This window comes from Solimicrobium silvestre (assembly GCF_002976435.1).
Lineage (GTDB): Bacteria > Pseudomonadota > Gammaproteobacteria > Burkholderiales > Burkholderiaceae_D > Solimicrobium > Solimicrobium silvestre.
Genome location: NZ_PUGF01000001.1, coordinates 230,687 through 346,029, shown reverse-complemented (window position 1 = coordinate 346,029; position 115,343 = coordinate 230,687). Strand labels below are relative to the sequence as shown.

The following is a 115,343-nucleotide window of genomic DNA, read 5'->3' as shown; positions in this document are numbered from 1 at the left end:
GTAACGCAACGATTTTGCGCGGCGGTTCAGAAGCGATTCACTGTAATCAAGCCTTGGCAAAACTAGTGCAAGAAGGTTTGCTGGGTGCGGGTTTGCCGGTGCAAGCGGTGCAAGTCATTGAGACTACCGATCGCGCTGCTGTTGGTCAATTAATCACCATGCCAGAATTTGTGGATGTGATTGTGCCGCGCGGTGGCAAAGGCTTGATCGAGCGCTTGATCAAAGAAAGCACCGTGCCGATGATTAAACATCTGGACGGGATTTGTCATGTGTATATCGACGATAAGGCCGATTTAGTTAAAGCTGCAAACATCGCTTTTAACGCAAAATGCCATCGTTACGGCACTTGCAATACGATGGAAACCTTATTGGTGGCGCGTCCGATAGCTGCACAAATTTTGCCAAAATTAGCGACGTTGTACGCCAGAAAACAAGTTGAGTTGCGCTGTGATGCGGAAGCGTTTGCCTTATTGGCAGATTATCCTTACTTAGTTGCAGCGCAAGAAGCGGACTGGAGTACGGAATATTTAGCGCCGATTTTATCGATTAAAATCGTGTCCGATCTGGACGAAGCGATTACACATATTAATCACTATTCATCGCAACATACCGACACGCTAGTTAGCGAAGATTACAGCCGTGCGCTGCGCTTTATGCGCGAGGTTGATTCCGCTTCGGTGATCGTGAATGCCTCGACGCGTTTTGCGGATGGTTTTGAATTTGGTCTGGGCGCGGAAATTGGTATTTCAACCGATAAATTACACGCCCGTGGCCCGGTCGGCTTGCATGGTTTAACGTCGGTCAAATATGTGGTGTTTGGGCATGGAGAAGTGCGCGAATAGTGGCTGAACTTGGCGTGACAATAATGAAAAAATGACGCTAATCGCGGCGCTATTAGAATGTTGGGTTTATCAGTCCAAAACTCAACAAATGCCTGGTTGATATTAGTACTTAGCCCAGCTTTATTAAAGGAAATACTATGTTGTGGATTAAAGCATTACACATCGTTTTTGTGATGTCCTGGTTTGCGGGCTTATTTTATTTGCCACGTATTTTTGTCAACCTGGCAGAAGAAGGCCCCGGCATGGCAACCGAACGTTTGCTTAAAATGGCGCGCAAATTATATCGCTTTACTCTGATGCTGAGCGCGCTGGCCTTGATTTTTGGTTTAGTTTTATACCTTTGGTACGGTATTGGGCGTGGCCCGGGTAATGGCTGGATGCATGCCAAATTAGGCTTGGTCGTGCTGATACTCGGTTATCAACATGCGTGTGGCAGTTTGCTGAAAAAATTTGAACATGGCATCAATAAACGCAGCCATGTTTGGTATCGCTATTTCAATGAAATTCCGGTTGTAATGTTACTCATCGTAGTTTGTTTAGTTGTCGTTAAACCTTTTTAGGAGCGGTAATGCGGGCAAAGGAAAGTCGTGTTTGTGAATATTATTTTTCGCCCGTGTCGCCTTGGGCTTATTTCGGACATCAACGATTGCTAGTGTTAGCACAGCAGCATGGTGTAAAGATTGACATGAAGCCGATCGAAATCGGCTCCGTTTTTGCGGTTTCTGGTGGGGTGCCTCTGGCTAAACGCGCTCCGCAGCGGCAAGCATATCGACTGCAAGAATTGCAACGTTGGAGTGATTTTTTAGCGATGCCAATTCATTTGCAGCCGGCCTTTTTTCCGGTTTCCGGCGATTTGGCGGCGAAGTTGTTAATTGCCACGCAGCTCACCCACGGTACCGAAGCGGCACTTAATTTATGTACGCAAATTATGCGAGCCTTGTGGTCTGAGCAAAAAAATATCGCCGACGAGGCAACGTTAATTGAATTGGCTGAGCAAGTAGAGCTGGATGGGTGTGCTTTATTAAAGTCAGCAGAAACAGCAAGCGTCGCGGCAGAGTATCAACGCCACACCCAGCAGGCGATAGCCGCGAATGTGCATGGCGTTCCTTGGTATGTGTTTGAAGGGCAAGCATATTGGGGGCAAGATCGATTAGAGTTTTTAGAGCGGGCTTTTGCCGGCTAAGTAAGAAGATAGCAAGAGGTGGCACAAACTAGGTTTGTGTCCTACCTTTAATAGTAGCAATCACCACCAACGGATAAAGGGTATCCCATGACACACAGAAATTCCTATTTTTGCCCATGCCCACGCGGCATGGAACAGGCTTTGACGGAAGAATTAGCCGAAATTACCGCTCAATATTGCCCCACTTTACATGTACACAACCAAGTCCCCGGTGGCGTGCATTGTTCCGGCGAATTGACTGATGCATATCAAATTAATCTGCATTCACGGATTGCTTCAAGAGTGCTGTTACGCATGGCACACAAGAGCTATACCAATGAAAACGATATTTATGATCTGACCATGGAGCAACCTTGGGAAGATTGGTTCAGTATTCATCACACCATTCGGGTCGATGTCACGGCGATTAAATCACCATTGCGCAGCCTGGAATTTACTACGTTAAAAATCAAAGACGCGGTCTGCGACCGATTCCGTGATTTGTGTAACGAACGCCCATCGGTAGACACTCAAACGCCGGATATTCGCTTGGTCGGATTTTTAGACGCGCGTAATTTCACGTTGTACATCGACACCTCCGGCGAACCGCTATTCAAACGCGGCTGGCGCATGGAAACCGGTGACGCGCCTTTGCGTGAAAATTTAGCGGCAGGTTTATTGCGCGTGGCTGGCTGGAAACCCGGCATGACCTTGTTTGATCCAATGTGTGGTTCAGGCACCATCTTGGCAGAAGCCGCGCAAATGTTGGCGGGTATTCCACCAGGCTTGCATCGTGAATTTGCTTTTGAAAAATTCGGCAATTTTGATGCCCCAAGCTGGCAAGCAATCAAGGCTAGTATCAAGGTCAATGAAGTAACTGGCCCGGCAACTATTTTCGGTAGTGATATTTCCGGCGATATGGTGGTCATGACGCGCAATAATTTGAATAAAGCCGGAATTCGTTTTGAGGTTCCGCTCAAGCAAATTGAAGCGCAACAAATTCAAGCCCCTCCGTCAGAAGTGGCTGGCATTATGCTGACCAACCCACCGTATGGTGAACGGATAGGCGTGCGCGGCGACAGCACTATAGAGACCGATGAATTAGCCAACGCATTCTTTAGCTCTTTTGGCACTACGTTAAAGCAGCGTTTTGCAGGCTGGCAGGTATTTTTGTTTACTGCCGACCTGACTTTGCCAAAAATGCTACGGCTCAAAGAAGCGCGTAAAACCCCATTCTTTAATGGTGCGCTGGAATGTCGTTTGTTTCGTTTTGACATGGTGGCTGGCTTTAATCGCCGCGAGGCTGCGAAGCCGAAAGAAGTTTGATGTAGTGCGGTCCTTGGTTGGTCAACAAGGACCCTTAACATCGTCATCCTTGCCTGCGCGAGGATGACGCTAGTGGCGGTGATGCAGAGTATGTGTAAGCTTACTTGAAGAGCATTATCCTTCCCACCTTACTGCAGTTGTCCTGCGAAATTCACCCGATTAAGGTATTCTTCTGTCTTCAATAAAAATGTTGGAGACTTCTCTCATGTTGCCGGTAACTGGACTTAGCTTAAACGATCCCACCTTATTCAAAACCCAAATTTTCATTAATGACGAATGGCACACTTCGGATAATGTGTTTGAAGTGCGTAATCCTGCTAACGGAAAATTACTGGCGAATGTAGCCAATGCCAATGTGCAACAAGCACAATCAGCAATTGATGCTGCGGCAGTCGCTTTTCCGGCCTGGGCCGCAAAAACCGGCAAGCAACGTGCGGAAGTATTGCGAAAATGGTTTGATCTGATTTTGCAGCATACCGACGATTTGGCGCATATCTTAACTGCAGAGCAAGGCAAGCCGATCGCTGAAGCGCGTGGCGAAGTTGTGTATGCAGCTAGTTTTGTTGAATGGTTCGCGGAAGAAGCTAAGCGGGTGACTGGTGACGTAATGTCATCCACCTGGACCGATAAACGGATGGTTGTGATCAAACAGCCGATCGGCGTTTGTGCTGCCATTACACCTTGGAATTTCCCGCTCGGCATGATTACCCGTAAAGTTGCTCCGGCAATTGCCGCTGGCTGCAGTATCGTCATTAAACCTGCCGAACAAACACCGTTATCGGCATTGGCTTTAGTTGAATTAGCGCGTCGCGCAGGTTTACCAGCTGGCGTGTTGAGCGTAGTAACTGCCGATAGTCAAAATTCAATAGAAATTGGTAAATTATTGTGCGCAAGTAAAACCGTGCGTCATATCTCGTTTACCGGATCAACCCCGGTCGGCCGGATTCTGATGCAGCAATCTGCTCCAACGGTTAAAAAAATGGCATTGGAATTAGGCGGCCATGCGCCGTTCATCGTTTTTGATGATGCCGACCTTGATGCCGCTGTAGAAGGTGCAGTGCAATCCAAGTACCGCAATGCTGGCCAGACTTGCGTTTGTACTAATCGTTTTTATGTACACAGTTCTTTATACGACGCTTTTGTGTCTAAATTAGCGGCTAAAGTACAGGCAATTCAAGTCGGTGACGGCATGACCGAAGGTGTTTTACAAGGGCCGATGATTGATGGGCAAGCGGTAGAAAAGGTCGCACAACATGTGCAAGACGCAATTAGTAAAGGCGCCAAGCTGGTGATTGGCGGCAAGTCACATGCCTTGGGCGGCTATTTTTATGAGCCAACGCTGTTATCTAATGTTAGTAACGACATGCAAATCATGTCGGAAGAAACGTTCGGCCCGGTGGCTGCTGTGATGAAGTTTGAAACAGAAGCCGAAGTGATTGCTGCTGCCAATAATACCGATTTTGGTTTGGCCTCATATTTCTTTTCACGCGATATCGGACGCATTTGGCGTGTAGCTGAAAAACTGGAATATGGCATGGTGGGTATTAATACCGGTTTGATCTCTAATGAAGTCGCTCCGTTTGGTGGTGTAAAGCAATCCGGTTTAGGTCGTGAAGGTTCCAGCTACGGAATGGATGAGTATTTGGAAATGAAATATTTGTGTATGGGCGGCATTTAGTTTTAGCCGCAGTGAGTTCGACGGACTTGAAACGCACCGCATGTGCGCTTCAAGTCCACGGTTTATGAATGAGTTTATTTGTTTATGTCTTCTAATACAGCATCGTCAGCACGCAAGCAAAGTACCGGCTTAGCTCTTCTGTTAGCTTCCTTAGCCATGTTGGGACCATTTTCGGTCGATACCTATTTACCCGCCTTCCCTGCCATTCAAGCGTCATTGAATGTGAGTGCCATTGAAGTCCAGCAAACACTGACCGCCTACATGTTGTCGTTCGCTTTCATGATGTTATGGCACGGTGCTATTTCCGATGCGCTAGGGCGCAGGAATATTATCCTGGTGTCTTTGTTTATCTTTGCTGTGGCTTCGTTAGGCTGCGCTTCGGCGCATAGTATTCATTATTTATGGGCATTTCGCATCTTGCAGGGCTTGTCGGCAGGCGCTGGGATGGTGGTGGGGCGCGCCATTATTCGCGATATGTATTCAGGGCCTGCAGCACAGCGGTTGTTGTCGTTAGTGACCATGATATTTTCAATTGCCCCAGCCATTGCCCCCATTTTAGGCGGCTGGGTAGTGATGTTGCTGGATTGGCGCTGGATATTTTTATTTTTATGTTTTTATACCGTATTTTTAATCTGGTTTTGTTATAAATATTTACCAGAATCATTGCCGCCTGAAAAACGTCAGGAATTTAGCATTCCTGTATTAACCAATAGTTATAAAGCGGTGTTCTCATCGCCGTCTTTTCACCTGCAATCAGGAACTGTTGCATTTAATTTTGCGGGTTTATTCCTGTATGTTGCTTCCGCACCTGTGTTTTTAACACAACACTTAGGCCTGACTTCTCAACAATTTGGCTGGCAATTCGTGCCGATGGTGGCTGGAATTTTCTTGGGAGCATTAGGCGCGAATCGCCTGGCGGGACGAATTTCGTTATTTCGGCAAGTTCGAATCGGCTATGTATTTCTGGCAGGAGCCGCTTGCTGCAATGTTATTTATCACTTCTTTTTCCCTCCGGCTATACCTTGGTCGGTAACACCGCTATTTTTCTACGCAATTGGAATGTCATTAGTAGCTCCTGGAGTAACGCTGATGACATTGGACTTATTCCCGAACACACGCGGCATTGTTGCGTCATGTCAGTCCTGCGCCGTCACCTTTTTAGGTGCGATTGTTGCTGGGGTGATTGCACCCGTGTTGGAAAATTCTCCAATCTGGTTGGCCCTAGGGCAGCTCGGATTTTCATGTTGTGCCATGCTGTGTTGGCACCTGTCAAAAAAAGCACATAATAAGTTATTGACTTAAAAGTCAATAAAAATATTGTAGCTAATTGTTAATAAACAACACTACGTACTTTCACTAATTGAGGCAATTAAGTGCTAAAGATAAAGTTCGTTCAGCCTAAAGGTGTGCGTTGCAGCAATGGGTGAATAAATAACTATTTCATTAGCAGTACCCTTGAAATAGGAAATTTAGCCTTTATCTTGTTATCAATCTTAAATGTTTTCTATGTATGTAGTGTACGTTTTGTAAATTATTTGCTACTGCAACATAGTCAATAAATGAAAAGATAAAGTTGCTGCTTGAGGTTGACTCACTAGCTTCATGTTGAACTAGTCAGATGCGTCATTAATTTTTTTGGGAATACAAATATGAAAAAATCATTATTAGCTGTTGCTTTGTTAGGCGCTTTCGGTGTTGCTTCAGCACAATCATCAGTTACTGTTTATGGAACTATGGATGCTGGTGTTGGTTATACCAACGGCGCGAACGCTGCAGGTACTCAAACTACACTGGAAAGCGGTCAGCAATCTTACTCACGTATCGGCTTCAAAGGCACTGAAGATCTGGGCGGCGGTTTGAAAGCATTGTTCGTGTTAGAGCAAGGCGTTCAATTAGATACAGGTTCGTCAGGTTACAATACGACAGGAAGTAATACTTCAACTTCAACAACTAGCGGCAATACCGGCACATTCAGCAGCCAGGCATACGTTGGTTTGGGTGGTAATTTCGGTACAGTTAAACTGGGTCGTCAATTCTCGCCTTTGTATGAAACTTATGCTTCTATTGATCCATTCCAAAACGGTTTCTCTGCCAACATCAATAATTTCTTTGGTAATTCAAGCAGCACTACATCCGTTGCGGCTGGAGGCAATGTCGCTAGCTATCAACGCATGAGCAATGCCGTTACTTATAGCACTCCTGATAATTTGTATGGCTTTAAAGGTACTGTAGCTTACGGTTTCGGTGAGCAAGCAGGCGATACTTCTGCGCAAAGCCAAGTTGGCGCATCATTGAGCTACATCAATGGTCCATTGACAGTTGCTTATGCTTATCATCAAGCAAATAACGATACAGTAGTTGGTTCAGTAGCTACACCTGGTGAAACATTCAAAACCAATTTTATTGGTGCTGCTTATGATTTCAATGTAGTTAAAGTACATGCTGCTTTTGATCAAAATCAACAAGCTGATCAAACATTGAAAACTCAAGATTATATGCTTGGCGTAACTGTTCCATTTGGCGCGCATTCAGTTTTTGCTGATTACACGCACAAAGACAACAAACTTGTACAAAATGCAGATGCAGACCAATACGCTATTGGTTATACCTACACTTTGTCTAAGCGTACTAACCTGTACACATCGTACAGCTACGTGAAAAACAAAGAAGATTCATACATCAATACCGACGTTGCTGGTAACTCAGTAAGCACTTTCCAAGTTGGTATGCGTCACTCGTTCTAATTTGATGTGATGTAATAAAGCGCATAAGCAGTAAGCGTGTAAAGCAAAAAGGCAGCTTCGGCTGCCTTTTTAGGGTTATTCGTGTTGTAATTATTAATATATAAAAAATATACTAATTGAGTGGAATGAAATCTATCGAAGTAAACAGTACAGCTTAGTTTTTGAGACATTCTTTTGATGCTCTTGCCAGACTTCTTTGATTGGAATATGAATATGAAAAAATCCGTATTTGCTACTGCCTTATTAGGCACATTTGGACTTGCTTCAGCTCAGTCGACTATGACCATTTATGGAATTTTGGATGCTGGTATTTCTGCTGATAATAGTAGCGCAGCAGGTTCAGTCGCTAAACTGGAAAGTGGCATGGAATCTGGGTCACGTTTCGGCTTTAAAGGAACTGAAGATCTGGGGAATGGCTTGAAAGCCTTGTTTGTGTTGGAGCAAGGTATTGCACTTGATACCGGAACTTTAACCTCGGGTGGTCACCTGTTTGGGCGGCAGGCGCTGGTTGGTTTGGGCGGTACTTTTGGTACTGTCACCATGGGTCGCCAATATACACCTATATTTAGCGCGTATGGCAGCATAGATCCATTTGGAAATAATTCGGCAGGTGATATCAATACCTTATTTGGTAAAAATTCCAACTTTATATCCAAAGATTATCGTATGGATAATTCAGTCATTTATACCGCACCAGTAAACTTGGGCGGTTTTAATGCGGCTGTTGCTTATGGTTTTGGTGAGCAAGCCGGTGATAGCGCTGCGCAGAGCCAGGTTGGTTTGTCATTGGGTTATGCTAGCGGTCCAATAAAAGCGGTTTATGCTTACCATGCAGAAAATAATGCGAATTCCATAGTCGATACCGACACTTATAAAAGCCACTTTCTTGGCGCAACTTATGATTTTAACCGTGTGAAAGTTCATGCTGCTTTTGATCAAACAACGCAAGGTGCAGATCATAAAACACAAAGCTATTTGCTGGGTGCGACAGTTCCTTTAGGCATACATTCGATCTTTGCGGATGTCACTTACCGCGACAATAAACTGCTTAATGATGCCAATGCAAGCCAAATTGCGATTGGCTACAACCATACTTTGTCCAAGCGCACGAACTTATATACGATTCTCGGCTGCATTATTAATGACGATAATTCAAAAGTGAATACCCAAGTGTTGGGTAAAACAGTGAATAAAGTCCAGGTTGGAATGCGGCATGTATTTTAAATTTATTGTTGAATTTATAGTGCTGGCCGGACTAGCTTGAAACTATCACGCGTTGTTGAATAATAGTCGCCACCAAGTTTTCCAATTGCATCTAATAGTTCAGGTGCAATTTGGTTTTCCTGGAGAATCATCTCATTCACGTAAATATTCACCACATCCAGCAACATCATGGTGCCGCCTGCTGGCATTGCAGAAACTTCAATTACCTCCCTTAGCGTGCATTCAAAGCGCACCTGCGTAGCTTTTACACCGGCAGGTGCAACCATTAAACTAGCCACGGTATCGATACCAACGGCTATAAATTCACTCACGTCGGAAGGGTAGTCGGCACAGCTTGCATTCATGGCTGCTACGCATTCGTTGCTGACAATATTTACCACGCACTCCTTGGTTGCCTTGAGGTTAGTCAGTGTGTCTTTATTTGCCTGATTGGATGGATTGACCTGGGTAACAAGCAGTACTGGTGGATTGCAACTAGCCACAGTGAAAAATGAATAGGGTGCTAAATTTAAAACGCCGTCTACTGACAGCGTGCTGATCCAAGCAATGGGGCGCGGAATGATGCTGCCTACAAGAAGTTGGTAGCAATGTCGTGGTTCAATTTTTTGGGGATCAAAATTCATGCGTATATTTATTGGGAATAAGATGAAACTGTTAATGCAGCATCCGCATTGAACTACCAGTTAAGTTGTTGGGTCACGACTTGCCACCACATTTTAAAGTCGCCCATCAGGCTATACAGAGGGTGTTTAAATGTGGCTGGGCGGTTTTTTTCAAATACATAATGACCAACCCAGGCAAAGCTGTAGCCGAGTACTGGAAGTAGCCAGAGTAACGCCCAGTGTTGCGTGACGATGCTGGTTAAACTAAGCAACAACACACAACTGGTACCAATTACATGCAGGCGGCGCGAGATTACATTGCAGTGCTCGTTTAAATAAAAAGGATAAAAGTCGGCAAAGGAGTTGAAGCGGGTTGCGTTGTTCATTTAAACCTTTCAATCTATAGCAGAAGTTAAAAAAACGACCCGGGCATTTTTGTGACCGGGTCGTTTTTATTTGTCCAGATAAATACTTATTACTGAATTACTGTAATTTGCTTATGGCACAAATTTCCACATATCACTGAGGCGACCGTTGACGCCAGCGGCATCAAATCCAGTGCCACCAAACAGCCAGAAGTTGCCTGCAGAGTCAGTCCAGCCGGAAGCTGCATAACGGCTACCCGGCATATTGCTGGAAGACAGAACGCCTGGCGATCCGTAATAGCCAGTGGCACTGCCGTTATAAGATCCATTTATCCAGACCCATTGACCACCACCAGTACTATTAATCTGGAATTCCCACAAATCATTCAAGATAGTCAGAGTGCCGGATGAGTTAATGCCGTAGCCGCCAAATAACCAGCGATTGCCTGATGTGTCAGTCCAGCCAGTTGCGCCAGAACGACCACCAGGCACGTTGGTCGGTGCAGCTACGTCATTGGTGCCGTACACGCCGATGCTATTGGCTACGTTTGTTGGGTTTGTGCCATTATTGACCCATGTCCAAACGCCAGTACTGGTATTAAAGGACCATAAATCATTGAGTTGACCATTGAGGCTAATAGTAGAGCCATCAATGCCGGTACCACCAAACATCCAGAGAGTTGTAACGCCAGCAGTTGTCTGTGTCCAGGTTGTGGCTGATTGACGCGAACCAGGCTGATTGGTTGCTGCAGGCGTTCCGGCTGTGCCGTAAATTCCAGCTACGTTTAATAAAGTGCTTGAGCCGCCGACCCAAGTCCATTCTTTAGTGCTGGGATTGAATGTCCACAGATCATTTTGAACGCCGCTTGTGTTATTTAAATAACCTTGACCACCGAACATCCAGAATGTAATTGCGCCAGTAGTTGGATTAGTTTCAGTCCAATATGCCGCATTGCTACGCGGGTTAGGTAAGTTAGAGGTAGCTGGTACATTTATTGTGCCGAAGCTAGGAGCGGGAGACGCTGAGCCGCCTCCTGTTGGGGAGCCGCCTTCAGAAGTCCATGTGTTGGTAGTAGGATTAAACATCCACATATCACATAAATAGCCAGTTAAACCATTTGAGTCTGTTCCGTACCCACCAAACATCCAGAAATTGCCTGATGCATCCATCCAAGTGGCAGCAGAATTACGTGAGCCAGGAGCATTAGTCGTTGTGGCGGTACCCGTTGTGGTACCACTCGTACTTCCTGCCATCCATGTCCACTGTAAGGTGGAGGGGCTCAATACCCACATGTCGTTATATATGCTGTTATTAACGCCGGAGCCACCGAAAACCCAAAATTGACCTTTCGTGTCTTGCCAGTTCATGGAACCACTACGTCCAGCTGGTTGATTTAATGCGGATGGCACTCCTTGTGCTCCGGCAGAACCGATGCTATTCGCTACGTTGGTGCCCGCTTCCCAGGTCCAGTTAGTGAGTGATGCTGGGATGGATGAGGATGAAGAAGAACCTTTTCCTTTACAACCGACTAGTAAGAAAACCGCGACAGCAGCGGCAATCAGTACACGATTAACTTTTATTGCAGACATAGTAAATTCTTTTCATGAATAGGACAGGCATTATCTGGGCAGCAATTGGATAAAGTCAATATGAAAATTGTAGTTTTATATAATGCGGATATAGGGGAATTGTTGAAATGGTAGGTGTGAGGTAATGGTTTGAATCCATGTTAAACAATGATAATTCACGCTTAAATTGAAGGAATTGTTGAAAGCAATAGAGGAATGACCTAGCTAGCAAAACCGTTGAAGTCAACAATATGCATTGTTGATGGATCTAATAAGTTTTGATTTATCACCTATTAATTGCATACGTCCTAATAATTCCTTTCTTTTAGTTATTTTTAAATTATGTTTTGTGTAAGGAATAACGCACTTTAAAAGTTTAATATGACTAACTATTGCAAATAATTATTGCTTTGTGCGAACATTGCCAATTGGCTTTCAATAATCAAAATGCCTCATTGAGGCGTTTGAATTTTGAAATACATGGCATATATATTCACGTTCACGCAATTTAATTACTTATTAAAATTTCCTTAATGTCATGAAATGAAATTCAATACAAGGTAAATGATGGTCATGCAAACTTCATTGATATCGCAACACGTTGGGGATGTCTCCCCCGCAAAACGACATGCCTTGTTGCGCCAGACGCCAATAACACTATGGCTAACTGGTTTGAGCGCGTCTGGTAAATCAACACTTGCTTTTGCTTTGGAGCAGGAGTTGATTAATCAGGGGCGTGCATGTTACGTATTAGATGGGGATAATGTCCGGCATGGTTTGAGCCGAAATTTGGGATTTTCTCCGGAAGATCGTGCAGAAAATATTCGCCGGGTTGCCGAAGTGGCTAAATTGATGAATGATGCGGGATTAATTGTTATAACCGCCCTCATATCCCCCTTTCGTTCGGATCGTGCCATTGCACGTGAAATCATCGGTTCTGACTACATGCGTGAAGTTTATGTGAGCACGCCCCTGAATGTATGTGAGTCACGGGACCCTAAAGGGTTATATAGCCAGGCACGAGCGGGTAAGATTACTGGGTTTACTGGAATATCCTCTCCATATGAAACACCTGTACAACCAGATTTAACTATTGATACAACGCAGTATTCGTTAGAAATGGCTATCGCCCAACTGGTGAGTGTCACACTTCATCAGACGCTAAGATCGGTGGGTTAAGCTACAAAGTATTCGATATTGAGCTTGCTGCCATGATGTTTGAATCGAAGCTTGGAGCGCGCATGGCAATGTGGCTGAACTACGTGCCGCTGAATTCCCTCAGGTAGTTAACAAACATCCCTTCCAAGGGATGTTTGTTCCGCAGGCACGATGCATGCACTGCGAAACCCTTGCTATATCATCCCTGCAAAATCACATACACACATACATACGGCAGTTATTTATTGCCAGCCATAGCGCTTCACATAAATCCCTTTCATGAATTGCACCAGCGCGGCGTAAGCAATCAAAATGCCGATCAGCCATGGGAAGTAAGACAGTGGTAATTCCTCCAATTTAATGTAGTCGGCAAAGGGTCCCATCGGCAGGAAAATACCGATTGCCATGATGATGGCGGTCATGATCATGAGCGGCCAGGCGGCTCGGCTTTGGAAGAACGGTACTTTTTGAGTGCGGATCATGTGCACGATCAAAGTCTGGGTCAATAAACCTACTACGAACCAGCCAGACTGGAACAGCGTCTGGTCGGCAACGCTATTGGCGTGGAAGACAAACCACATCAGCACAAAAGTGCTGATGTCAAAGATAGAACTGAGCGGGCCGAAGAACAGCATGAAGCGGCCGATATCGCCGGGATTCCATTTGAGTGGTTTCTTGATCAGTTCTTCATCGACGTTATCGAAGGGAATGGCGATTTGCGAGACATCGTACAGTAGGTTTTGTACCAGCAACTGCAATGGCAGCATCGGTAAAAACGGCAGGAATGCGGAGGCGACCAGCACTGAAAATACATTGCCGAAATTGGAACTGGCGGTCATGCGGATGTACTTGAGCATATTGGAAAACGTCTTGCGACCTTCAAGCACGCCTTCCTCTAAAATCATTAAACTCTTTTCCAGCAAAATAATGTCGGCGGCTTCTTTGGCGATATCGACTGCACTATCAACTGAAATGCCAATGTCCGCGGCACGTAATGCAGGTGCATCGTTGATCCCGTCGCCCATAAAACCGACCACGTGACCGTTCTGGCGCAGCATGCGCACCAGACGTTCTTTGTGCAGCGGCGTGAGTTTGGCAAAAATCGAATTTTCTTCAACCACGGTCGATAATTGCTCGTCACTCATGTCATCCAGCGTAGAGCCAAGCACCATTCCATTTACCGCCAGTCCCACTTCACGGCAGATTTTTGCGGTGACCAGTTCATTGTCGCCAGTGAGTACTTTAACGGTAACGCCATGCTCGGCCAAGGCACGCAAGGCCGGAGCAGTTGATTCTTTAGGTGGATCGAGGAAGGCGATGTAACCGATTAAGGTTAATTCCGCTTCATCCTGAATGGAGTAATTAATTTTATTTGGCGGCACTTCTTTGACTGCTACCGCAACCACCCGCAAGCCTTCTTGATTCAAGTCACGCGTGACATTGAGTACCCGCTGCAGCATGGTGTCATCCAGCGGCACACTGTTTTTTCCATCGAGCACATGGGTGCAAGAAGCCAGAATTTCTTCCACAGCGCCTTTGCAAATAAGTTCATGATGGTCTTCCTGTTCCGACACTACTACCGACATGCGGCGGCGCTGAAAATCAAACGGGACTTCGTCAATTTTTTGATAATCCTGCGCCAGTTTCAATTCGGTTTGCAGTTCTACATGATCGAGCACGGCTCGGTCCAGCAGATTTTTTAAACCAGTCTGATAATAACTGTTCAGGTAGGCGAATTTAAGTACTTCATCAGAGTCGTTGCCGAACACGTCGGTATGCCGTTCCAGAAAAATTTTATCCTGGGTGAGCGTGCCGGTTTTATCGGTACACAGCACATCCATTGCGCCAAAGTTTTGAATCGCATCGAGTCGCTTCACAATCACTTTTTTGCGCGAGAGCAGCACTGCTCCTTTGGCTAATGTCGAGGTAACAATCATCGGCAGCATTTCCGGCGTCAACCCAACTGCCACGGCGAGCGCAAACAGAAAGGCTTCCATCCAGTCGCCTTTGGTAAAGCCGTTCACCAGTAGCACAATCGGTACCATCACCAGCGCAAACCGAATCAACAACCAGCTAACACTATTCACGCCAGCCTGAAACGCGGTTGGAGCGCGGTCGGTAGATGTGACGCGGGTGGCGATCGTGCCAAAGTAGGTTTGATTGCCGGTGCTCAGAACCAATGCCATTGCTGAACCGGACACTACGTTGGTGCCCATGAATAAAATATTGGTCAATTCCAATGGATTGCTACCGTTCACTTCCGTGATGTCAGCGAATTTTTCAATCGGCAGGGATTCGCCGGTCATGGCGGCTTGGCTGACGAATAAATCTTTGGCCGACAGCACCCGGCAATCGGCCGGAATCATATCGCCGGCCGAGAGCAGGATCAAATCGCCTGGTACTAAATGCTGAATCGGCAGTTCAATATTATGTGCAGGGCGGGTATGAATCTGCGCAGAGAAATAGAGCATGGCAATGTCGCTGGCTTCCTTGGATGTATCGCGTCGCACTACGGTGGCGGTATTGCTGACCATTGCCTTAAGATTTTCGGCTGCGCGGTTTGAACGCCCTTCCTGTATGAAACGGATCAGGGTGGACAGTGCGACCATGGTGGCGATCACAATGGTGGCTTTCAGGTCTTCAGTCAGATAGGAAATAATTGCCAGTACCGTTAATAACAGGTTGAACGGGTTTTTGTAACATAGCCAAAGATGATGCCAGCGCGGTAAAGGCTTTTCATGTTCGACTTCATTTGGGCCGCTGTGTTCACGAATGGCTGCCGCCTCGCTATTACTCAAGCCATCGGTGTGTGAATTGAAGCGCTCAATTAATTCACGCTGGTCTTCCCGCGCGGAACGCAGTAGATGCAAGGCCAGATGTTCAGGAACAGTTCGTGACACGGTATTGCCAGAGAGCGAGTCGAGCATTTTTGAACGTTCAAAATGATGTTTGGCGTGTCGTGTTTGCAAGAAGCGGGCAAACAGGTTTTTAAAAAAGTTCATCAATATTCTCCTAATGAATGGCACTCGAATTGCACTCTTTAATGAGGCTGATGGAGGTTGGTGTTGGTATTGCTAGCGTCATGGGTTTGATATCCTGTGTTATAGCGTTGGCCGCTGACCAATCGCCAGTTGCAACTGCACGGTGGCGATAGTCAAATCAGCCTGCGCCTGTAAAAAAGACAGGTAGGCATCGTCAGCAGAACGCTGCGCATCCAGAAGTTCAAGCAGGGAGGCTGCGCCTTTGCGGTAAGACAGGCGTATGCCTTCCAGAACCTGATCGGAATCGAGTAAGACCGATTCCTGATAACGTCGCACGTTTTCACGTTTGGCCTGGAATTGGGCAAAAGCGCTGCTGACCGCAATTTCAGTTTTAAGGTGAGCGGAACGCAGACCCAGCATGGCTTGCGTTACTGTCGATTCAGCCTGCGCCAGTTCACCGCGCTGCATGTGTGAAAAAGGGATTGGAATCGTCACCGTCAGCCCCAGAGTTCTGGAGCGTCCGGCAACATCATTGCTGGCTTCACCTTCGTCATTGAAAATCGGATGCACTGGCGGCGTGTTGGTAATGCCCAGATTTATAACTGGATCAATGTAGCGATTAGCGCGTTCCAGCGTGGCGTTGTCGCGTGCATGATCCAGAGTGGCCTGAGCAATTAACATTTCGTCGCGCGCCGTTAAGGCTTGCCGGATCAATTGGCTTGGCTCGTCAGTCGTTTCAAAACGACTGAATTCACAGCTAAGCGGTGCATCACCGAATTGTGCCGAGAGGTGTTTGCCTAGCGGTATCGATAAGTTGAGAAGTGCTGCCTCGGCATCTGCCCGGGCAGAAATGACTTCCGCTTCAAATTGATCGCGCTCTACTCGTGATTGGGATAATTCCAAACCACTAACGTCACCGGCCTTGCGCCGTATAGCGTTTATTTTTACCACATCGGAAAGCGATTTCAGCGTTGCCTCTTGACGCAGTAATGCCTGTTGGCTGCGGCAAGCTTCGGTAAATGCTTCAGTCGCTTGTAGATACAGTTCATGCTTAAAGCCTTCTACCGTGACTTGTGCCAGCTTGACGTTGCTGCGTGCCGCATTAATGCGCTTGCCACGTTTTCCGGCGGTTTCAATCGTGAAGGCAATGCTGGCCGTGGTTGCGGTGGATGCATTGGGTTTTTGTGGTTTATAGAGTTCGTAAGAATCGATGCCAAAGGTCAGTTCAGGGTCGGGCCGGACGCCTGCAATCGACACACCGGCTTCGGCACTGACTATGTTTTCACGTTCAGCGGCCAGATCGGAATTATGCTGTTCCACCGCATCCAAATAATGCTTGAACAGGATGTCGGTTCCGGTGAACGCGGCAGGCGGCGCGGTTTCTGCGACAGCAGGCGAATTTAGCATCGGCAGCACGGCTAGTGCTGCCCATAACCGGCGGTAGCGTCGTGCGCTGGAGTTAATTTTTTTCATGATGATTCTCTTTCCTTTAAGCGACCGTTAATTCAGCATCGTCGTTGTCATCAACAGCATGTTTCCGTTCCAATGCATTGCGTTCAACTCGTGCTTCTATCAAGTAATACAGCGCCGGTAATAACACGAGCGTCAGCAGAGTTGCCGTCACTAAACCACCGACTACTACGGTCGCTAAGGGGCGTTGCACATCACTGCCTAATCCGGTTGCCAGCATGGCTGGAGTCAGGCCAAAAGCGGCAACGGTGGCTGTCATTAATACCGGGCGGATCCGGCTGCGGGCACCGCTAAGCACCGCTTCCATCAGGCCGCGTTCCTTGTTTTCACGTAGACGATTTATTTGCGAAAGCATTAACACGCCGTTGAGAACAGCTACGCCAAACAGGGCAATGAAGCCAACTGCGCTAGAGACATTCAGCGTCATGCCGCGCAGATGTAGTGCGGCTAAACCACCCAGCATCGCTAGGGGAACCGCTAATAACACTAGAGTCGGTTGGCGCAGGTTGCGGAATTCGCCGAACAGCAACAAGAACATAATGGCTAACGTCATCGGCAGAATTACGGTTAGGCGCGCTTCGGCACGTTCCAAATTTTCAAACTGACCGCCCCATTCGATCTGGAAATGGCGATGATCGTAGTGCACATCGCGTTGCAGTGTCGTTTGGGCTTCTTTTAAGAAGCTCGATAAATCACGGTCACGAGCATTGAGTTTTACCGTCAAATGGCGCTTGGCAGATTCGCGGGTAATCATGCTTTCTCCGGAAGACAAGCTAATCGTTGCCACTTGAGCCAGTGGAATTTTGGCGCCATTGGCTGCAGTCAGCAGTAAGGCGGAAATGGCTTCCGGGCTTTGCCGAGCCGCTTCAGGAAAGCGTACCGCCATGTCGTAACTTTTTTCACCGATGTACATCTGGCCAATTGATGCACCGCCAATCCCAGTCGAGATTAAATCTGCTACGTCCGCCGCGTTAATGCCGTAACGTGCCGCCGCAGCACGATCCAGATCGACGCGCAAATTAGGCAGCGGTGGTTCCTGATCTATCGACACATCGGCTGCGCCCGGCACCTTATTGAGAGCATTGATCGCGTCATTGGCGATACGGCGCATTTCGTCAAAGTCGTCGCCAAATATCTTCACCACCAGATCACTATGTGCGCCGGAAAGTTTGTCTTGTACTCCATCTATCATCGGTTGCATAAAGCCGATGGAATACCCCGGTAACTGTTTGTAGCGGGTTTCCATTTTTGCGATCAGTTCCTGTTTGGATAGGCCAGATTTCCAGGTGTTATACGGATGCAGGCCAACGCTAACTTCAATGTGCGACGGAGTCCAGGGATCGGTACCGTCGTCATTGCGCCCGGTTTGGGTGACGATGTAGGAAACCTCGGGGAATTCCAGCGTAGTGCGACGTAACTGGTTAGCCATTTCAGTAGCTTTATCCAGCGTAATGCCGGGTGGCATAGTTACCTGCAGCCAGAGTGAACCCTCATCCAGATATGGTAAAAAATCACGCCCTATGCTGGCACCTAAACCAACTACGCCGATCAAGGCCAGCCCACAGGTGACAATTACCCAGCGGGTTTTCCCTACCATCTTGTTCAAAAACAGGCTGTAGCGGTCGGTAATTTTTTCCAAAACACGGTTATGAAATATCTTGCGCGGCTTGCGGAACGCTAAATAGGCCAGCCCGGGAATCAAGGTCAGCGTCACAATCAGTGCACCGATCAAGGCCGAACCAACCGCATACGCCATCGGTGAAAATAGTTTGTATTCAATCCGCTCAAACGCAAACAGCGGCAGGTAGGCGGCAATGATGACGCCCATGCCAAAAAAGATTGGACGCGCCACTTGCAAGGTCGCCTGAATTGCATCCTTGGCGGTGACAGGTTTGTCTTTGTTCTGTTCACGTTTGCGTAAAATATTTTCGACTAAAACCACCGCACCGTCGACCAGAATCCCGAAGTCAATCGCGCCTAAGGACAATAGATTGGCGGGGATGTTAAAGCGATGCATGAAGATAAAGGCAATCAGCATTGAGAGTGGAATCGTCAGCGCTACAATGCCAGCGGCTCTGGGGCTGCCTAGGAATAACAGTAAGACGATGCTGACTAAACACAAACCTTCCAGCAGCGTCACGCCCACTGTTTTCATGGTGGCATTGATGAGATCGGTTCTATCCAGATAAGGCACTACCTTGACATCTTTAGGTAGCAGGTTTTCATTCAGATCACGTACTGCTTCATGTACCCCTTCCAGTGCAACAGAAGCATTAAAATCTTTTAGTAGCAAGGTAATGCCGGATACCGAATCGGGAATATCATCCTTACCTAAAATGCCGCGCCGTTCAGGGTTGCTATAGTTAACTGCACCCAGGTGTTTAATTAATACCGGCGTGCCGTCTTTGGCGGTGACTACCACATTGCCCATGTCTTCCAGCGAACTTAATAATCCGACGCCACGGATCACATATGACTGTTCACCACGATCCATGACGCTGCCACCGGCGTTGGCATTGTTGTCGTTAATTGCATCCTTAATTTGCGCTAGTGTGAGGTTGTATTGCACCAGTTTGTCGGGATCGATTTCTAGTGAAAATTGGGTCGTGATCCCACCAAAGTTAGCGACGTCAACTACGCCGTCCACCTTCATTAAACGCGGCATAACAGTCCATTGCTGCAGTTCGGAGAGTTCACGCAGATCACGAGTTTTCGATTCCAGCGTGTAGCGGTAAATTTCACCGATGGGGGAAGTGTAAGCATCCAGACCATGTTTTGCGTCATACGGCAGATCAACGTCATTAATCCGTTCCTGCAAACGTTGTCGCGACCAATAACCTTCGGTACCGTCTTTAAATACGACAGTAATCATGGACAAGGAAAAAGTACTGCGTGAGCGTAAGACATGCATGCCCGGCGTGGACAATAAAGCGCGTTCCAGTGGAATGGTAATTTGCTTTTCTATTTCTTCTGCACCCAGGCCCGGTACTTGGGTCACGATTTGCGTCGTTACGTCGGCAATATCTGGATATGCTTCGATTGGTAATTGCTTCCAGCTAAACCAGCCGTACAGGGCAACAAACACAAAGACTATCCAGGTAATGCCACGGCGCTCAAAGCACGTGGAAACGATTTTTTCAATCATTGAGGAGCACTCCTTCCTTCACGACGATACGCTCGCCGGCCGTGAGTCCAGAGACCACTTCTATATGGCTACCCAATGTCGCACCGGTTTTAATCACCCGTGGCTCATAGGTAAATGGTGCTTTCTCCACAAACACGCGTGTGTACAAACCACTTTGTACTAATGCGGATGGCGGCACCACCAAGGCTTTGTGTTTTTGCCCTGAGAACACGACTTTGGCAAACATGCCTGGTAAGAATTTGGTGTCTTTATTGTCAATGGCAACCCGCACTTTGATGCTGCGGGTATCCGGGTCAAGTACTTCGCCCACATAACGCACGACGCCTTCAAAACTTTGTCCTGTATAGGCATTCAAAATAATTGTCGCTTTTTGCCCAACAAATACGGAAGCGATGTCTTGCTCAGAAACGCTAGCCGACATCCAGACGGTAGATAAATCTGCGACGGTTAAAATCGATTCATTGATGTCATTCCAGAATGCTCCCTGCGAGCCGTTCATTTCAATGACACGACCGGCAATCGGGGAACGTAAATCGTAAGTGCGTTGCGAGCTGTTGCCCGGCTTTGCGCCGAGTTGTGTCAAGTGCGCAGTAGTACGTTCGGCTTCGCTTTTGGCTTGTTCATAATCGCTCTCGCTTTGTTCCAGATCTTTATGCGCAATGATTTCTGCTGCGGCTAATACCTGTTGGCGTTGCAGGCTCTTATACGCTAGCTGCAATTGCGAATGCGCTTTGGCGGCTTCGCTTTGCGCGCCGCTCAGTTCGGCTGAATCCAGTGTGAACAACGTGTCACCGGTTTTTACTGTATCGCCCAACATTTTATTGATCTTGATAATACGGCCAGCTAATGGCGGCGTTATTTTGACGAGCTTGGTTGGATCAGCCTCGACCACGCCGGGGGCAGAAATAGGGCGTTCAAATGGTAATGACTCAACCGCTGCAACAAGTAATGTTTTTCGTAATGGGGATGTCTCAGGAACGCTAACCGCACCGCCTTCATGGATTAAATCTGGTAGCTTAGTTTCTTTAGAATTTGTGGCTTGCACAAGGTCGCAGCCGCTGATGCCTGTGATGATACTTGTTCCAAGTACTGCATATAGGCTGGTTTTAATGATGAAGCCAGACAGCGATGATGGTGTCGATAACGAATTCATTTTCTTCTCTTTAAAGCTGTAAAATTATTAGCTTTTTTTTTGCGCATCAGAGCGACACCACGAACGAATCCCTCAAGCCTTTAGCTCGATGTTTAATGAATAAGTTATTTACAGTGTTAGCGCATTGATGTGGCGAAAAAGCCGGATCAATTCAAACCGAGTGGTTTGAGCACAAGGGTTTGAGCACATGAGTGCGCCAAAGTAGGAAGAGGATTGCTGGGTCGAAGTGCGTTAATTATCTTTGCAAAATCGACGGTGAAATCACACGGATCTGGAAGGGCTGATTAATCTACACAGGAAAGGTCAGCTAACGTAAATCCGCCATGGCTTTGGCGCAAGATAGATTCAGACTCTGGTTCCATATTTCCTCCTTAGTGGTTTAGTTATTTAATTGCTTAATTGGTCAGCATCATTTGCTGTAGTCGCTCAATTTTTTCCCAGCGAATTGACCGAACAACTGGTTCAAATCCAAGGTGTTGTACCAGCTTTACTAATGCAGCCCTGAGTTCTGCGGCGCATTTAATAAACACGGTGACACACACCAAATTGCTATGTTCAAGCTGGCGAGTATTGGCACGCACCAATACCAGTTTGTTTTGTTGGCTTTCAGATCGAATTTGTCGTTCAATCCGGTGGCTTTCGTTGTCATTGCAATGCACGGTTAATTTGTACAATTGCGATGTTCCATTGTTGATTTCAGCAGCAGAAATGCGTGCTGGTGAAAAAGTCATCCATTCAACTCTAGACATAATTAGCTCCTTTCAACTAATAATATTTATTGATAATTTATTCCAATGCGCCGTTTAAAACAGCCCAACGCACAACGGAAACGCTTTTTTCCATACTCACCCGGCTCACAATCTGCTCTAATAAATTGTGATGACCAGGTACGGCCAGTACATCGGCACGTACTTCGATTTTGCCGCCGTTGATGACATCTTCACTATGCAGCGATTGCAAGACTAACGGCGACATACCTTGTATTGTGTGTAGCAATAAATTGCGCACATGGACTTCTTCAGCGGAATCGCAAACAATATTAATCCTATATACCTGCTCAACTTCCAGCCCGGCTGCGGCACTGCGACGATTCATACGCTGAGCGACATCACGCAGAATAAAATTGGCGATCAGGATAAAGAACGTACCTATCGCGGCTTCTACCTCATGTCCCAAGCCTGATAAAACACCAATCGCTGCCGAGCACCACAATGTGGCCGCGGTATTTAATCCGCGTACGTTCAAGCCTTCGCGCATGATGACGCCAGCACCTAAAAAACCAATTCCCGACACCACTTGCGCAGCAATCCGCATACCTTCTGCCGGGAAAGATGAAAGGCCTGCAGTGGATACAAACAGGGTTGCGCCTGCCGCCACCAACGCATTGGTGCGTAAGCCAGCCATGCGCTGACGGAGTTGCCGTTCAGTGCCGATTAATGAACCTAGAAAGAGTGCCAATAGCACCCGTAGTGTGAATTCGTACCAAACCATTATTGCCCCTTAGCTTTGTTGTAAGCGGAGACTCAATGCGACTTGCGTAAATCGTGAGTGTGCAGGCGAAAATAAGCGCGCCTAAGCAGCGTTCAACGATAAAAAAACAGTATTCAATTAATTTTTGTGGTCAAGAGTTTGACCGAGACACCGTACCTGGGAAATCAGGCACAGCAAGATGGAAGTTTGCGGGCGAGATTAAGCAGCGGTGCCGAAAGATAATCGACTACTATCACTAGAACAAGTACTCACTGAGTGCCCCCTTGGAAACTAAAACCGCTATTCTAATGATGCGATTCTGCATTGTCAATAAAATATTTAATTGTTTTTTTGATTAATTTTATTTAATGCTTAATCTAACAGAAAATACGCCGCTCGCTATGTGCAACAATCGCTTAAACATTTTTTTAAATTAAATGCTCATTGCTACTGCGCATTGCAATTCATTGTTACGTTGAGTTAGCTCGCATAACAATGCCTGCACATAGCTAGCGATATTTAGCGAGTGGTTTGTTTTTCTTATGATTCTTAATCCATTCATGCTGCAAAGGCAGTAGCAAATGATTATCTCATCAAAGAAAACAATCATAACCTCGCACCAAGCAATTCATTCCCCTGACAAAATTGCACCAGATAATCAATTAAAACTCGCACTCGCGCTGGAACCTGGCGTTGCGGCCAAACAGCATAGAGTGAACGCGGTGCAACGCGCCAGTCTGCCAGAACCTCAACCAAACGACCCGCTTTTAAGCCCGCATCGCATAACGTCAACGGACAGAACACAATACCCAGCCCAGCTTCAGCGGCGGTTACAGCCAGCGCAATATCATTGACTCGAAATCTGGCTTGCGGCGACCATTGCAGGCGCTGGCCGCTCGTCTGGTGATGAACAATCCAATTTGACAGCGGCTCCGCAACTAATAGTTCGTGCTGCTCTAATTCCTCAGGAGTGCTTGGGTTACCGTGCTTCGCCAGATAGGCCGATGCTGCCACCAATAAGACTTGCGTTGTACCCAATATGTGTTGATTGAGCGATGAGTCAGGCTGTGGGCCAGTGCGTATTGCCAAGGCAGCAGAGTGATCCAGGATATCCTGAGTGTGGTTGCTTAACTGCAATTCGAGTTGGATCTCAGGATACTGCGTCATAAAGTTTATCCACGCGGGTGCCAATATGCCATTGGCTAAATTCACCGGCGCTAAAACTGTAATGCGGCCTGCAACCTGGTTAAACGTGTCGCCGAGCTGTTGTGTTGCTTGCTGTAGTGCTTGCAGCAAAGGGCGGCATTGCTCGTAATACTGCCAACCTTCCTCGCTTACTGTCAGTCTTCGCGCGCTGCGATGCACCAGGCGGTAGCCCAATTCCTGTTCCAATTTTTGTAAGCGGCGCGTTAAATTCGATGCAGGTAAGCCTGCTTTACGCGCCGCCGCGTTCAAGCTGCCGGTTTCTACGATAAGAATAAATAGTGCGAGATCATCTAGCATGATTCTATTTCTGCAATTTAAGATTCAAAAAATGGCCATATCGGATGTATTCGGTATTGTATAGACTTCAGATTCTTACGCAACGGAGGTCTTATGCTGAATAAAACAGGTTCTATAGGCGGCACGGAATGCGCCCTGCAGTTCGGGAAAAAAACTGCTTTGGTTTTAATTGAATATCAAGATGAGTGGCTAGCTCCTGGCGGCAAACTGAATGCGCTAATGCAAGACCGCTCACAATTTACGGACGCGACTCTCACCAGCCAGCGCTTGATCGCGGGAGCCAGAGCACAAGGCCTGCCTATCATTCATGTTGGATTGAAATTCAACGTGGGTTACCCTGAATTAGGCAAGGCACAGTATGGTTTGCGTGAGGCGATTCCACGCGTTGGCACCTTTGTCGGCACGGGCGCTACTTTCACTCCTCCTTTCACACCGCAAACGGGCGAATTCGTTGTCTCGGGGCGAAACGGAGCTAGTGCGTTTGCCAGTTCCAATTTGGACAGCTACTTACGTAATCAGGGCATTGATACCTTATTAATTGCCGGTTTTGCGCTGCATGTCTGTGTTGAATCAACTTTAAGGCAGGCGCACGATCTGGGCTATACCGCGATCGTTGTCTCTGATGCCACCGCCGCTTTTACCCCCGAGCAGCGTGCGCATGTGCTATCTGACGTCGTTCATCACTACGGTACCAGTACCAGTGCCGATGCAGCTCTTTCGCAATTACGGGGCTTAACGCCATAAAATACTTATTGAACTTGACATGGCTGTGCATTCTGATGAGTTGCACAATGCTGATTTAGATATGCGGCTCACCGCCGGTAATTGGCGGTGAGCTGGCTACTTAGTCAGTTGCCGGTTGCGTATCCTCTTCCTGCTCCTTCTTCTTCCGATTCTCAATCCATTCGTATAGCAAAGGCAGCAGCAACAGCGTCAGCAGTGTCGAGCTAAACAAACCACCCACCACCACCGTAGCCAGCGGGCGCTGGGTTTCGGCGCCGACACCGGAAGAGAGCAGCATTGGCACTAAACCGAAGATGGCAATTGAGGCCGTCATCAACACCGGACGCAAGCGCATAACGGTTCCTTGTCGTACAGCTTCACGTACCGATAAGCCGAGCTTTAGCTGATCATTTAAAAACGTAATCAACACAATTCCGTTCAGCATTGCTACTCCAAAAACGGTAATGAATCCAATCGCCGACGGCACTGATAAATATTGTCCGGTCAGCAGCAACCCAAGTATTCCGCCGATGCTGGCAAAGGGGACATTGGCAATAATTAAGGTGGCGTAGCTCAGAGAATTGAATGCGGTGTACAGCAAGACGAAGATCAGCCCGATGGTGAGTGGGATGATTAACATCAGCTTGCTCATGGCGCGCTGCTGGTTTTCAAAAGCGCCGCCCCATTCAATTACATAACCTTCCGGCAGTTTCACCTGCTGTTTAATTTTGGCTTCAGCTTCTTTCACAAAGCCGTCCACATCGCGCCCTTCCACATCCATTTGAATGACGGCGTAACGCTGCAATTGCTCACGACGGATAAACGAATATCCTTCATCGAGCTCAACCGATGCGACCGCGCTCAACGGTACCAGCGCTCCACTTTCGGTGCGAATCGGAATTGCACTAATGGCTGCCGCACTTTGACGGAATTCGGCGGCCAGCCAGACTTGGATGTCAAAGCGTTTGGTGCCTTCAATGACGGTTGATACTGCTTTTCCACCAATTCCGGCCTGGACGATTTCGAGTATTTCATCGGCGTTGATGCCATAACGCGCGGCGGCTTCCCGGTTCACTTGAATCACCAATTGCGGCTTACCTTTATTGGCTTCCAGCGACAGGTCGGCAACGCCCGGTACTTTTTCCAACACTTCTTTCAGTTCGGCCGATACCTTGTCCAGGGTGTTCAAGTCTTCACCGACCAGTTTTAAGGCTAGCGTTGCCCGTACTCCTGAAATTAGCTCTTCAATTCGGCTTTCAATCGGCTGAGTAGCTGCGATCACGGCATTGGGCACGGCCTGTTCAAGTTTTGCCTGCATTTCCTTGGCAAGGTCAGGCACGCTGATTTTCTTGGGCCAGGTAGTTACTGGTTTTAAATTGACCAATAATTCCATTGCATTCACATCGGCCGTTTCTCCTTTTTCAGCCCGTCCTATCATGGCAATTGATGCTTCGGTTTGAGGGAACTGATTGAGAGTAGTTTCCATCACTTCGGAAATGCGGATTGATTCTTCTAGTGAGGTCGATGGAATGCTGGTGATCCGAAATAAAATCGCGCCTTCTTGCAATGTAGGCATAAACTCTTTTCCCAGTAACGGTAGCAGTGCCAAGCTGGCGAACAGGCCGATAACGGCACCGGTAACTACCTTTTTTTTGTTTTCCAGCGACCAGTCCAGAATTGGCAAATACAGTCGCTTGGCGTGGCGAACCAGGAAGGTGTCTTTTTCTTCCTTAGCCTTGAGAATTAATGCCGACAATACCGGTACCAGAGTCATCGTCAGTAGCAGGGAGCCGATCATGGCGAAAGTAATGCTTAGTGCCATCGGCTTGAACATTTTTCCTTCCAGCCCGGTCAAGGAGAACAAGGGAAGAAATACCACGATGATGATTAGAATCGCAAACGCAATTGGATTCATCACTTCGCGCCCGGCAGCTAAAATAAGCTGGGTTTTATTCACCGCTTTTCCAGTCGCCTTGTCGACGCTATGCGACAGCAGGCGGAAGCTGTTTTCCACCATCACCACTGCGCCATCCACCATCATCCCGATACCTACCGCCAGACCTGCCAGCGACATGAGGTTGGCCGACAGTCCGAAGTGCTGCATCAACATGAAGCTGATCAGCATAGCCAAAGGCAATACGACGATGACGACAATCGCGGAACGGATTTCACCCAGAAACAGGAATAGGATAATGGCGACTAAAATCGATCCCTCGATCAAAGCGTTTTCAGCGGTTTTAACAGCCTTGTCAACCAGCACGGTGCGATCATAAACCGGTTTAATGACGACACCATTGGGTAGAGTTTGTTCAGCAAGTTTAATTTTTTCCTTGACGGTTTCCACTACGCTTTTGGCGTTTTCTCCCATCCGCTGCAAGGCGATACCCATGACGACTTCCTTGCCGTCTTTGGTAATGGCACCAGAGCGCAAGGCTGCGCCTTCTTTGACTTCGGCGACATCGCGCACATAGATGGGCGAACCTTCACGGGTAGCTAGCACCACATTGCCGATGTCCTTGGCATTAGCGACTAAGCCCAGTCCCCTGACCAGATATTGTTCCTGACCGATATTTAAATATTGACCGCCAACCTGACGATTATTGGCGGTTAAGGTTTCCATCACGGTTTTCAGACTGATGCCGTATTTGATTAACTGGTTGGGATTAATTAAGACCTGATACTGCTTTTCATCGCCGCCCCAGGAAGTAACGTCATCCACGCCCGCTGCAGTGCGCAGTTTTAAGCGTACGTTCCAGTCTTGCAGCGTACGTAAATCCATGTTGGACATTTTTTGATCTTGCGATTCTATCGTGTACCAAAAAACCTGCCCCAGTCCTGAACTATTCGGCCCCATGGTCGGTTCGCCATAGCCATCTGGAATCTGCGCTTTGGCTTCCAGTAATTTTTCGCCGACCAGTCGTCGGGCAAAATAAATATCCACGTTGTCATGAAAATTGACGCTGACATAGGACAGCCCGAACAGGGAAACAGAGCGTATTGCTTCCACGCCTGCCAAGCCAGCCATGGCCGTTTCCACTGGTGTTGTCAGTAATTTTTCGACATCTTCGGCAGCCAGGCCGGGCGATTCGGTATAAATATTGACTTGAATCGGTGTAACGTCAGGGAAGGCATCTACCGGTAAGTCGCGCCAGGCTTTGCCTCCCAATAAAATAACCAGCATAAAAGCGAGCAGCACCAATACTTTGTAGCGCAGCGATAATTCTATAATTTTGTTTAGCATAATGTCCTCTTAATGTTCCGCACTGATTTGTGATTTCAGTATTTTTGCCTTGAGTGCATAAGTGCCAATCGTGACGATTTTTTCACCGGAATTAATGCCGTTTTTTAGGACCACCTGCGTATGCAGTTTTTCCCCAAGTTCAACCGCACGCGGCTCAAAGCCATGTTCAGTCTGTACAAAAACGGTAGATTGGCCTTGAATTAACACGATGGCCTGTTCTGGTAGGAGTAAAGCCTTTTGTGTGGAACTGGTTTCTATCGCGGCATTGACAAACATATTCAGTTTTAAGCGATCATCCAAATTAATGACTTCAATACGGGCGTTGGCGGTGTGGGTTTCTTTGTCCACCATGTTGCCGATATAGGTGACCTTGCCTTTAAATAATTCACCTGGATATGCGGTGCTGGTAATAGTGGCCGGTGCGCCGACTTTTACCTTGGAAAAGTCTTTTTCAAATAAATTGGTTTCAATCCAGAACTTGGATAAATCAGCGATGGTGAATAATGCTTTATCCGGTTGCGCGAGCTCACCGACGACAGCATTTTTTACAATTACTGTTCCTGAAAACGGAGCGGAAACCATGAATAAAGAAGAATTGGAACGTTGGTTTTGTGGAGCGATACCAATTGTTTGAAGTTTAGTGCTGGTGGCCTGTAATCCCGCTCGTGCTTTTTCCAGATCGGATTGCGCGCGCAAATAATCTTTTTGCGGAATGATTCGATCTGCAACAAGCTGTTTCGCACGGTCGAAACTGCTCTGGGCCAGAGTGAATTCACTCTTAGCCTGTTCATAGGCTGATTGTGCTTCGCCTGCTTCAATACTGTCGATGGACGCCAATGGTTGATTTTGTTTAACCTGATCACCCAAATTAACTAAAGCGGTGCGTACCTTGCCGGCTACGGAAGGTGCGATTTGCGCCACTTTGTTCTGGTTGGGCTGGATGGTTGCTGTGACTAATATCTGTTCATTAATTTGCTGCTCTTGTAGCGTGGCAACTTGAATGCCTGCGGTTTTAATTTCCTCCTCACTGAGTTTTAAGGCGGTATCGTTTTCGGCTTCTGCCGGAACCGCGGTTGTTTTGGTGTTGCTGGCATCTTCAGTACTGCAAGCAGAGAGCACAAGACTGGTAATCAGGAGGAATAGGGGGGCGACATTGCGCCATTGAATAGAGTGCATATTATTTCCATTAAAAGTTGTGAACATTGGCTTAATTTCGGGGATTCGCTGACATGGGGTTCCAGCCTGCAGCCTGTTTTAATGCAATGTCGGTTAGACGTAATTCAGCCTGTGCATTGATCAGATCGCGGCGACCATCGAGCTCCTGTCGATTCACCAGCAACAATTGAAACAGGTCAATTTCCCCTGCCTGCAACGATTTCAGTGACAAGCTCTGGTTGTCATTCAGCGCCGGTAACAGGTTCTGCTGTAACGAACTTAGTCGTGCCACTAGACTTTGCTGCTTCTGCCATAGCGATGTGATGTTGTTGACGGTGTTGCGGTTAGTTGTTTGTCGCTCAATTTGCGCCTGGGTGAGTTCTGTGCTGGCGCGCCCGATGCCGCTGGCATTGCGTCGGAACAATGGTAAAGGGAGAGTGATGGATAGCGTAGTGACCCGTTCTCGTTCTGACACGGCTCCTTCTTTGCCAGTGGAAAGCCCCAATGTCACATCGGGATAACGGGAAGCGCGCTCAAGAGACAAACGGCTTTTGGCCGCCAGCTCTTTTAACTCAAGACTACGCACTAGCGGTTGTGTTGCTGCGCTTGCCAATAGCGCTTCCAACGTGCCGGTTGAAGTTGAACTGCTCAACTCTCCTTGTACCAAGGGAAGTTCATTAAAAGGCAGTTGCAAGACACTGGCCAGCTCAGTGCGTGCCTCTAGCAACTGTTCTTTCAGCGTGTCAATCTGGTTACGTGCCCGTGCCGCCTCGACATTAGCCAGATTGCCATCCAGACGACTGTCTTCACCGGCAGTTATTCTCTTTTGCACGTAAGCTGCCGTGTTTGCTATCAGTTGCTGAGAGGTGTTTTCAGTGGCGATGTGTTCCTGCAATGCCAGCACCTTGACGAAGCGACGTTCTACCTCAGCTCGAACCTCCATGCGCAGGAAATCAAGGGATGCATTAAATGCTTCCTGTTGCTGAAGTGATGCGCTGCGGCGCAGACCTTGCTGACCGGCGATCTCAAAGGTTTGTTCGATGCCTGCCGACCATTCACGTTTTGTTTCGGAGCCGGTTTCAGGCAAGGTGCGGCGCACTGCCGAACTGGTCAGGTTGGGGTTATTCCAGAGCAGGCTGCTGGCATCGGTTACGTCACCTTCAATCGCGTCGCGTTGTGCTAACGCCTGACGCAGTTCCGGATTGGCTTGTTCGGCCAATTGCCATGCATGCGCCAGGGTGATTGTTGGTGACTCTGTTTGAGTGCTTTCGAGCGGTGTCGTGCTTATTTCAGCATGTGCTGAAAAAGGGAAATATAGTAAAGCCGCCACAGTAAGTGGCACATGCAATAGACGCATGGCATTCTCCAAATCAAGGAAAGTTGCGAAAGTTCGCAGGAACGCCGTAGCCTGAAAGTGAGCAGACAATAAGCAAACAATAAGCGGGCTACGGTTCGGTAGATTTAGTTAATGCCGCGCCAGTTAGGTTTGGTGAGACTGTCAGGAATGTGGGATTGGTAAAGCACAGGATCGAGCGCGAGTGGGAATGGATGCGCCGCATCCGTTAGTTGCAACGAATTAGTCAGTGCAAATATTGAGCCAGTATGGTGGCAATAATCGCAGTCGCTATCAGTACCGTCGCTTTGAGGTTGTTGCTCGGTTTGATGTTGATGTGTGTGATGGCCGAAATGTTGTACTGATTTATCTTGTTCATGCAGGCAATAATTCGCTACCGATGCCCAAGACATCTGTAACGGTAATATCGTCAACAGGAAAATAATCAGTATGCGTTTCATTTCAGCTAATGGTGCGGTCGTTGGATCAAGATTAAACACCCTGTACTTACTACAGGGTCAAGCTTAATCATGTAATCATGTTGTGCGGAAATAAAACCAGCTTCCAACAAAGAAGGGGCTAAGTATATACCGTCATTGAACTAAGTTTGAGCACTTCAATGTGCAGATTTCAACATGTCAAGAAGGCAAAAACGTCAAGTCACTTCGTCCATTAATCATTACTGTTAGTTGAGTTACTCGTCGCAACGATACGATCCTGCGCCACCGGTGTGATTCAACATTTAATGGAACGAAAGGATACTTTATGTCTGCACGACAAAATGAAACTTCAAGCTCACAAGAAAAACTGCCTACTCAGGGCAAGTTTAAAAAACAGCTTACGCTCACAGATCTGACATTTATTGGTTTAGGAGCGATTTTTGGTTCTGGTTGGTTGTTTGCCGCAAGTCATGTAGCAACAATTGCTGGGCCAGCGGGAATTTATTCCTGGATTATCGGCGGACTGGCAGTACTGTTGCTGGGAATAGTGTATTGCGAACTAGGTGCGGCACTACCCAAAGCCGGAGGTGTGATCCGCTATCCGGTGTTTTCGCATGGCGAATTGATAGGTTACTTAATGGGCTCCATCACGCTCATCGCTTTTTCCAGTTTGATTGCGATTGAAGTGGTGGCGGCTCGTCAATATGCAGCAGCCTGGTTCCCCTCATTAAATCAAGTGGGCACTAGCAGTCCGTCCCTGTCTGGCTGGGGATTACAATTTGCGCTGCTTTGTTTTTTCTTTTATCTCAATTATTTCAGCGTAAAAACTTTTGCAAAATCAAATAACATCATCAGTATTTTTAAGTTTATGGTTCCCTTGCTGGTGATCGGGGTATTGTTTTCATTTTTCAAGCCTGAAAATTTGACCGTGCAAGGGATCGCGCCATTTGGCGTTACTGGCGTGCAAGCGGCAATCTCTGCCGGTGGAATTATTTTTGCTTATCTGGGACTGACACCGATAGTCTCCGTCGCTGGTGAAGTAGAGAATCCGCAGCGTACCATTCCCATTGCTTTAATTCTCTCTGTAGTGTTATCGACCATCATTTATGTCTTATTGCAACTGGCGTTTATGGGTAGTATTCCTACCGAGTTGCTGGCAGGCGGATGGGGTAATATCGCGCAACATTTTTCGTTGCCTTATCGGGATATTGCGCTGATGTTGGGTGTGGGCTGGTTGGCGTTTTTAGTCGTGAGTGACGCCGTAATTTCACCGAGTGGAACAGGTAATATCTATATGAATGCCACGCCCAGAGTTGTATACGGTTGGGCGCGCAGCGGCACATTATTTAATGTGTTTACCCGTGTTGATGCCGAATCAGGTATTCCTCGCCCAGCGCTTTGGTTGACTTTTATTCTGTCAATTTTCTGGACGCTACCGTTTCCTTCTTGGGAAACCCTGATTAATGTGGTGTCGGCCGCGTTGGTCTTAAGCTATGCGATAGCTCCGGTGACTGCAGCAGGTCTGCGCCGTAACGCTCCACATTTGTATCGCCCGTTCTATGTCCGTGGCTTTGCGGTTATTGCGCCGCTGTCATTTATTATTTCTGCGTTGATTGTTTACTGGTCTGGCTGGAATACGGTGTCATGGCTACTTGGTTTGCAAATCGTTTTATTTGCGGTGTATGTCTTGTGTAAAAAATTTGTTCCGGTTCATAACGTCAGTTTTAAACAGCAGGTTTTCTCCTCGATGTGGCTGATCGGTTTTTATGTGTTGACTATTGTCGCTTCTTATCTTGGCAGCTTCGGCGGCAAACAAATAGTCCCACAACCTTGGGATACGGTGATGGTGGCTGTGATGGCGTTATTGGTGTTTTACTGGGGCGCGTACACCTGTTTGCCGAAAGCTAATCTGCCAGCGGACGATGATGAATAACAGATGGTCTGATTCAATATAAATCCGCTCAACTACTGAATAAGTAGTGAGCGGATTAGGTGTCGACGTAAGTTGAAAAAAGTAAGCTGAAGATTTTTACTGGCTTAGTTTTAATTGCGCAAAAGCCTGTTTAGCAACATCCAACGTAGCTTGAATAATCGCATCATCATGTTGCGCCGAAACGAAACCGGCTTCATAAGCCGACGGTGCGAGATACACGCCGTTGTCTAACATTAAATGGAAGAAGCGATTGAATTTTTCCTTATCGGTTTCCATCATCGCGGCATAAGTTGCCGGTACTTGTTTAGCAAAGTACATACCAAACATACCGCCAATGGAGTCGGCACAAAAAGTAACGCCGGCTTGTTGTGCCGCAGCTGATAATCCTTGCGCTAATTTATTGGTTTGCGCGCTCAGGTTTTCATAAAATCCATCAGCTTGAATTAACTTTAATGTGGTCAGTCCTGCTGCAACCGCAACTGGATTTCCCGACAAAGTGCCCGCCTGATAAACGCCGCCCAAAGGTGCCATGTGCGCCATTAAATCTGCACGACCACCGAAGGCAGCAACTGGCAAACCGCCGCCGATCACTTTGCCCAGTGCGGTTAGATCTGGTTTGATATTGTAAAGTGCCTGAGCGCCACCAAGAGCAACGCGGAAGCCGCACATTACTTCATCAAAAATTAACACCGTGCCGTGTTCAGTACACAGACGGCGCATGGTTTGCAGGAATTCAGGCGTTGCCTTGATCAAATTCATATTGCCAGCAACCGGTTCCACAATCACGCAAGCGATCTGGTCGCCGATGGCTTTAAATGTATCTTCTAATTGCTGAGTGTTGTTGTAGTCAAGTACCAGCGTGTGTTTGGTGAAGTCAGCCGGTACACCAGAGGAACTCGGATTGCCTAACGTGAGTAAGCCGCTGCCTGCTTTAACTAATAAGGCGTCGGCATGACCGTGATAACAACCTTCAAATTTAATAATTTTGTCGCGGCCGGTAGCTCCGCGCGCCAAACGCAATGCGCTCATTGTGGCTTCGGTGCCTGAAGATACCAAACGCACCTGTTCAATAGATGGCACGAGCTTGCAGATTTCCTCTGCCATCAAAACTTCACCTTCGGTTGGCGCACCAAAACTTAAACCTAAGGCTGCGGCAGCTTGTACCGCTTTAACGACTTCTGGATGAGCATGACCAACAATGGCCGGGCCCCATGAGCCGATATAGTCAATATAGCGTTTTTGTTCGGCATCCCAAAAATAAGCACCTTCTGCGCGGGTAATAAAGCGCGGCGTGCCGCCAACCGAGCGGAATGCACGTACTGGCGAATTAACGCCACCTGGCGTAGTGAGTTGGGCACGTTCAAAGAGTTCTGTATTACGCATAGTTATTTTGAAATGAAATAGTAAGTAGAAAAAGAAGTCAGAGCGCTGGTAGGCTCACATTAAGGCTGATCTAAATCTTGTGTTTCGCCCGGTTCACGCGCCCAAAAATAACGATCTGGAACTAACTTACCCATACCAAATCGCTGGGCATGAGCAAGCGCTGCATTGGTAAATTCCTGGGCTTCTAAAACCGCATCTGGAATATCCAGCCCATTTGCCACTAGCGCAGTGATGGCTGCAGATAGGGTAGATCCTGATCCGATGAATGAACCACTGAGGCGGGGCCAGCTGTCGTGCCGGATGATGCCGGTTTCATCAAACAGGCAGTTAGCGACTTCGGTCGGGTTACTGGCGGTTCCGGTTACAAAGACGTATTCACACCCTGATTCAATCAGTCTCTGTACATCTAACGCCAATGTGTCTTCGGTGGAAGGTTCACGCCAAGTTTCAGCTAATCTTGAAATTTCGACAGCGGAAGCGATCAGCAAGGTGGTTTGTGGAATGATTAATTCGTTAGCGGCTAAGTAAATATCCTCACTATCTTGGCCTTGATCGGGAATGGCCGATGAGAAAGGATCAAAGATAAGCGGAACTTCGGGGTAGTCGGAAACAATCTCGGCAATTGCGCTGACATTCTCGACGCTACCAATAGTGCCTAGCTTAAACGCGGCAACCGGTACGTCTTCTAAAATAGTACGTGCCTGTTCGATAAGAATTTCGGCATCGATGGGTTCAATATCGCAAATCTGGGTCGTGTCACCAATCAAAATTGCAGTGATAACAGTTAAACCGTGACAACCCATAGCAGCAAAACTGCCAAGGTCGGCCTGAATACCGATAGCGCCGAGTGGATCGGAGCTACCAAAGCTTAAAACTAGTGGAGATAGTTGGTTTTGCACGTCGGGTAGATTAAGATATGGGACTTTGTATTTTACTAGATAGAAGGACGAAAACTGTGAGTAATAATATTGGAACTGATTTTTCTGAAAATTCAAACCAAAATGATGAATTTAAAACATGGATGTGTTTGATCTGTGGTTGGATGTACGATGAAGCGGCAGGTATTCCTGATGACGGTATTTTGCCGGGAACCCGTTGGAAAGATGTGCCGATGAACTGGACTTGTCCTGAATGTGGCGCGCGTAAAGAAGATTTTGAAATGATTGCCATTTAAGAAAATAATTCGCCACATTGTGAAATAAATGAAACATTTCCTTGTGGAACCTTGTAAATACGTTAGATTTTTTTGTATTTTTGGGTATTCTTGAGGAAATTTATCGTAGATGGCTGTAATATTGAACTATGGCAATTAAGTAGTCTTACCAGAATAATTTCGAGATGATTTATGACTATGCTGGCAGAAACACAGAATTTGAAAATTATGGTGATTGACGATAGTAGTACGATTCGTCGATCGGCTGAAATTTTCTTAGGACAAGTAGGATACCAAGTTATTTTGGCTGAGGATGGGTTTGATGCATTAGCAAAAATTAATGATTACCATCCAGATTTGATTTTTTGCGACATTTTGATGCCGCGCTTAGATGGATATCAAACGTGCGCATTGATTAAAAAAAGCGCAAAATTTCGTAATACGCCAGTCATCATGTTGTCTTCTAAGGATGGTTTGTTTGATCGCGCCCGTGGTTCTATCGTCGGCTCGAATGAATATTTAACCAAACCTTTTACTAAAGACAGTTTGTTAAAAACAGTGCGTAACTATACGGCTAAGGCCGAATAAATCGATATTTATACAGCGCGCCGATGTGACGTATGCATCGGTTGTAACTTAGGCTTCTCAAAGGAATTAACATGGCAATACAAAAAATTTTGGTAGTAGATGATTCTCCTACTGAGCGATATTTTCTCACTGATATTTTGGCAAAAAACGGCTTTTCAGTTTCTACTGCTGAAAATGGCGAAGAAGCTTTGCTAAAAATTAAGGCTGACAAACCGCATTTGATTTTGATGGATGTCGTGATGCCTGGTCAAAATGGTTTTCAGATTACGCGTGCAATTGCACGTGACGCTGAAACTCAAGACGTTCCAGTCATTATTTGCACCAGTAAAAATCAAGAAACGGATCGTATTTGGGGTTTGCGTCAAGGTGCGCGTGATTATTTGGTTAAACCAATTGATCCGCAAGAATTGTTGGCAAAAATCGCAAGCTTATCTTAAGCGTGCAGACGTTTATTTATTGGCTGCGTAAAACGGAACCAACATGAACCAAGTCAATACCGCAAAACTTGATAAGCCGATTGAAGATAAACGCGGTGAACGTCGCGAACGGTTGCGTGAGTTCCAGTCTCAATTGCTGGAGCGCATGCAAGCAGCGCGGGCATCCGACGTAATTAGCTCAAATCAACTGGGTGTAATGATAGGCCAGACCCGGTATCTATTAAATCTGCGTGAAGCCGGTGAAATTGTCTCGATAGGACAAATTTCTCACGTGCCACTCACGCGTGATTGGTATCTGGGTTTGCTAAATATTCGGGGTAACTTGATCGGCGTGGTTGATATTCAGCGCTTTCAAGGTCAGCCTGGTGCTGAAATCAACCCAGATTGCCGCGTCATTGCATTCTCTGCCGGCTTGGCATTTAATGCTGGGCTGTTAGTCACTAAAGTGCTGGGTTTGCGTAATGTGGCTGAGATGACTGTTCAGCAAAACCCTGCAGACGGAGACTCTGCATGGCTGCAGCAAAGCTATCTTGATAGTAATAATCAAACGTGGTTTGAATTAAGTCTCACCAACTTGATACAAGATGGTGATTTTTTACATATTGGTTTATAAATTCCGCATTAATTTATTGGCGCCGCGTCAATAACTTCTTCATCGCGAGAAGTTATTTGGTGTAGTTGTGAATGATTGTTGCACTCTAATAAGATTTACCGACTTGCCTTTTAATTGGAATTAGGAGATTTAGTAATGGCATTACACTTACCGTTGCCTTCCGCAGCAGAAGTCCCCTCCGAGCATGATGAGGACAAGGACAAACTTTCTGAAAATTTGAATCCTGCAACGCTGATTGATTTAGAAGCGACACAAACGGAGTTTGGACTGTCATCGATCAAGCCAAAAAAAGCGGGAAAAGCTGCTAAGGCTGGCAAAAAAGAAGAAGAACAGGACAATAATTTAACCTTTATCGGTGATGTTCTTGAATCAGGACGTGACATTAAATTGCCGCTGATCGGACATTTATCGTTACAACGTCAAGTTCGATTTTTGTTTGTAGTCATGTTGGTTGCGTTAGTGTTTGGTGGTTTGTTTGTTTGGTTAAACAGTAGCCAAAAATCAATCGCATCAATTCAAACTCAAATCGCTGGTGATGCGTTGATGCACTCGCAGCGGATTGGTAAAGCGGCACCAAATGCGATTCAAGGTAATCCTGAAGCGTTTAAACAGCTGGAAGAAAGCCGTTCTGAATTGAATGCTGATTTGAACGTGCTGACTAAGGGCGGTACCTACAAAGGGTATAGTCTTGACAGTGCAAAATCGGCTGATCTGGCGGTCTTGAAAGACAGTGCAAAAATTTGGTCAAATACTGATAAAGCGGCTGAAACCATTTTGAAGTTGAAAAAAGAATTGACCGGTTTCGGTCAAACCTTAGAAAAACTCAATACGATTTCTCCAACATTACTTGAATTAACTGAAGAAATTTCTGCGCAAAAAGTACAAGCCGGCGGTTCAGCACGGGAAATTTCTGCTTCTGGCCAGTTGGTTATGTTGACGCAACGTTTGGCGCGCAGTGCGAGTGAATTCTTGACTGCTGAGGGTGTTAATCCTGAAACGGCGTTTTTGCTGGGTAAAGATACGAATACTTTCCGTGACTTGGTTGACGGCTTTTTAAGCGGTAGCGATGTATTGAAATTAACTGCCACTAAAGACGAAGAAACACGTTCTAAATTAACTGAATTGAAAACGACATTCGTTGATTATCAGCAATCGGTATCAACTCTTTTGGGTAACTTCCAAAACTTCGCTTCAGCTAAACAAGCGGAACAATCAGTGTTTACCGACAATGAAGAGTTGCGTATGCACTTGATTTCGGTACAGAAAAACTATCGTGATCATTTGGATTCAACTAACTTCAGTTCTTACCTGATGTTCCTGGCCTTTGCGCTGGCGTTATTGGCTGCCGCAGGTATTGCGTCTGTATTGTTGCAAGATAGTCGTAATCGTGCAAAAGAAGCGAATGCACGTCGTGTAGAGGCCGATATTCAAATGATGCAAGCGCAAAAACAAGAGAATGAAGCTAAACAGGCAAATGATCAAAACCAGGCTGCGATTTTGCGGTTAATGAATGAATTGCAAGAAGTGGCGGATGGAGATTTAACCGTTCAGGCAACTGTTTCTGAAGACATCACTGGTGCGATTGCCGATTCGGTTAACTACACGGTGGAAGAGTTGCGCGGTCTGGTTGGACGGGTAACTTCTACGGCAGAACAAGTTACTTCCGCGTCAAATCAAGCGGAAGGCGTTTCAGTAGCGTTGTTAAGTGCATCTCAGCAGCAGTCGCGTGAAATTAAAGATGCCGGTGAGGCGATGTTGACGATGGCGGGTGATATTACCGACGTTTCCAAGTCAGCCAGTGAATCAGCCGACGTTGCGCGTTTATCCGTTGTGGCGGCAGAGCAGGGTGCGCAGGCGGTGCAAAATGCGATTAAAGGTATGGATGAAATTCGCGAACAGATCCAGGAAACTTCTAAGCGTATTAAGCGACTCGGTGAATCTTCCCAAGAGATTGGTGAAATTACCGAACTGATTTCTGACATTACCGAACAAACCAACGTGTTGGCGTTGAACGCGGCGATTCAGGCGGCGTCAGCGGGTGAAGCAGGTCGAGGTTTCTCGGTGGTTGCGGAAGAGGTTCAGCGATTAGCGGAACGTTCTGGTGAAGCGACCAAACAGATTGGCGCGCTGGTTAAGACGATTCAAACTGATACGCACGATGCGGTATCAGCGATGGAAAAATCAACTCAGGGTGTGGTTGAGGGAGCTAAGTTGTCAGATGCTGCTGGTACGGCGTTGGCGGAAATTAGACGGATTTCAAATCAGCTTGCGGATTTGATTCAAGGAATTTCAAATTCAACTGAACAACAAGCAACCTCTGCTAACGGTGTAGCACAGAATATTCAACATATTTTGACCATCACCGAGCAAACTCAAAGTGGTACACAACAAACGGCACAATCGATTCGTGAATTGTCGGGATTAGCGCAAGAGTTGAAAAACTCGGTATCTCGATTCCGTGTAGCTGTCTAGAGCTTGTAGACTTAAAAATGAAGAACTGGCGATAACCTGCAAAAAACGCGGTGTATCGCCTTTTCAATCTGTGAGGTTTCATGATCTCTTCCGATGCGACGCAAAACATGCAAAACAAATTTGATACGGGCCCATTGTCGTGGGTGATGGCTGAAACACGTGAAGCATTAATGCACGCTAAACGCGCATTACATGATGCATTAGAGCAGAGCGCAGAATCTCAATCTACCTTACTGAAACACGCCAAAATTTATCTACATCAAGCGCATGGCGCGTTGCAAATGGTGGATGTGGATGGCGTTTCAAAACTGTCGGAAACCATTGAAGTTTTGTTGGATCGCATGGCCGATGGCCAGCTTAGCGTAGAGCCTGGGCATGTTAATCCAATTGAACACGCCTTGGATGCGATACAAGAATACCTGGATGAGCTAGTAGTTAGCGGTGTGCAGCAGCCAGTTCGCTTGTTCCCTTATTACCGTAATTTATTAATGATTAAAGGCGGGGATCGGGTTAATCCGGTTGATTTATTCTTCCCTGATCTGATGGCGCATGCGCCTCTCACATTAATTGCGGATGCGGATCATCCAAAGCCTAAAAAGGCCAGTTACACTAATATTCGTAAACGCTTTGAAGCAGCCTTGTTGCCGTTTTTAAAGCAGGCCGATACCGATTTATTGCAAGCTAGCGCCAAGCAAATGCAGGAATTGATTGCGGAAGTCTGGGCTGCGCAAAATAGTGCTCAGGCACGCTCATTTTGGGCTGTCATGCATGGTTTTGCTGAGTTGGTTGCTGATCAGCGCCTGTTTGGCGAGCAAAATGTAAAACAATTATTTGGTCGGATTAATCTGCAAATTCGCCGTTTGGTTGAAGGTGCTTCAAGCATTCCTGAAAGCCTGTTGCGCGATGCTTTGTTTTTTATTGCTCGCGCTGAAAATTTGCCGCCGAATGCGGCGAATGTGCGTAATGCTTATCAATTGGATGGACAAGTTCCAGCCAATTTTGAAACCCAGCATTTTGGGGGGATTGAACCCGGCGCATTATCGATTAGCAAAGAACGTTTAGCGCAAATTAAAACACTGTGGGCGAAAATCGCTAATGGTGAAGGCGCCTTGTTTGAAAAATTCGAACAAAAAATGAAAGACTTGGCCGATGTTGGGCTCAAGTTAAAATCACCGCCGCTGTCCAAGTTATTGCGTGAACTCACCGGGCTGACCCGCCATGTGATGCAAAACCGTCCGAGCGCCGCTTTTGCCTTGGAAATGGCAACCAGTTTGCTCTTTATTGAAAGTGCTCTGGATCAAATTTCTCATTTGCCCGCCGATTTTTCTGAGCGCGCCGATATTCTAGCCGCACGTTTGCTGTCATTAGTGAGCGGTGAATCGCTGGACGAAAGTGCGCCTTGGCTCGACGAAATGTCGCAAAAAGCACAGCAACGTCAAACTATGACTGCGCTGGTTGGCGAGATGCAGTCGAGTTTGCGTATTGTTGAAAAAACGCTGGATGAGTATTTTAGAGCACCTGAAAATACCGCTGATCTGGTTCAGATTGATCCGATCATGCATCAAATCGCGGGTGCTTTAGCGATACTTGATCAAGATGACGCGAATTTGGCACTAGTCCACACGAAAGATTTAATTCGTCAAATTGCGCAGTCAGAACAACCGGTTGATTCCGCGCTGCATACCAAGATTGCACAAAATATTGGTGCATTAAGCTTTTTAATTGAAGCCTTGCAAACACAGCCTGACACGGCAAAAAACAAATTTAGTTTTGATAGTGAAACGGGCTTTTTCAGATCGCACTTCTTAGATGTGCCGGCCCCAGTGCAAGTAGCGGAAGAAGTTGGTGATGTTGATCTGCACGCTACTAGTGCTACCAGCCCGGAAAATGTGCAGGTGTCGACTGAACATGAATTAGCCGAACAACAAAAACAATCTGCCAATCTAGCTTCTTCATTGCTGGAAGAACCGCATAACGCAGATATTCAGGCGCAACTACTCGCTAGCCTGGAACAAGAACGCTCTGTCGCACGTTTGCTGGATGATCCAAACGCTTCTGAACGTGCAACACATGCGATCGCAGCGCTCGCGCAAACTGATTTTGATGTATCCGAACCACAGATGAGTAACATCATTAGTGCGGTAGGTACTGAGCCAGAAGCTGTCGCCCCGATGTTGCCATCGCACCCACCGATGCCTGTCGGTGATGAGGCGATTGATGCAGAATTATTGGAAGTGTTTTTAATGGAGGCTGAAGAAGTAATGGCCTGCGTTAATGACACCATTCCAATGTCGCGTAATGACCCAAGTAATCAAGAACACTTAATTACTCTACGCCGCTCATTCCACACTTTAAAAGGCAGCAGCCGCATGGTCGGCTTAGGTGCTTTTGGTAATGCTGGATGGAGCGTAGAGCAAGTCATGAATTCCTGGCTGGCGGATGCGCATTCAGGCACTGATGATCTGTATGCTTTGCTAGAAAAAGCGTCGGAAATAATGGGCGCCTGGGTTCGCGACCTGAATGCAATGGGAACATCAGATTGCAATGGAAAAGCATTAATTGAAGCGGCAGATCGATTGAAAAACGGCGGCGCCTTTTCATATCAAGAGGTAGTTGAAGAGCCGATGCCTTCGACTGTGCATGTACCTTATGAAGTTCATCAGGCTGTATCAATTGAGCACCATGTTTTCACTGACGCTGTTGTTGAACCCATGGTGGACTCTTTACCATCGATCACGCCGGAATTGGTGTCAGGTACAGAGGAAATTATTGCTTCTAATGTCATCACAATTCATGGTGAGCAGTTGGCTGAACCCGAACCTGAGTTGAAGTCTGAATTCGACGCTGAAGCTGATGCTGACCTTGGTTTTGAATTTGAACTTCCAACACTGCAAGAAGCGCATCCAATTAATCCATTGGTATTGCCAACGGAACCTGTTGAAGAGTTAGCTGAGCCTGAAGTGCTGTTGTCCGAGTTTGAGTTTGCTATTAACTCGCCGGCATTGCTTGATGAAGCACATGCTGAAACGATGCATGAAGTGGCAGAACCGCTGGTAGCCGAATCGTTAAGCGAACCGTTCGCCGAGCCAGCGAATGACCCTGCGATTGAAACGCCAGCTGAATACTCGATTGACGATTTAATTGAATATTCGCTGGAAGATTCCCTCGCAGCTCCGGTAGAAACGCCGGTTGAAGCTCCGATCGATGCCCCAATTGAAGTCCCGGTAGAAGCGCCAATCACACCATTGCAAGAAGCAAAAATCATTGATTTTCCGACAAACTCGGGATACTTCCCGGCGTTTGAAGACAATGTGAAGAAGATCGGCAATATTGAAATTGGCGTGCCTTTGTACAATATTTATTTGGCTGAAACCGATGAAATCGTGCGCTTTTTATCGCAGGATTTTTCCGAATGGCGGCATGAGCCACATCGTCCGGTTACGACCCATGCAGTGCATGCAGCGCATTCATTAGCAGGTAGTTCTGCGACAGTCGGTTTTGCCTCCTTGCAGCAAGTGGCCCATGCTCTGGAAATGGTCTTGCAACGTTTAGAGCGCCATCCGGTTTTATTGTTGCCAGGCGAATTTGATACCTTAGATCGTTGCGTTGCGTGTGTTAAAGGGATGTTGCATCAATTTGCATTAGCAGAAATGGCCGCATACAAGCCTGAGCAAATTCTGGTCTTGGAGCAGCTACTCGGCATATTGACAGACCGTGCGCAGCCGCATGAAATGGATATGCCTGATTCTAAATTTGACGCTGACTTTGATTTTGATGCTGATTTTGATGCTGATTTTGATGCTGATTTTGAATCTGATGTTGAAGCGGTTGTTGCTACTGCCCCTGTGGATGACTTCGTTGATTTCTTACCAGAAGCCGTAGTTACTGAGCCAGCGGCAGATGCAGAGTCCGCGCTAGTTGAACTGGACGTTTCTGCGCCGCTAACTGAGGAAGAAATTTTAGCGCCGATAGTAATCCCAACGGCGATTATCCCTGAAGCACCGAGCGTGTTAGCCGCGCCGCATCACATTGATGAAACAAAACTGGTGGATGTTACAACGCTGCCAAAAGATGATCTTGATGCAGATTTGTTACCGATCTTCCTTGAAGAAGGAAGCGACTTATTCCCATTAATCGGGGAAACGTTGCGTGCCTGGCAAGCAGCTCCGCACGATGTTGAAATTTCGCAGTCTATGCTGCGTCTGTTGCACACAGTAAAAGGCAGTGCCCGTATGGCTGGCGCGATGGCATTAGGTCAGCATACGCATGATATGGAAAGCCTGATTGAAAACTATATGCAGGCTGGCGTATTGCCACCAGCCGCGTTAGAAAATTTATTGTCGTATCATGACGCGGCCGTTGCCTTGTTTGACCAGTTGCGTAATCCCGGTGCTGCAGTTGCCCCGGTTGTTGCGCCAGCGGCAGCTTTTGATGCAAACCAATCCGCGCTGATTGAAGTGCCCGCGACTAGTGTTGCTAAAGCATCGACGCCAGCTGTGGCCCGCGCCGGAGCTGCACCGGTGGCGAATCTAAACGCCGCCGCAAACGTAGCCTTGGTACGGGTTCGCGCCGATATTTTAGATCGTTTGGTGAATCAGGCCGGTGAAGTTTCTATTTCACGTTCACGCTTAGAAAATGAAGTGACGACCTTACGTTCTTCAATGCTGGAATTGAACGAAAACGTGGGACGTTTGCGCGACCAGTTGCGCGAAGTTGAGATTCAGGCAGAAACGCAAATTTCATCACGGATGGCGATGTCAGGCGAACGTGAATTTGATCCGCTCGAATTTGATCGATTCACACGCTTGCAAGAACTAACCCGGATGATGGCCGAGAGCGTGAATGACGTTTCCACGGTACAGGCTAACATCAGCAAAACGGTGGAAGGCGCTACCGATGATTTGATCTCGCAAGCGCGCTTAACCCGTGAATTACAGCAAGATTTAATGCGGGTGCGGATGGTGCCATTTGCCAGTATCTCTGAACGGCTCTATCGTATTACTCGCCAAGCTTCTAAAGAGCTTGATAAACGCGTCAACTTAGATATCCGCGGGACTTCGGTTGAAATTGATCGTAGCGTGTTGGAAAAAATGGCTGGCCCGTTTGAGCATTTGCTGCGTAACGCTATCGTTCACGGTATCGAATCGCGGGAAAAACGTCAGGCAATGGGTAAGAACGAGATCGGTGAAATTCTGGTTCAAATCCGTCAAGAAGGTAATGAAGTCGTTATTAACTTCAATGATGACGGACAAGGTTTGGATTTGCAGCGTATTCGTGAAAAAGCCCAGCATTCTGGTTTGCTTGCTATCGACGAAGAAGTCACCGATTCAGAAGCCGTCAATTTGATCTTCCAGTCCGGTTTTTCAACCGCACACGAAGTAACTGAATTAGCGGGTCGCGGGATTGGGATGGACGTGGTGCGCTCCGAAGCAACCGCGTTGGGTGGTCGTGTTTCAGTCACTTCCACACCGAATCAAGGTTCTAACTTTACGATTCACTTACCCCTCACTTTAGCGGTCACGCAAGTAGTGCTGCTCAGTTCCGGCGGTAAAACTTACGCGGTGCCTTCGGTTTTGGTAGAGCAAGTGCAGCAGTTGAAAGCGCAAGCATTGGCCGCCGCCTATAACGAAGGCGCGATTATCTGGCAAGAGCAGCGGGTTGCCATGCATTATTTATCAACGGTGTTAGCTGACTACAATGCGTTGCCTGTGGCGCAGCAATATACGCCGATCATCATCATGCGTAGCGGTAATGAACGCGTTGCGTTACACGTAGATCAGGTTATCGGTAACCGAGAAGTGGTGGTTAAAAACATTGGGCAGCAGTTGGCGCGGATGATCGGTATTTCAGGCGCAACGGTGCTCGGTTCGGGCGACATTGTGTTGATTTTGAATCCATTGCCGTTAGCACAAAAAATGGAGCACGACATGCTGCGCGCTCCGCGTTTATTGCAAGAAAATAGCGAGAATCCTAATCTATCTGCAACAAATGAGCAGTTAGGTGCGGTTTCAGAAACACGGCATTCTGCTACCCATCAGCCGGTACAAGGCTTGCGTCGTCATCATGTTGTGATGGTGGTGGATGATTCCTTAACGGTGCGTAAAGTAACTCAGCGTTTGTTACTGCGTGAAGGTTATCAGGTGGTGTTGGCAAAAGACGGTGTTGATGCACTTCAGCAATTACAATCGATTACGCCTGACGTAATGCTGGTTGATATTGAAATGCCGCGTATGGACGGTTTCGATTTAACTCGTAACGTGCGCAATGATGAGCGGTTACGCCATGTTCCTATCATCATGATCACTTCCCGTACGGCAGACAAACATCGCAACTACGCGCAGGAATTAGGCGTTAATGCGTATTTTGGTAAGCCGTACCAAGAAGATGTGTTGTTGAGCGCAATTGCTGGATATTTACCGCAAGAAAATACTGTGCAGTAATTAATCTTCATCTGCTTCCGGTGGCATCGCGCTGCCGGAAGTTATCTTATATTTACCCAGTTAAAATTGAAAATATGCGTAAGGTGGGCACGGGCTCATCGTGTCCACGCGTTACCTTTGATTAATAATAACCTCACACAATCCATTGTTTATTAACGGTTACGCGTGGTGTAGCAGTGGTTTTGAGTGGCGGAATGCCACTCACCTGCGTAACGATCTGTGCATGCAGGCACAGATTCCCTCCCTATAGGGACACAGGGGCACAAAAGCGTGCCCACCCTACGTACGGAGATGAATTTTGCGGGGGGAGCTAATTCTCCATGCAAAAAAATACCCCGATAAATCGGGGTAAATTGGAGCTTAACTTTAGGAGTGTAAGCACCAAGGAGACAACAGGTTTTACAATAACTTCGCAGCACTTAAGTGCGAAGCAGAGTAGTAACTAATTACGCTTTTTTAGCAGCGCGTGGAGCAGCTTTAGCTGTAGCTTGGGAAATTTGATTTACGGCTGTGTTCAAATTTGCTTCCAATGTTTCAACAGCTTGTTTAGTTGATTTATTGAACTGATCATAGCTTGCGTTAGCATTGCCGATGGCTGATTTCAATAAAGCGATTGCATTTTCAGAACCGGCAGGTGCATTTTTGGAAACTTCTTCAACAAAAGCCACTACTTTACGGTTTGTTTCAGCAACATGCGCTTCAGCTGCTTTAGTGAATTCTGCTTGTGCACCAGAAGTGATAGAAGCCAAGTGACGAGCATAAGCCACTGCTTTATCTGCATTTGGTTGAGCGTGAGCAGCAGTCAAGCTAAAAAATTCTTGTGCGTCTTTAGCTGAGATCAATTGTTTGGCAGCAATGTTTGATTCTTCAAACGATGTTTTTGCTACAGTCATATTCAATTCAACTACTTTTTCTACGCTTTCAATCGCTTTGCTAGTGAAAGCAGACAACATAGCGAGTTGTGCATCAAAATTTGCTTTGGTTGCTGCAGAAAATTGTTCAGGTAATGTAAACATAAAGTCCTCTTTAGAGTGATGTGTTAAATTAAGGCAATAAATGGTGTGTTACGTTTTCTGTTTCAATTTAAGTGGTTCAATATTGTGCAGCGCAACAAAACACATTTTAGAGTAAATTTTAGGCATGTCAAGCAAAATTTGTGCATTGCGTCAAATTGTTTTTCATCTGTTGTAAGATGAAAATACATTTGCTTTATGGCATTAATTAATTCGTCAACTTCCTCCATCAACTTCAACAACTGAGCTCATCTTCTACTATTTATGTGACAATATGATGAACTATTAGCTATACATAGCGTCCCAGCCTTAAATTATCTTAAAAACACCACAGAGGAACAGCATGATTGAAACCGAAGAACAAAAGATTGTTGATGAAGTTATTGCGTCGAGAAGGTCAATTCGCGCCTTTTTGCCGACGCCGGTTGCTAGGGATGAGATACAGAAAATAATTGAAATTGCTGCACGTGCACCTTCAGGGAGCAACACGCAACCATGGAAGGTATATGTGTTGATAGGCGAGGTAAAGCAGCAACTTAGTGATGAAATTTTACAGGCGCACAATAATCCTCATAGTGCCTACAAAGAGGAATATCACTATTATCCAGTGCAATGGCTTAGCCCATATTTAGAACGTCGTCGTAAAATCGGTTGGGATTTGTATTCTTTACTTGGTTTAGGTCGGGAAAACAAAGCAGGTATGCACGCACAACATGGTCGCAACTTTATTTTTTTTGATGCGCCGGTCGGGATTATTTTTACGATAGACCGCGTCATGCAACAAGGCTCCTGGCTTGATTACGGCATGTTCTTGCAAAATATTATGTTAGCTGCCAAAGCGCGTGGCTTAGATACTTGTCCGCAAGCTGCATTTACCCAATACCATCAAATTATTCATAAAACACTTAATTTATCAGACCAAGAAATGGTGGTTTGCGGTATGTCTTTGGGTTATGCCGATACAACTAAAATCGAAAATACTTTAGTTACCGAACGCGGTACTTCTATCGTTAAATTTGTGTAAGGCGTTTGTTGCGACTGCATTAACGGGCTTTAATTGAGGGCCCGCTTTGCTTGCAACGCAGTTCATTTATTTTGACTTTTCGTAAGAATCAAAAAATCCACAAAATATTTGTAAAAATACATGCTTCTTTCCTTTAAATAAACTTCCTAAGTCATTAATTTACTTGTAATTTAGCTGCAATTTGTTAAACTTTGATTAGTGCAAAAACTATCGTCAAGAGACACCAAAAATGCTGAAATTTTCTACCGCATTTGCCATTGCTTTACTGTTTTCCAGTACCACAATTGTAGAAGCTAAAACCCAAACAACAGATCAAACTACTGCTGCATCGACTGCAGCAGCTACTCCGTCCACTGGAAAAGCGGCAACAAAAAAAGCTACTGTCACTAAAAAAGCTACTACTACAAAAAAAACGGCAAAAAAAGCCACCAAAGCGAAATCAAAAAAAACCAAGGCTAAATCAAGCAAAGTAGCTGTTGTCCCTGAAAAACAAAGTTTTGGTGATTTAGAAGGCTTACAGCGCACCCAAGATCCGCTCGATCTTAAATCCAGTGCCGCTTTAGTGATTGATCAAGCCAGTTCCCAGGTATTGTTTGAAAAAAATTCCTCGGTCTCTTTGCCTATCGCCTCCATCACAAAACTTATGACTAGCTTAGTTGTGCTGGAGGCTAATCAAGACATGGATGAAGTATTGCTTGTGACCAATGAAGATATTGATACCGAAAAAGGCAGTAGTTCACGTTTAAAAATCGGTTCTAAATTAAAGCGCTCTGATATGTTACACATCGCTTTGATGAGCTCAGAAAATCGCGCTGCTTCCAGTTTGGGGCGTAATTATCCGGGTGGATTGCAGGCTTGCGTTGCTGCGATGAATGCGAAAGCAAAATTGTTGGGTATGACGGAAACTCATTACGTAGATTCAACTGGGCTTTCCAGCCAAAACGTGGCTAGCGCCCAGGATTTGGCCAAATTGGTGAACGAGGCTTACCATCAAACACTCATTCGCCAATATTCCACCGACACTAAATATGCAGTTTCCCCGGGTGGGCGCACACTGGAATACACCAGTTCAAACCGGTTAACTTCCAATGCAGATTGGGAAATAGGCTTGCAAAAGACCGGTTATATTACTGAAGCGGGACGTTGTTTAGTGATGCAGGCCATGATAGAAGGGCGTGCTGTAGTGATGGTATTTTTGGATTCCAAAGGAAAGTATTCACGTTTTGCCGACGCCGGACGAATTCGTAAATGGCTGGAAACAATTAAACCGCCAGTACCAAAAACGGTAGTGCAATAAGGGATTGAATAGGCGGTTGAAAATCAGGAAGCGTGTGCACATTTTGTGCTCACGCTAGTTTTTATCAAATTAGCTCATATCCCAGGGTTGCCGAAATCTGTTTTGCAGTAGCAATTAAAGGATCCAGCCAGTCTTCCATCAAACGATCTGCCGGAGCTGATATGGATAAGCCGGCGATCAACTTGCCGCTATCATCCATAATTCCTGCTGCCATACAGCGAACGCCTAACTCCAACTCTTCATTATCGCGTGCGTAGCCTAGCAATCTGACTTGCAATAATTCGTGTTCCAGCTTGCTTAAATCAGTAATTGAATTGCGATTGTGTCCAGCTAAGCCTGTACGTGTGGCATAAGCACGTATAGCTTTGGGTTCATCGACGGATAAAAATAATTTACCGGTTGACGTTAAATGTAGCGGTGCACGACCACCAATTGCGCGTACAACCTGCATACCGGAACGCTCGGAAAATGCGCGGTCAATATAAACAATCTCATCGCCTTGGCGTACTGATAAATTGACCGTTTGATGAGTTTGGCGATGTAACGAGCGCATTGCTTCAATTGCCGCTTCGCGTACGTTTAAGCGGCTTTTAACTACGTTGCCCAGTTCTAATAAACGCATTCCCAGCCGATACGTGCCTGGCTCCGAACGATCAACAAAACGCGTCAGCACCATATCATTTAAAATGCGGTGCGCAGTTGAAGGGTGCAAGCCAGTTACTTTGGATAATTCTTTTAAACTGACAGGGTCAGGATATTTAGCTAAAGCATTAAGCAAGGACACCATTCTTTCAATGACTTGAATGGAGGTTTTGCTGGGATCGGTAACAGGAGTGCTGGAATTCATTTTTCACGATGTGGTTGGTGCGATGCGGCATTTATTTTATCTCACCATGTGAAAAATAGGGTGGAAATACGCTGTATTCCGTAAAATTTATTACCATGACTAGCTAGGTTGTAACTTCCTTGTCTCTTTTTGCCCTTATTATTTGCCTCATCTATATAAGCCGCAGAAACACGGCAACATGTTGCCGTAATGAATTCAAGCAATAATAGACAGTATTCAGTAATTACTAAAAAACGAAAGTATAAGCATGTCAGAACACGACCCACAGCCGATTAGTGAATTCAAAAGTAAAAGTGGTTTAAAACGGATTTTTTCGGCGTTCTTTTATTCCATTGATGGTTTTAAATCTGCATGGAAACAAGAGCATTCTTTCCGTCAGGAATTAGTGTTGGTCACCATAGGTATTGTTGTTGCGTTGTTCTTACCTATTTCCGCATACCAAAAGTTAATGTTAATTGTGGTGCTGCTTTTTATTCTGATCGTGGAATTAATCAATTCAGCAATAGAAGCCGTGGTGGATCGGGTTTCTTTAGAGCGTCATACCTTATCTAAAAACGCTAAAGATTTTGGTAGTGCAGCGGTTTTCTTAGCCGTGTTTATTGCTGTGGCAACATGGTCAGTGGTTTTGTATGAGCGGTTTAGTTAAATGGTGTAGATAAATGCGGTGAAAAAGTAAGAGCAAGCTACAGCTAAGAAAACAATAAAAAAGCACGGTTCGCCGTGCTTTTTTATTGCGTTTACCCCGAGAACAAATTTTCTAGGCCACTAGTTTTATGTAAATAATCACTGAATTTAATAATATTATTTACAAGTCCATGAACTATGTTTCATTTTAAATGACTAAATACTACTTAATTATTAATTTATCAATTAAACCTGAGCCTAGCTAAATGTAAGCAGCTTTGTCAGAAGGTAGTTTGATTAAGTAAGTCAGTATTCTTTAATCATTGCATTGAAACAGGAGTTACACATGAAGGCATCACAACAAGGCTTCACCTTAATTGAATTAATGATTGTCATCGCTATTATTGGTATTTTGGCGGCGGTAGCGGTTCCGCAATATCAAAACTATATGAATAAGGCTAAGTTTACAGAGGTCATTTCTGCAACCGCACCACATAAATTAGGAGTGGTGTTGTGTATTGCAGATTTAGGAATTAATACAGGTTGTGATTCCGGAAAAAATGGTATTCCAAATGAGATTACTTCAGCAACTACTGGTCACGTGGGTAGTTTGAAAGTAAAAGATGGATTAATAACGGCAACGGCAGCTACAAAGCTCGGGCAAACTGAACCTCCAACTTATATATTGGAGTCCAAAGTAGAGGAAGATGGTGTGGCAGCTTGGGTGGTTAAAGGAACCTGTGCTTCAGCGGTACCAAAACTTTGTTGATTCTTTAGTTTGAAGTAAAAAAAACACGAAATTTTCGTGTTTTTTTAACGTTCATTAAATCGCAAAATTATTTTTAGCGCCCACTAATTTTGCTGGCGGCACGTTTTACAGCCGATATTTGTGCCGTTGGCTTGCGAGCAGGTTGGCTAGGGCGAGCAGTACTCTTCACAGCTACGCTACTTTTGCCGGCAACTTTATTGCTCCCTTCATGCCGATTTACTTTTGCGCTTTTATTGCTTAACGGCGCTCCAGTTGCAAACCTTGGGTCTGCACCATTCTTAGCACTATTCATCACCATCGGTTTCTGGTGACGTTTTACTGCCGCCAATTTAACCGCCAATGGTGAATGTTCGGATGGTACCAAATGCTTATCGCCACTGCCGATTAAATCGCGTCGCCCCATACGTACCAAGGCTTCACGGATGATAGGCCAGTTGTCTTGATCATGATAACGCAGCAGAGCTTTATGCAGACGGCGGATGCGGCCGGTGCGTACTGTTTCCACCACTTCAGAATCTTCAGTTACTTTTTTCAGCGGGTTTTTACGGCTATGGTACATGGCGGTAGCTAGCGCCATCGGCGTTGGCATAAAGGTTTGAACCTGATCGAGCTTGAAGTTATTTTTCTTGAGCCAGAGCGCAAGGTTTAGCATGTCGTCATCGGTCGTGCCAGGATGGGCGGCGATGAAATACGGAATTAAATATTGCTGTTTGCCAGCTTCTTTTGAATACTTTTCAAACATGGCTTTGAATTCATCATACGCGCCCATGCCCGGTTTCATCATCTTGGATAATGGTCCAGCTTCGGAATGTTCCGGTGCGATTTTGAGCAAACCGCCTACGTGATGCGTGACTAATTCTTTGACATATTCTGGCGATTTAACAGCCAAGTCGTAACGCAGACCGGAGCTGATCAAAATCTTTTTGATGCCGGGCAGTGCGCGTGCTTTACGGTACAGCGAAATTAGTTTGCTGTGATCCGTACCTAAGTTGCTGCAAATGCTCGGGTAGACGCAGGACAGGCGGCGGCATGATTCTTCAATGCTTTTTTCTTTGCAGGCCAAGCGATACATATTCGCAGTCGGGCCACCTAAATCAGAAATAACGCCGGTAAAGCCTTTGACTTTATCGCGAATTTCTTCAATTTCTTTTAAGATCGACGGCTCAGAACGGCTTTGAATAATCCGTCCTTCGTGCTCGGTGATCGAGCAGAAAGTGCAACCGCCAAAGCAGCCGCGCATGATGTTGACGGAGAAGCGGATCATGTCCCAGGCAGGAATTTTAGCATTGCCATAACTTGGGTGCGGAGCACGGGCATACGCCATGTCGTATACGCCATCCATCTCATCCATCGCCAGCGGTAACGGCGGCGGGTTCATCCATACATCACGGTTACCATGTCCTTGTACCAAGGCGCGAGCGTTGCCTGGATTGGAGTCCAGATGGAATACGCGTGAAGTATGTGCGTACAGCACTGGGTTATCTTTAACTTCGTCGTAGGATGGCAGACGTAATACGGTTTTTTCACGGATCGCAATGCTATTGGCCAGACGTTCTTCGCGGCTAACTATTTTGATCGGTTTGATTGTTGCCGCTTCGATTTCTGCAGCGCTGGCGGCGTTGCTCGATGTGGTGGCGCAAGTTTCGTTAGACTCAACGCCGGTCATCATATACGGGTCGATATGTTCTTCGATTTTGCCCGGGGTATCGACTTTGACAGAGTTGGTTTCGATCCAGTCTGCGTTTGGCTTCCAGCCGCTTGGGACGATAAAAGCGCTACCGCGCAAGTCGCGGATGGTGCTGACTTTTTCACCGGCTGCCATGCGATGAGTGAGCGATAACAAGGCGCGTTCGGCATTGCCAAACAAGAGAATATCGGCTTTGCAATCCAGCAAAATGGAACGTTTAACAGTGTCTGACCAATAGTCGTAATGCGCAATGCGGCGCAAACTAGCTTCAATACTACCGGCAACGACGGTGACACCCGGATAAGCTTCGCGTACTTTTTGGCCGTATACCATTACCGCGCGGTCTGGGCGTTTACCGGCTTCACCGTGCGGTGTATAGGCGTCATCGGAACGGATTTTGCGGTCCGCTGTGTAGCGGTTGACCATCGAATCCATATTGCCGGCGGTAATGCCGAAGTACAAATTAGGTTTACCCAGCGTGCGGAACGCGTCGACCGAGCGCCAGTCCGGCTGGCTGATAATACCGACCCGGAAGCCGTGCGACTCCAATAAACGTCCGACTAACGCCATCCCAAAACTCGGATGATCGATGTAGGCGTCGCCAGTCACTAAAATCACATCGCAACTATCCCATCCCAGCACCTCCATTTCGGCACGCGACATCGGTAAAAAAGGCGCAGGTTTAGCCGTTTTTTCACGATAGGCAGGATAAGAGAATAGATTTTCAGGTGCGGTCATGACGTGGGGGCGCGAGTAGCAGGTAGAGTGGCAATTCTGCGGCGGGTGCAGATTCTGTAAGGCGGTAGTATACGCTGTTTTTGGATGTTGCGTTGGTTATGGAGTTGCTTAAATTTTAGGCGTTATATTTTATTTTTTTACAACTTAGTATCTTTGGTATTATTTTGCAAATATCTATCTATGTTCTAATATTTATTTTTGGCTTATTACATACTGTCAAAAAATGGTATTTTTATCAATGATAAAGCCATTGGATACCTTGAGAATCATAAAAAATAGGGAGTAAATCTTTTTACTTCATTTAATTCAATTTGATACGTGATTTTTGCTTTTATAGTGGCCATTATTTAGGTGATAAATGCCGTTCTAAGTCCATGCTGGTATGCAATAGCCGAAGCACATCGATGATATTTCGCCATTGATCGTTGTTTATTCGAAATAAAATAAAATGCCGGCCTTTGCGTTTATTTCGGGCAATATGAAGTGTCCATAAATTGTGCCGATGTCGCTACGCTCTTTGGTGCCGATGATTGTGGGGCCAGCATTTAATTTTTTTGGCGCCAATGTGATCGTGTTGACGTAAATATTCGCTTGATCTATGCCAAAGTGATCTCGTGACCAGAGTACTATTTGGCGAATATCCGATTCGGCTGCAGCAGAAAGGCGAACCGCCCAGTGATTATCTGCCACTACGATTTAAGCACTTCAGAAGCCAATTTAGCCAGATGCTGTTCAAGTTCAGAGGGCGAATTAAAAAGGCAAGAAGCACCGGCTTCAATGTCCGCGATGCCAATTCGGGCGGCTTCACGCAGGGCAAGCAGCTTCATGTTATTTTCAACTTCACGCCGCTCGACTAGCCGTAATCCTTCACGCAGCACTTCGCTTGCGTTTTGATAACTACCAGACGTAACTAGTTGTTCAACAAAGCGGGCCTGATGATCGGTGAGTACAATATTTCTTGTTGGCATGAAAACCTCTCAGGCTAAATAGCTTAATTGGCATAGTATGCCATAAGAAATAGTGTATTTATGTACTTACCCCGCATCCACACTCATCATCCGCTCGACATAACGTGCAATCAAATCAATCTCCAGATTGACTTTAGCGCCAACTTGCAAGTGCTTTAAGGTCGTCACTTGCAGAGTATGCGGAATCAGGTTGATCGAAAATTCGCAGCATTCTGCAAGATCTTGCACCCGGTTGACGGTTAATGAAACGCCGTTTACTACGATAGACCCTTTGTAAGCCAGATATTTAGCTAAATTTTTTGGTGCTGCGATAACTAATTCAAACGATTCATTTACCTGTTTGAATGTGGTGACCGTACCCAACCCATCAACATGACCGGACACTAAATGGCCTCCGATCCGGTCGGCCAAAGTTAATGCTTTTTCCAGATTAACCGGGCCGGGCTGATCTAATCCTGATGTTAAATTTAAACTCTCGCGGGAGATATCGATGCAAAATTGCTGCTCTGTTTTGCTGACGACGGTCATGCAAGCGCCATTGATTGCGATTGAATCACCCAAAATAACATCGCTCATGGCTAATGCGCCAGCGTCAATACTCAAGCGCAGACCTGAGTCAGTTTGTGTAGATAAAGGAGTTACGGTGTTAATAGTGCCGACAGCGGCGACGATTCCGGTAAACATGGTGGTAAGCCTTATGAAAAATTAGGACGGGTAAAAGCGGGCAAGGACGCGTAAGTCCTCGCCAATTTGTTGAATCTGGCGAAAACGTAATCGGGTTTGTTGAGTAAGGTCGTCTAATGCTGGTAAGTCAAACAAGCCGCGTGCGTCGCCTAATAAACTGGGTGCTAAATATAGCAGCAATTCATCGACGCAGCCTTCGCGGATTAACGAGCCGTTTAATTTGGAGCCGGCTTCAATGTGCAATTCATTGATCTCTCTTCGACCTAATTCCAGCATCAGTGCTGGTAAATCGACTTTGCCATGCGCATTCGGTAAATATAGTAACTCTGCTCCGGCGGCGATCAGCCGCGCCTGTTGTTCGGGATTTGGTACTGCATACACAATTAATGCGCCACTTGAATCAGCGTAATTTAGTGCTTTGGCGGATGTTGGTGTTTGCAGTTTGCTGTCGACGATGATGCGTAATGGCTGTCGTGTTACCGGAAACGCGCGCACAGTGAGTTGCGGATTATCTTCTAGCAAAGTGCCAATGCCAGTCAAAATGGCGCAGGCGCGCGCGCGCCAATGATGACCGTCGGCGCGTGCTTCAGCGCCGGTAATCCATTGACTTTGATTATTGTGCAACGCTGTTTTTCCATCTAAACTGGCAGCGGCCTTCATGCGCACCCAAGGCTTGCCAGTTTGCATGCGCTTAAAAAAACCGATATTCATTTCGTGCGCGGCGTCTTCTAATACGGGACACTCCACGTCAATGCCCGCTGCTCGAATCCGTTCTAAACCACGGCCAGCAACTTGGGGATTTGGATCAAGAATTGCCGCAACAACGCGTTTTAAGCCTGCATTTACCAATGCATCGGCACAGGGCGGAGTACGGCCAAAATGACTGCACGGTTCTAAAGTAACGTACGCAGTAGCACTGCGCACATCGTACCCGTTAGCTGTAGCGTTACGTAAAGCCTGCACTTCGGCATGCGCCTGACCAGCAGGTTGGGTAAAGCCGGCCCCAATAATTTGCTGGTTTTTTACTATGACACAACCGACTCTGGGATTTGGCGTTGTGGTATTTAAGCCTTTTTCTGCCCATTCCAGAGCGATTTGCATGGCTTGCTGATCCGATAAAATGTCCACGCTGAGATTCTCTGATTCGATGAAGATGAGAGATTTTACCGTAATTAAACTGGTTTAACTTAGGCCTAGCTTAGGTGCAGTTAGATTGTTGGTAACATCAATCCGCTATTTTTCATTTGGCCCAGTTGTGCAAGTGAGCTTTTCCTCCGCTGGATTACACACTCTGGCTCGTCCTAAAAAATCAATCTTAATCCGTCGTACCGACTTATTGACTTTGATTGAAATGGTGCCGGCTTGTGGCTGCTTGCTGCTCACGTTGGTACGGGTGCGGCCTGTGCCGTTGTAAGCAATATATTGTGTGCTGTTATCGAAGAAGCCGGAGCTGATGCTAATGGTGGGATGAAGTGCTTCATGGGTGCTGATGATGGTATTTGCGCTCTTTATTTCCCAACCATTTTTCCAATTACCATTAATTGAGACCAAATCCACTCGACCATTGCGTTTAATTGCTTCTGATCGGGTCAGGTTGATGGCGCTGTGCAGTGAATTGGTGGCGAGTATTAAACGTGTTTGCTGGATAAAGTCATTAAAGCTTGGCGCACCAATGCCGATTACTATTACCGCAATGGTTAGTGTGAACATGACTTCTACTAAAGAAAAACCATTTTGTTTAACAATGGAAATTTTCATACGATTACCAACATAAAGAGTTAGCGTCGGTACTGATGGAGTAGGATTTTTGATTAGCACTGTTGAGCGTCAAATTGCCGCACACCGGATCAGTAAAACTACTCATCACGTTTTCAGTGCCGGGGATGGCGGTCAGTAAAACGCATTCGTTGAGATTCTTTCCCGTACAGGCCTCGGCTTTTAGTTCGTAAAAACTATCGGCGGCTCTTTCGCCGGACCACCATTTAAATGGATTATTAGAGGTTGTAGAGGAAAATGCGCTGTAGGTATTGCGTTGCATATAAAAACGTTCTTGTTGCTGCATGATGGAATACAACGCAGTCTTGGCTTCGGCGCGTCGGGTTTTACGTACCGAATCTTGATAAGACGGATACGCCAACGCGGCAATGATAGCGATAATGGAGATTGTAATTATCAGTTCCATGAGCGTAAATCCGCGCCGAAAGTTGTGATGTTTTTCAGTGAACATAATGTTATTATCCTCTACAACATTAATCGATGATTTGTTAGTGGCAATCAGAATCTGGAGTAACTCCATCTCAATCTTATTGCCTCGATCTGCGCCATTATTTTTTATTTAAAATTGCTTCTTGGAGTTCTTGCCAATTCTGGATTTCTCGCCAGCTCAGTCTTCCTGCTTTCGCTGTAAAATTGCCGGTTTCACTCACTTCAGAAGAACCCTCAACACCGCCTGTACCAAAATTAAGCACGGAATAGTTAGTAGTGTTGTTGCGTCGCCCAAGGGCATCGCGGTCATCGGTCAGGTTATCTGTGAAAATTAAAACGGGGATACTTAGCAATCCTATTTGCGACTTTAATCCAGTGATCCGCTCGGCTTGTGATGCTTTTCCGGTCAATATATCTAAGGTATAAGTGGCACCGAAACCGGGTTCACAAATATTGGCACCGGGGATAAGAGTGTTGAAGAAGAGTTTTCCTGACACCAGCAAGGCTGGGGTAATACTGAGTTCCCCTGTATCCTCGGCTTTCAGGAAATCGACGTACCAACCTTTTTTTGTTCCGCTAGCCGTTCCGTAAGAAAAATCATCGCCAGTAATTGTGTAGCCACTCACTCCATTGATTGATGCAACTGCCAGTGTGCGCTTGGCTAAATCGTTACGTCCTCCTGTGGTGATGTCCTTGTTATCTGTGCTATCGCGCACCGCATAAAAACTATTCGGCGTGAAATTGGCTGGAGTGGTATCAGCATTCTCCACATATTTACCCGTGCCAAATAAAATCAGATAACCGCCACCGGGTGCAAAGGCAATTACAGGTTGAGCGGTAATACTTTGCGGTTTGCCGAAATGGTCTTTCGCGGTAAAAACAGCAGTTGCTTCTTTTTTTGATCCTGCTCCTCCAGTAAAATCAAAGCGCCACAGATTGCCCTTTAAATCGCCGGCATAAGCATAAATTGCTGAGCCATCGCTATGGAGAGCTAAACCTGGTGCGGCTAGCGCATTGGCAATGAATTCATTGGTATTTGGGGCTTTGATTTTGTAGTAATTCACTTTTTCTTGCCAAGCGGTGTTTTTATCTTTGTCTAGCGATAATAAAAATAAATAACCGTCGCCGTAGCCGTCAGTTGTGTTGGCGTTGTAACCGCTCGCAGTCACTAGATAGTTTTTATAATTAAAGCTGCCATTATTATTTTTACTTGTGCGAATTTTGGCGATTAACGGTGCCGAGGTGATGTAGCCAATGTCTGAGTCATCGTCATCGGTAAATTCAAAAAGTTCACCTAAGCCAGCCTTAAAGTCGCCGGGATTAGTTACGTCCAGCGCAAAAACACCTTTGTGTCCGGCACCCATGCCAGCGGCTAATACGGTTTTCCAAGTGCCAGATAGTTGTGCTTCCGAAACGGTAATGTTGCCGTCCATAAATGCAACATGGGCGTAGTTCGGATCAGTCAGTAAAGGCAGTTTTTTTAATAATGGGCTGGGAATGTAGGCGAATAATTCTGTTCCAGTATCAGCGTGAAAAGCATGCAGCATCCCGTCATTAGCGCCAACATATACGACTCTGCTGCGGCTTTTGTTTTGATCGTAAAATGCCTGGTAACCGGAGCCTATGATGTTTCTGGCCGGAGCTGCAACGTACACAGGGGAGCTATTAATAATATCGCCCAGCACACTGTTACGCACCCTGAATAACGGTTTGTCGAGTTTGGTTGTGGCATGTTCTTTTTCGCGTACTCCGCGCAAATAACTAACCCGCTGCACTCCTAAATTATCAACAGCTGTTGTATCGGGAGTCAGATTAAATAGCGCTTGAACATCTGGAGCCAGATTGTGGAATTCAAACGACACCATCGTCTTGTTCGCGGAATTGATGGTAAAAATAGAGCGGGTTATCTGTGTATTCAGCAGAGTGCCCGCATCCCAGACAGGATCATTTGGAGTAGTAATTACTACACCGCCATCGTCATCTAGTTTAATAGTTAGTTTTCTGAGTTTTCCTGACCATGTTGAAGCATCAAATCCCGATTGATAGGCAAATGGATTATCTGTGATTTTGGGAGAGCTTGGTGTAACGCCGGAAATTGTTCCGATACCGCATAGCGGTATTTTAGCCAGGTCCACTTCGGGCGTTGCTGCGGATGTAAATAAGGGCGTTAGCAATGCGATGCTACTCAGTAAATTTTTAAACTTCACAGTAATTCCTTTGCGTACTCATGCGGCTCAATTTTGCGAAGCCGCAGCTGGCACGCTGTCAGCTTTACGATAAAACGATTGCACCACCACTTGAGTGCTGCTATTGGTACCAAATCCCACAGCGCTAATGCGATAAATATAAGCTGCCTTGACTTCCTGCCCCGGGGCGGTGTCCATCATTAATTCAATTAGATAGCGCGGTAGTTTATTTGGAAAAGGGCCAGCTCCACTCGGCATGGTTTTTCCGGTAAACCGGCCATATTTAACCGATGCGGCTGTTCCGCTGGTATTGGCAATATCAGCGGTTAGCCATGCTGCGGTTTTCCTGTCGCCGTTGTAAGTACACAAGCCTTGATAAATGTTGGAATCACCTTTTCCGCACAGATCGGTAAAACCTTCGCTGGAATCCGGTGAGAAAATCACGCTGCGGGAAGAGTTTTCAATATCCATTTCAGCATCGGTTAAGGCGGCTTCAGCTGCTTGCATAGCTATTTGCCGGTCACGATCGTTGCGTGCTGCTTTTTCACCCATTAACGCGATGTTGGCGAGAGATATGCCTAGCATTAACAGCACCAACAACATCACCAGCGAAACAATTAACGATGCGCCGCGCTGGTGATGGAAGCTGGTAATACTATGTTTGCAATGATGATGAGCGGGGGAAAGCATCAGAGCGCAAATTTTTCTACCGTTGCTCTCGGATGACAACCAAAATTGGCAAGTATCCCTAACCGGGTTTTTGAAGCTTTAAGATAGTTGCCGATACGTGTTTTGTGTTCATGATGCGTGGCAGGTAAAACTTTGATTTTTACCGCAATGATTCCATGGCAAATGAAGTGGGGGGAGTAGGGTTCGTTGAATTTTTCGAGCTGACAGTGGTTGGGCTGCGGCTGTTCTGTAAAAGGAATACCGAGTTTTGAAAATTCGTCAATTAAGCTGGCTTTGTAATCAGTTACCTGATGGCCGCGCCCCATATTTTTGTACACGTTAAATACTGCACGCTGTATTTGCAAACATTCCAGTTTGTACCAAACTTCGTTATCCATTTTTTTCTCCTTAAATAGATTGGTTGAAAAGTATGTGTTCGATGTTGATGGGCACTACTTAGTACTTAATGACTTTGTTAATTAAGCGAATTTCGGAGTTGAATGGTTGTGCTATAAACTGTGCGCAAACGTCCGGGAGAAAGGCTATTTTCGTTAATTTCAGTTCCTTTATCATTACCACTGCCGGTATATTCTTTGCCGAACAGGTAATGCACGATGTTGGATTGATCTGTGCGTGACTGTTCAGTACCGTGTAGCAGTAATGCGACTTTGATTGCTGTAACTTTTTTCCAGTTGGTTTTTTTCTTTAAGTCTTGCGCTGCAATGTTTGAGTCAAGTCCGTCGACTTCTGTAGCACTTAAGAATTTGTTGGCAATGCCATCGCCTGTGATGTCTATGCCATACAGCACCTGAAAAGATTCAATACCTCGAGCAATGGCTGTGGATGAAAATGATTTTTTACCTGAATATTTACAACGTAATTCAGGTTCACCGCCGGCGTCGTTTGCCACGTAATAAATACTCCAGCCACGGCTCGCATCGACTTTGTCGTGTGCGGGAGTTTTTACGCCAAAACCGGCGCAGTTGAGCATGGTGTTGTCTGCGGCAAAGGCGGTACCTGACCCAAAAAAACGCACAGCTAAGACATCGCTAGAGTTGGTATTGGCCGGGCTGCTGACGAGATCTTTTATTCCAGCACTGGTCGCGTGTAAGCTCGTGCCATCTAAACCTGAAATATTGGGACTCATTTCGTCAGTAATCATAAATGGCGCATCTTCTTTATCCCAATTGACATAGCCAGCCTGTTTAACTGAGCGAGCAATATTGCTGAGTGCAACTGTGGCGGTGTCTTGCATGATGGCAGCGTCAGTTTGTATTGAATAGCTGGATTTGCTGGCAAAAACTAAACCAGTCACGGCGAGTATCACAAAAAGTCCCAAGGTGATTGCGATCATTAATTCCACCAGAGTTAGGCCTAGTTGATGGTGGCTATGATGACGTGGCTGGTTAATTGGCATGGGCTAGGGATTAACAGCGATTGCCAAACGCGGTGGTAAATTGGTGGCAGCGGAGGTGGAAGCCCCGTTTTTTTCTGCCCAGCCTAGTTTGATGACAATGCTGACATTATTTCCTGAGCCAGCAGCGCAGTTCCAAGTAAGACTATTTGCGCCGCTACTCCAAGGTGAACTGTCGCGGCAAATCAAGGCGCGTGCGCCGGGTAGGGCGTTGTTAAGTTGATTTAGCCATTCAGAAATATCTGCCGCCGCTAATTGATCTGGCGAGCATTCAGTTTTTCCGTAACACATGCTAGCGGTAGCTGGTGCGCCGTCGCTGGAGTTGAAATCAACTTTAAGAAAAGCATTGTCTGATTGTTGCATTTGCACATGATTGCCGCGCATTTTATCGGCCATTTCGCTCGCTAATTTGACCGCAACACTATTAAAATTAGATTGTTGTGTCGTTTGCATAGAGCTTAATTGCAATTTGATGGCCCCCAGAATTCCGATGGTTAAAACCAACACCGAAATGAGTATCTCGATGATGGTGAAACCGGTGTCTGAGGGGGCACTAAGCGTATTAAGATGGCGGTGAAATGTAGCGGGATTCATTTGCAGTAAACCTCACGGTATAAATAAATTGTTTTTAATAATTTATTTTTTACAATCGCACAGTATAGCTAAATTATTAATATTTGTCTAATAGTTAACATAGCTATCGCTTTTGCTCTTATTTTTGAACCAATTCAGTTTTATACGAACTTTTTTCCACACGGCAAGTCTGAGGCTGGCGTGATTTGAAAGCAGCGATGAAGGGTAAGGTGTGCAAAAACGTAACCTTATCTTTTTCGGTAATTAAATATATAAAAACATTAAAAGACTAGCTATGAGACCAGAACCAGGGCAATTGCCAACTTCACTTCCCTCACCACATCGTATCCAATGGCGTTGGATAGTCGCAGGTGCCGTATTAATTGCCGTCATTGTTGGAATTTGGCTGTTTAGGCACAGCACGGCGGAAACAGAATTACCTAAGCCTGCTGATAAAAAAGAGGCGGTCGTGTTTGAGTTGGCCGATACCGATGTGGCGACGATTGCGGCGCGTGAATTGCATGTCAATTTACCGATTTCCGGCAGCTTGATTCCGCAAAATAATATTACCGTGAAGTCAAAAGTGACGGCTGTAGTGAGCGAAACTACGGTGCAAGAAGGCGATAGTGTGATTGAGGGGCAAGTGTTGGCGCGCTTTGATAATGCCGATTTGTCAGCGCGACTGGAGACGCAAGAAGCGGCGGTGGAAGAGTCCAACACGAAGTTGGTTTTGGCTAAAAAGAACCGTGAATCAAGTTACGCTTTATTCAAACAAAATTACATCTCGCAAAACGCGTTTGATACCTCGGAAAACGCGCTGGAATTGGCGCAAGCTAATTTGAAGTCAACCATTTCACAACGTGAAGTGGCTCGTTTAGCCTTGGCGGATACGGTGGTGCATGCGCCGATGCAGGGCGTTATCAGTAAACGGCTGGTGCAAGCAGGCGAAAAAGTGTCGCCGGATACGCCGTTGTTTTCGCTCGTCAATTTGACTAAATTAAATTTGGAAGCGCAAGTGCCTGCCAGTGAAATTCCACGAGTGAAAATTGGGCAAACAGTAAGTTTTTCTGTAGATGGTTTTGCTGGGCGTGAATTTGTCGGAAATGTAGTGCGTATCAATCCCAATGTTGAAAACGGCACGCGATCCTTTATGGTCTACGTTGAAGTGAATAATCGTGACGGTGCGTTACGCGGTGGGATGTTTGCCAAAGGCCAGCTGAGTTTGCAAAAAACCAGCAAAACTAGCATCGTGCCGCTGATTGCAGTACATCAGCTCAATGGCGTAACTACCGTTTATAAAATTGAACAAAATCGGGTGGTAGCGCAAACCGTAAAATTGGGTTTGCGGAATGACGATGAAGGCTATGCCGAAGTCAAGGATGGCTTAACCGTCGGTGAGCAAGTCATTATTTCCCAGCTGAATATGGTTAAGCCGGGCAGCAAGGTGAGTTTGCCAGAACACAAAGCCAGTTCCGGCAGCAAAGGATAAGCCATGTGGATCACTAAAGTAAGTATTAACCACCCCGTTTTTGCAACGATGGTGATGGTGGGCTTGATGGTGCTGGGTTTATTTTCCTACCAAAAATTGGGTGTGGAAAAAATGCCTAATGTGGAAATTCCCGGCCTATTTATTTCCGTTCAATATCCCGGTACGGCACCTGAAGCAATTGAAACAGATATCACTAAGCCGATTGAGGAAGCCGTGAATACTGTGAACGGTATCAAGCGAATTTTATCTAGCTCCTACGAGGGACGCAGCCAGACGTATATAGAATTTAATTTGAACGTCAATATGGATAGGGCGGTTCAGGATGTGCGCGATAAGGTTGCCTCGGTGCGACCTGGCTTTCCAAAGAATGTGAAAGAGCCGTTTATTTCCCGCTTTGATGGAGATAATGCTCAACCTGTCACGACATTAGGCATTACTTCAAAAAGCCGCAGTTTGCGCGATTTATCGACGTTAACTGAACAAATTATTGTTAAGCGTTTGCAAGGTGTGCCGGGAGTCGGCAAAGTCGATGTGGGCGGCACCGTGGCGCGGCAAATTCTGGTGGAGTTAAATCCCGCGAAAATGACCGCGATGAATGTGGGCGTGGATGAAGTGGTCGCAGCAATTCAAGCCACCAATCAAGATATGCCAGCAGGGCGGATCAGCTTAGATGGTTTTGACAAACTGGTGCGCATAGAAGGCAAGTTAAAAGATCCGCGCTCTTTTGGAAAAATCATTGTAGCGCGTCGTTTTGATAATCCGGTATTGCTGGAACAAGTGGCCGATATTATCGATGGTGCGCGTGAAGAAGCATCTATTTCCCGCATTAATGGTGAACCTGCGATCAATTTAAATATCGTCAAAATTCAAGATGCCAACATCGTCGATGTAGGTAATGCGATTAAAGAAACGGTAGCAGAATTAAAGAAAAATCTTCCTGAAGATGTAGAAATTCAAACCGTATTCGACAGCGCTTCTGAAGTTAAGGGCTCGTTAGACCGGGTTAAGAGCACCATTATGGAAGGTGCGGCTTTAACTATTTTGATCGTATTTTTATTTCTGCATTCATGGCGCAGCACCATCATTACTGGCTTAACTTTACCGATTTCCGTCATCGCTACTTTTATCGCTTTGCATGCGTTTGGTTTTACGCTGAATTTCCTTACTTTAATGGCATTGTCCCTGTGTATCGGCTTGTTAATTGATGATGCAATTGTGGTGCGTGAAAATATCGTCCGGCATTTTGCGATGGGCAAAAGCCACATTCAAGCAGCGCGTGATGGTACCAATGAAATTGGTTTAGCTGTCACAGCAACTACCTTGGCGATTGTCGCGGTCTTCGTGCCTGTGGCGTTTATGGATGGAATTATCGGCCGGTTCTTTTTTCAATTCGGCGTTACCGTCGCAGTGGCGGTGCTGGTGTCTTTATTTGTGAGCTTTACGTTAGATCCGATGTTGTCTTCAATTTGGCAAGATCCAGTAGAAAGCCGCTTTAAATATCTGCCTTGGTTAGAACGTTTAATGCAAAAAATTGAAATAGGAATTGAAGCCTTGCATGTGGTGTACGGGCGTATTTTGGAGTCGGCTTTGCGCTGGCGTAAAACTACGTTAATGTTTGCGTTTGGTTTGTTTATCGGCAGTTTTTTCTTGTTGCCATTTATTGGTACCGACATGATGCCGGACACGGATAATGGCTTTATTCAGCTTAAATTTAAAACGCCGGTTGGTTCAAGTTTGGCCTACAACAACAGCAAGTTATTGCAAGTAGAAGCCGCGCTGCGGGAGTTTAAAGAAATTAAGACGATTAACACCACCGTGGGTAGTGATGGTAATCGTAACGAATCGACCGTCGGTTTGAAACTGGTTGATCTTAAAACGACGCAACGTCCGTCTCAAAAACAAATTGAACAATTGATACGCAGACGCTTGAGTAGCATTCCCGGAGCAGATCTGTCGGTTGGTTTTGATAAGCCGATTTATGTCGCGATTCTTGGTCCGGATCCAGATAAATTAAAAGAAGTGGTTAACCATGTGATGCAAAAAATAGCCGCGATTAAAGGCATTACTGAATTAGAAAACAGTATGACGGCTTCTAATCCTTCGGTGACCGTTAAAGTAAATAATGAATTAGCCAGCGATCTGGGTTTGTCGATTCAGCAAATTGGTACTGCTTTACGCCCATTTATTGAGGGTGATACGACCAATCATTGGTTGGCGCCGGACGGGCAAAATTACGAAATTAACGTGCAGTTACCAAAATCAGGTCGTGAAAAAATTGCCGATTTAGCCGATTTAAGTGTGGCGAGTAACCGGCTGACTGCCGACGGTAAAGTGATGATGATTCCGTTACGCCAAGTGGTGGAATTTATTCCTTCAAATAGTCCTCAAGTCATTAAGCGCCAAAATTTACAACGACGGGTCGGTATTTATGCCAACGTAGATGGTCGTACGACAGGCGACGTCGGAACCGATGTGCAAAAACTGGTGAGTACAATTCAATTGCCACCTGGCTATAGCTTTGATGTGGGTGGACAAACTAAAGATATGCAAGACTCCTTTATGTCCGCGGTTGCTGCGCTCGGCATTGCGGTGATCTTTATTTACCTGGTATTGGCTTCGCAATTCGGCAGTTTTTTGCAGCCGTTAGCGATTATGGTTTCTTTACCTTTGTCATTGATCGGCGTGTTTAGCGCATTGTTAATTACCGGCAGCACCTTAAATATTTTCTCCATTATCGGCTTCATTATGTTGATGGGTTTAGTCACTAAAAACGCTATTTTGCTGGTGGATTTTACCAATCAGGCACAACGTCATGGCGCAACGCAACATGATGCTTTATTAGAAGCCGGGCAAGTGCGATTGCGCCCAATTATGATGACGACACTGGCGATGTTGTTTGGTATGTTGCCGATGGCAATCGGCGTGGGCGAAGGTGGTGAATTACAAGCGCCGATGGGTCGAGCCGTGATCGGTGGAATTATTACCTCCACATTGCTGACCTTAGTGGTTGTGCCGGTGGCATACAGTTATCTGGATAGCTGGGGTAAGCGCGCTTTACGGATTTTTAAGGGCAAAGGACATCATGATGTGGTTGAGGTTAAATCCGTTGTTGTCACTGAGTAAGGTAATCAATAGTTACTGATGTAAATACGAGGGAATTCGTCACGAATTGAGTTTGGTCGTTGTTTAATTTCCGAAGAAACACTCTAAATAGTTATTCCTCCTAGGCAAGCTAAGGGGTGAATGACATAATCCCACCCAAAGGAAAGGAACAGTCGTTTCTTTCCTTTGTTATTTGAGAAGAAGATAAGGCCAATTGAATAGCCTTACGGAAAGAGTAAATCAACATCTATATTGCTGTTGAGTTTCATTGAATTATTTAAAAAAGCAAAAAATAGGAGCTAAAAATGCGTCAAAATAAATTTTCTTTGGTAGTTGCAGCGGCAATCGCCGTCTTAGTGGCAGGTTGCGGTGGTGGCGGGAGTGCGGGTAATCAAGCTCCTAAAGTTCAATTTTCATCACAAGTGAGCTTTGGCGACAGCTTAAGTGATGTCGGTACTTACGCTGTGGGTTTAATTGGCTCGTCAGGCGGCGGCCGTTATACCGTTAATGCGGCACTTGCTAATGGCATGCCGGCACCGACAAACTGGACTGAATTAATGGCGGCTACACTCCATCAATCTGCTCCGTGCCCTGCTGAAACTGGTTTAAATGGTGCCGCAGCTTACGATCTGAGCATACCAGTCGTAATGCATACACCTGGCTGTACTGGTTACGCACAAGGTGGCGCAATGGTTACTTATCCGTATGGTCCTGGTAACGCCAATGTAGGCCCATTTCCAAATGGAAACCCTGTAGATGGTAGCGCGCTTTTGGGACAATTGACTGTGCCTGTTGTGACGCAGATTCAAAATCACCTTACCGCGCATGGCGGTTCTTTCAGCGGAAACGAGGTCGTGTTTCTGTTAGCTGGTGGTAACGATGCAATCGTTAATACTGAATATTATCTGGGCGGTGGGCAAACAGCCGCTGCAGCGGTGCAAGCGATGACACTGGCGGGTACTCAATTAGCGGGTTACATCAATACGATGATCTTGGCAAATGGCGCTAAATACGTCGTTGTTCTGAACATACCTGATCTCTCCACAACACCGTTTGGTAATGAGTCTGAAGCTGCTTTCCCAGGCGCACGTGCGGTAATTAAGAGCATGGTGACGGCATTTAATAGTCAGCTACAAGCGGGATTAACTAGCTCAAATGTGCTGATAGTTGATGTGAATACCGTTTCAACTAGCCAAGTGATGAATCCATCTGCCTACGGTTTGACGGATGTAACTGATACCGCATGTAATTTGGCTCCAGCGGTGAATCCACTTAGCTCTTCCTTAGTCTGTAGCGCAAAAAATGTCATCGCAGGTGACATTAGCCATTACGAATTTGCCGATCAAGTACATCCAACTCCATACGGCAATATCCTTATTGCACGATATGTTTCAAGCCAAATGGCCATTAAAGGTTGGTTATAACTCATAGCTTGGTCAATGTTGACTTAGAGCATATTCAAAGAATTGGAGATGGAATGAAAAAAATCGTTAAATTAATGGGTTGCGCACTATTGCTTTCAGCTAGTGCTGGCGCGATGGCGCAAGAAGCCGGCACTATCATGGTTAAAGCTGGTTATGCGTATTTTGACCCAGTGGTTTCTAGTGGTAATTTGAGCGCACCAAGTTTGCCTGGTACGAAAATGGATGTGGGTACGGCGGGCACTTTGTTGCTCACTGGTACTTATATGTTTACCGACCATATTTCAGCTGAATTTTATGGTGGTATTCCGCTAAAACATGACATCTATGGCGCGGGTTCAATTCAAGGCGTGGGCGTTATTGGAACTGTAAAGCAATTGCCGCCGACGTTATTTGGTCAATACCGTTTCTTTGAAACGAGCTCAAATTTCCGTCCTTACCTTGGTTTGGGCGTAACTTACGTTCACTTTGAAGATGAAACCGGGAATGCCGTGTTAACCGCGATCACTAACCCAGGTGGTTCAGGTACAACATTTAAAGTAAAAGATGCTTGGGGTGTTGTTCCGCAAGCCGGGATTACTTCATGGATTAACAAGCAGTGGTATATCGATATTTCAGTGAATAAATCGTTTGTCAAAACTACGACAACATTGTCAACTGGTCAAACCATTGCTACGGCATTGAACCCGGTTGTGACGCAGGCTTCAATTGGCTATCGTTTCTAAGCTGGTGTGAATAAAGTGATGTTGTAAATGAAAAGGCCGTTCATATGAACGGCTTTTTTTATATGTTATTAAATATTTAATGTGAAACCTGGTTGCGTCCGGCATTTTTAGCGCGATAAAGTGCAGTATCGGCGGCGGCTATAAATGTAAAAATATCTTGCCCTGCAGCTAAAGTGGCAACGCCGAATGAGGCAGTGATGTGCGGCAAAGGTAAGTGCACATCGTTTAACACCGTGGTTTGTGCCAGTTTGGAGCACAAGCGTTCGGCAACTGAAAAACAGGCTTCTTTGGCGGTGTCAGGCAATATAACGAGCAGTTCTTCGCCGCCAAAGCGTACTGCAAAGTCAGTCGGACGCAGCGTGGAATTTAATATTTTAGCGGCACTTTGTATGGCATCGTCACCGATGATATGGCCGTGCGTGTCGTTGAATAGTTTGAAATGATCCAAGTCCGCCATGATGATGGAAAGAGGATTGCACGATGCATGGGAACGTTCAATTAACTGTGGTAACTGGCTGTGCAACCAGGCGCGATTGTGGATGCCGGTTAAACCATCGATCATGGACATTTGACGATAAAATTCACCGACTTTATGGCGACGTCGCAACAGCGCATTGGTAGTGCGAATCCGGAATGAAAGTAGCCGTAACAAATTGCGTGCTACCCCGTTGGATTCATCAATCAATTGCCATAATGTATCTGCTTCAATGACTAATAACTCACTATCGCCGACAGCTATAATTGTGTGCGGTTGATCTTCATCGTCTAATACTGAAAGTTCACCGACACATTCACCTGCCAAAAATTGCACGTTACTGGCGGCTGAACCGCCGGTGTTTTCATGCGATTGCACTTCAAGTGTGCCGTTTAGCACAATGTAGAGGCGATTATCGGTGGTATGCGCGGTAATAACGGCTTGCTCAGCTTTTACCAGCATGATGCAACATGATGCAATTAGTTTATTAATTGCAATAAGATCGCTCTCGCTAATGTCGTGAAATAATTGTAAATTACGAGCCCGGTAGTCGGAATTTGCAAATAGTTTGAGTAGTTCCACAATTACCTCACAACAATCAATGTTTAAAATCGCTGAAACTTGTCGAATTTATTTTAGGAAACTAATACAAGAAAAGATAGAGCTAAGCCCTAGGTTAAAGTCATATTACGATAAGCAGTTAAATGTTCATGCGATGAATACCCTGTGTTTTACATTCCGCTTTACATTCTTAAGCAGTTTTTATTTTTAAAGGCAAAAATGATAGTCCAATTAGTAAAAAGCCGACCGAGGTTAGTCATTGCATTTATGTCAGGCACAATGCTTAGCTTATTGCTTCCAATGCAATGGAATTTATTGTCTCGTGTGTTGCTAGGTTGGAATGCGGCTGTGTGGGCCTACTTATTCTTGATGCTATGGTTAATGGTTCGTGCCACGCCAGCAAAAGTAGCGCAATTAGCCGAACAGGAAGATAAAGCCGATTTGGCGATAGTTGCAATTATGTCGTTCGCAGCAACCGCGAGTTTAGTGGCAATCATTCTGGAATTGGGTTCAATGAAAGAGTTAACGCCAGCCCATAAATTATTGCACTACGGAGTCACTGGCGCGACGGTGTTAGGTTCTTGGTGCTTCATTGCAACGATTTTTACCTTCCATTACGCAAAATTATATTACCGCTCGTCACCGCAACAACGTGCGCTGCGTTTTCCTGATGCAAATCTGCAGCCAAATTACTGGGATTTCTTGTATTTTTCATTCACCATCGCCGTTGCCGCTCAAACCTCCGATGTCACACTGACTTCACGCGCAATCCGTAAAACGGCATTAGCGCAATCGGTGCTGAGTTTTTGGTTCAATATGGCAATATTAGGGTTGTCGATAAATATTGCTGCAGGGTTGGTTGGGTCTTGAAAATTCTTCGGAACTGAATTTTTATTAATCAGAGTCTCCCGTTTTATTATTAAACGGGTATAGTTTTACTTACTAATTAAAATTTAAGAAGTACTGAAATGACGACTGATACTATCGATCATGCAACTCTAGAACGCCTTGTTGAGGCCGGAGTTGTTCACGGGGCCAAAATTATTGGCCAACCTGGCGGCTGGGGCGTGGTTATTCAGTACGGAATGACTGAGCGAGGTTTGGCAGCCAAGCGTGGCGCACTCCGTATCTTCCGTAAATTTGAAACGCTTGTTGCCTACCTCAAGGATATTGGCATTGCCAAATACCAAGTAGATGCTAGCCACTTTGACCCCGTGGCGCAGAAAACTGATCGCAAGCGAGCAGACGCTGCCGAGCGCATGAAGAATGCTCATGAAGCCGCCGCTTACCAAGGCTGGCTTACGCAACAAGTACAAGAAGCGATCGACGACCCACGGCCCAGTGTGCCGCAAAGCGCAGTTGAGGCTGAGTGGGCGATTGAGCGCGCAGCATTGCTCAAACGGGCTGAAAGCATGGGGCGCTGATTTTGCCGTTATGGAAACCTGCTGCTATTGTTGACCATAGGGGAATTATTGCTTATATCGCACAAGATAACCCAAGAGCCGCAATTGAAATGGGTGACATGTTGATTCAGAAAGCCGCACAACTTGACCAGCATCCAACGCTGGGGCGTGTAGGGCGAGTGAAGGGAACGCGAGAATTGGTGGTGCATCCCAATTGCATTTTGATTTACCGAATTGTTGGCAAGATTGCAGAAGTGTTGCGCGTGAAGCATGTGGCCCAACAATGGCCTTGAGGGAAAAATGAAAAACGGCGTTTAAAGACGCCGTTTTTTTGTTTAATCTACATGTAGATTAAAGCCCCATGAAGTCGCCCTTGCCAATTTCTACGCCGTTATGACGCAAAATCGCATAGGTAGTTGTCACGTGGAAGAAAAATTGCGGCAAGCCATAGCTGCACAGATAGGCTAATCCGGTAAATTTTTTCTCTTTCGGTGTGCCTGGACGCAAAATAACTTCACGCGCAGCAGCGCCTTCAAATTGCGCTTGGTTCAACGATTCTATAAATGCCAGTGTTGAGCTGATACGCGCTTGTAAGTCAGCAAAACTTTGTTCGTTATCCTCATGTGTCGGCACTTCGACATTGGCTAGTCGTGCTGAAACACCTTTAGCAAAATCAGCGGCAATTTGCACTTGGCGCACTAAAGGCAGCATGTCTGGGTACAAGCGTGCTTGCAAAAATACTGCAGGATCAATCTTTTTTTCTTTAGAGTGAACTTCAGCCTTGGCTAATACGTGACTCATGCTGGCAAGCATTTGTTTAAAAACAGGAACGGAGGCGTTGTACATAGAAATAGTCATGATTTTCCTTAGTGAATTATTAAAAAAAGGGGCTGCGGTTATTCAATTTAAAGCTATTACGCAATTGCATTAACCAAGATGGCACTAAAATCCCAAAATGCAAGATTTGATGGAGCGAACTTTAAGGCTTTAACAAATAGTTTATTCGCCTAAACTAAGAAAGTCAGCCAAATCGGCGTATGGTTCAGAGGGGAATACTTACAGGTAACACTTTATTAAGTTCATCATGCTTTCAAAGTGACTGGGAATTTGTACTATGACAACGACTGTCAATAATAGCGAATTTGAATTTATACAAGGACTTACCGCAGATCTTTCAGCACCCGTGCTGATATTTCCTACTTCCTTGAAAACCACCATGAATATCCGGCATGCGATCATACAGGACAATATTTCTAATGATAATCTGGCACGTATCATCAGCACTGAACCGGTTTTGTCAGCCCAGGTCCTCAAATTAAGTAATTCAGCGGCATTTAACTCTACCGGCAAAGTGACCACCGAATTACGCAAAGCGACGATGCGACTTGGCTTTGCCAAGGTGCGAAATTTAACGATTGCTGTTGGGATGAAGCAACTTGCCGCGCATCAAGACGTGAATGGTGAGATTTCTGTGTTGATGGAAGGATTATGGAGTCGAAGTTTGCGGGTTGCTGCGTTATCGCACGTAATTGCACAAAATCTGACCAAGGTAAATCCAGATGACGCCATGTTAGCTGGCTTGTTACACGATGTTGGTAAATTTTATATTTTGAATCGGGCTAAACATTATCAATCGCTATTTACCTCACATCAGGCGCTCTGGAATGTGGTGGATGATTGGCATTCTAATATTGGTGCGGCCATTTTAGAAAATTGGGAAGTTTCCGATGATATTCGTAATGCCGTTCAAAATTTTGGTAACCCGAAATATGAACATTTGGGTGCGCTCGATTTAACGGATGTGATCGTTGCTGCTGATATTTTGGATGCACATTTTGATGACAGATCAAAACGGAAATTGAACTGGGATGAACTCCCTACGGTATTACTTCATTTAGAGCTTGATGCTGAAAAAAGCGAACAATTGCGTGAATCTACTAAAATAGAATTAGATCAGCTGCTGGGATCAATTAGTTGATTGCGTGCATAAAATAAGACGATGTTCGCCTACCCACATAAAACAACGCTGCTTAATTAATGCTCTGCTTTAGAAAAAACCACCAACCATCTGCGCAGTAATAAAACCTCAACATGCCCGGCATTCACACCAGCGCGGCATTCAATCACTGGGTTCGTTGGATAAAAACGTTTGCGAAAATCTTTGCAAACGCTGACTTCTCTTGGGCCAAAACGCAGCAAAAATGAACTGTTAATGGTTGAAGATGCGCTGTTAAAACTTGATTGCAACTGATAAGTCGTATTTAAGTAAGCCATGGTTATCTCCCTGAATTGGTTAAGTGCTGTGATTAATATAAATCAGAAACACTGTGCATGCAACCAGTACCTGTAAAAATAAACAGTAGTGTTGCTGGTTGTGCTCATTGATAATTTGTTTACAAAATAGGTTTAGCGCGGGATGTGATAGGCTCGGTGGCGATGGCTGAACCTGTAAAATAATTCAATTTCAACAATGAATAGCTCAAAATAATATTTTTCACATACTCCTGCAATTTAGTGAGCGCACGTTGTGGTGTAACATTCGGTATTCGTTTTTCTTCTGGAGATTTTTTGTATGTTTTTACATGTTGAGCCGTATGCGGGTGACCCGATTTTGTCGCTGAATGAAGCGTTTGGTAAAGATCCGCGTACCAATAAGATTAATCTTTCTATCGGTATTTATTTTGATGATGCCGGCAAAATTCCGATGTTACCTTCAGTGCGTGCTGCAGAACTTAAAGTTGTTGCCGAAGCAGGAGCGCGCCCTTATTTACCGATGGAAGGCGCAGCCAATTTCCGCACAGCGGTGCAACATTTATTGTTCGGAGCAGAGCATGCTGCGTTACAAGCCGGACGCGTAGTGACGATACAAACAGTGGGATCTTCCGGTGGTTTAAAAGTCGGTGCTGATTTCATCAAACGCTATTTTCCAAATACGACGATTTTGGTGAGTGACCCAACTTGGGACAACCATCGCGCCGTATTTGAAGGCTCTAACCTCACAGTAGAAACTTACCCGTATTACGACGCAGACACTGGCGGTTTGCGGTTTGATGCGATGTTGGCGGCATTATCAAAAGCCGAAAAACACAGCGTGGTTTTACTGCATGCGTGCTGCCACAATCCGACCGGAGTTGATTTAAACAACGAACAATGGCAGCAATTACTGCCGGTGCTGCAAGAGCGTGAATTAATTCCTTTCCTTGATTTAGCTTATCAAGGTTACGGTGCAGGCATTCAAGAAGACGCTTATGCGGTGCGCTTATTTGCCGATTCCGGCATCAGCTTTTTTGTAGCGAATTCGTTCTCAAAAAGCATGAGTTTATATGGCGAACGTTGTGGCGCATTAAGTGTGGTTTGCCCAGATGCGGCACAAGCCGTGAACGTGCTGGGGCAACTCAAAGCCAATATCCGCCGTAACTATTCTAACCCGCCTATGCATGGTGGTCAGTTGGTCGCGCGGGTGCTTACTGATCCAGAATTACGTGCGCAATGGGAAGCCGAAGTCTCAGCGATGCGTCTGCGCATCCAAGCTATGCGTCGTCAATTGCATGCGGTACTTAGTGCAAAATTACCGGGGCGTGATTTTAGTTATTTCTTAACTCAGCACGGCATGTTTAGCTACACCGGTTTAAACCCGGCACAATGCGATCGCTTAAAAGAAGAGTTCGGCGTATATATTTTGCGCTCAGGCCGTATGTGCGTGGCTGGTTTAAATACAAGTAATGTGGAAGCTACCGCGAATGCGATGGCGGCTGTGTTGGCTTAATTAATAGCTGGATAAAAAAAAGGGGCTGCATCATACGATGCAGCCCCTTTTTTATTAACCTAGCTTAAATCTTAATGATCAAAACACAGCTTACTTGCTTCAGTAAATGCTTCTTCGGCTGATATACCACTTTCCATCATGCGGGTAATTTCTTCGGAATGTTCACGGATATCCGACGGCAAAGTAGCGCGATTGGTTTTGTAATATTCGTATTTTTGAATCGCAATTTGTTCTTTAGCTTTTGCCAAAGCAGAACCACCGCGTGGGCTGCTGGTTGTTCCTACGCTCGTACTACTTGCGACACGGCGTGTGCGGGTTGCAGTAGTTTTTACAAGTGGGGAGTTGATTCTGACTAAGAGCGCTTTAACCTGTTCCAATGAGTAAATAGTGGCTGAGATTTTGCTCGTAAATTCTTCTTCGTCAGTTTGAATTAACAAATTACCGCTATCAAAGGACATTTTTTTACCAGCCGTGTTGATGACTTGGTAATTAGGGCCATGAATTGTGCCGTTAGTTGAAAATTGTGCGTTATCGCCGTAGGCCTGCATTTTTTCGATAACATTTTTAAGATAAGCTGCAGAGAGGGTTGCTACATCGCCATTCCAGCGTTTATTTCTTTTCGTATTCAAAATGCGTTGCTTCCAAAAAAGTGTAAAAAATAAGCACGAAACACAGTTGTTTAAGTCGTGCTGTCATTCTTCATTCAGCCCTCTATTATCCTCCGTCCCGAATTGATTCGGACAGAGTAGCTTAAATATATTTTTGGGAAGCGCCGTTTTTTTAAGCAAACGATGTTTAGCAGTCAACTAACAAGCGAATACGTTCGTAACCCGCGCGACTAATCGGTATTTGTGTGCCGTTATTCAATACGGCGCTTAGGCTATCTTTATTGATTCGTTCGATTCGATTTAAATTAACTATATTGATTAAGTATGAACGATGTATGCGCACAAATTGTTTGGCATCTAATTGCGCTTCAATATCGCTTAGTGGCTGTGTTTTTAAAATCGATTTACCTTCGCTATGGATCATGATGTAGTCGTCTTGCGCTTCAATATAGTCAATCTTACTTACTGAAATAAAGTGCAGTTGCCCGCGGTCACGAATCACGATACGGTCTAATTGCGATTTGGTGATTAAATTAATCAGGTTGGCTGATTTCTGCCCAATTAATTGCCGCGCCTGATTTAAGGCTGCATCAAAACGCTGTTGCGAAAACGGTTTGAGTAAATAATCGACTGCGTGTAAATCAAATGCTTTCAGCGCGTACTCATCAAATGCGGTCGTAAAAATAACACCCGATTGTCGCCCGGTTACTTCTAGCACTTCTAAGCCTGACATTTTCGGCATTTGGATATCTAGAAAAATTAAATCAGGCGCAAGTTCGCTAATGGCTTGAACTGCTTCCAGGCCATTTTCACATTCACCAATAATCTGCATATCCGTATGTTTGCTCAGATATTCGCGGGTTAAGCGGCGTGCCAATAATTCATCATCAACAATTAAAATATTCATTTTTGTTTAGCTTATTTTGTTTAACTTAATTGGAGCGGAAGGGTTATTTCAACTGAAAAACTGGTGTCGGTTTTATTCCATTGAATGCTCGCCTGGTTACCGTATACATTCATCAAGCGCTGTTTGATATTTTTTAAACCCAAGCCATTGCCAATCGTGCTGGAAGGCGTTTCATCGCATGGATTTTCAATGGAAATATGCAGCCAGTTATCACGTACCAGGCCTGTTAAGCGAATGACACCGCCGTCAGATAAATCGCGTATGCCATGCTTGATCGCGTTTTCAATCAAGGGCTGTAACAGCATAGGAGGAAGCAAGGCGATTTGAGCCTGATCTTCGATATTAAATTCACTTTGCAGTTTGCTGCCAAAACGAATTTTTTCGACTTCTAAAAAACTGTCGCACAGTGCGATTTCCTTGGCAAGTGCAATAGTTGTCTGCTCTGACAGTGCAAGACTCTGACGGAAAAATTGTGCTAAAGCGATCGTCATTGCGCGAGCTGCTACGGTGTCAATACTGGTCAGCGCACTAATCGAATTAAGGCTGTTAAATAAAAAATGCGGATTAATCTGTGCGCGCAGCATGTGTAATTCTGCTTCACGCGCCAAAACACGTGACTTTGCGGCACTCAGTTCGGCATTGCGAATGTTATCGAGCGCAATTAAGCCATCGTGCAATAGCAGTGAAATTAAATAACATCCACAACCAGCTGAAAACAGTAACGAAACACTGTTTGGGGTGAACGTAATTGACCACCAGTCGAGAGACGTCGCGAGATTATTCCAGCCTAAACATAACGTTAGCCAGATGCCGCCGGAAAACAATGAGGCGCCACAAAAAAGTACAACGGTAGGGATTAAGCGCCGCCCAGTCATCGGCAAAGAACGGCAAACATAGTAAGCCGAGCTAGCAACAAAGCCGTAGATAACAACCACCGGCAAAGAAAAAAGTAGGGCGGTGCTCCATGAAGCCAGCCCTGTTAGCGCCAAAAACTTGGCGATCAGCATACCGACCAACAACCATGCAACGAGGTAGCTGATTAATTTACGCAGATCTGAGAGGATTGGATGCATGGATTAGTTGAGTTAATAAGTTAATTTTTAATTTCAACGCCACCCATTACTACCACGCCAGAAATGACCAGACGTTTGGCCGAATTCATCGGTGGTACGCTTTGATCTTCAATGCCACCCAAAATAGGAGTGCCATTTAATACCACCACCCAGTCGTTTGGAACCCTTATTTCAACGCTGCCAAAAACGGAAAAAACATGAATAGTCGCTTCATTTTGTAGCGATGCGCTGCGTAAATCGAGTTCTACACTGCCCATAAAGGTATTTATATCGCCACCTTGAAAGTTGGGCGTCGCATTGCTAGATTTGCTGCCGCTCAAGACGGCGACTATTTCTACTGAATCCGAGTTATTGATCTGGGTAGAGTCTGTCAAAAAAGTGCCATTATTTTCCGACTGATTGGCATTTCTATTTACTCCCCTGAAAATAAAAGAAATACCCATGGCAATGATTAAAACTGGCCACCATTCGCGCCAATGGAATGCAATTATCCCTAGATTTTGCAAAGTCAGCAGTACGCCGAGACCAAGGAGCGAGACACCAAAAAAATAGCTTGATCCGTTGCGTGGCTGGCTGATTCTTAAAACGCCAAGAATGATAAATACAACTGGCCAAAATGACAGTATTTGATGTGTATCAAACCAGCCTAAATTATCGATCAGTGACAACACACCGATGATGACAATGAAAACACCCAAGATAAGCCGGCTTTGCGGACTTCTATGTTGGCGTTTGTAGCCGGAATATTTGCTCATGATGCACTTTCGTTATTCACGCTGTTTTTTATAAATAGGGTAGTTGTGATGTAACACAAACCTAAGGCGATAAGAATAATCGGCCAAGTCACCGCAAAAGTCCATCCCCATAGATGTGCCAGGCAGGCAAACAACCAAAAACTGAGCAGTATCTGGAAAAATCCACTAATTTTACGATGCGTATTTTGTGAAAAAAGTAGCTTGTTTAAACCAAACATAGCTAATATAAGCGGCCAATAATTCATCATGGAGTTGTTTTCAATGATGTTAAACCGTTCAAGTAAAAAAAGACTTCCCACTATTATTAAGGCCAGGCCAAAGAATATTTTTTTACTGGCGTGATAAGAAGCGCCTTCTTGGTAGCATTTAAGCTGAGTCAATTGATCGTTATTCATGTTAATTCCTCCTGAAAAGTGAATGTGAGTAGAAGATATCCACTCTCAATAACAAAGTCTTGCGATTTTCGGTGAGTGACGGGGTTAAGTCGGTGATTAGCGAAACCAAAGTAATTAGCTTGATTTAATGATGGTAATGGATGGAAAAACCACCCTATGCGATAATTCAGCACTTCCAATTTCCAGCTTGAGGTAATTTTGATTCAGCGCGGCACTCAAAGACATGACTAGCTGGGTAACGCATTTTCAGCAATGGTGGCGTAGCTCAGATAAAACCACGACACGTCTTCTCGTGGCTGTAGTCATTTCGCTCGCCTTGCATGCAGTGTTATTACTGCTGCAATTTGGTGAGTACGGAGAAGGTCTGCCTGGTTTTGAATTGTCATTGGGGGATAGACGTGCACGTACGCCTGAAATCCATCTTAATTTACAAGATCCGGGTAATCACCCATCCGCTAATTCAACTGCACATATAGAGAACTCACAGCTGGCGGATACGTTGCCACCGGTTGTCACGCCTTTACCAATACCACCATTAGCGTCCACTGCTTTTGATTTAGTGCCGTTGCCAAAGCCAGTTGAAGTTCCTAAAGTTATTGAGCCAATTCCAACTCCGCCCGCTAAAACGAGTGTTAGAGCACCGCGCACAAAACCAAAGCTAATTACGACACTCAATGACGCAACTTTTAAAGTTGCCAGTGCAGAGCAAGCCGTTATTGAGCCGCAGATGGCGGAACAAGAGCTGCCAGCGGAGATTAAACCGCCAATAGAAGAACCGGAGCAAGCTAAACCGATTGAAGCAATGCCGGACGCAGAAAAGCTGGCGACGGAGAAGGCTGCGGCTGAAAAGCAGGAAGCTGAAAAACTAGCGAAACAAAAAGAATTGGAAGAAAAACAGGCTGCCAAACAAGAAGCGCAATTAAAAGAGCAAGCAGAACAAGCAGAGCAAGCGAAACAGCAGCAGGCTGCCGCCGACGCAGCACAAAGACAGGCTAAAGCGCTGGAGCAGGAAGTAGAGCATAAAAAAGAGCAAGAGAATCAGCAAAAGATGCAGAAGCAGCAAGCGGACTTACAGGCAGCTAAAGAGCGGGAGCAGCAAGCTCAGGCTGCAGCGCAGTTGGCAGCGAAACTCAAACAAGATGAATTGGCTAAGCAGCAGGCACAAGCTGAACGTGAAAAAGCAGAACAAGCTATTTTAGCTGCGCGCACTGCACTTGAGGCCGAGCAACGCAAATTGGCAGAAGCCGTTCGTATAGAGCAGCTTAAAAAAGAACAGGCTAAAAAAGAGCAGCTAGAGCGCGAATTAGCTGAGGTAAAGCGTGCTGAGCAAGAACAGAAAATGAAATTGGCTCAGCAAGCGGAACAACTTAAAGCTCAGCAACGCGAAAATGAACTTAAATTGGAAGCGAGTCGAGCTGCTGCGCAGGCTCAAGCAGACGCTAAAGCGCGGGCTGAAGAAAATCAACGTCAACGTAGCAACGATTTAGATGAAGTGTTGGGCACTTCGTCAGGTTCTTCAGCTGGAGCAGGCTCCGGCGCGGCTAAACCGAATTTAGATAAATTGTTATCCGGCCGCTCTTTTGATTTTGATAAAAATGGCGATGCGCTTAAATCGAATGCAGCTGCAAATCTGCCTGCGCTCAAATCTGAGCACACTTCTGGAGTGCGCCGTTCGATATTTGGTAGTAAAAATATTGATGTGGGTTTGAAATTATATATACAAAGCTGGCGTCAAAAGCTGGAAGGTAATGGCCGGTTAAATTACTCGCAATCCTCCAAAAATCATATGCATACCGACCCGATAGTTACGGTCTCGATACGCAGCGACGGCAGTGTAGAAAATATCGTGATATTGCGTTCCAGCGGACGTCCAGATATGGATGAAGCAGTGCGGCGCATTGTGACTGTGAATGCGCCTTACAGTGTGTTCCCCGTTAATTTGGCGAATAAATACGATGTGATTGATATTCGCCAGGTGTGGATATTTGATGATGTGTTGCGCATCACTGACGAGATGCGCTAGCCAGTGGATAGTTTTCTGGGTACGAAAGTGCCATTACTGTTCAATTTACGAGCTCCTGGATTCCCGCCTGCGCGGGAATGATGTAAATGAAGGTATCGCTTTTAACCCCTTGCGGATGTCCACAAGGGACAGCCTATGCAAACCTTAAGCCCCTAGCTTGTATTCGCCACCTTGTTTGAGTGCCCGTTGATAAGCAGGACGCTCTTGAAAACGCTGCGTATAACTGGCCAAATGGGGATAGTGTTCCAACAGGCCGCGCGCTTGCGCAATTTCTGCGACAAAGCTATTTTGAATATCCGCCGCGGTAAATTCGTCGCCCATTAAATATGCCTGACCTTCCAGCGCACTATTCATGTGACTCAAATGATTGTTAATTTCACCGCTGATGCGTGGTTGCAGGGCGGCCGCTGCGTCACCTAAACGACTGGTGTACAGCGCTAATAAAAACGGCAACATCGCGGAACCTTCGGCAAAATGCAACCATTCAAGATAACGGAAATAGGCTGGCGTTGCAGGCTTGGGAGTTAACTTCCCGTTGCCGTAGCTTTGCACTAAATATTCAATAATCGCGGCAGATTCTGCTACTACCAAATCACCGTCCGAGATAACCGGAGATTTACCTAATGGATGCACGGCTTTTAATTCTGGCGGTGCTAAACGGGTGATGGGATCACGTTGATAATGAATAATTTGATATTCTAAACCTAGCTCTTCTAGCAGCCAGAGTATCCGTTGTGAACGTGAATTATTAAGGTGATGTACTGTAATCATGGCTATCCTAAAAAGTATGTGGTTGTGCAAAACTCGGTGCAAAAATTCTAATCGATGAACTTAAACCTGCCAGGCACCATCTCGATATATTACCGCGTCATCTAAACTTACGGTGACTGTGGCGGCGAATACATCAACATGGTATTTCGCTTCAGCCCGGCGTATTTGCGGTTTGGTATATACACCATGTTTAGCACCGAGCGACAGGTGTATTCCGCACATGCGTTCATAAGTGCCAATATCGCTGACGGTACGCTCGGCACTAAACGCCCGATTCATACCGAAACCTAATTCGCGCAGCCAAATTTCACCCTCCGCTTCACGAATCTGTTGCAAGACTAGATCAAATTCGGGCGTGGAGTTTTCTACATCTGTCACGCGGCCTTTATTGATGATTAAGGTAATTGGGTGCTCGGGCTGGTTGACGGTAAAACTCGTGTCGCCAAATACAAAAATTCGCACCCGTCCATGCACTGCTTCCAGGTCTTGCGCTTCAGTAAACACTTCGCCAATCGGGAATTGTCCGCCGATATTGGTCATTTCACTGTAATCACCAATATTTAGTTTAGCCGCTTCAAACGCGCTGCCAAAGATCAATTGCGCTCCTTCGCCGCTATCAACCATGCCGTGTTGAGCCTGGTCTATACGTTGCTTCAGTGCGCGTCCAACGGTGCGGTAATAGTTTGGGTCGTAGGCTAATGATGCAACGTAATAGGGGATTTGCTCGTCATTCATACGCGCCAAATGCGGATGTTCAATCACTTTTAGTTGACGTTTAAATAGTTCAACCCGGATCCGAAAGGCTTCTAAACGAAAATTGGTAGACTGAATTAATACGACTAAATCTGCCGCTACTAATGGCGCAAAAGCCTCCAGAACGAATTCTGGAGTTACGGTATCAAAGTTGATAAAACGTGCATTAGGTAGGCAGCGCTGATAAGCCGCGCAAAGAATCTGGGCTAATTCACAACGCTGGTCAAACACGACGACGGCGGAATGCGTTTTATTATGTTGTAGCGCAATAGATAAAATATCATGGACATGCTGTGCGCTTGAATCTGCCAATGTTTCCAATAATGAAAGTGGCGGCGTGCTTTGATGATGACTAATGTGCATTTCCATAATGATGAGGTGGTGCTAAAGTTGTATTACTTGCATGGATATTGTTTGGATTGCGTCTAAATCTGCGTTACAAAACAGATTCATAAAAAAATTAACGGAACTTTGTCAACTTAATTGGAAGTGACTGCGTTTTTAGTCGTACATCAAACAATATGGCCTAGTTGGAAATTATCGCTAATTGATGATTCCTACTTGGAGAATGGAAAACATGATCTACGAAATCTTAATCCGCGGTAATAATGGTAAGCAAATGTCATCAGATAACTTAATCTGGATTGAAAGTAATTTGCCAACCCGTTCCTTCGAACAATGGTTACTCAGCCGTGATTTGTTGAATCATTCCGGCACAGCGCCTGTGGTACGTTGGAGTATTGTCCAAACTAAACGCCCTGCGCATTTTGTGCTGAGCACCCAAGCTGCCGCGTTAGAACAGCGCATCGCAGACTTAATGAATCCGCCAGTACGGATTAAAAAGGTGGCTCGCGTTATTAATGTGTTACCTAATTTTGTTCTTAACGCGTTTTCGATGGCAGCCTGAGTTTGTCGGTTTGCTAATGAGAGGGGACAATGCCCCTCTCATCATTACGTGTTACTTCCCCCAACTATCTTTTAGTGTTGTCACCCGATTAAATACCGGCTTGCCTGGTGTTGAATCGACGCGGTCAGCCACGAAGTAGCCGTGCCGTTCAAACTGGTACTTGTCATCCGCTTGCGCAGTTTCAATTCCAGCTTCTAAATAAGCATTCACCACTTGCAGCGCATTCGGGTTGAGCAAAGTCATAAAGTCTTTGCCGCCAGCGTCCGGGTTTGCGTCGGTAAATAAACGATCATACAAGCGGACTTCGGTTGCGACGGCGTGAGCAGCGCTGACCCAGTGCAAATTACCTTTGACTTTATAGTTGGCGCTACCTTCGGTGCCGCTTTTACTATCCGGGAAATAGGTGCAATGCACGGCAATCACGTTGCCATCGGCATCTTTATCGCAGCCGGTGCATTCCACTACATAGCCGTAACGCAGTCGTACTTTATTGCCGGGGAACAGGCGGAAGTAGCCTTTGCTTGGCACTTCCATAAAGTCGTCGGCTTCTATCCATAATTCACGGCTGATATTAAATTCACGGTTGCCGCGCTCAGGATGATGCGGGTGAACTGGTGCGGTGCAAGCGATGCTGACGTTTTCCGGGAAATTATCAATAATTAATTTCAATGGGCGTAACACAGCTACCGTGCGTGGTGCTTTAGGGTCTAAGTCTTCGCGCAGACATCCTTCCAACGTGCTGTAATCAATCCAGCCGTCAGAGCGGGTAACGCCGATTCGTTCGCAGAATAATTGAATTGATTCCGGCGTATAACCACGACGGCGAATCCCGACGATAGTCGGCATACGCGGGTCATCCCAGCCGGATACCGTGCCATTTTCAACTAATTGGCGCAACTTACGTTTGCTGGTGACAACATAGGTCAGGTTTAAACGGGCGAATTCAAATTGATGCGGCACCGGTTGTTTAAAGAAACCACCTTCGGCGCAACGCTCAATTACCCAGTCATAAAACGGACGGTGATCCTGGAATTCCAAGGTGCAGATGGAATGAGTAATCTGTTCAATCGCGTCCGATAACGGATGTGTGAAATCGTACATCGGATAAATACACCAGTCATCGCCAGTGCGGTGATGATGCGCATGACGAATCCGGTAAATGGCGGGGTCACGCATATTCATGTTCGGCGAAGCCATCGCATCTTCACTGATTTTGGCGCGCAAAATATGTGCGCCGTCTTCAAACTCACCGGCTTTCATGCGACGCAGTAAATCTAAAGATTCAGCAGCAGGGCGGTTGCGGAATGGTGAATTTTTTCCCGCTTCGCCAAAGTTACCGCGATTGGCCGCCATGTCGGCAGCAGATTGGCTATCAACATAGGCGTAGCCGGTTTGAATCAAATATTCAGCCATCGCATACAGTTGATCAAAATAATCGCTGGCGTAATGCAAGTATTCGGTTTCAATCGCATCCTCGTCCTGCTTCCAGTCAAAACCTAACCAGCGTACGGAATCCATGATGGTATCAACGTATTCTTGGTCTTCTTTTTCTGGATTGGTATCGTCAAAACGTAAATGGCAGCGTCCAGCATAGTCGCGGGCCAGGCCAAAATTTAAGCAAATCGACTTGGCATGGCCAATATGTAAATAACCGTTAGGCTCTGGCGGGAAGCGCGTAATGACTTTCGGCAGACCTGGGCGTGTATGTGTGCCAGCGGCTAAATCAGCCTCAATAATGGCGCGTAAAAAATTAGAACTAGGCGTTGCACTTATTTCATTGCTCATGTTGTAGGCGATCTAGACGTCAAAGATTAAAAAATTATGCGACATTTTACCGTAGCAAGCCGCACCTGTAAGGTTTGTATAGGTGAAAGTGAGGTTGAGGTGCTAATAGATTAACTAATTCCTCCAAAGCATTGCATGACCAGTTCACGCAACCAGCAATTGGCCGGGTCATTCTCGGCATTTTCATGCCAATATAAATACACATCAAAAGGAGGCATTTTGAGGGGTAAAGGCCAAATTTGATTGTCTAAATGCTTGTTAGCCAGTTGCGCATACTTACCGGGCATGGTCAGCAGCAAGTCGGATTCACTCACCACTAAACTCGCGGCAAAATAATGCTGACAGCGCAAGCCGATATGACGTTGGTGGCCTTGGCGCGATAATTCTAAATCTTCCAAGCCAGGCCCAGTCCGGCGCGATGAAACTAGCACATGATTTTGCTTGAGGTAGTTGGCTAAAGTGAGCTTCTTTTTGATGCCAGGATGGTTGTTGCGTGCTACTACAACCATGCTGTCGCGTGAAATCAAGCGTCTGCGGATGGGCGCTGGGAATGGCAATAATACATCTACGGCTAAATCCAGCGAACCCGCCATTAATTCAGACTCTAATTCACTCCGCTCTACTTTCACGCTAGCTAATTCAACTTGCGGCGCACTTGTTTGTAGGGCATTGATGAGTTTGGGTAACGCGGTGCTTTCTAACACATCACGAAAACCCAGCGTAAATTGGCGCGAACTAAGCAAAGGGTCAAAGCGCCGACTATTATTAACGCTGACATCCAGGGTTTGCAGCGCCGTGCGAATTTGTCCGATAAGGCTATGCGCTAATGGGGTTGGCACCATGTTGCTGCCTAAGCGCTGAAATAAAGGGTCGTTAAGTAATTCGCGTAACCGCCCAAGCGCGTGGCTTAGTGCTGGTTGGCTCAGGTTCATGGTTTTGGCGGCGCGGGTAATACTGCCTTCGCTATAGATAGCTTCAAACACCACAAACAGGTTTAAATCGATTCGGCTTATATGCATAAAATGAATTATAGGTGATTCAAACTATTCATTGGATTGATTTTAATTGTATGCCTAAAATGCTCAATCCAGCCTAACCGGAGCATCCCATGAATTTCGCTTTTTCCAGCACTGCACAATCGTATATCAATCGCTTGCAAGACTTTATGGCTGAGCACGTTATACCTGCCGAAGCCGTTTATTTTAGCCAACTTAAACGTGGAGAACGGCCTTGGGTTGTACCGCCGGTCATGGCAGACTTGAAGGCGCGTGCCAAACAGGCAGGATTATGGAATTTATTTTTAGCCGCCGATGAACATAATAAAGTGCATGGTGCAGGCTTAACAGGTTTAATAGGTCTAAGTAACGCCGACTATGCCCCGCTGGCTGAAATTATGGGGCGTTCATTCATTGCGCCTGAAGTCTTTAATTGCAACGCGCCAGACACCGGCAATATGGAAGTGCTGGTTAAATACGGCTCTGCTGAGCAACAGCAGCGTTGGTTGCAGCCGTTATTAAGTGGTGAAATTCGTTCGGCATTTTGTATGACGGAACCTGACGTCGCTTCTTCCGACGCCACCAATATGCAAGCAACGGCAATAGTGGAAGGCGATGAAGTGGTATTGAATGGTGTTAAATGGTGGAGCACCGGTATTGGCCACCCTGATTGCCGTGTTGTGATTTTTATGGGTTTGTCTGACCTGAATCCGAAAGCGCCAAAACACTTACGTCATTCGATGGTGCTGGTACCGATGGATACACCTGGTGTGAAAATTGAACGGATGTTGTCGGTGTTTGGTGATCAGGATGAACCATACGGACATGGTGAAGTGAGTTTTACCAATGTGCGTTTGCCCGTCAGCAGTATTATTGCCGGTGCCGGACGTGGTTTTGAAATTGCCCAAGGGCGTTTAGGCCCGGGGCGGATTCATCATTGCATGCGGGTGATCGGTGCAGCAGAACGTGCCCTGGAATTAATGTGTAAGCGTGCTGTGCGGCGTGTGGCATTTGGTCAGCCATTGGCAGATTTGGGCGGTAATTCAGACATCATCGCCAACGCGCGTATAGCAATTGAACAGGCCCGTTTGCTGACCTTAAAAGCCGCATGGATGATCGATACCGTTGGGGTAAAAGCGGCCATGAGCGAGATTGCACAGATTAAAGTTGTGGCACCGAATGTGGCGCAAATGGTGATAGACCAAGCGATACAAATATTTGGCGCTGCCGGTGTTGGCGCGGATACGCCGCTTGCCGCCATGTACGCCAACGCGCGAATATTGCGCTTGGCTGACGGCCCAGATGAGGTTCATCGCAGCATGATAGCCAAGCTTGAATTGAAGCCGTATCGAAACTCTTTATAACGCATACAAAAAGAAGGCCATATTATGACGCTACTAGATCAAGCCGGTAAAGTACGCAGCGGTGAAGAATTGCCGCTGGAACAAATTACCGCGTTTTTAAACAATGCGGGCATGAACTTGAATGGCATACCAGAGCTAAGCCAATTTCCGGGTGGCGCATCCAACCTGACGTATTTGTTGAAATACGCTGATGCCGAATTGATTTTGCGTCGCCCCCCAATCGGTCATAAAGCGAAATCGGCACATGACATGGTGCGCGAAGCCAAGTTGATGCAAGCGTTGAAGCCAGTCTATAACTATGTACCAAAGGTGCTAGCTATTTGTGAAGACAGCACTATTATGGGATGTGATTTTTATGTCATGGAGCGCATACACGGCATTATTCCACGTCAAAATATGCCGGAAAGTCTAAATTTGACAGTGCAAGATACGCATACTTTATGCCTGAACGTGATCGATAAAATGATCGCGTTACACCAAATCGATTATCAAGCCGCCGGTTTGCAAGGGTTAGGGCGCGGCGCAGGTTATGTGCAGCGTCAAATTAGTGGCTGGAGCGAGCGGGCAGTTCAAGCAAAAACAGACAACTCGGCCGATTTTTCTGAGATAGTTGCCTGGCTAGAGCAACACAAGCCAGCACAAGACGCAGCTACCTGTTTAATCCACAATGATTTTCGGTTTGATAATGTGGTGCTCAATCCGCAAAATCCATTAGAAGTTATCGGCGTGCTGGATTGGGAAATGGCGACACTGGGTGACCCATTAATGGATTTAGGAAATACTCTGGCGTACTGGGCGCAAAGCGATGACGATGCCATCTTTTTATCGATGCGCCGTCAGCCTACCCATTTGCCCGGCATGCTAACGCGTCAGGAGGTGATTGCTTATTACCTGGAGAAAATGGGCCTTGAGGTTGAAAATAGCGACTTTTATGTCATCTTCGGTCTGTTTCGTTTGGCGATCATTATTCAGCAAATATACTATCGTTATCATCATGGGCAAAACAAGAATCCGCAATTTGCCGAGTTTGTAAACATCACTAATTACCTGCAAAAGCGTTGTTTGAAACTGATCGCGAATTACTCAAGGGGATAAGAATGAAAACCGCAATAATGTTGATGGTGGCTTTGGTCGCTTTGGAACATGTCTATTTTTTAGTGCTGGAAATGTTTTTATGGACCAAACCCAAAGGCCGAAAAATTTTTGGTCTGACCGAGCAATTTGCCAAAGACAGTCAAGGTCTGGCTGCTAATCAAGGTTTATATAACGGTTTTTTGGCCGCTGGTTTGTGCTGGAGTTTAGTGCATCCAGATGCGCACTACGCAGATCAGTTACAACTCTTTTTTCTGGGTTGCGTTATCGTCGCAGCAGTTTTTGGTGCAGTAACGGTAAAACGTTCTATTTTATTTATACAAGGAATTCCTGCCATGTTAGCTTTAGCTTTGGTATTGATTGGTGCATAAAAATGGATGCAATTTATTTAGTACGTCATGGCCAGGCCAGTTTTGGTTCTGCAAATTACGATCAACTTTCTGAGTTAGGCGTACGTCAGTCGCTGTTGTTGGGGCAGTGGATGCGGCAATCGCAACAGTCGGTAGAAACATTGGTTTTAGGTGGGATGCAGCGGCATCACCAAAGTGCTGAAGCTTTTGTGGAAGGCTTCGGCTCCCCAGAGCATTTGCATCCGCAACACTGGTTAGTGGAGCCTGGTTTTAATGAATTTGATCATGAACAAATACTGCATCGAAGCCGCCCGGAATTTGCCGATTCACTTCAGTTGATGCAATTTTTAGCCAGTCAGGATCAGCCGCGTAGTGTTTTTGAGCGCATGTTTTCTGACGCGTTGGCGCGCTGGATGAATGGCGAGAACGATGTGGATTATGTAGAAAGTTGGAGTGCTTTCCAAACTCGTGTGAGTTGCTCATTGAAGGCACTAACCACTGAAAAATTAATTACTCAAAACACCATCGTGTTTACTTCAGGCGGGCCAATTAGTGTGGCTTGTCAGCAATTACTGGCGGTACCTGACACGCATTTAATGCAACTCATGGTGGGTATGGTGAATAGCGGCGTCAGTAAATTATTGCACAGCGATGGGCAAATAAATTTAGCCAGTATGAATACCATCGCGCATCTTGAACTACACAATGATCAAAGTTTAATCACTTATCGCTAAATTATTTAGTTACTTAAAGTCAGGAATTCACCATGCAAAATTTAAGCCAAAAAGTCGCTGTTATTACCGGTGCCGCAGAAGGTATCGGCAAAGCTATTGCTCTAGCTTGTGCAGCGGAAGGGATGAAATTAGTATTAGCCGATATTGATGCAGATAAGCTGGCTGCAACCGTGGCCGAAATTTCTGCCCGCGATACAGAGGTAATTGGGCAGGTAACAGATGTATCTAAATCAAGCGCTGTAGATGCATTGGCCGACGCTGCGTTTGCGCGGTTTGGGCAAGTCAATTTGCTGGTGAATAATGCCGGTGTCGCCTTCGCAAAAAACGCCTGGGAAACGACAGAAGAAGATTGGAACTGGTTAATGGGAATTAACCTGTATGGCGTAACGCACGCATTACGCGCCTTTATTCCGCGTATGTTGGCGGGCGGCGCAGACGGGCACATCGTCAATACTGCCTCGATTGCCGGCTTAATTTCTGAGCCGTCGTTAGCTGCTTATAACGTCAGTAAGTTCGGCGTGGTGACCTTATCGGAGGGCTTGCAGCATGACCTGGTGTTACGCAAGGCGAACATAAACGTGTCGGTACTTTGCCCGGGTTGGGTCAATACCCGTATTATTGAATCGGAACGGCACCGCGCATCGGAAGATCGTACCGATGTCGCAAAATTAGATAAAGTCAGCATCAAAACAGGCTTGGCAGTAACCAAGGCAGTGCAAGCTGGTATGAGTGCCGAGCAAGTTGCTAGCGCGACTTTGGATGCGGTTAAACATAACCAGTTTTACATCCTGACTCATCCTTATACCATTCAAGGAATAGAGGTGAGGATGCAAGATATTTTGCAGCAGCGCGCACCAACTTTGCTGCCGCTTTGAGAATGTATTCAGCGTTGGAAATTTAAACTAATTAAATTAGCTCATGATCACCGGACCACCGATTTTTATGGCTCGCTGGTATGCGGGACGCTGTACCATTTTTTCGCGGTAAGCGGACAGATGCGTAAACTGACGGGCATGATTACCGCGTGCCAATCCCGCCTCGACAGCAAAACTCATTTGAAAATCAGCTAGCGTTATTTCATCTCCGGCAAACCATGGGTGGCTGGCGAGGTGATTGTCTATAAAGGTGAGCGCAGTTGTGACGTTGGGATCAACTAGTTTGACCAGCACCTTGGCGCATAACTGGCGTGCAATCGGACGGACAAAAAACGGCATAGGCTGAGTTGGAATAGTCATAAACACCAACTTCATCACCAGCCAGTTCATTAGAGATCCTTCGGCGTAGTGCATCCAAAAGCGGCATTGAAGATGTTCGGGGGTGTTTGGCGCGGGCACGATGTTGGTAAGCTCGCCAGTAGCATCTTCTTTACCCAGATAGCCATATTTATCGGCCAGATATTCCAAAATTGCGCCCGATTCTGCAACCGTTATATCGCCGTCGGTGATCACTGGCGATTTACCCAATGGGTGAATTGCTTTCAGTTCGGGCGGGGCGAGACGGGTCTTTTTGTCGCGTTGATAACGTACGATCTGGTACGGCACTTTTAACTCTTCCAGTAACCAGAGTATGCGTTGCGAACGTGATGTTTCAAGATGATGCAGGGTTAGCATGTGACGGGCACTTTCTAATGATGTTTGAATTATTTTACGAACAGCATTATTACTCCATTTCCAAGTGCTGTCCAAGCTCAACTACGCGATTGGGCGGCAAGCCGAAACGCAGTATTGCATTATGTTCGTTGCGGCTTAAGAGTATAAACAGGCTCTGCGACCAGCGATGCAACCAACCGCGCCATTGCCATTGCCGGCGGCGTGGAAGCACCAGGGTTTGGTGGCCGAGGAAATAGGTGGTTGATAAGGGTTCGAACAATTCATAGTCTGCGAGCTTGGAAGTCAGATCCAACGTATTGGGAACGTTGGGCTCTTCCATAAATCCGAACCGCGCGATTATACTGATAAAACCGAGCGGCAATTCGTCCACGGACAAACTATGTTCCTTCTGCACACGCGGCACTTCCTCGGTGATCAGGGTGAGCAATACGACGCGTTCGTGTAGCACTTGATTGTGCTTTAAATGATGCAGCAGTTCGACAGGCACTACGTCTGCTTCTTCAGTTAAAAATACAGCTACGCCGGCAACCCGGTGCGGTGGCGACATCGCCAGGTTATCAATAAAAGAACCGAGTGGCATAGCACGTTCGCGTCGTTCTTTTGCTAATATTGCGCGTTCCGCATACCACGAAGCCATGATGGAAAAGACGGCAATGCCGAGGGCGAGTGGTAGCCAGCCGCCGTCCAGGAATTTAAGCGTATTTGCCAGGACAAAGGCGACATCGGCAATGAAGAATACGCCAGCCACAGCCGCCACTGACCACCATGACCAATGCCATCTGACGCGGGCTAAGGCAGCAAATAAAATCGTGGTAATTGCCATGGTGGTGGAAACCGCCAGCCCGAAAGCGGCGGCCAGATTGTCGGAAGTTTTGAATAGCAAGACGATGGCGATCGTACCTATCATTAGTAGCCAATTCAAGGTCGGCAGATAGACTTGGCCTATCATTGCGCCGGAAGTGTGGATGACTTCAACGCGTGGGCTGTAGCCTAATTGCGCGGCCTGACGTGTTAATGAAAATACGGCGGAGATCAACGCCTGCGAGGCGACAATCGTAGCCAGTGCCGCCAGTGCCACCATGGGATACAGGCCCCAGGTTGGCACCATCGAATAAAACGGGCGGTCAGCGACGCTAGGGTTACTCAATAACAGCGCACCCTGTCCAAGATAATTCAGGGCCAGCGACGGTAGCGCCAGTCCGTACCATGCGAGCTGAATTGGCCTGCGGCCAAAATGTCCCATATCCGCATATAAGGCTTCACCGCCAGTCAGGCAAAGTACCACGGCACCCAATGCAATAAATCCTTGACCACCATTGCGCTCAAAAAAACGAATGCCATGCATCGGATTGATCGCGCCAAGAATGGCAGGATTTTGCCAAAGTGTATGCAAGCCGAGCGCGGCAATCACTAAAAACCAGATTAATAAAATCGGGCCAAAGATAATCCCGACTTTGCCAGAACCGAATGGTTGAATGGCAAACAGCCCGATCAAAATCACAATCGTGGTTGGTACAACATAGGGTTGGAATGCTGGCGTGGCGATCTGTAAGCCTTCAATGGCGGAGAGCACCGAAATCGCCGGAGTAATAACGCCGTCGCCATACAACATGGCCGTGCCGATCAGCGCTAAAAAAATCCAGCGTTTAGCGCGTCGCCCTGTGTGCTGATGGCAGCTGCGTTCTCCGATTAATAGCGTTAGCAACGCTAAAATCCCACCTTCACCACGATTGTCGGCACGCATTAAGACCAGAACATATTTCAGGCTGACCATGATAATCAGTGCCCACAAGAACAGCGACACGGCACCCATTACGTTTTCTGCGCTCGCCGCTACGCCGCGCTGCGGGTGAAACGTCTCTTGCAAGGCATATAAGGGGCTGGTACCCAGATCGCCAAACACTATACCCAGTGCTGCCAGAGCAAGTGCGGGCATGGATTGAGAGTGTGCTGATTGGGGTGTTGACTGAGATGTTGAACTATTCGACAAAATGTTCTCCTAGGACGACCTAAGGCATTCAGTTTTCTGGGGTGATTTTTGTAAAGCTCGATGAGGCTGTGTGACGTTGATTCAAAATTAGTGCGTAATCGAATCTGTAAATAAGGAATTATGTACTTTGATTTTTCACACGTATACAGATTTTTAGGGCTTACTTATTAGCTTAGTCTTAAGTTTTATTCTAAGCATTATTTCTTACTGTCGCTTATTTAATGAATAGTCAGGCTAGTTATTTAGCTTTTACAAAATTTACTCTGTTCTTGATATTTTTGCGAAAAATGCGTTGTCAGATGAGGTGAATTTGCTAAACTCACACGAGTTTTTAACGTAAATACCAAAAAAATAGGAGATCGTGATGAAATTAAACCCCCTTGTTTTAGCTTGTAGCGTACTTATTACCCAAGTCAGCTGGGCGCAAACTGCAGCACCATCGACAGGAACGCCAACCACCGCCGAAGCTGAACAATTTGTGCATGACGCGGAAGCGAAGCTGGAAGCCGCTGTTATTCGTGCGCAGCGGGCCGAATGGATTTATGAAAACTTCATCACGGACGACACAGAAGCGGCTACGGCACAAGAATCCGAAGCGCTGCTGGCAATTTCCGGCGAATTAGCGTTGCAAGCGCGTCGTTATAACGGCGTGCTAATGAGCGAAGCAAGTAAGCGCAAATTAGCGCAAATGCAGCTGAATTTAATGCTATCTGATCCGGCTGAACGCGCCGCTTATGCGCGCATAGCGGCTTCCATGTCAGGCAGCTATGGCAAAGCTAAATATTGCCCAAAAAAGGATGATCCCAAGAGCTGTTTAGCATTGGGTGAGTTGGAGCACATCATGGCAACGTCACGTGATCCGGCTTTGTTAAAAGAAGTTTGGTTAGGTTGGCACAGCCTGTCGCCTTCCTATAAAGACGACTACGCAAAATATGTCGCCTTGTCGAATAAAGGCGCGGTGAACATGGGCTATGCCGATACTGGCGCGTTGTGGCGTTCCAACTATGAAATGACGCCCAAGCAATTTGAATTTGAAATGGAACGTTTGTGGCAACAAGTAAAGCCGTTGTATGACTCACTTTACACCTACACGCGTCATCAATTACAAAAAACCTACGGCGAAAAAGAGGTGCCATCAACCGGCCCAATTCCCGCGCATTTGTTTGGCAATATGTGGAGCCAGACCTGGGATAATTTATATCCCATTTTAAAACCGGAAGGGCTTTCCTCCTCCTATGATTTAAGTGAAGTGTTAAAAGAGCGCAAAGTCACGCCAACACAAATGGCGGGCTACGCAGAGCGTTTTTACACTTCCCTCGGAATGGAAAAGTTACCGGAAACATTCTGGAAGCGTTCTTTGCTGAGCAAACCTAAAGACCGCGAAGTTGTTTGCCATGCGTCCGCGTGGGATATCGATGCCCGGCAAGATGTGCGCATCAAAATGTGCATTACTCCTACTGCCGAAGACTTCACAACCATTCATCATGAATTAGGGCACGTGTATTACTTCCTGGCGTATCGTGATCAAGATCCAATGTTCCACAACGGCGCAAACGATGGTTTCCATGAAGCGATAGGCGACACGATTGCACTGTCAGTCACGCCCGAGTATTTGAAAAAAATCGGCCTGCGTGAAACTCTGCCAACCAAAGATCAGGAGATAGGTACTTTGCTTAACCGTGCACTTGAAAAAGTGGCGTTTTTACCGTTCGGTTACTTGGTTGATAAATGGCGCTGGGAAGTGTATTCCGGCAAAGTCACGCCAGAAAACTACGACAAAGCTTGGTGGGAATTGCGTGAACAATACCAAGGAATTAGCCGCCCTGCACCGATGGAAGCGAATGGCTTTGATGCCGGAGCAAAATTTCATGTCGCATCGGATACGCCTTACGCACGTTACTTCTTGGCTGATATCTTGCAATTCCAGTTTCATCGTGCCTTGTGTAAAGAAGCCGGTTATGTTGGCCCGTTAAATCGTTGCTCGATTTTTGAAAATAAACAAGCCGGCGAAAAATTCCAGGCGATGTTGAAAATGGGTTCCAGTAAGCCGTGGCCTGAAGCGTTAAAAACGATGACGGGTTCAGACAGGATTGATGCTACGGCGATTCTTGATTATTTCGCGCCGTTAAAAGTATGGCTGGATGAACAGAATGCGTTGTATGAGAAGAGTGCGAAGAAGTAAGTGAATATGTTGTCGTGATTCGGCGTGGTAAGCTGGGTTTTCAACCCAGCTTACACCTATACCTACAGCCAAAGATATTCATAAATGGGATTGAAGATGCAATGATAAATAAAACCATAGAGACTTCCCCGCAGATTTATGCACGAATTGCTGGTGCGCTTTATCTGGCGATTCACAGCCGCATATTGCAGTTTTTCACTAGTAATTCGAACATCGTTACATAACAACTTGTAAGATGTAATATGCTTCGCCATTACCACCTACCTCGCTGTCGACTCTCAGTCAATACGCACCCCTTCCTCTCAAAAGTATAACGCCTAGTTAGTCCATTTTCTCTGAAATACATTATTCATAATTCTATTGACGCATAAATTAATTTTATATAGAGTACTCTGTATTGCAGAGTAAATGTGAGAAAACCCGTGATAACTAAACAACAAGCGCAAGAAGCTTTAATTCAAATTGAACTAACGCAACAACGCAGCGCAGAATTAATAGGCTATTGGCGTTCTGGAATATATGTACAAGTTTGGGGAGTGGTTTGGATTATTGCTTATTTATCCTGTTTTTTTATGCCGGTGAATTCAGGCAGCATTTGGTTAATTTGTGATGCTATAGGGGGGATAGCAACCGTAATATTAAGCATACGTGATCGCAAAAATGAGAAGCAGGACAAACGAATAACTTGGGCAATCGTCATTATTGCCGCGTTTGGAATACTTGTTTCTACCTTGATTTCCAACCGACCAGGCGCTCTTCCCGTATTTTGGACTTTTCTGATCATGGCTTGCTACATGTTAAGTGGGCTCTGGTTTGGTATACGCTGGATTATTTTAGGCGCAACCGTTATTGCTCTATGTATGGTCACCTACCTCAATTTTATGCCGTGGTTTAATTTGATCATGGCAATAGCCGGGGGAGGTGGGTTGTTGTTGGGGGGCACTTGGATAGCCCGTGCTAAATAAGGGACGTTGAATCATGCCGGGACTAGACGAAATTATTCATCAAAGTATGCGCTTACGCATCATGACCTCACTTAATGTACTCAAAAAAGAGGAGTGGATTGAATTCGTTCGTCTCAAATCGCTGGTCGAAGCCAGTGACGGAAATCTTGGCGCGCATCTAGATACTTTGGCGCGTGCAAATTACGTTGAAATTGATAAGCAATTTGTAGGAAAAAAACCGCAAACCCGCATACGCGCTACTACGCAAGGGCGGAATGCGTTTAAGCATCATGTCACCGCATTACGTAACTTATTAGACATGTAATAACCCTAAAACAGGAATGTAGATATGGCTTTAGACATTGGCATTATCGGTTGGGTGCACACCATTGCCTGCATCATTGCATTGATTTCTGGATTCATCTTATTGTGGAAACTAAAAGGTGGCGATGTTCACAAACGGCTTGGTGGTAATTACGTAATTGCGTCGGTAATAGCCAACATCACTGCGCTGGCTATTTACAAAATAGGTGGCTTTACACTATTCCATATATTGGCATTAGCAACATTAATCAGCCTAATCATCGCCTTTGTTTCAGCGCGCTGGAAAATACCAGGTCAATTTTGGCTACGCGTGCATCTTACTGCGATTATTTTTAGTTATTACCAATTGGTTGGTGGATTAATCAACGAGGTATTTTTACGCGTACCTGGTTTAAAAGAAAAAACTGCAGCAATCAGTAATTTTCAAGGATTGGCCTTGGTATTTTTTCTTATGTTGATTGCCTATTTTGGGGGTAAAACATCACGCAGCCTAATCCAGGCAACTTCCGTAAGGCCGCGGGCTAATATTAATCATCCGAAAATTTCCGGACTGTAAAGCGCATTATTTTTTGAAACTCTATAAAACTCAATTCCTCATCTTATTTACTCAATCAGATGAGATTCTGATAGATGAACTTAGTTGGTGAATTTCACTTAACTCAAAAATATTTAGGTTAAAAATGAACTCTATTTTCTTTGGCGGGATATTACTATACTTAAATTTATCATCCGCTTTTGCCCAACAAGTTCAAGAAGATATGGGCAGCGTTTTAAATGAACAAGTCCAGCAAGTCAGCGTCACCGGTTTCAGAGATCCAGACTGGAAATCTTATCGCAAGATGTTGGAAGGGCTTGATGCATTTGAAAGTAACCATCAGCTGGCACCCTCCGCAGCATTACAATTTCTCTTGCTGGCGAAAGTGAAAAGTACTCCTATCGATGGGCTGAAATTGAAGATTGTGGGTTTACCCAACGAAATTGACGTGCCAATTTCGACAAGCCATACTTTTGTGCTACCACGCGATCAATCGGCTGCGGACAATAACGCAGATTTGCAGCTCAACCGAAAAAAAGGACTGTTTCGTTGGCGTCCGGATATTCATAGCCCGGAAGTACCGTCAAATGCACGCCGCCTAGGAGATTTACGGTTGGAATGCGAAGTTCGTTGGGCAATTGATCAATTCGATTTATCTTTCATAAAAATCGCCTACATTGTTCCTCTAGGTGGTGCTTGTCATTCATCGAGAAGCAAAGTTTTTTATGTGGCAACGAAACCAATAATCGGCGCTACTCTGGTATTTGGAGAGCATCGTGAAAAACTTGATATGGACCGGCTAGATTCTGTTGATCACACATTATATTCACCGCCTCTGCACGATAAATCTTGGCCGGACAATACGTTAATCGAATTTGAATTCGCAGAATCCAATCTCACTAGTAATCTGTAAAAAGGCTGGAATGAAATCCAAGCATCATCGATGCACAATTTGGAGTTCGTCCCAGCGCGGAAGGCTTGGTTGTGCGTATAAGCTTCAACCCAGTATCTACGCACTGCAAAATCAGTCATTTAATCCAATTAATTTTCAATAAGATGGCTTTCCATCTCGTCAACCTCTTCGTGCAACCACGCGTCAAATAATTTTGTTTTAAGCGATGGTTCTTCTTCAGCGCGATACAAAACACGATAGCCATATTGTGACGTTAGTCGTTTGAACGGCGCGATTATCAATGCTCCCTTCCTTATATCTTCATAGGCAATTGAATACGGTGCGAGAGCAACACCGTGTGCGGCCACTGCCGCCTGCACAAGCAATCCGGAATGACTGTAGCCATGTGAAAAATCGTAGTGTGCGTCAGGAATTCGGTTTTCTTTGAGCAAACGCAACCAGTTTTCAGGAGTGCCTTCAAACAGCAGTGGAAATTTGAGTAATGAGATCAGTGATTGTGTGGCAGATTTCTTTGTGCTTACCGTTTTCTTCAGCAATGCAGGACTGTACACAACGACTAACTTTTCACGGAGCAGTGGGGCTGCGTCGGCAGTATCCTGAATTTTGCTATAGCGTATAGCCACATCGTAAGATGAGTCGTTTAAATTTACCAAGGCATCATTAGACTCTATGCGGATGTCTAACTCAGGATGGCGTTCAACGAAACGATGCAATCGTGGTGTTAGCCATTTCATTGCAAACGAGTGTGTAGTAGATATGCGTAAGACATGCTCTTCATTTGTAGTTTGCAGCGCTGCCACTTTGGCATTCAACTCGCGTAAATGTTTGGCGACGGCGCTTGCCAATTCCTGGCCTTTCTCGGTAATGACTAACTGACGCGTTTGTCGCGTGAAAAGTGCAAAGCCAAGTGTTTGTTCTAATTGCTTGATTTGCTGACTTATCGCTGCCGGTGTCTTATTCAGTTCACGTGCGGCCAACTTGAAACTGCACCAGCGCGCAGCGCATTCAAAATCAATCAGGCCGGATAAACTACGTAAAGGTTTGCTCATGATGAATTAGATTATCTTTCTTATTTGATTAAAATTTATCGTTTGTCGATTCAAAAATATTCTTTGATAATCGCCTAAATTTCAAAAAGAGGTAATTTATGAGTAAGAATATATTGATTATCGGTGGAACGCGATTTTTCGGCAAGGTGCTGGTTCAGAAGCTTTTGGATGCGGGGAATCAGGTGACAATTGCTACTCGTGGACAAATGAAAGATAGTTTTGATTACAGTGTGCAGCGCATCAAAGTAGATCGTAAAAATGAAGCGTCCATGCTGGAAGCATTTGCGGGAATTAGTGGTTTTGATATTGTGTATGACCAAATGTGTTACACACCACGCGACGCGGCAATCTCGGTGAAAACGTTCGCAGGTAAAGTTGGGCGTTATGTGGTGTCGTCCACCATTGAAGTCTATGACCACTTGTATCGCAAATTTGATCGCCCATACCGAGAAGTCGATCTGGATTTGAATAGCGTGGCAGTAGACATGACGCATCCCTGGGATATCGCTGAACTGGCAGAACAGCATTACGGATTGGGGAAACGGCAGGCTGAGGCTTACTTCTATCAGGAAGGCAGCCTACCCGTGGTTAGCGTACGTATCGCTCATGTATTGGCAGGGCCAGAAGATTTTACTGGGCGGTTAGCGGCATATGTGCAGCGTGTTTATCAAGGCGACCCAGTGCTTTATTCCAATGGGCATGGGAAAAGTTCATTCACCAACCCAGAGGCAATTTGCGATTTTTTGTGCTGGGTAGGCGAGGAAACTTTCCTCGGCCCCATTAACAGCGCCAGTGTTGGTGAGTTTAGCGCGCTGGATATTTACAGGGAAGTAGGGGAATTAATGCACAAGGACATAGTTTCGCAACCCGTGGTGTGCCAAATTAATGCGCCGCAATTGAGCCCCTTTGATTATTCACACCTACACATGATGGACACAAGCAGGGCCCAATCATTGGGCTACAGCTTTAATCATCGAAGGGAATGGTTAGCTGAGCTGATCTCACAGCATATTGCTGCTGAGTCAAAAGCAGCACAAATTTGACAGCGAGAATGAAAATGTTTGGTATAGAAAATTTTTTAGCCTTCTTGCTCGCGGCAACTCTGATCATCATAATTCCAGGGCCAGCGACTTTTTTCGTCATGGGAAAAGCGCATTTGACGTTCGCCCATGCGGTTTTTGCTGCATTAGGTATCATTATCGGTGACGTGGCACTGATTACAGTTTCAGGCCTGGGCTTCTCTTCGCTTATAGCGCGATTTCCGCTCTTATTGATGTCAGTAAAAATTGGCGGAGCACTCTATGTACTTTATCTTGGCTTGGCGTTGTTGAAGTCAGGGTCTAAAAATGAACTTAGGAATAGTTTAACTAAGCCCGCGCAAGGTCAGAGATTTCAGGCTTTTGTGAGAGGCATATTAATCACACTTACAAATCCCAAGCCTATTCTATTTTTTTCGACATTCTTCCCTATGTTTATTATGGCGGGAACAAAATCTGTAGTGAAAAGCTTCTACCTACTTGGTATGTATTTTGAAATTCTCAATTTAAGCTATTTCTGCATTTTGCTATTAATTGTGACGCAATTGCAGCAACTATCGTCATACAATCGCTTTATCGGTGGCGGATTTAAATCTGTCAGCGGCGTGGGATTACTGTGTTGCGGCACTTTTATTCTTGTAACTTCATTTCGGTAATCACATGGGTGCTTAAAACTGCTTAAATTGGGGGCTGGTTTCAGGTGCCGATGAACCGTCGAAATTTGTTTGGATAAGAATTTGATTGGCCTCTGTGTAGAACATTGAACGATGTGCGTTTTGTACTCAAAGTAGCTCGTAACCTGTATAGAGAAATAATCTGCAACCAGTAGGGTGAATTAGCTGAAAGCGTAATGCACCACAATCCGTAAATCATCGATAAAGATATTAAGAAGCATTTGAGTTGATTAACTGTTTGGGGGTATTACGTTTTCAGCTAATACCCCCTATTTTCATAATTAAATTACCGTAGTTTCAAGCCCTTTATTCGCCGCATTAGCTCCACAAGAATGACAAAACTTGGTGAAGGCATTTTTGCGGGTATTACAACTGCGGCAGTGATCAAATAAGCAGATGCCGCAATGCTGGCAAAAATCATTGGCGGGGTTTTTTAAATCGACTTCACGTTCACATCCGGGACAAACCTGTTTAGCCAGTCGCGTCAAGGCAACGTCATAGCTGAGTTCTTCGCGGCGCTGTTGGTTGGGCAGTTGTTCGGCGAGTTTTTGCCGCTCCAAATAGGCGTTCAATGAAATGATGGCTTGCCGACCAACCAAAACGGTAATGATGATGCCGACGCCGTAGCGCACGTAGCCGCCGTAGCTGGGTAAATAAGGGACTAATTCGACAAAAAAAGTGAAGACCGAAAAAAATACAAAGCCCCAGACAAACGGCCAATACGTGCTTTTGCGCTTCTTCTTTAGCAACCAGCCGGCAACTACTAACAGCGGTAACGTCAGCGCTAAACGGTATAAAAAGACCCGTAAATCCTGCTTGCGTTGTTCCGCTTCCAGGGCGACATCGGCGGTTTTTTGCAGCTGGCTTAACTGTGTTTCCGCATTCTGCTGTTCTTGCATGATGCTACGGTTTTTTTCTTGTAGCTGCTGTACTTGCGCCAAAGTGCTGCGCTCGGTATTTTTGAGTTTATCAAGCTGTTGGTTGCGGGCGATTAAGTCGCTATCTTGCGATGCTAATGCAGTAGCGCGGCGTGTGGCTATCCAACTGGTGAATGAGTCACGGGCTGTTTGAGAATCGGCTTTGGCAGACTCGTATTGGCGCTCTGCCTGATCCAGGTTGTCGTCGTTAATCTTGCGTTGGTCGCGGCTAGTTTTGATAGCAAGATCTGCTTGCGCTGCCGCGTTCTTGTCGATGAAATCAGACATGCTGTAATGATGCTCAACTTGCGGCAAATTTTGTACCACATTGCTACCTAAGCCGATTAAAAAACCGGCAAATACGACGGCGACTATCCATAAACCAAAACGAAACCATTTTTCTGACAACCTTAATGACTTGCTCATAGCGTTCCTTTTAATTAGGTAATTTTTCGATACGTTACCCTAATTTTTCAGCTTAAGCGAGGCATTGTCATTGGATGGTAGAGACTAACTCCGGACTCTGCCATTCCAACAGCAGATAAACTCCTTTATCGGCGATCAGCTTAAAGCCTAAGCGTTGGTACAGCAGAAGAGCAGGGTTGAATTTTTCCACATGAATTAGCACTGATTTACCTAGTTGCTGCGCTTCTGTAAAAATTGATTGCAAGATGCCGCTGCCTATACCGCGCCCACGAAACTGCGTGAGCAAGGCAAGATCAATAATCAGGATGGCATCTGGCCGATGCTGTAAATAGACCCGGCCGACTTGTTGTGTGTCGTGCAGAATCAAAAAAAATTCGGCATTGGGATATGCAGAATAGGCGCTGTGCTGGGCTTGGAATTGCATGTCGATGAAGGAAGTTTTTTGCGCATCATTCCAATTGGTCTGTCTTAATTCTTCTTCCCGGGTTGATCCGTATACCTGCTTAAGAAAAGCCATATCGGTATCGTTGATTGGACGTAAAGCGGTGTTGGGGTGAGTTATTTGCATGAGGTAGCCCGCTTATTTTTTAATGTTAAAACAGGCTTGATAGCGATAGCCGTGTTCGGTTTTGGCAACCGGCACCAGAAAAATTGCATGCTCAGGCAGACTGGCATGCGTCAGGGTATACGTCCCTTGTCCCAGTTGATCCGTATGTGGTCCGGTAAAAAATAGCGAAAACTGATGAAAGGAAGAGTTTACCGAGCTTTGATTCTTGACTTCTTCCAGCAGTAATTCGGTTTGCTGCTTGTCTTGAAATTGTATAAAAAACGGTGTGTTCAGATGAGGATGAAAGAGTTCTGCGGCGTAGTTCATAAATGCTGGCCTTTCATTTAAAAACAGTCAGGAAGAGTCCTGACTGTGGTGGTAGTTGTACTTGGTTGTATTTGGCTGTGCTTAGTTGTCATTACGGGCGTTGTGGCCAGGCACCAGCCAGTGAAATACAGAAATTAAGCACTTGATAGGGTTGGCTATTATCATGTGGCAAGCTATTTCCTACCGTGCCTATGGTCGCCGGAGACAGAGTGGTTAAGGCAGGCGGTGGTACGGCTGCGATAAAGGCATTATTGTTGGCATCTAACAGACGGGCTGGCAGGTGATTTGCTGGCTGGTCTGAACTGGCATGCGCTACATCGCCATAAAGGGTGTGGCTGTGGGAAGGCATAGTTGCTGTGGTAATGGTGACTTGTGCGTCGCCTTGCGGGTTGTTTATATCTCCATTGACTTGACCCATGATGGCTCGCCCTTGTAAATTGGGTAAGCCAAAGTTAGTAGATCCATTTCCTCCGTAATTTGCGCCAAGAATTGCAAACAAAGCGGCATTTTGTTGTACTGGTATCAACTGCCCATTACAGAATGCCCATTCATAAGGCGCATAGTTAAAACCGAATGCGCGAATTTCTCCGATAAATTGATCAGCCATTTTTTTTCCTTAAAATTAAGACTGTGAAGGGTACATTCCAGCAGTGGAAATGATGTAGGACAGCGATAGGGTCGGCATCGTATTTTCATGCGGGGTACTACCGCCCGATAAGCTGAATGCCTGGCTGTTAAATGCTCGTTGGTTCGCAGGCACGGAGTTGCCTAAGTCATAAAATACCGATGGCGACGCTATTGTGCCGAGTGCGAGGGTTGGGCCAGGTGTTATCGTCGTAGCTGGATTATTGCTGGCCTGAATCGTATGTAAGTGGGACGGTAGCTGGTTGGAAGTCAGGCTTACCGTAGTGACGCCAAATGTTTGTGCGATGGTGCGGGGCGTTAAATTGGGGCCGCTTCCTTGCCCGACTGGAAGCTTGCCGTTCAGGTTGGGTAACGCAAAAGTTGTATTGCCATTCCCCCCATATGCTGTGCCTATTAAAGCGTAGAGCGTTTGGTATTCTGTGATGTTAAGCAGGCTGCCGTCACAGAACAGCCAGTCTACCGGTGCATAGTTACCCGCAAAAATACGGATTTCGCCTATAAACGAATCTGCCATAATGCTCTCCTTAGTCTCTGGTTGGGTAAATGCCGCTCAGCGCAATGATGTAGTTGATGACTAGTGACGGCTGCATATTTTCATGTGCCGCTCCGCTGCCAGTGTTGCTGCAGATGCTAGCTTGTAGTGGTGTGAGGTTGCTGGCAGCGGTATACAGATTTTTACCCGGGCCCTGGATTGCCGGATTCGTTGGACTGTATAAGTTACTAGTTGCGAGTATGTTTTCCTGGTCGATCCCAACATTGAGTTGATTGGCGGGGGTAGTTGATACGACGAATTGATGGCTGTGTGTGGGAATGGTGTCATTGGTCAGCGTTACAGTTTCTTCTCCAGCCATGGCGCCCATCGGATAGCTTGGACTCTGGTGCACGGCGACGCGACCACGTAGATCCGGTAACGCAAAGCTGCTGCTAGTGCTACTGCCAAATTGCGCTCCTAACAGTGAGTACAATGCCTGATTTTGGTTGATTGCCAACATCGACCCATCACAGAAAGCCCAGCCGCGTGGGGCGAATTGAAAAGCACAAATCTTAATTTCACCTATAAATGGTTCCATAATTCTATTCCTTATGAAAGTCATACTTGGAAAAAGTCATGTTGTGCGAATTGGGTTTCGCAGCAGTAAATAATTGTCGAGCAACTCTACTTGGTCAAGGAGTTTTTGTAATTATTTTGAGTCGAGTGAATTTTGAGCTCTGTTAGATTGTTTTTGAGAAAGAATAGGTTGGGAAGAATAGGTCAGGATCGAGCGATGTCTGACCTATCTCCCCAAAAATACTAATAACAATAGTTCTGTTAAGTATCTTATTTGCAGCTTGCCTGATTTAAGATTCATAAGTTGAAACCAAGCATTTATTTTTAGATGACATTTTTATCGCGCAACTGCGCTAACTGTTGCTCTGAATAACCCAACAATTCCTGCAAAACGTGATTGGTGTGTTGCCCAAGCAATGGCGGAGCGTTGTTGTAGCGGGTTGGTGTGGCCGACATCTTGATTGGGTTCGCCACTAGCCTAACGTTACCTGCCGTTGGGTGCGGTAATTCAATGGCACATTCTCTGGCCTGCACTTGCGGATCATTGAATACTTCATCTAAGCGATTAATCGGGCCGCAAGGAACGCCGGCGGACTCCAATAATTCCAGCCATTCTTCCTTGGATTTTTTCTTGACCATTTCTGCCAATATGGGCACTAATGTGTCGCGAAATTCAACCCGTTGCGGATTACTGATAAAGCGTGGATCGGTGGCTAATTCAGGATAATCACCTACTTGCACAAACTTGCGATACTGACCGTCGTTACCGGCCGCCACAATAATATGGCCGTCAGAGGTGGCAAAAGTTTGGTAGGGCACAATATTCGGATGCGCGTTGCCCCAACGTTTCGGCGCCTGGCCGCTGGCCAAATAATTGCTGCCTACATTCGCCAACATGGCCACTTGCACATCCAATAAAGCCAGGTCGATATATTGCCCTACGCCAGTGCGCTCACGATGCGTTAAGGCGGCTAACACTGCGATAGTGGCGTACATGCCAGTCATTAAATCGGTAATTGCAACGCCAACTTTTTGCGGGCCGCCGCCGGGCAATTCATCGCGCTCGCCAGTAATCGACATTAAGCCGCCCATGCCTTGAATAATAAAATCATAGCCGGCACGTGCTGCATAGGGGCCGGTCTGACCAAAGCCGGTAATTGAGCAGTAAACTAAATCGGGTTTCAGAGCGCTTAGCGATGCGTAATCAAGGCCATATTTTTTAAGTTGATCGACCTTGTAATTTTCAATCACCACATCAGATTGCATCACCAAATGGCGAATAACTTGTTGGCCTTCCGGAGTGGCAATATCAACCGTAATCGAGCGTTTGCCACGGTTGGCGGTGAGATAATAGGCGGCTTCGGTGCTGTTGTTGCCATCTGCATCTTTTGCATAAGGCGGGCCCCAACTGCGCGTATCATCACCAACGTCGGGTCGTTCTACTTTGATGACATCGGCACCTAAATCGGCCAAATTTTGTGTACACCAAGGTCCGGCTAGTACGCGGGTTAAATCAAGTACGCGAATATGTTCTAAAGAAGCTGACTGCGGGGAGTTTGTCATACTAAAATGTCTCGCTTGGTTATATTTTTAAATTTGTTATAGGACTTACGCAAAATTGCTCCGGCAAGGCACGCCGACGCAGACAGTACTTTAGTACGGCAAGGAGAGCGTAACGCCGCTGGAGCGGTTTTGCGTAAGTCCTATATTATTTCATTTTGATGGACGATCACATGTGGCCATATCCAAAAATTATTGCGCATCGCGGAGGCGGTAGCTTAGCACCAGAAAACACTTTAGCGGCGATGCAGTGCGGTTTAAATCGGGGTTTTCATGCAGTTGAATTCGATGTGATGCTAACAAAAGATCTGGTTCCTGTGTTGCTGCATGATGAAAAGCTCGGCCGTACCGTTGCTGGGCAAGGGCAGGTGAGCGAGATGTTAGCGCAAGACCTTTTTCAACTGGAAGCAGGTAGTTGGTTTGCGCCAGAGTTTGCCGGATGCCGTGTTCCGAGTTACACCCAAGTGCTGGAATTTTGCGCTAAAAACGAGATTTGGATGAATGTTGAAATTAAACCTGCCGCTGGGTTTGATACTCTGACTGGAAAAATCACCGGGGAAATAACCCGCGATTTTTATCAGAAAAATACACAATTTAATGCGCCATTGCCGTTGTTTTCATCGTTCTCATTGGACGCCTTAGCTGCCGTTAAATTAGCTGCACCACTTATTCCACGCGCCGTGTTATTTGATCAGATACCAGCAAACTGGCATGAGCATCTGCGCGCATTAGATGCCGTTGCTTTGCATACCAATCAGCAGCATTTAACTGCGACTTTGGCGCATGAAATCAAACAGGCTGGTTATGGCTTAAGTTGTTATACCGTAAATGAAATTGCCCGCGCACATGAACTGTTGAGTTGGGGTGTAGACGCTTTATTTACGGATCGGCTGGATTTGATTGGTGCTGATTTTACGTAATTTCATGCTTATTAATTACTATATTCGTGCATTTCGGGCGATTTTTGCATAGGCGCCGCTACTAAAATTGCGCTTACATCACGTATAATCATCCACCAACTTTGCATTACTTCCCTTTAGACTCGCTTTAATTTACTGAAACCAATCAGAACATGAAATCGTCCGAAATCCGCGAAAAATTCCTCAAATTCTTTGAATCCAAAGGCCACTCCATCGTGCGCTCGTCAAGCCTGATACCTGGCACAGACCCCACGTTATTGTTCACCAATTCGGGCATGGTTCAGTTTAAAGACGTGTTTTTAGGGCAGGACCAACGCAGTTATACACGTGCCACCACGGCGCAACGCTGTGTTCGTGCGGGCGGTAAGCATAATGATTTAGAAAACGTCGGCTATACCGCGCGCCATCACACTTTCTTTGAAATGTTGGGTAATTTTTCGTTCGGCGACTACTTCAAACGCGATGCGATTCACTATGCGTGGGAATTGCTCACGGTAGTTTATGGACTGCCAAAAGATAAGCTGACCATTACTGTTTACCAGACTGACGAAGAAGCGTACGGCATTTGGCTCAATGAAATCGGTGTGCCTGCTGAGCGCATTATCCGGATCGGTGACAACAAAGGCGCACCTTACGCATCCGACAATTTCTGGCAAATGGCCGATACCGGCCCTTGCGGTCCATGCAGCGAAATTTTTTACGATCACGGTCCTGAAATCTGGGGCGGCCCGCCAGGTTCTGAGCAAGAAGACGGTGACCGTTTTATTGAAATCTGGAATCTGGTTTTCATGCAATACAACAAAGACGAGCAGGGTGTTTTGCATCCTCTGCCTAAACCGTGCGTTGATACTGGTATGGGTCTGGAGCGTTTGGCCGCTGTTTTACAACACGTCCATTCCAACTATGAAATTGACGCTTTTCAAGCATTGATTAAAGCGGCTGCGCGTGAAACCGCTTGTAGCGACTTAGATCACAACTCCTTAAAAGTTATCGCTGACCATATCCGCTGCGCTGCATTTTTGATTGTGGACGGCATTATCCCAGGCAATGAAGGACGCGGTTATGTGTTGCGCCGTATTACCCGCCGCGCTTTGCGTCATGGTCATAAATTAGGTCAAACTAAGCCGTTTTTCTACAAATTGGTGGCTGATTTAGTGGGCGAAATGGGCGTGGCCTACCCTGAATTAGCACAAGTGGCAGAGCGTGTTGCCCAAGTATTGCAGCAAGAAGAAGAACGTTTTGGCGAAACGCTGGAACATGGCATGAAAATCTTGGAGGCGGCATTAGCTAAAGACAGCCAACGCCTAGATGGCCGCACCGCGTTTACTTTGTACGACACTTACGGCTTCCCGCTAGATTTAACCGCGGATATCTGCCGTGAACGCAACGTGGAATTAGACCAAGCCGGTTTTGATACGGCGATGGAGCATCAAAAACAAACCGCCCGTGCTGCAGGTAAATTCAAAATGAGTGCCGGTATTGAATATAGCGGTGCAAAAACCAACTTTGTCGGTTACGAAAAATTAGCGCAAGCAAGTAAAGTGATTGCTTTGTACGTTGATGGCAGCCCGGTGCAGCAGATAAGCGCAGGACAATCAGCATTGGTCGTGTTGGATACAACACCGTTTTATGCCGAATCCGGTGGTCAATGCGGTGACCGTGGTGGCTTGTCAGCGCCAGGTATTTCGTTTGAAGTGTCAGACACCACTAAAATCCAGCCAGATGTATTTGGTCATCATGGCGAGTTGGTGACTGGCACATTAGCGGTCGGCCAGTCAGTGGAAGCGCATGTGGCAGAGGCTGTGCGCGCGCAAACCGTGCGTAACCATTCTGCTACCCATTTAATGCACAAAGCCTTGCGTGAAGTGTTGGGTGCGCATGTAGCGCAAAAAGGTTCTTTAGTTGATGCGGATAAAACCCGTTTTGACTTTAGCCATAATGCTGCCATGACCTTCGACGAAATTCGTCAGGTGGAAGAAATTGTTAACTGCGAAATTTTAACGAACAGCGCAGCACAAGCGCAGGTGATGGCATTTGATGATGCCGTCAAACATGGCGCAATGGCTTTATTTGGCGAAAAATACGGCGACGAAGTACGTGTTTTAGATATCGGTAGCTCACGCGAACTATGCGGCGGTACTCATGTTAAGCGCACCGGCGATATCGGCTTCTTTAAAATTGTCTCAGAAGGCGGAATTGCCGCAGGTATTCGTCGCGTTGAAGCGGTAACCGGCGAAGTGGCCGTGCATTTGGTACAAAATTTAACCGCACGTCTTGGTGAAGCCGCTGCGTTATTGAAAACCCAGCCTGATGATTTACTGCATCGCATTGTTTTGGTGCAAGAGCAGGTTAAATCGCTGGAAAAAGAAATGACGCAACTTAAATCCAAGTTGGCGGCAAATCAGGGTAATGAATTGGCTTCGCAAGCCGTTGATATTAAAGGAATTAAGGTATTAGCCGTAGTACTGGAAGGTGCTGATGCCAATACATTGCGCGAAGTGACAGAAAAGCTCAAAAACAGCTTAAAAACTGCTGCGATTGTGTTGGCTTCTGTGCAAGATGGCAAAGTAAGTTTGGTCGCTGGCGTAACTGCGGATACAACCGCTCGTGTAAAAGCGGGTGATTTGGTTAATTTTGTTGCGTTGCAAGTCGGCGGTAAAGGCGGCGGACGTCCAGATATGGCGCAGGCTGGCGGTACTAACCCAGCTGGTTTGGCGCAAGCTTTAGCAGGTGTTGCTGCATGGGTAACTGAACGGGCTTAAGTAAAAAATAAATTTATTGCGGATATTGCTGCAGGTGCTATAAATAAGTTGTAATCCCTGCAGCGTATCCGTTTAATTTTTTTGCTCTGCAATAGTGCTCTACAGTGCGCAGTATTGCTGAAAGCAGTGATGGTAATTCCTGATTTTGCAATAAACGCTTAATTCGGCGTGTTTTCATGCAATTTCCGTGCAATTAGTAGCTAAAAAGCGCTGGTTTGATGTTGTTGTATGTTGCGATGCACCATGTTGGATTTATTTGCGGTAGAATTGGTGCATTGTTCGTTTCATTAATTACCGGATGGAAATTATGCATTTCAATAAAGAACTGGACGCCCGCGGGTTAAATTGTCCACTTCCTATTCTTAAGGCAAAAAAAGCGTTAGCTGAAATGTTGAGCGGCGAGATTTTGCATGTGATTTCCACCGATCCCGGTTCCATTCGTGATTTCCAGGCATTTTCAAAACAAACCGGTAATGAATTAATTGCACATGAGGAACATTTGCAAGAATATGAATACTACATAAAACGCAAATAATTCAATATGCGTTTTCTTTAAAAGCTCGCTACGATTTAGCGGGCTTTTTTATTGCCTGCGACTTTTACGCTAGCGGCGATATTGTTGTAATTAGGAGTTAAATTCTAGATACCGCATGGAATTAAAAGTACGATCGTGCTAAATTACGTCCCTCTAGATAAGATTCACATTGAAGTTGAACATCTCAGTTTATAATCTTCGATTTACTTGAACTTTGCACAGGCAAAATTATGAAAATACTAGTACCAGTCAAGCGCGTTGTTGACTATAACGTCAAGGTGCGTGTCAAATCCGATCAGTCGGGGATGGATATCGCCAACGTTAAAATGTCGATGAATCCTTTTGATGAAATCGCTATTGAAGAAGCGGTTCGTTTAAAAGAAGCCGGTGTTGCGACAGAAATTATCGCCATTTCATGTGGCGTTGCACAATGCCAGGAAACGTTGCGTACAGCGATGGCAATTGGTGCAGATTGCGGTATTTTGGTTGAATCCGATGCAGAGTTGCAGCCGTTGGCCGTAGCCAAATTGTTGAAAGCAATCGCGGATAAAGAACAACCTTCATTGATCATCCTTGGCAAACAAGCGATTGACGATGATTGCAATCAAACCGGACAAATGTTGGCTGCGTTATTAGGCTGGCCGCAAGCCACCTTCGCGTCTAAAGTTGTTGTCGCTGATGGAAAAGTAAGCGTAACGCGTGAAGTAGACGGCGGTTTAGAAACCCTGTCACTGACTTTGCCAGCGATTATCACAACAGATTTACGTCTGAATGAGCCACGTTATGTAACTTTGCCTAACATCATGAAGGCGAAGAAAAAACAATTAGATAACGTCAAACCAGCAGACTTAGGCGTGGACGTTGCTCCTCGCGTTAAAACATTAAAAGTGGTCGAGCCAGCACAACGTTCCGCTGGAATTATCGTACCTGATGTGGCAACTTTAGTCGCCAAACTTAAAAATGAAGCCAAGGTGATATAAATGACAACACTTGTTATTGCTGAACACGATAATGTCAGTTTAAAAGGGAGTACTGCTCATACTGTTACCGCTGCAGTTCAATGCGGTGGTGATGTGCACGTTTTGGTAGCGGGTCATCAGTGCGGCGCAGCAGCGCAGGCAGCAGCGCAATTAGTTGGCGTAAGTAAGGTGTTAGTTGCTGACGCAGCGCATTTTGCGGATGGTTTGGCAGAAAACTGTGCAGCGCAAGTACTGGCGATTGCTAGTAACTACAGCCACATTCTCGCCCCAGCTACTGCCTACGGTAAAAACATTTTGCCACGCGTAGCCGCGATTTTAGACGTAGCGCAAGTTTCTGAAATTACCAAGGTAATTTCTGCCGACACGTTCGAGCGTCCAATTTACGCTGGTAACGCGATCTCAACAGTGCAATCAACTGACGCAGTTAAAGTGATTACCGTGCGTACTACCGGTTTTGATTCTGCAGCAGCGGGTGGTTCGGCTGTAGTTGAAAACATTACTGCGGTGGCTGATTCCGGTCAATCGAGCTTTGTGTCACGCGAAGTAGCTAAGTCGGATCGTCCTGAATTAACAGCTGCAAAAATTATTGTTTCCGGTGGCCGCGGTATGGGTTCGGGCGAAAACTTTAAATTGCTGGAACCGTTGGCTGATAAATTAGGCGCAGCAATGGGCGCATCACGCGCAGCCGTTGATGCTGGTTATGTGCCGAATGACTGGCAAGTTGGTCAGACGGGTAAAATTGTTGCCCCATCTTTGTATATTGCCGTTGGTATTTCCGGCGCGATTCAACATTTGGCCGGGATGAAAGATTCCAAGACTATTGTTGCGATCAATAAAGATCCGGAAGCACCGATTTTCTCAGTAGCTGACTACGGCATCGTAGGTGATTTGTTTGAGATAGTGCCGCAGTTAATCGCTGAATTAGGGTAAGGGGACTTACGCAAAACCGCCCCAGCGGCGTTGCACTTCCTTGCCGTACATTCGTACTGTCTGCGTTAGTGCGCCTTGCTGGAGCAATTTTGCGTAAGCCCTGGCAAAAAAACAGATTTAAAAATTTCGACACATTGCATCGCACTCATGGACAGGCGGCTAGTTTTAAACTGCCTCCTGTCCATTTTTTTGGAGTAATCAAATGAGCTATAACGCGCCCTTAAAAGATATGTTGTTCGTGCTGAACGAACTCGCCGGACTCAAACAAATTAATGCTTTGCCGAATTGCGAAGACGCCACACCAGATACGGTCGAAGCTATTTTGGAAGAAAACGCCAAGTTTGCTGGCGGTGTGATTGCGCCACTAAATTGGATCGGCGACCAAGCACCGAGCTCTTGGAAAGACGGTGTGGTAACAACCACTAAAGGTTTTAAGGAAGCCTTCAAACAATTTGCCGAAGCTGGCTGGCAAGGTGTGCAGCATCCTACTGAATATGGTGGACAGGGTTTGCCGAAGTTAGTCGCAACACCTTGTTTGGAAATGCTGAATTCAGCTTCCATTTCATTTGCCTTATGCCCATTGCTGACCGATGGCGCGATTGAAGCCTTGTTGACTGCCGGTAGCGATGAATTGAAATCGCAGTATCTGGAAAATTTAATTAGCGGCAAATGGACCGGCACCATGAACTTGACCGAGCCACAAGCAGGCTCCGATTTGGCGATGGTCAGAAGCCGTGCCGTGCCGAATGATGATGGTACGTTTGCGGTATTTGGCACTAAAATTTTCATCACTTACGGTGAACACGATATGGCAGAAAATATCGTTCATTTAGTGTTGGCTCGCACACCGAATGCACCGGAAGGCGTTAAGGGGATTTCCTTATTTTTAGTACCGAAATTCATGGTCAATGCAGACGGCTCACTGGGCGCTCGCAATGACGTTCATTGCGTTTCGATTGAACATAAGCTCGGTATTAAAGCCAGCCCAACTGCGGTATTGCAGTTTGGTGACCATGGTGGCGCGATCGGCTATTTGATCGGCGAAGAAAATCGCGGCCTGGAATACATGTTCATTATGATGAATGCAGCGCGTTTTGGCGTCGGTATGCAAGGTATTGGCGTTGCTGAGCGGGCTTATCAGCAAGCGGTTACTTTCGCTAAAGACCGGATTCAGTCACGTGATTTAGCTGGTTCGGCCGGACCGGTTGCCATTATTCATCATCCAGATGTAAAGCGTATGTTAATGACGATGCGCTCGCAAATTGAAGCGGCGCGTGCTCTGGCTTATGTTGCAGCAGCTAAATTGGATACCGCACATCACCATGTTGACGCAGCGGTTCGCAAGCAAAATCAAATCGTGTATGAATACTTGGTGCCTATCGTTAAAGGCTGGTCAACCGAGATGTCGATCGACGTGACTTCTACTGGCGTGCAAGTGCATGGCGGCATGGGCTTTATTGAGGAAACTGGCGCGGCGCAGCATTATCGCGATTCCCGGATTTTGACTATTTATGAAGGCACGACTGCAATCCAGGCGAATGATTTGGTCGGACGTAAAACGGTGCGTGACGCTGGTGCTACTGCCAAGGTGATCTTGGCTGAAGTGCGTGCAACGGCTGAGCAATTAGCTGCGAGCAAGCAAGCTGATTTGCTGGCGATTGAAGTGCAACTGACAGCAGCGGCAGCGGCGATGGACGAAGTGGTTACTTACGTAGCAAACAATATGAAAACCGATATTAAAGCGGTATTTGCTGGTAGCGTGCCGTATTTGAAATTGGCTGGTATTGTTCTTGGCGGCTGGCAAATGGGGCGCGCAGCCTTGGTTGCGGCTGAAAAGTTACAAGAAGGCGTAGCGGATATTTCGTTCTATCAAGCAAAAATTGCTACTGCACGGTTCTTTGCTGAGCATTATTTAGTTCAAGCGCAAGGCATTAAAACCAGCATATTGTTAGGTAGCGTCGGTACGTTGGCCTTATCGGAACAGCAATTCTAAAAACTATACAAAGCCGTTTAACTTTAAAGGAATAAACATG

At 46.0% G+C, this 115,343-nt stretch carries 103 protein-coding genes (2 of these 103 running past the window's edge); 51 read left to right on the top strand and 52 right to left on the bottom strand.

Annotated elements, in window-relative coordinates; all coding sequences use genetic code 11:
- The 8 genes from S2091_RS01480 to S2091_RS01445 form a co-directional block, all read left to right on the top strand.
- On the top strand, positions 1–842 hold the 3' portion of the coding sequence (locus S2091_RS01480; RefSeq protein WP_207769579.1) for a glutamate-5-semialdehyde dehydrogenase. The gene continues 424 nt to the left of window position 1, outside the view; 842 of the gene's 1,266 nt are visible here — the last part of the coding sequence; the start codon falls outside the window, past its left edge; it ends in the stop codon at positions 840–842.
- A gap of 137 nt (positions 843–979) precedes the next feature.
- Positions 980–1,402 (top strand): CopD family protein, encoded by a 423-nt coding sequence (locus S2091_RS01475; RefSeq protein ID WP_105529995.1) that lies wholly within the window; start codon positions 980–982, stop codon positions 1,400–1,402.
- 8 nt (positions 1,403–1,410) lie between these two features.
- On the top strand, positions 1,411–2,025 hold the full coding sequence (locus S2091_RS01470) for a 2-hydroxychromene-2-carboxylate isomerase (protein WP_105529994.1): 615 nt from the start codon (positions 1,411–1,413) through the stop codon (positions 2,023–2,025).
- A gap of 87 nt (positions 2,026–2,112) precedes the next feature.
- Positions 2,113–3,330 (top strand): THUMP domain-containing class I SAM-dependent RNA methyltransferase, encoded by a 1,218-nt coding sequence (locus tag S2091_RS01465; protein ID WP_105529993.1) that lies wholly within the window; start codon positions 2,113–2,115, stop codon positions 3,328–3,330.
- A 205-nt stretch (positions 3,331–3,535) separates the two neighbouring features.
- Complete coding sequence (locus tag S2091_RS01460) at positions 3,536–5,008, top strand: NAD-dependent succinate-semialdehyde dehydrogenase (RefSeq protein ID WP_133166838.1); 1,473 nt, start codon at positions 3,536–3,538, stop codon at positions 5,006–5,008.
- An 84-nt stretch (positions 5,009–5,092) separates the two neighbouring features.
- Complete coding sequence (locus tag S2091_RS01455; protein ID WP_105529991.1) at positions 5,093–6,310, top strand: multidrug effflux MFS transporter; 1,218 nt, start codon at positions 5,093–5,095, stop codon at positions 6,308–6,310.
- 347 nt (positions 6,311–6,657) lie between these two features.
- Positions 6,658–7,752, top strand: a complete 1,095-nt coding sequence (locus S2091_RS01450) for a porin (protein WP_105529990.1) — start codon at positions 6,658–6,660, stop codon at positions 7,750–7,752.
- 213 nt (positions 7,753–7,965) lie between these two features.
- On the top strand, positions 7,966–8,976 hold the full coding sequence (locus tag S2091_RS01445; RefSeq protein ID WP_165794876.1) for a porin: 1,011 nt from the start codon (positions 7,966–7,968) through the stop codon (positions 8,974–8,976).
- A gap of 14 nt (positions 8,977–8,990) precedes the next feature.
- Here the strand turns inward: S2091_RS01445 and S2091_RS01440 are convergent, their stop codons facing one another.
- The 3 genes from S2091_RS01440 to S2091_RS01430 form a co-directional block, all read right to left on the bottom strand.
- Positions 8,991–9,599, bottom strand: coding sequence for a flavin reductase family protein (locus S2091_RS01440; protein WP_105529988.1), 609 nt, complete (start codon positions 9,597–9,599; stop codon positions 8,991–8,993).
- A 53-nt stretch (positions 9,600–9,652) separates the two neighbouring features.
- Positions 9,653–9,964: an Mpo1-like protein gene (locus S2091_RS01435; RefSeq protein ID WP_105529987.1), complete on the bottom strand. Its 312-nt coding sequence runs from the start codon at positions 9,962–9,964 to the stop codon at positions 9,653–9,655.
- Positions 9,965–10,075: 111 nt separating this feature from the next.
- Positions 10,076–11,533 carry a Kelch repeat-containing protein gene (locus tag S2091_RS01430; RefSeq protein WP_105529986.1) on the bottom strand — a complete coding sequence of 486 codons (1,458 nt, stop codon included), beginning with the start codon at positions 11,531–11,533 and terminating at the stop codon, positions 10,076–10,078.
- Between the two features lie 546 nt (positions 11,534–12,079).
- Here S2091_RS01430 and cysC point away from each other — a divergent pair.
- Positions 12,080–12,691 (top strand): adenylyl-sulfate kinase, encoded by a 612-nt coding sequence (gene cysC, locus S2091_RS01425; RefSeq protein WP_105530186.1) that lies wholly within the window; start codon positions 12,080–12,082, stop codon positions 12,689–12,691.
- Between the two features lie 221 nt (positions 12,692–12,912).
- Here the strand turns inward: cysC and mgtA are convergent, their stop codons facing one another.
- The 7 genes from mgtA to S2091_RS01390 form a co-directional block, all read right to left on the bottom strand.
- Positions 12,913–15,672, bottom strand: a complete 2,760-nt coding sequence (gene mgtA / locus S2091_RS01420) for a magnesium-translocating P-type ATPase (RefSeq protein ID WP_105529985.1) — start codon at positions 15,670–15,672, stop codon at positions 12,913–12,915.
- 99 nt (positions 15,673–15,771) lie between these two features.
- The gene (locus tag S2091_RS01415) at positions 15,772–17,124 is read right to left on the bottom strand and encodes a TolC family protein (RefSeq protein ID WP_105529984.1); all 1,353 of its coding nucleotides are present in this window, start codon (positions 17,122–17,124) and stop codon (positions 15,772–15,774) included.
- A 16-nt stretch (positions 17,125–17,140) separates the two neighbouring features.
- Positions 17,141–20,266 carry an efflux RND transporter permease subunit gene (locus S2091_RS01410; RefSeq protein WP_105529983.1) on the bottom strand — a complete coding sequence of 1,042 codons (3,126 nt, stop codon included), beginning with the start codon at positions 20,264–20,266 and terminating at the stop codon, positions 17,141–17,143.
- Entirely contained in the window at positions 20,259–21,419 is a 1,161-nt protein-coding gene (locus S2091_RS01405) for an efflux RND transporter periplasmic adaptor subunit (RefSeq protein ID WP_165794875.1), read from the bottom strand. Before S2091_RS01405 ends, S2091_RS01410 begins: the two co-directional genes overlap by 8 nt.
- A gap of 395 nt (positions 21,420–21,814) precedes the next feature.
- On the bottom strand, positions 21,815–22,168 hold the full coding sequence (locus S2091_RS01400) for a hypothetical protein (RefSeq protein ID WP_105529982.1): 354 nt from the start codon (positions 22,166–22,168) through the stop codon (positions 21,815–21,817).
- A 37-nt stretch (positions 22,169–22,205) separates the two neighbouring features.
- On the bottom strand, positions 22,206–22,910 hold the full coding sequence (locus tag S2091_RS01395) for an MgtC/SapB family protein (protein ID WP_105529981.1): 705 nt from the start codon (positions 22,908–22,910) through the stop codon (positions 22,206–22,208).
- A 585-nt stretch (positions 22,911–23,495) separates the two neighbouring features.
- Positions 23,496–24,392 carry a LysR family transcriptional regulator gene (locus S2091_RS01390; protein ID WP_105529980.1) on the bottom strand — a complete coding sequence of 299 codons (897 nt, stop codon included), beginning with the start codon at positions 24,390–24,392 and terminating at the stop codon, positions 23,496–23,498.
- A gap of 93 nt (positions 24,393–24,485) precedes the next feature.
- Here S2091_RS01390 and S2091_RS01385 point away from each other — a divergent pair, with 93 nt between their 5' ends.
- Positions 24,486–25,136 (top strand): cysteine hydrolase family protein, encoded by a 651-nt coding sequence (locus S2091_RS01385; RefSeq protein ID WP_105529979.1) that lies wholly within the window; start codon positions 24,486–24,488, stop codon positions 25,134–25,136.
- A gap of 100 nt (positions 25,137–25,236) precedes the next feature.
- Here S2091_RS01385 and S2091_RS01380 read toward each other — a convergent pair whose 3' ends face one another.
- The 4 genes from S2091_RS01380 to S2091_RS01365 form a co-directional block, all read right to left on the bottom strand.
- Positions 25,237–28,356 carry an efflux RND transporter permease subunit gene (locus S2091_RS01380; protein WP_105529978.1) on the bottom strand — a complete coding sequence of 1,040 codons (3,120 nt, stop codon included), beginning with the start codon at positions 28,354–28,356 and terminating at the stop codon, positions 25,237–25,239.
- Between the two features lie 9 nt (positions 28,357–28,365).
- Positions 28,366–29,532 carry an efflux RND transporter periplasmic adaptor subunit gene (locus tag S2091_RS01375; RefSeq protein ID WP_105529977.1) on the bottom strand — a complete coding sequence of 389 codons (1,167 nt, stop codon included), beginning with the start codon at positions 29,530–29,532 and terminating at the stop codon, positions 28,366–28,368.
- Positions 29,533–29,563: 31 nt separating this feature from the next.
- Positions 29,564–30,868: a TolC family protein gene (locus S2091_RS01370; protein ID WP_105529976.1), complete on the bottom strand. Its 1,305-nt coding sequence runs from the start codon at positions 30,866–30,868 to the stop codon at positions 29,564–29,566.
- Between the two features lie 104 nt (positions 30,869–30,972).
- On the bottom strand, positions 30,973–31,305 hold the full coding sequence (locus S2091_RS01365; protein WP_105530184.1) for a hypothetical protein: 333 nt from the start codon (positions 31,303–31,305) through the stop codon (positions 30,973–30,975).
- Positions 31,306–31,609: 304 nt separating this feature from the next.
- Here S2091_RS01365 and S2091_RS01360 point away from each other — a divergent pair, with 304 nt between their 5' ends.
- The gene (locus tag S2091_RS01360; RefSeq protein WP_105529975.1) at positions 31,610–33,217 is read left to right on the top strand and encodes an APC family permease; all 1,608 of its coding nucleotides are present in this window, start codon (positions 31,610–31,612) and stop codon (positions 33,215–33,217) included.
- A 96-nt stretch (positions 33,218–33,313) separates the two neighbouring features.
- Here S2091_RS01360 and hemL read toward each other — a convergent pair whose 3' ends face one another.
- Both hemL and thiD read right to left on the bottom strand, forming a co-directional pair.
- Complete coding sequence (gene hemL, locus S2091_RS01355; protein ID WP_105529974.1) at positions 33,314–34,600, bottom strand: glutamate-1-semialdehyde 2,1-aminomutase; 1,287 nt, start codon at positions 34,598–34,600, stop codon at positions 33,314–33,316.
- 59 nt (positions 34,601–34,659) lie between these two features.
- Positions 34,660–35,499, bottom strand: a complete 840-nt coding sequence (gene thiD, locus S2091_RS01350; RefSeq protein ID WP_105529973.1) for a bifunctional hydroxymethylpyrimidine kinase/phosphomethylpyrimidine kinase — start codon at positions 35,497–35,499, stop codon at positions 34,660–34,662.
- A gap of 122 nt (positions 35,500–35,621) precedes the next feature.
- On the opposite strand from thiD, the gene S2091_RS01345 reads away from it, so the two are divergent.
- The 6 genes from S2091_RS01345 to S2091_RS01320 all read left to right on the top strand — a co-directional run bounded on the left by S2091_RS01345 (position 35,622) and on the right by S2091_RS01320 (position 46,303).
- Positions 35,622–35,774 carry a rubredoxin gene (locus S2091_RS01345; protein WP_105530183.1) on the top strand — a complete coding sequence of 51 codons (153 nt, stop codon included), beginning with the start codon at positions 35,622–35,624 and terminating at the stop codon, positions 35,772–35,774.
- A 171-nt stretch (positions 35,775–35,945) separates the two neighbouring features.
- The gene (locus S2091_RS01340; RefSeq protein ID WP_105529972.1) at positions 35,946–36,341 is read left to right on the top strand and encodes a response regulator; all 396 of its coding nucleotides are present in this window, start codon (positions 35,946–35,948) and stop codon (positions 36,339–36,341) included.
- A gap of 71 nt (positions 36,342–36,412) precedes the next feature.
- Entirely contained in the window at positions 36,413–36,778 is a 366-nt protein-coding gene (locus tag S2091_RS01335) for a response regulator transcription factor (RefSeq protein WP_105529971.1), read from the top strand.
- Between the two features lie 43 nt (positions 36,779–36,821).
- A complete protein-coding gene (locus tag S2091_RS01330; protein WP_243405266.1) occupies positions 36,822–37,391 on the top strand; it encodes a chemotaxis protein CheW in 570 nt (189 codons plus the stop codon).
- A gap of 135 nt (positions 37,392–37,526) precedes the next feature.
- Positions 37,527–39,863, top strand: a complete 2,337-nt coding sequence (locus S2091_RS01325; RefSeq protein WP_105529970.1) for a methyl-accepting chemotaxis protein — start codon at positions 37,527–37,529, stop codon at positions 39,861–39,863.
- Positions 39,864–39,943: 80 nt separating this feature from the next.
- A complete protein-coding gene (locus S2091_RS01320) occupies positions 39,944–46,303 on the top strand; it encodes a hybrid sensor histidine kinase/response regulator (RefSeq protein ID WP_105529969.1) in 6,360 nt (2,119 codons plus the stop codon).
- 446 nt (positions 46,304–46,749) lie between these two features.
- On the opposite strand, the gene S2091_RS01315 is transcribed toward S2091_RS01320, so the two are convergent.
- On the bottom strand, positions 46,750–47,319 hold the full coding sequence (locus S2091_RS01315) for a phasin family protein (protein ID WP_105529968.1): 570 nt from the start codon (positions 47,317–47,319) through the stop codon (positions 46,750–46,752).
- A 340-nt stretch (positions 47,320–47,659) separates the two neighbouring features.
- Between S2091_RS01315 and S2091_RS01310 the strand changes: the two genes are divergently transcribed.
- Together S2091_RS01310 and pbpG are read left to right on the top strand one after the other, a co-directional pair.
- Positions 47,660–48,340 carry a nitroreductase gene (locus S2091_RS01310; protein ID WP_105529967.1) on the top strand — a complete coding sequence of 227 codons (681 nt, stop codon included), beginning with the start codon at positions 47,660–47,662 and terminating at the stop codon, positions 48,338–48,340.
- Between the two features lie 229 nt (positions 48,341–48,569).
- Positions 48,570–49,637, top strand: a complete 1,068-nt coding sequence (pbpG, locus tag S2091_RS01305; RefSeq protein ID WP_105529966.1) for a D-alanyl-D-alanine endopeptidase — start codon at positions 48,570–48,572, stop codon at positions 49,635–49,637.
- 64 nt (positions 49,638–49,701) lie between these two features.
- Here the strand turns inward: pbpG and S2091_RS01300 are convergent, their stop codons facing one another.
- Positions 49,702–50,484: an IclR family transcriptional regulator gene (locus tag S2091_RS01300; protein WP_105529965.1), complete on the bottom strand. Its 783-nt coding sequence runs from the start codon at positions 50,482–50,484 to the stop codon at positions 49,702–49,704.
- Between the two features lie 247 nt (positions 50,485–50,731).
- On the opposite strand from S2091_RS01300, the gene S2091_RS01295 reads away from it, so the two are divergent.
- On the top strand, positions 50,732–51,130 hold the full coding sequence (locus S2091_RS01295) for a diacylglycerol kinase (protein WP_105529964.1): 399 nt from the start codon (positions 50,732–50,734) through the stop codon (positions 51,128–51,130).
- Between the two features lie 324 nt (positions 51,131–51,454).
- The gene (locus S2091_RS24620) at positions 51,455–51,877 is read left to right on the top strand and encodes a pilin (protein ID WP_105529963.1); all 423 of its coding nucleotides are present in this window, start codon (positions 51,455–51,457) and stop codon (positions 51,875–51,877) included.
- 73 nt (positions 51,878–51,950) lie between these two features.
- Here the strand turns inward: S2091_RS24620 and S2091_RS01285 are convergent, their stop codons facing one another.
- From S2091_RS01285 to pilV, 12 genes are all read right to left on the bottom strand, one after another.
- Positions 51,951–54,302, bottom strand: a complete 2,352-nt coding sequence (locus S2091_RS01285) for a YgiQ family radical SAM protein (protein WP_105529962.1) — start codon at positions 54,300–54,302, stop codon at positions 51,951–51,953.
- 429 nt (positions 54,303–54,731) lie between these two features.
- Positions 54,732–54,992: a type II toxin-antitoxin system RelE/ParE family toxin gene (locus S2091_RS01280; RefSeq protein WP_105529961.1), complete on the bottom strand. Its 261-nt coding sequence runs from the start codon at positions 54,990–54,992 to the stop codon at positions 54,732–54,734.
- Positions 54,992–55,270: a type II toxin-antitoxin system ParD family antitoxin gene (locus S2091_RS01275; RefSeq protein WP_105529960.1), complete on the bottom strand. Its 279-nt coding sequence runs from the start codon at positions 55,268–55,270 to the stop codon at positions 54,992–54,994. Before S2091_RS01275 ends, S2091_RS01280 begins: the two co-directional genes overlap by 1 nt.
- Before the next feature lie 66 nt (positions 55,271–55,336).
- Positions 55,337–55,954, bottom strand: a complete 618-nt coding sequence (locus tag S2091_RS01270) for a riboflavin synthase (protein ID WP_105529959.1) — start codon at positions 55,952–55,954, stop codon at positions 55,337–55,339.
- 21 nt (positions 55,955–55,975) lie between these two features.
- Entirely contained in the window at positions 55,976–57,082 is a 1,107-nt protein-coding gene (gene ribD / locus S2091_RS01265; protein WP_105529958.1) for a bifunctional diaminohydroxyphosphoribosylaminopyrimidine deaminase/5-amino-6-(5-phosphoribosylamino)uracil reductase RibD, read from the bottom strand.
- 105 nt (positions 57,083–57,187) lie between these two features.
- Positions 57,188–57,712, bottom strand: a complete 525-nt coding sequence (locus S2091_RS01260) for a GspH/FimT family pseudopilin (protein WP_105530181.1) — start codon at positions 57,710–57,712, stop codon at positions 57,188–57,190.
- Positions 57,713–57,716: 4 nt separating this feature from the next.
- Positions 57,717–58,181, bottom strand: a complete 465-nt coding sequence (locus S2091_RS01255) for a type IV pilin protein (RefSeq protein WP_105530180.1) — start codon at positions 58,179–58,181, stop codon at positions 57,717–57,719.
- Positions 58,182–58,278: 97 nt separating this feature from the next.
- Positions 58,279–60,366 (bottom strand): pilus assembly protein, encoded by a 2,088-nt coding sequence (locus tag S2091_RS01250; protein WP_105529957.1) that lies wholly within the window; start codon positions 60,364–60,366, stop codon positions 58,279–58,281.
- A gap of 27 nt (positions 60,367–60,393) precedes the next feature.
- Positions 60,394–61,035, bottom strand: a complete 642-nt coding sequence (locus S2091_RS01245) for a pilus assembly PilX family protein (protein ID WP_105529956.1) — start codon at positions 61,033–61,035, stop codon at positions 60,394–60,396.
- Positions 61,035–61,412 (bottom strand): GxxExxY protein, encoded by a 378-nt coding sequence (locus tag S2091_RS01240; protein WP_105529955.1) that lies wholly within the window; start codon positions 61,410–61,412, stop codon positions 61,035–61,037. Before S2091_RS01240 ends, S2091_RS01245 begins: the two co-directional genes overlap by 1 nt.
- A 77-nt stretch (positions 61,413–61,489) precedes the next feature.
- A complete protein-coding gene (locus S2091_RS01235; protein WP_105529954.1) occupies positions 61,490–62,431 on the bottom strand; it encodes a PilW family protein in 942 nt (313 codons plus the stop codon).
- A 3-nt stretch (positions 62,432–62,434) separates the two neighbouring features.
- Positions 62,435–63,022: a type IV pilus modification protein PilV gene (gene pilV / locus S2091_RS01230; RefSeq protein ID WP_105529953.1), complete on the bottom strand. Its 588-nt coding sequence runs from the start codon at positions 63,020–63,022 to the stop codon at positions 62,435–62,437.
- Positions 63,023–63,296: 274 nt separating this feature from the next.
- Here pilV and S2091_RS01225 point away from each other — a divergent pair, with 274 nt between their 5' ends.
- The 4 genes from S2091_RS01225 (at position 63,297) to S2091_RS01210 (ending at position 69,738) form a co-directional block, all read left to right on the top strand.
- The gene (locus tag S2091_RS01225; RefSeq protein ID WP_105529952.1) at positions 63,297–64,490 is read left to right on the top strand and encodes an efflux RND transporter periplasmic adaptor subunit; all 1,194 of its coding nucleotides are present in this window, start codon (positions 63,297–63,299) and stop codon (positions 64,488–64,490) included.
- 3 nt (positions 64,491–64,493) lie between these two features.
- On the top strand, positions 64,494–67,613 hold the full coding sequence (locus S2091_RS01220) for an efflux RND transporter permease subunit (protein WP_105529951.1): 3,120 nt from the start codon (positions 64,494–64,496) through the stop codon (positions 67,611–67,613).
- A 284-nt stretch (positions 67,614–67,897) separates the two neighbouring features.
- Positions 67,898–69,016, top strand: coding sequence for an SGNH/GDSL hydrolase family protein (locus S2091_RS01215; protein ID WP_105529950.1), 1,119 nt, complete (start codon positions 67,898–67,900; stop codon positions 69,014–69,016).
- 53 nt (positions 69,017–69,069) lie between these two features.
- Entirely contained in the window at positions 69,070–69,738 is a 669-nt protein-coding gene (locus tag S2091_RS01210) for an OmpW/AlkL family protein (protein WP_105529949.1), read from the top strand.
- 76 nt (positions 69,739–69,814) lie between these two features.
- Here the strand turns inward: S2091_RS01210 and S2091_RS01205 are convergent, their stop codons facing one another.
- Complete coding sequence (locus tag S2091_RS01205) at positions 69,815–70,675, bottom strand: GGDEF domain-containing protein (protein WP_105530179.1); 861 nt, start codon at positions 70,673–70,675, stop codon at positions 69,815–69,817.
- Between the two features lie 318 nt (positions 70,676–70,993).
- Here S2091_RS01205 and S2091_RS01200 point away from each other — a divergent pair, with 318 nt between their 5' ends.
- The 3 genes from S2091_RS01200 to S2091_RS01190 all read left to right on the top strand — a co-directional run bounded on the left by S2091_RS01200 (position 70,994) and on the right by S2091_RS01190 (position 72,470).
- Positions 70,994–71,644 carry a DUF1345 domain-containing protein gene (locus S2091_RS01200; protein WP_105530178.1) on the top strand — a complete coding sequence of 217 codons (651 nt, stop codon included), beginning with the start codon at positions 70,994–70,996 and terminating at the stop codon, positions 71,642–71,644.
- Positions 71,645–71,742: 98 nt separating this feature from the next.
- The gene (locus S2091_RS01195; protein ID WP_105529948.1) at positions 71,743–72,198 is read left to right on the top strand and encodes a hypothetical protein; all 456 of its coding nucleotides are present in this window, start codon (positions 71,743–71,745) and stop codon (positions 72,196–72,198) included.
- A gap of 2 nt (positions 72,199–72,200) precedes the next feature.
- Complete coding sequence (locus S2091_RS01190) at positions 72,201–72,470, top strand: type II toxin-antitoxin system RelE/ParE family toxin (RefSeq protein WP_243405264.1); 270 nt, start codon at positions 72,201–72,203, stop codon at positions 72,468–72,470.
- 58 nt (positions 72,471–72,528) lie between these two features.
- Here S2091_RS01190 and S2091_RS01185 read toward each other — a convergent pair whose 3' ends face one another.
- Positions 72,529–73,035 (bottom strand): DUF1993 domain-containing protein, encoded by a 507-nt coding sequence (locus tag S2091_RS01185; protein WP_105529946.1) that lies wholly within the window; start codon positions 73,033–73,035, stop codon positions 72,529–72,531.
- 256 nt (positions 73,036–73,291) lie between these two features.
- On the opposite strand from S2091_RS01185, the gene S2091_RS01180 reads away from it, so the two are divergent.
- On the top strand, positions 73,292–74,155 hold the full coding sequence (locus tag S2091_RS01180) for an HDOD domain-containing protein (RefSeq protein ID WP_105529945.1): 864 nt from the start codon (positions 73,292–73,294) through the stop codon (positions 74,153–74,155).
- Positions 74,156–74,211: 56 nt separating this feature from the next.
- Here S2091_RS01180 and S2091_RS01175 read toward each other — a convergent pair whose 3' ends face one another.
- A complete protein-coding gene (locus S2091_RS01175; protein WP_243405263.1) occupies positions 74,212–74,451 on the bottom strand; it encodes a hypothetical protein in 240 nt (79 codons plus the stop codon).
- Positions 74,452–74,749: 298 nt separating this feature from the next.
- Between S2091_RS01175 and S2091_RS01170 the strand changes: the two genes are divergently transcribed.
- Entirely contained in the window at positions 74,750–75,943 is a 1,194-nt protein-coding gene (locus S2091_RS01170) for an amino acid aminotransferase (RefSeq protein ID WP_105529944.1), read from the top strand.
- 71 nt (positions 75,944–76,014) lie between these two features.
- Here the strand turns inward: S2091_RS01170 and S2091_RS01165 are convergent, their stop codons facing one another.
- From S2091_RS01165 to S2091_RS01145, 5 genes are all read right to left on the bottom strand, one after another.
- Complete coding sequence (locus S2091_RS01165; protein WP_105529943.1) at positions 76,015–76,572, bottom strand: hypothetical protein; 558 nt, start codon at positions 76,570–76,572, stop codon at positions 76,015–76,017.
- A gap of 166 nt (positions 76,573–76,738) precedes the next feature.
- Positions 76,739–77,458 carry a LytR/AlgR family response regulator transcription factor gene (locus tag S2091_RS01160; protein WP_105529942.1) on the bottom strand — a complete coding sequence of 240 codons (720 nt, stop codon included), beginning with the start codon at positions 77,456–77,458 and terminating at the stop codon, positions 76,739–76,741.
- A gap of 20 nt (positions 77,459–77,478) precedes the next feature.
- Positions 77,479–78,531: a sensor histidine kinase gene (locus tag S2091_RS01155; protein ID WP_105529941.1), complete on the bottom strand. Its 1,053-nt coding sequence runs from the start codon at positions 78,529–78,531 to the stop codon at positions 77,479–77,481.
- Positions 78,532–78,551: 20 nt separating this feature from the next.
- Entirely contained in the window at positions 78,552–79,286 is a 735-nt protein-coding gene (locus tag S2091_RS01150; RefSeq protein WP_105529940.1) for a LiaI-LiaF-like domain-containing protein, read from the bottom strand.
- Positions 79,283–79,681, bottom strand: coding sequence for a LiaI-LiaF-like domain-containing protein (locus S2091_RS01145; protein ID WP_105529939.1), 399 nt, complete (start codon positions 79,679–79,681; stop codon positions 79,283–79,285). The genes S2091_RS01150 and S2091_RS01145 overlap by 4 nt, the downstream gene beginning before the upstream one ends.
- 223 nt (positions 79,682–79,904) lie before the next feature.
- Here S2091_RS01145 and S2091_RS01140 point away from each other — a divergent pair, with 223 nt between their 5' ends.
- Positions 79,905–81,704, top strand: a complete 1,800-nt coding sequence (locus S2091_RS01140; protein WP_105529938.1) for a TonB C-terminal domain-containing protein — start codon at positions 79,905–79,907, stop codon at positions 81,702–81,704.
- 144 nt (positions 81,705–81,848) lie between these two features.
- Here the strand turns inward: S2091_RS01140 and S2091_RS01135 are convergent, their stop codons facing one another.
- Together S2091_RS01135 and S2091_RS01130 are read right to left on the bottom strand one after the other, a co-directional pair.
- Positions 81,849–82,475, bottom strand: coding sequence for a glutathione S-transferase family protein (locus tag S2091_RS01135; RefSeq protein ID WP_105529937.1), 627 nt, complete (start codon positions 82,473–82,475; stop codon positions 81,849–81,851).
- 60 nt (positions 82,476–82,535) lie between these two features.
- Entirely contained in the window at positions 82,536–83,597 is a 1,062-nt protein-coding gene (locus S2091_RS01130; protein ID WP_423828222.1) for a M29 family metallopeptidase, read from the bottom strand.
- 208 nt (positions 83,598–83,805) lie between these two features.
- On the opposite strand from S2091_RS01130, the gene S2091_RS01125 reads away from it, so the two are divergent.
- Complete coding sequence (locus tag S2091_RS01125) at positions 83,806–84,135, top strand: hypothetical protein (RefSeq protein WP_133166837.1); 330 nt, start codon at positions 83,806–83,808, stop codon at positions 84,133–84,135.
- A 51-nt stretch (positions 84,136–84,186) separates the two neighbouring features.
- On the opposite strand, the gene S2091_RS01120 is transcribed toward S2091_RS01125, so the two are convergent.
- On the bottom strand, positions 84,187–85,920 hold the full coding sequence (locus S2091_RS01120) for a glutamine--tRNA ligase/YqeY domain fusion protein (RefSeq protein ID WP_105529935.1): 1,734 nt from the start codon (positions 85,918–85,920) through the stop codon (positions 84,187–84,189).
- A gap of 110 nt (positions 85,921–86,030) precedes the next feature.
- Positions 86,031–86,939 (bottom strand): LysR family transcriptional regulator, encoded by a 909-nt coding sequence (locus tag S2091_RS01115; RefSeq protein ID WP_105529934.1) that lies wholly within the window; start codon positions 86,937–86,939, stop codon positions 86,031–86,033.
- A gap of 89 nt (positions 86,940–87,028) precedes the next feature.
- Between S2091_RS01115 and S2091_RS01110 the strand changes: the two genes are divergently transcribed.
- From S2091_RS01110 to S2091_RS01090, 5 genes are read left to right on the top strand one after another with little or no spacing between them, the layout of a single operon-like run.
- Positions 87,029–88,279, top strand: a complete 1,251-nt coding sequence (locus S2091_RS01110) for an acyl-CoA dehydrogenase family protein (RefSeq protein ID WP_105529933.1) — start codon at positions 87,029–87,031, stop codon at positions 88,277–88,279.
- A gap of 21 nt (positions 88,280–88,300) precedes the next feature.
- Positions 88,301–89,374 (top strand): phosphotransferase family protein, encoded by a 1,074-nt coding sequence (locus S2091_RS01105; protein ID WP_423828225.1) that lies wholly within the window; start codon positions 88,301–88,303, stop codon positions 89,372–89,374.
- A 2-nt stretch (positions 89,375–89,376) separates the two neighbouring features.
- Positions 89,377–89,742, top strand: a complete 366-nt coding sequence (locus S2091_RS01100; RefSeq protein ID WP_105529931.1) for a DUF1304 domain-containing protein — start codon at positions 89,377–89,379, stop codon at positions 89,740–89,742.
- A 2-nt stretch (positions 89,743–89,744) separates the two neighbouring features.
- A complete protein-coding gene (locus tag S2091_RS01095) occupies positions 89,745–90,455 on the top strand; it encodes a histidine phosphatase family protein (RefSeq protein ID WP_105529930.1) in 711 nt (236 codons plus the stop codon).
- 32 nt (positions 90,456–90,487) lie between these two features.
- Positions 90,488–91,330, top strand: a complete 843-nt coding sequence (locus S2091_RS01090) for an SDR family NAD(P)-dependent oxidoreductase (protein ID WP_105529929.1) — start codon at positions 90,488–90,490, stop codon at positions 91,328–91,330.
- 36 nt (positions 91,331–91,366) lie between these two features.
- Here the strand turns inward: S2091_RS01090 and S2091_RS01085 are convergent, their stop codons facing one another.
- Both S2091_RS01085 and S2091_RS01080 read right to left on the bottom strand, forming a co-directional pair.
- Complete coding sequence (locus S2091_RS01085; RefSeq protein ID WP_105529928.1) at positions 91,367–92,065, bottom strand: glutathione S-transferase family protein; 699 nt, start codon at positions 92,063–92,065, stop codon at positions 91,367–91,369.
- Positions 92,066–92,114: 49 nt separating this feature from the next.
- Entirely contained in the window at positions 92,115–94,001 is a 1,887-nt protein-coding gene (locus S2091_RS01080; RefSeq protein WP_105529927.1) for a potassium transporter Kup, read from the bottom strand.
- Between the two features lie 418 nt (positions 94,002–94,419).
- On the opposite strand from S2091_RS01080, the gene S2091_RS01075 reads away from it, so the two are divergent.
- The 5 genes from S2091_RS01075 to S2091_RS01055 all read left to right on the top strand — a co-directional run bounded on the left by S2091_RS01075 (position 94,420) and on the right by S2091_RS01055 (position 98,953).
- Entirely contained in the window at positions 94,420–96,237 is a 1,818-nt protein-coding gene (locus tag S2091_RS01075; protein WP_105529926.1) for a M2 family metallopeptidase, read from the top strand.
- Between the two features lie 422 nt (positions 96,238–96,659).
- On the top strand, positions 96,660–97,202 hold the full coding sequence (locus tag S2091_RS01070) for a hypothetical protein (protein ID WP_105529925.1): 543 nt from the start codon (positions 96,660–96,662) through the stop codon (positions 97,200–97,202).
- A gap of 13 nt (positions 97,203–97,215) precedes the next feature.
- Positions 97,216–97,506 carry a winged helix-turn-helix domain-containing protein gene (locus tag S2091_RS01065; RefSeq protein WP_105529924.1) on the top strand — a complete coding sequence of 97 codons (291 nt, stop codon included), beginning with the start codon at positions 97,216–97,218 and terminating at the stop codon, positions 97,504–97,506.
- A gap of 24 nt (positions 97,507–97,530) precedes the next feature.
- On the top strand, positions 97,531–98,061 hold the full coding sequence (locus S2091_RS01060; RefSeq protein ID WP_105529923.1) for a DUF2306 domain-containing protein: 531 nt from the start codon (positions 97,531–97,533) through the stop codon (positions 98,059–98,061).
- 124 nt (positions 98,062–98,185) lie between these two features.
- Positions 98,186–98,953, top strand: coding sequence for a hypothetical protein (locus S2091_RS01055; protein WP_105529922.1), 768 nt, complete (start codon positions 98,186–98,188; stop codon positions 98,951–98,953).
- A gap of 128 nt (positions 98,954–99,081) precedes the next feature.
- Here the strand turns inward: S2091_RS01055 and S2091_RS01050 are convergent, their stop codons facing one another.
- Positions 99,082–100,002: a LysR substrate-binding domain-containing protein gene (locus S2091_RS01050; protein WP_105529921.1), complete on the bottom strand. Its 921-nt coding sequence runs from the start codon at positions 100,000–100,002 to the stop codon at positions 99,082–99,084.
- A gap of 98 nt (positions 100,003–100,100) precedes the next feature.
- Here S2091_RS01050 and S2091_RS01045 point away from each other — a divergent pair, with 98 nt between their 5' ends.
- Together S2091_RS01045 and S2091_RS01040 are read left to right on the top strand one after the other, a co-directional pair.
- On the top strand, positions 100,101–101,045 hold the full coding sequence (locus tag S2091_RS01045) for an NAD-dependent epimerase/dehydratase family protein (RefSeq protein ID WP_105529920.1): 945 nt from the start codon (positions 100,101–100,103) through the stop codon (positions 101,043–101,045).
- 14 nt (positions 101,046–101,059) lie between these two features.
- Positions 101,060–101,695 (top strand): LysE family translocator, encoded by a 636-nt coding sequence (locus S2091_RS01040; protein WP_165794873.1) that lies wholly within the window; start codon positions 101,060–101,062, stop codon positions 101,693–101,695.
- A gap of 299 nt (positions 101,696–101,994) precedes the next feature.
- On the opposite strand, the gene S2091_RS01035 is transcribed toward S2091_RS01040, so the two are convergent.
- From S2091_RS01035 to S2091_RS01005, 7 genes are all read right to left on the bottom strand, one after another.
- A complete protein-coding gene (locus tag S2091_RS01035) occupies positions 101,995–103,056 on the bottom strand; it encodes a serine endopeptidase (RefSeq protein ID WP_105529918.1) in 1,062 nt (353 codons plus the stop codon).
- A 67-nt stretch (positions 103,057–103,123) separates the two neighbouring features.
- The gene (locus S2091_RS01030; RefSeq protein ID WP_105529917.1) at positions 103,124–103,624 is read right to left on the bottom strand and encodes a GNAT family N-acetyltransferase; all 501 of its coding nucleotides are present in this window, start codon (positions 103,622–103,624) and stop codon (positions 103,124–103,126) included.
- A gap of 12 nt (positions 103,625–103,636) precedes the next feature.
- On the bottom strand, positions 103,637–103,930 hold the full coding sequence (locus S2091_RS01025; RefSeq protein WP_105529916.1) for a DUF6916 family protein: 294 nt from the start codon (positions 103,928–103,930) through the stop codon (positions 103,637–103,639).
- Positions 103,931–104,021: 91 nt separating this feature from the next.
- On the bottom strand, positions 104,022–104,537 hold the full coding sequence (locus tag S2091_RS01020; RefSeq protein WP_105529915.1) for a phage tail protein: 516 nt from the start codon (positions 104,535–104,537) through the stop codon (positions 104,022–104,024).
- Positions 104,538–104,552: 15 nt separating this feature from the next.
- Complete coding sequence (locus tag S2091_RS01015; RefSeq protein ID WP_105529914.1) at positions 104,553–105,089, bottom strand: phage tail protein; 537 nt, start codon at positions 105,087–105,089, stop codon at positions 104,553–104,555.
- A gap of 10 nt (positions 105,090–105,099) precedes the next feature.
- Positions 105,100–105,645, bottom strand: coding sequence for a phage tail protein (locus tag S2091_RS01010; protein ID WP_105529913.1), 546 nt, complete (start codon positions 105,643–105,645; stop codon positions 105,100–105,102).
- A gap of 302 nt (positions 105,646–105,947) precedes the next feature.
- Entirely contained in the window at positions 105,948–107,186 is a 1,239-nt protein-coding gene (locus S2091_RS01005; protein ID WP_105529912.1) for a CaiB/BaiF CoA transferase family protein, read from the bottom strand.
- 170 nt (positions 107,187–107,356) lie between these two features.
- Between S2091_RS01005 and ugpQ the strand changes: the two genes are divergently transcribed.
- The 7 genes from ugpQ to S2091_RS00970 form a co-directional block, all read left to right on the top strand.
- A complete protein-coding gene (gene ugpQ, locus S2091_RS01000) occupies positions 107,357–108,103 on the top strand; it encodes a glycerophosphodiester phosphodiesterase (RefSeq protein ID WP_105530175.1) in 747 nt (248 codons plus the stop codon).
- 152 nt (positions 108,104–108,255) lie between these two features.
- Positions 108,256–110,865, top strand: a complete 2,610-nt coding sequence (gene alaS, locus S2091_RS00995) for an alanine--tRNA ligase (protein WP_105529911.1) — start codon at positions 108,256–108,258, stop codon at positions 110,863–110,865.
- Between the two features lie 307 nt (positions 110,866–111,172).
- Positions 111,173–111,400, top strand: coding sequence for a sulfurtransferase TusA family protein (locus S2091_RS00990; protein WP_105529910.1), 228 nt, complete (start codon positions 111,173–111,175; stop codon positions 111,398–111,400).
- A 230-nt stretch (positions 111,401–111,630) separates the two neighbouring features.
- Entirely contained in the window at positions 111,631–112,380 is a 750-nt protein-coding gene (locus S2091_RS00985) for an electron transfer flavoprotein subunit beta/FixA family protein (RefSeq protein WP_105529909.1), read from the top strand.
- Positions 112,381–113,310 (top strand): electron transfer flavoprotein subunit alpha/FixB family protein, encoded by a 930-nt coding sequence (locus tag S2091_RS00980; protein WP_105529908.1) that lies wholly within the window; start codon positions 112,381–112,383, stop codon positions 113,308–113,310.
- Between the two features lie 202 nt (positions 113,311–113,512).
- Positions 113,513–115,303 carry an acyl-CoA dehydrogenase gene (locus S2091_RS00975; RefSeq protein WP_105529907.1) on the top strand — a complete coding sequence of 597 codons (1,791 nt, stop codon included), beginning with the start codon at positions 113,513–113,515 and terminating at the stop codon, positions 115,301–115,303.
- Between the two features lie 37 nt (positions 115,304–115,340).
- Positions 115,341–115,343 carry the beginning of a hypothetical protein gene (locus tag S2091_RS00970; RefSeq protein WP_105529906.1) on the top strand. Its footprint extends 414 nt past the window's final position, so the window shows 3 of its 417 coding nt (coding positions 1–3); the start codon lies at positions 115,341–115,343; its stop codon lies beyond the right edge, outside the window.

Bases quoted from the DNA above. Each gene is read 5' to 3' on its own strand.
- S2091_RS24620 (WP_105529963.1), top strand. From the start codon at position 51,455: ATGAAGGCATCACAACAAGGCTTCACCTTAATTGAATTAATGATTGTC.
- S2091_RS01175 (WP_243405263.1), bottom strand. From the start codon at position 74,451: ATGGCTTACTTAAATACGACTTATCAGTTGCAATCAAGTTTTAACAGC.
- S2091_RS01445 (WP_165794876.1), top strand. From the start codon at position 7,966: ATGAAAAAATCCGTATTTGCTACTGCCTTATTAGGCACATTTGGACTT.
- S2091_RS01235 (WP_105529954.1), bottom strand. From the start codon at position 62,431: ATGCCAATTAACCAGCCACGTCATCATAGCCACCATCAACTAGGCCTA.
- S2091_RS01055 (WP_105529922.1), top strand. From the start codon at position 98,186: ATGAACTCTATTTTCTTTGGCGGGATATTACTATACTTAAATTTATCA.
- S2091_RS01295 (WP_105529964.1), top strand. From the start codon at position 50,732: ATGTCAGAACACGACCCACAGCCGATTAGTGAATTCAAAAGTAAAAGT.
- S2091_RS01325 (WP_105529970.1), top strand. From the start codon at position 37,527: ATGGCATTACACTTACCGTTGCCTTCCGCAGCAGAAGTCCCCTCCGAG.
- S2091_RS01455 (WP_105529991.1), top strand. From the start codon at position 5,093: ATGTCTTCTAATACAGCATCGTCAGCACGCAAGCAAAGTACCGGCTTA.
- S2091_RS01385 (WP_105529979.1), top strand. From the start codon at position 24,486: ATGCTGAATAAAACAGGTTCTATAGGCGGCACGGAATGCGCCCTGCAG.
- S2091_RS01310 (WP_105529967.1), top strand. From the start codon at position 47,660: ATGATTGAAACCGAAGAACAAAAGATTGTTGATGAAGTTATTGCGTCG.
- pbpG (WP_105529966.1), top strand. From the start codon at position 48,570: ATGCTGAAATTTTCTACCGCATTTGCCATTGCTTTACTGTTTTCCAGT.
- S2091_RS01080 (WP_105529927.1), bottom strand. From the start codon at position 94,001: ATGCCCGCACTTGCTCTGGCAGCACTGGGTATAGTGTTTGGCGATCTG.
- S2091_RS01035 (WP_105529918.1), bottom strand. From the start codon at position 103,056: ATGAGCAAGTCATTAAGGTTGTCAGAAAAATGGTTTCGTTTTGGTTTA.
- S2091_RS01015 (WP_105529914.1), bottom strand. From the start codon at position 105,089: ATGGCAGATTCGTTTATAGGCGAAATCCGTATTTTTGCGGGTAACTAT.
- S2091_RS01255 (WP_105530180.1), bottom strand. From the start codon at position 58,181: ATGTTCACTGAAAAACATCACAACTTTCGGCGCGGATTTACGCTCATG.
- S2091_RS01125 (WP_133166837.1), top strand. From the start codon at position 83,806: ATGATCTACGAAATCTTAATCCGCGGTAATAATGGTAAGCAAATGTCA.
- S2091_RS01430 (WP_105529986.1), bottom strand. From the start codon at position 11,533: ATGTCTGCAATAAAAGTTAATCGTGTACTGATTGCCGCTGCTGTCGCG.
- S2091_RS01120 (WP_105529935.1), bottom strand. From the start codon at position 85,920: ATGAGCAATGAAATAAGTGCAACGCCTAGTTCTAATTTTTTACGCGCC.
- S2091_RS01085 (WP_105529928.1), bottom strand. From the start codon at position 92,065: ATGCTAACCCTGCATCATCTTGAAACATCACGTTCGCAACGCATACTC.
- S2091_RS01435 (WP_105529987.1), bottom strand. From the start codon at position 9,964: ATGAACAACGCAACCCGCTTCAACTCCTTTGCCGACTTTTATCCTTTT.
- S2091_RS01210 (WP_105529949.1), top strand. From the start codon at position 69,070: ATGAAAAAAATCGTTAAATTAATGGGTTGCGCACTATTGCTTTCAGCT.
- S2091_RS01240 (WP_105529955.1), bottom strand. From the start codon at position 61,412: ATGGATAACGAAGTTTGGTACAAACTGGAATGTTTGCAAATACAGCGT.
- S2091_RS01115 (WP_105529934.1), bottom strand. From the start codon at position 86,939: ATGCATATAAGCCGAATCGATTTAAACCTGTTTGTGGTGTTTGAAGCT.
- S2091_RS01095 (WP_105529930.1), top strand. From the start codon at position 89,745: ATGGATGCAATTTATTTAGTACGTCATGGCCAGGCCAGTTTTGGTTCT.
- S2091_RS01330 (WP_243405266.1), top strand. From the start codon at position 36,822: ATGAACCAAGTCAATACCGCAAAACTTGATAAGCCGATTGAAGATAAA.
- S2091_RS01050 (WP_105529921.1), bottom strand. From the start codon at position 100,002: ATGAGCAAACCTTTACGTAGTTTATCCGGCCTGATTGATTTTGAATGC.
- S2091_RS01025 (WP_105529916.1), bottom strand. From the start codon at position 103,930: ATGAACTACGCCGCAGAACTCTTTCATCCTCATCTGAACACACCGTTT.
- hemL (WP_105529974.1), bottom strand. From the start codon at position 34,600: ATGCGTAATACAGAACTCTTTGAACGTGCCCAACTCACTACGCCAGGT.
- S2091_RS01335 (WP_105529971.1), top strand. From the start codon at position 36,413: ATGGCAATACAAAAAATTTTGGTAGTAGATGATTCTCCTACTGAGCGA.
- ugpQ (WP_105530175.1), top strand. From the start codon at position 107,357: ATGTGGCCATATCCAAAAATTATTGCGCATCGCGGAGGCGGTAGCTTA.
- S2091_RS01410 (WP_105529983.1), bottom strand. From the start codon at position 20,266: ATGATTGAAAAAATCGTTTCCACGTGCTTTGAGCGCCGTGGCATTACC.
- S2091_RS00980 (WP_105529908.1), top strand. From the start codon at position 112,381: ATGACAACACTTGTTATTGCTGAACACGATAATGTCAGTTTAAAAGGG.
- S2091_RS01415 (WP_105529984.1), bottom strand. From the start codon at position 17,124: ATGAAAAAAATTAACTCCAGCGCACGACGCTACCGCCGGTTATGGGCA.
- S2091_RS01365 (WP_105530184.1), bottom strand. From the start codon at position 31,305: ATGAAACGCATACTGATTATTTTCCTGTTGACGATATTACCGTTACAG.
- S2091_RS01245 (WP_105529956.1), bottom strand. From the start codon at position 61,035: ATGCTTTCCCCCGCTCATCATCATTGCAAACATAGTATTACCAGCTTC.
- S2091_RS01065 (WP_105529924.1), top strand. From the start codon at position 97,216: ATGCCGGGACTAGACGAAATTATTCATCAAAGTATGCGCTTACGCATC.
- S2091_RS01460 (WP_133166838.1), top strand. From the start codon at position 3,536: ATGTTGCCGGTAACTGGACTTAGCTTAAACGATCCCACCTTATTCAAA.
- S2091_RS01225 (WP_105529952.1), top strand. From the start codon at position 63,297: ATGAGACCAGAACCAGGGCAATTGCCAACTTCACTTCCCTCACCACAT.
- S2091_RS00975 (WP_105529907.1), top strand. From the start codon at position 113,513: ATGAGCTATAACGCGCCCTTAAAAGATATGTTGTTCGTGCTGAACGAA.
- S2091_RS01390 (WP_105529980.1), bottom strand. From the start codon at position 24,392: ATGCTAGATGATCTCGCACTATTTATTCTTATCGTAGAAACCGGCAGC.
- S2091_RS01040 (WP_165794873.1), top strand. From the start codon at position 101,060: ATGTTTGGTATAGAAAATTTTTTAGCCTTCTTGCTCGCGGCAACTCTG.
- cysC (WP_105530186.1), top strand. From the start codon at position 12,080: ATGGTCATGCAAACTTCATTGATATCGCAACACGTTGGGGATGTCTCC.
- S2091_RS01135 (WP_105529937.1), bottom strand. From the start codon at position 82,475: ATGATTACAGTACATCACCTTAATAATTCACGTTCACAACGGATACTC.
- S2091_RS01170 (WP_105529944.1), top strand. From the start codon at position 74,750: ATGTTTTTACATGTTGAGCCGTATGCGGGTGACCCGATTTTGTCGCTG.
- S2091_RS01020 (WP_105529915.1), bottom strand. From the start codon at position 104,537: ATGGCTGATCAATTTATCGGAGAAATTCGCGCATTCGGTTTTAACTAT.
- S2091_RS01300 (WP_105529965.1), bottom strand. From the start codon at position 50,484: ATGAATTCCAGCACTCCTGTTACCGATCCCAGCAAAACCTCCATTCAA.
- S2091_RS01375 (WP_105529977.1), bottom strand. From the start codon at position 29,532: ATGCACTCTATTCAATGGCGCAATGTCGCCCCCCTATTCCTCCTGATT.
- S2091_RS01045 (WP_105529920.1), top strand. From the start codon at position 100,101: ATGAGTAAGAATATATTGATTATCGGTGGAACGCGATTTTTCGGCAAG.
- S2091_RS01475 (WP_105529995.1), top strand. From the start codon at position 980: ATGTTGTGGATTAAAGCATTACACATCGTTTTTGTGATGTCCTGGTTT.
- S2091_RS01145 (WP_105529939.1), bottom strand. From the start codon at position 79,681: ATGAATAACGATCAATTGACTCAGCTTAAATGCTACCAAGAAGGCGCT.
- S2091_RS01155 (WP_105529941.1), bottom strand. From the start codon at position 78,531: ATGCATCCAATCCTCTCAGATCTGCGTAAATTAATCAGCTACCTCGTT.
- S2091_RS01205 (WP_105530179.1), bottom strand. From the start codon at position 70,675: ATGCTGGTAAAAGCTGAGCAAGCCGTTATTACCGCGCATACCACCGAT.
- S2091_RS01200 (WP_105530178.1), top strand. From the start codon at position 70,994: ATGATAGTCCAATTAGTAAAAAGCCGACCGAGGTTAGTCATTGCATTT.
- S2091_RS01075 (WP_105529926.1), top strand. From the start codon at position 94,420: ATGAAATTAAACCCCCTTGTTTTAGCTTGTAGCGTACTTATTACCCAA.
- S2091_RS01270 (WP_105529959.1), bottom strand. From the start codon at position 55,954: ATGTTTACCGGAATCGTCGCCGCTGTCGGCACTATTAACACCGTAACT.
- S2091_RS01345 (WP_105530183.1), top strand. From the start codon at position 35,622: ATGTGTTTGATCTGTGGTTGGATGTACGATGAAGCGGCAGGTATTCCT.
- S2091_RS01395 (WP_105529981.1), bottom strand. From the start codon at position 22,910: ATGGTTTGGTACGAATTCACACTACGGGTGCTATTGGCACTCTTTCTA.
- S2091_RS01060 (WP_105529923.1), top strand. From the start codon at position 97,531: ATGGCTTTAGACATTGGCATTATCGGTTGGGTGCACACCATTGCCTGC.
- S2091_RS01470 (WP_105529994.1), top strand. From the start codon at position 1,411: ATGCGGGCAAAGGAAAGTCGTGTTTGTGAATATTATTTTTCGCCCGTG.
- S2091_RS01360 (WP_105529975.1), top strand. From the start codon at position 31,610: ATGTCTGCACGACAAAATGAAACTTCAAGCTCACAAGAAAAACTGCCT.
- pilV (WP_105529953.1), bottom strand. From the start codon at position 63,022: ATGAATCCCGCTACATTTCACCGCCATCTTAATACGCTTAGTGCCCCC.
- S2091_RS01185 (WP_105529946.1), bottom strand. From the start codon at position 73,035: ATGACTATTTCTATGTACAACGCCTCCGTTCCTGTTTTTAAACAAATG.
- S2091_RS01110 (WP_105529933.1), top strand. From the start codon at position 87,029: ATGAATTTCGCTTTTTCCAGCACTGCACAATCGTATATCAATCGCTTG.
- alaS (WP_105529911.1), top strand. From the start codon at position 108,256: ATGAAATCGTCCGAAATCCGCGAAAAATTCCTCAAATTCTTTGAATCC.
- S2091_RS01005 (WP_105529912.1), bottom strand. From the start codon at position 107,186: ATGACAAACTCCCCGCAGTCAGCTTCTTTAGAACATATTCGCGTACTT.
- S2091_RS01220 (WP_105529951.1), top strand. From the start codon at position 64,494: ATGTGGATCACTAAAGTAAGTATTAACCACCCCGTTTTTGCAACGATG.
- S2091_RS01090 (WP_105529929.1), top strand. From the start codon at position 90,488: ATGCAAAATTTAAGCCAAAAAGTCGCTGTTATTACCGGTGCCGCAGAA.
- S2091_RS01285 (WP_105529962.1), bottom strand. From the start codon at position 54,302: ATGACCGCACCTGAAAATCTATTCTCTTATCCTGCCTATCGTGAAAAA.
- S2091_RS01140 (WP_105529938.1), top strand. From the start codon at position 79,905: ATGACTAGCTGGGTAACGCATTTTCAGCAATGGTGGCGTAGCTCAGAT.
- S2091_RS01320 (WP_105529969.1), top strand. From the start codon at position 39,944: ATGATCTCTTCCGATGCGACGCAAAACATGCAAAACAAATTTGATACG.
- S2091_RS01440 (WP_105529988.1), bottom strand. From the start codon at position 9,599: ATGAATTTTGATCCCCAAAAAATTGAACCACGACATTGCTACCAACTT.
- S2091_RS01030 (WP_105529917.1), bottom strand. From the start codon at position 103,624: ATGCAAATAACTCACCCCAACACCGCTTTACGTCCAATCAACGATACC.
- S2091_RS01130 (WP_423828222.1), bottom strand. From the start codon at position 83,597: ATGGAAATGCACATTAGTCATCATCAAAGCACGCCGCCACTTTCATTA.
- mgtA (WP_105529985.1), bottom strand. From the start codon at position 15,672: ATGAACTTTTTTAAAAACCTGTTTGCCCGCTTCTTGCAAACACGACAC.
- S2091_RS01465 (WP_105529993.1), top strand. From the start codon at position 2,113: ATGACACACAGAAATTCCTATTTTTGCCCATGCCCACGCGGCATGGAA.
- S2091_RS01260 (WP_105530181.1), bottom strand. From the start codon at position 57,712: ATGAAAATTTCCATTGTTAAACAAAATGGTTTTTCTTTAGTAGAAGTC.
- S2091_RS01380 (WP_105529978.1), bottom strand. From the start codon at position 28,356: ATGCTAAACAAAATTATAGAATTATCGCTGCGCTACAAAGTATTGGTG.
- S2091_RS01370 (WP_105529976.1), bottom strand. From the start codon at position 30,868: ATGCGTCTATTGCATGTGCCACTTACTGTGGCGGCTTTACTATATTTC.
- S2091_RS01315 (WP_105529968.1), bottom strand. From the start codon at position 47,319: ATGTTTACATTACCTGAACAATTTTCTGCAGCAACCAAAGCAAATTTT.
- S2091_RS01275 (WP_105529960.1), bottom strand. From the start codon at position 55,270: ATGCCAACAAGAAATATTGTACTCACCGATCATCAGGCCCGCTTTGTT.
- S2091_RS01400 (WP_105529982.1), bottom strand. From the start codon at position 22,168: ATGTCTAGAGTTGAATGGATGACTTTTTCACCAGCACGCATTTCTGCT.
- S2091_RS00990 (WP_105529910.1), top strand. From the start codon at position 111,173: ATGCATTTCAATAAAGAACTGGACGCCCGCGGGTTAAATTGTCCACTT.
- S2091_RS01195 (WP_105529948.1), top strand. From the start codon at position 71,743: ATGACGACTGATACTATCGATCATGCAACTCTAGAACGCCTTGTTGAG.
- S2091_RS00985 (WP_105529909.1), top strand. From the start codon at position 111,631: ATGAAAATACTAGTACCAGTCAAGCGCGTTGTTGACTATAACGTCAAG.
- S2091_RS01405 (WP_165794875.1), bottom strand. From the start codon at position 21,419: ATGAATTCGTTATCGACACCATCATCGCTGTCTGGCTTCATCATTAAA.
- S2091_RS01340 (WP_105529972.1), top strand. From the start codon at position 35,946: ATGACTATGCTGGCAGAAACACAGAATTTGAAAATTATGGTGATTGAC.
- S2091_RS01180 (WP_105529945.1), top strand. From the start codon at position 73,292: ATGACAACGACTGTCAATAATAGCGAATTTGAATTTATACAAGGACTT.
- S2091_RS01160 (WP_105529942.1), bottom strand. From the start codon at position 77,458: ATGAATATTTTAATTGTTGATGATGAATTATTGGCACGCCGCTTAACC.
- S2091_RS01010 (WP_105529913.1), bottom strand. From the start codon at position 105,645: ATGGAACCATTTATAGGTGAAATTAAGATTTGTGCTTTTCAATTCGCC.
- S2091_RS01215 (WP_105529950.1), top strand. From the start codon at position 67,898: ATGCGTCAAAATAAATTTTCTTTGGTAGTTGCAGCGGCAATCGCCGTC.
- S2091_RS01100 (WP_105529931.1), top strand. From the start codon at position 89,377: ATGAAAACCGCAATAATGTTGATGGTGGCTTTGGTCGCTTTGGAACAT.
- S2091_RS01450 (WP_105529990.1), top strand. From the start codon at position 6,658: ATGAAAAAATCATTATTAGCTGTTGCTTTGTTAGGCGCTTTCGGTGTT.
- S2091_RS01150 (WP_105529940.1), bottom strand. From the start codon at position 79,286: ATGAGCAAATATTCCGGCTACAAACGCCAACATAGAAGTCCGCAAAGC.